A 115,343-nucleotide genomic window follows, 5' to 3' on the forward strand; every position below is an offset into this window, starting at 1 on the left:
CGAGAGCCGGGAACCCCATCGGCTCACGTCCTACGCCCACGAGGTCTCCGGCCTGTTCCACCAGTTCTACCACAACTGCGTGATCCTCGGCGAGGAGCGGGACATGACAGAAGCGCGGCTCCACCTGTGCCTGGTCACGCGCAAGGTGCTGCGCAACGTGCTGGACCTGATCGGCATCGACGCGCCGGAACACATGGGAGAGAAGGACTGACATGTCGATCCTGGTCGTGGGCTCGGTCGCATACGATACGGTGGAGACACCCCACGAAACGCGGGAGCGTCAACTCGGCGGCAGCGCCAGCTTCTTCTCGCTGGCGGCGTCGCATTTCGTGCCTGTGCGCGCGGTGGGCGTGGTGGGCGACGACTTCAGACACGAGGACCTGGACCTGCTCTCGTCCCGCGGCGTTGACGTCACGGGCGTGACGCGCGCGTCCGGCGACACCTTCCACTGGTCGGGACGTTACCACGACGACATGATCGAGCGGGACACGCTGTCGACCGAGCTGGGCGTCTTCCAGGATTTCCAACCCGTCCTGCCCCGGGGCTGGGAGACGACGCCCTACCTCTTCCTGGCCAACATACACCCGGCCCTGCAGGGTGTGGTCTGCGACAGCCTGGTCGCCCCGCGCCTGGTGGTGCTGGACACGATGAACCTGTGGATCGAAACGACCCGCGACGAGCTGTCGGCGGTACTGCGCAGGGTCGACGTGCTGCTGCTCAACGACGGCGAAGCGCGCATGCTCTCGGGGAGGGCCGGGCTGGCCGAGGCGGCGGCGGCGATTCGCGAGATGGGCCCCGGCCGCGTCGTGATCAAGAAGGGCGAGCACGGCGCGCTCTATTTCGGACCGGATTCGATGCTGGCGGTACCCGCGGTGCTGCTGCCCGAAGTCGTAGATCCGACCGGCGCCGGGGACACCTTCGCGGGCGGTTTCGTGGGCCATCTGGCGGCCGCCGGCGCGGACCGCCTCAGCGGTGAAAGCGTTTTCCGTCAGGCCATGCTGAGCGGCACGGCGATGGCCAGTTTCTGTCCACAGGCCTTCAGCGTCGAATGCCTCTGTAACCTGACGGACGCCGATATCGAGGCTCGCGTGGCGCGCTTGCGCGAGATGATGACGCCTTGACTCCGGATTGATTTCTTTTTTTGCGCTCAGGTACGATCATATGTTGTACGCGTCTCGGTCTCTCTGCTAGAATCCCGCACGATGGACCACGCATGAACATGGCCTCATGGAGGAGATCGGGGGCTCACCTTGGAAGAGCAGCACGACGATCGCGGGTGGGTGCGTGACGCCGAACGCTGGATCTGCCAGATCCAGGGCGTTCGCCAGTGCCGGATAGATCTCGACGACGAGGGGGAGGTGACCGGCGTACACGTCGTGTCGTACTCCTCGCGCGACCCCCGTCACATCGTGCGGGACGTCGAGGGTCTGTTGAAGGCCCGTCTGAATCTCGACGTCTACTACAAGAAGATAGGCGTGGTGCAGATCCTCGATCAGGACCAGCCCTCGCCGCAGGAGCGTCCGGCCGCGCCCGCCCGTGTCGACGCGTCCGGACCGCCCGCCGCTCGCGCCCAGACGCACCCGGGGACTCCGCACCAGCCTGTCGCGGCAGCCGCGGGGATCAAGACGTTGCCACACCCGGCCGTGCTCGTGGAGGAAGCCCCGCAGGCGCGCGTGGAATGCGCCGGCGTCTCCCTGGAGAGCCGGGGGCCGATGCTGCGCGCCGTCGTCGCCCTCGCCCGCGGGGGAGCCGAGGCGCGGCGCGAGGAGGAAGGCCCCAATCATCCCGGCATGGATTCGCAGCTCCTGGCCCGGGCCACGGTGCGCGCTCTCCAGGATCTCGTGGACGAGCCGGTCACCCTGAGTCTCGCCGACCTGCGCGTCGCGGAGATCGCGGGCGAGCGTCTGACCGTGGCGGCCGTCGATCTGGTCGAGGGCCGCCGGAGCGAGCGATTCTACGGGTGTTGCTCCCGGCGATTCAATGCCCGGGAGTCGAGTGTCTATGCCGTTCTGGACGCCCTCAACCGGCGCCTGACCCTGTTCAATTTCAAGGAGGAGCCCACGGGACCGCGTAACTGACATTGCAGGACCGGCGCCGCCCTTTCAACCGAGCGGAGCGGAACGGATCCGAAAGACCGAGCGGAGCGAGTCATCTTGGTGCTGCAACCGAGTACGTTCACCGGAACGGAGGTGACATCATGCTCGACTTCATCTTAGGTCTGTTCTATAGGTGGGAGTGGTAACAACCATGCTCACGCCGGTGCCGGTCCTGCATGACCCCTCAAGCGCCTAGCATCATCTGCCGAAACAAGTATCATGAGGAAACGGCACGGTACGAGGGGCCGGTTCCGCTCTGGCGATTCGCACGCGGGCGCGCTCGCGCAACCCGCCGAGGCAGTTCGAACGAGGGAACGTCGTTGGCAACACCCCGCCCACTCAGAGACCGCAGGGTCTTCTCCCTGTACTACTACGCGGTCCTCGCGGTGGGTCTGGGTCTGCTCACTTATCTCGTCCTCACGCAGCGTCCGGCGCGGGCGGAATGGCTCGGCTGGGCCTTCTATTTCCTGGTGCTCCTGGTGGCGGACACCAAGATGTCCGAGGCCCAGATGCGCGGCGGCGGCAAGATCCTGTCCTCGCGCACCCTCGCTTTGTCCATGCTCGTGCTCTTCGGACCGCTGGTCGCGGTGGTCATGGATGCCTGCTCCACGCTCGTCCGCGGCCTGGTGCTGCGCTCGACGCCGCCCCGCAAGATGTTCTTCAACATGTCCATGCTGGCCATCGCCGCCGGCCTGGCCGGACTCACCTATCACGCCCTGCCCTTCAGCGGTGAATTCGGCAACGCCCTGTTCCTGATGCCCCTGATGGTCACGCTGCTGGCCTACTCGCTGGTCAACAGCACCATCGTGACCGGGATCATGAGCCTCGACCGGCAGATCCCCTTCCGCGAGGTATGGCACCGCGACATCCGCTGGGGTGCGGTCGCCGGCCTGATGGAGCTGCCGTTCACCGCCATCGTCATCCTGCTCTACCGGCAGGCCGGACCCTGGACGCTCCTGATCTACCTGCCGATCATCTGGGTCGTCTTCGCCATGAGCCGCGCGCACAAGCAGCAGAAGGAAGCACACATGGCGTCGATCGCCGTGCTGGCGACGACCCTCGAGGCCGACGAGCCCTACACTCACGGCCACAGCTACCGGGTCTCTCAGTACGCCATCACGATCGGAAGGGCCATGGCCATGTCGCCGCCCGACCTGGAACTGCTGGAGTACGGCGGACTGCTGCACGACATAGGCAAGATCGCCATCACCAACGACATCATCTGCAAGCCGGGACGGCTGACCGACGAGGAATTCGCAACCCTGGCGGAACACCCGGCCATCGGCGCGCGCATCGTGGAGCAGATCAAGTTCCTGCCGAAGACGGTGGACCTGGTGCGCCACCACCACGAGCGACCGGACGGCAAGGGCTATCCCGACGGCCTGCGCGGCGAGGAGATAAGTCTCGGCGCCAACATCCTCAACGTCTGCGACGCCTTCGATGCCATGACCAGCGACCGTTCCTACCGCCAGGCGCTACCTCTGGACAGGGCGCTGAACGAACTGCGCAAGTACCGCGGTTCCCAGTTCCACGCCGACGTCGTCGACACGGTCATCAGCCTCTACGACCGCGGGGAATTCGACATCATCCCCGATTCCGACGTGGAGAAGGTGATCCGGCAGATCCAGCAGGTGGCTCATCCCGTCCCGGCCAAGGTCCACACCGCCACCGAAACGGAAGTCCATGAAATACGCGGATAGCGGCGTGGATATCGACGCCGCCCAGAAGGCTCTCGCGCGCGCCCGGGAAGCCGTGCGTTCCACGTGGGACGAACGCGTGCGCAGCGACCTGGGCGCCTTCGGCGGTCTCTACCGTCCCGCACCCGGCGAACCCCTGCTGGCCGCCAGCGTCGACGGCGTGGGCACCAAGGTCAAGATCGCGGCTCTGGCCGGCCGCTACGACACCGTGGGACAGGATCTGGTCAACCACTGCGTGAACGACATCCTGGTCCAGGGCGCAGAGCCGTTGTTCTTCCTCGACTATTTCGCCACCGGCAAGCTGCGCGGCGACGTGCTCGAGCAGGTCTTGACGGGATTCGCCCGGGCCTGCCGGGAGAACGGCTGCGCCCTGCTCGGCGGCGAGACCGCCGAGATGCCCGGCGTCTACGGCGACGATGACTTCGACCTGGCCGGCTGCATCGTGGGCCGGGTGGAGGAGCGGCATGTGATCGACGGCTCCGCCATCGCCGCAGGGGACCGGCTCTGGGGCTTGCCGAGCACGGGACTGCACACCAACGGCTACTCCCTGGCCCGGCGCGTCTTTTTCGAGGTGGCGGGCTGCGCGGTCGAAGACAGGCCTGCGGAACTCGGCGGCGAGACGGTGGCGGATGCCCTGCTGGCCATCCACCGCAGCTACCTGCCCGAGGTGCGCGCGCTGTGGCGCGAACTGGGCCGCGGGCGGGTCCATGGCCTGGCCCACATCACCGGCGGCGGTTTCACGGACAACATTCCCCGCATCGTGCCGGACGGCCTGTGCGCGCGCGTGGACACCACGTCGTGGCCTGTCCCGCCCCTGTTCCGCTACCTGCAGGAGAAGGGGGAGATACCCGCCGACGAGATGTACCGCGTCTTCAACATGGGCATGGGCATGGTGGTCTTCCTGCCGGCGGACGTCGACCGGCGGCCGCTCGGGCGCCTGGGCGCGCTCCCCATCGGCGAGGTCGTCGCCGGAGATGCCAAGGTCGTCGTCGCGTTGTAACCCACCCCGGCCGGCGTGCCGTTCCGGTGACAGGTCCCGAAATATTTGCGGTCCGCGGCGCTAGCCCGGGCCGCTTCCTCCTTGGGACACCGGCGCAGCCCGGCGGTTGTCGTTCGACCGCAAAGGCCTTGAATTAGCGCATGAAGTGGATCTCGCATAAGCCTGAAAATACATGAAGATACGAAATATGTGTGGATAACGGCACGTGGGGCGTTCCTCCTGCATGTCCGGATTCGGTCTGGGAGGTTCAGCCATGCGCGACTGCGAGGCTTTCTGGGATCATGAACTGCGGAGTTTCCCCTGCGGAGGGGGCTGTAGCCGACTCTGGGTCGTGCGCACCCGCACAGGAGAGGCCGGGATCTCGTCGCTGCGGATCCTTCTGGATCGCTCCTGGTGCGCCGGGAACGGCTTGCCGGCGAACCTCGACCGTCCCCCGCTGGGCGCTCTCTGGCGCGCCGCCATGGACCAGGATCCCTGCGAGCGCCGGTTGCAGAACGGGGCGGACCGGGACGCGTGGCGTCTTCTCGTGGAACCGGTCTCGGCTGCGGGCGACCATGCCGGCGCGGTGGCCGCGCTCTGCGCCGAAGGAGAGCCCTGGACCGGGTCCGTAACCTTCTGGGTGCGCGCCTTCGCCCGCAAGCTCGCACCCCTGCTGGACAGCCTGCAGCCGGCGCTCGCTTGTGGCGCCGGTTTGCCGTCGGATCCCGGACAGGCCAGCCTCTTTCCCCTCGAGTTCCGTCCGGCCAGCGGCGCTTCCGATGTCGCGAAAAGCGGTCCACCCACGGTATCCCTGCCGCAGCCCGTCTTCGTGGACGGCGTGCCGGGCGTCGTCGGGGTCTCCCGCGAGATGACCGACTGCTGCCGGGAGGTCGTCTCGGTGGCGGGCAGCCAGGTCAACGTCCTGTTGCACGGTGAGAGCGGCACGGGCAAGGAGGTGCTCGCGCGGGCCGTCCACCGTCTGGGACCGCGGCGCGACCGTCGTTTCATCGGCGTCAACTGCGCCGCCCTGCCGGAGACCCTCTTCGAGAGAGAGCTCTTCGGGCACAAGGCGGGCGCCTTCACCGGCGCCGGCAAGGAGAAGATCGGTCTGCTCGAAGCAGCGGATGGCGGCACCTTCTTCCTGGACGAGATCGGGGACATGCCCGCGTCCCTGCAGATCAAGCTCTTGCGCGTGATGCAGGAGAAGCGGCTCAGACGCATCGGGGAACTGCGCAGCCGGTCGGTCGACGTACGCTTCGTGGCGGCCTCGCACAAGGATCTCGAGGCCGAGATCGCCGCCGGTCGCTTCCGCCTGGACCTGTACTACCGGCTGAAGGTGGTCCAGATCACGATTCCCCCCTTGCGGCTGCGCCCCGAGGATCTGACCCATCTGCTGGCCCACATGCTCGTGCGGCGGGGCCGCGCGCCAGAGAGCGTCGAGGTGACCGAGACGGCCCTGGCCGCCCTGCAGGCCTACCGTTGGCCGGGCAACGTGCGCGAACTGGAGAACGAGGTGCTGCGCTGGCTGGCGCTATCCCCCGGGGAATCCGTCATGGCGCTGGATCAGCTCTCGGTCGCCGTGCAGCGGGCGGCGGGCCGCTCGGTGGACCCGGCGGACCTGGCAACCCTGCGCCCCATGGAGGAGGCCACCGAGCTGCTGGAACGTTTTCTGATCCGCAAGGCCATCGGTGCCAGTGGCGGCCTGAAATCCGTGGCCGCGAAACGGCTGGGCCTGTCGCGCCAGGGGCTCTACAAGAAGATCCGCCGCTATGGCATGCGCGACCTGTTGCAAGCGGCCAGGTGAGCGGCTATGATCCACCCATGTTGCGACAGGGTACACCCGCCCGGAATGCCGGCGAAGCGTCGCTCCCGCCCCGGCTGGCAGCCCTCGCGACCGTCTGCGCGGGTGTCATGGCGACGGTCGCCATGCCGCCGTTGCGCGGCACGGGCTGGCTGATCGTACCGTCCCTGACCCTTCTCTTCGCGGTCCTGCGCGACACGCCGCGTCCTGCTCTCGTCGGCTGGCTCTTCGGCCTGGCGCACCAGGCGACGCTGCTGCACTGGCTGTTCCTGCTGGGACCGGAGGCGCCCATTGCCTCCAGGGTGCTGGTGCCCGTCGCCGCTTCGGCCGCGATCCTCTACGCCTCGCTCTTCTACCTGCTGCTGGGCTGGTTGATCGGACGCATGGCCCGCCTCTACGGTCGGTCCGCCGCGCTGATGACGGCGCCTGTCCTGTGGACGGCGGTCGAGGCGCTGCGTACCGCCGGGGAGCTCGGCTTTCCCTGGTGCCTGTCGGGCATGGCGTTCCTGCAGACGCCGCTGTATCCGCTGGCGGCGGCCGGGGGTGAACTGGCGCTGGGCGCCGGAGCGGCCATCACCGCGGCCCTGCTGGTCTCGCTGCCCGATCTGTCGGTCGGCCGGGGCGCCGGACGCGACGGCCGGGCCGCGACGACGGCCGCGGCCTTGTCCCTGGCCTGTCTCGTGGCTTGGGGCTCGCTGGCGCTCCTGAGCGGGAGAGGCGACGCGGACACCGCCGCCGGTACCGTCCGGGTTGCCGCCGTACAGGCCGACGTCGCCCTGCGCGACAAGTGGACCCAGGGACGCATCGACTCGACCACGGTCCCCTATACGGCCATGAGCGCGGCAGCGGCCCGCGAAGGCGTCGAGCTGCTGGTCTGGGCGGAGACGGCCGTGCCCGCCTACCTGATGTACGAACGGCACCTGCTGAGCTGGGTACGCGCGGTGGCCGACACCAACGATGTCTATCTCTACACCGGCTTCCCCGACGCCAACCTGGACGCCGACGGGCGCCAGCTCCGCACCAACGCCTCGGGACTCTTCGATCCCGGGGGCAGATTGTGCGACCGCTACGCCAAGCATCACCTGCTGCCCTTCGGCGAGCGCATGCCCTTCCAGAGCGTGATGCCCTGGCTGGGCAATGTCGACCTGGGGCAGGCGGAGTGGGAGCCGGGCGCGCCGCCGGCGCCCATGGACGTCCTGCTGGCCGACGGTCGCGCCCTGCGCCTGGGGGGCCTGATCTGCTACGAGTCCATTTTCCCGTCTCTGGCCCGGCACGCCGTTCGTGCGGGCGCCGGCGTGCTGGTCAATATCACCAACGACGGCTGGTTCGGACGCACCGCCGGTCCGGTGCAGCACGCCGAGATGGCCCGCATGCGCGCCGTCGAGTGCGGCGTGCCGCTGGTCCGTTGCGCCAACAACGGTATCAGCTACATCACCGACGACGGGGGCGTGGTGCGGCGCAGAGCGGGGCTGGGTGAACGCGCCCTGGTGATCGACGACGTCTCGCCGGGCCGGCGCGGCACGCGCTATCTGCGACATGGCGCCTGGCCGCTGCTGATCTTCCTGTCGGCCTGGTCTGCCGTCGCGATGGCCCTCACGGCCCGGGGAAGGCGATGATGGACCCACGGCGCCACGCCTATCCCTACTGCCCGATCTGCCGGGCGGCCCTGGCGCGTCGCGAGGAGGGCGGCGCCGTCCGCCCCTGGTGCGCAGCCTGCGGTTTCGTCCAGTACCTCAACCCGGCGCCCGCGGCGGCGGTCATCGTGCGGCGCGGCGAGCGGATCCTGCTGACGCGCCGGCGCTACGCGCCGCGGGAGGGCCTGTGGACCCTGCCGGCGGGATTTCTGGAGTACGACGAACCAGCCGCCGCCGCCGCCCGCCGCGAAGCCGTCGAGGAGACCGGGCTCGAGGTGGAGATCGAGGAGCTCTTCGCCGTCCATCACGGGATACTGCCGCCAGATCGTTCGGTGATCCTGATCGTCTACCGGGCCAGGGAGCTGGCAGGCGAACTGCGGGCGGGGGACGACGCGCAGGAAGTGGGTTTCTTCACGCTGGACGACCTGCCGGGTCCCATCGCCTTCTCGTCCCACCGCAAGGTGCTGGACGCGTTGCGCGAAGAGATGAGGGAGGGACATATCTCGTGAGCGGTGAACGAAGGCTGCCCGTGGCGGTCCTGCTTTCCGGCAGCGGCCGCACCCTGGAGAACTTCCTGCGTGAGCGCGATGCCGGACGACTTCCCGCGGACATCGTGGCCGTCGTCTCCAGCCGCGACGATGCGAGGGGCGTGGACATCGCCCGTCGGGCGGGCTGTCCCGTCGGCGTGTTCCGCCGCAAGGACCACCCGGACATCGCCGCCCACAACGCGGCCATCAACGAATGGCTGGCGCCCCGCGGTCCCGGCCTGATCCTGCTCGCGGGCTACCTCTGCTACTACCAGCGCCCCGGCTGGTTCGACGGTCCCATCCTGAACATCCACCCGGCCCTGCTGCCCCGCCACGGCGGCAAGGGTCTTTACGGCCGCCATGTTCACGAGGCGGTCCTGGCGGCGGGCGAGACCGAGAGCGGGTGCACCGTCCACCACGTCAACGACGTCTATGACGCGGGGGAGATCGTCGCCCAGCAGCGCGTGCCGGTCCTGCCGGGCGACACGCCCGACACGCTGGCCGCACGGGTCTTCACAGCCGAGTGCGCGCTCTATCCTCGAGTGGTGGAAGAGATCGCGCGCTCCCTCCTCGAACAGCGGTCGGGGTGAGTGCAGGGGTGTCTCCCAGGAGGCCGGGAGCGCCCGCTCGCCGTCCCCCTGGGAGACACCCCTGCACTCACCCCGACCGGGCTCCCCGGCAGGAACCGCGATCCCATCCACACTCGATGAGGAGAGGGGGAGTGCCGGGACGATGCAGGTGAAACGCTCACCCCCTGAGTTCGGGGAGTCTCTGGAGGCCCCGGAGCCACGGATGGCGGGAGGGGCCGGAAGCGAAGCGGGGCGGCACAGGAGGTGCCGCCCCGCGTCTCCCCGAACTCAGGGGGTGAGTGTTCCACCGGCCCTATTGTGCCGGCACCCCGCTCCCCTCCATCAGGTGAGCGTGGATGGCATTCGCGGCTTTCCTGCCCGCCCCCATGGCCAGGATCACCGTGGCGCCGCCGGTGACGATGTCGCCGCCGGCCCAAACGTTGTCCAGGTTGGTCTGCATGGTCCGCTCTTCCCTGACGACGATCGTGCCGCGGCGCGCGTTGAGCTCGAGCTCGGGGCAGTCCGCCGTCAGGACGGGATTCGGCCCCTGGCCGATGGCCACGACCACCGTGTCGACCGCCCACGTCTGGTAGGCGTCCTCGATGGGCACCGGGCGCCGCCGGCCGCTGTCGTCCGGCTCGCCCAGCTCCATCTGCTGGCACTTGATGGCCTTCACGGCCCCGTTGTGGCCGATGATCTCCACCGGCGCGTGCAGCAGCTGGAAGTCTATGTACTCCTGCTCGGCGTGGTGCGACTCCTCGATGCGGGCGGGCAGCTCGGCCTTGGTCCGCCGGTAGATGAGGTAGACGTGCTCGGGGTCGAGGCGCTTCGAGGTGCGGGCCGCGTCCATGGCCACGTTGCCGCCGCCGATCACGGCGATGCGCCTGATCTTCTTGATGGGCGTGTCGGACTTCTCGGGGAACTGGTAGCCGCCCATCAGGTTGACGCGCGTCAGGAACTCGTTGGCGCTGTAGACGCCGTTGAGGTTCTCGCCGGGAATGCCCATGAACCAGGGCAGGCCGGCGCCCGTGCCGATGAACACCGCGTCGAAGCGCTCGCGGATCGAGTTCAGCGACTCGGCCTTGCCCACCGGATAGTTCATCACGAACTTGACGCCCATGTCCTTGAGCCCGTCGATCTCCCTGATCAGGATCTTCTTGGGCAGGCGGAACTCGGGGATGCCGTAGAAGAGCACGCCGCCGGGCTTGTGCAGCGCCTCGAAGACGGTGACGTCGTGACCCCTCTGGATCAGGTCGCTGGCGGCGGTCAGCCCGGCGGGCCCCGAGCCGATGATCGCCACCTTCTTGCCCGTGTCCGCGTCCTTCGAGGGCAGGACGTTCAGGTCGTGCTCGAGGGCGTAGTCGCCGAGGAAGCGTTCGACCCGGCCGACGCCGCCGGGCTCGCGGCCCTTGTCGGGCTTGTTGAGGGTGCAGACCAGCTCGCACTGGTCCTCCTGGGGACAGACCCGGCCGCAGATCGCCGGCAGGAAGTTCTTCTCCTTGACCTTGCGCAGGGCCTCCTCATACAGGCCCTCGCCCACGAGGTTCATGAAGGCGGGGATGTCCACCTCCACGGGACAACCGCCGACGCAGGGCGAGTCCTTGCACTGGATGCAGCGCCGGCCCTCGGCCGTCGCCTCCTCGCAGCTGAAACCCAGCGGGACCTCGCCGAAGTTCTTGATGCGCTGCTCGGGCGGCTGTTCCCGCATGGGGGTCTTCGTCTTCGACTTGTTGAACTTGTAGGTCGGCTTCTGCCGTGCCGTCATGGCGGACCCCCTTTCTAGCGGTTGGTCTCGGTGGCGAGTTTCGCGGCGGCCGCGTCGAGCTTGCAGGCGTGGCCGGCCGACGCCAGGGATAGGGCTTCCTCGTCCTTGTAGTAGGCCAGCCGGGACATCAGCTCGTCGAAGTCGGTCTGGTGGCCGTCGAATTCGGGCCCCTCGACGCAGGCGAACCGGGTCTTGCCGCCCACGGTCACGCGGCAGGCGCCGCACATGCCGGTGCCGTCCACCATGATCGGATTGAGCGAGGCCAGGGTCTTGATGCCGTGGGGCTCGGTTGTCCTGCAGACGAACTTCATCATGATCACCGGGCCGACGCAGATGCACTCGTCGATCCCGACGCCTTCGGCGACCAGCGATTCGATGGCGTGGGTGACCAGCCCCTTGCGCCCGTAGCTGCCGTCGTCGGTGGTGACGATGAGCTCGTCGCTCGCGGCGCGGACCTCGTCTTCGAGGATCAGCAGGTCCCGGGTGCGCGCGCCCAGGATCGAGATGACCCTGTTGCCCGCGGCCTTCATGGCCGTGGCCATGGGCCAGACCACCGCGTTGCCGATGCCGCCGCCCACGCAGAGCACGGTCTTGCCGCCGTCCGGGATGTCCGTCGGCTTGCCCAGGGGACCGGCCAGGTCGAGGATCTCGTCGCCGACCTGCAGGGCGTTGAGCAGGCGGGTCGTCTTGCCCACTTCCTGCGCGACGATGGTGATGGTGCCCCGGTCCGTGTCGCGGCTGGCGATGGTCAGGGGGATCCGCTCGCCCTCGTCATGGACACGCAGGATGATGAACTGGCCTGCCTTGCCGCGGCGGGCAATATGCTCGGCCTCGATCTCAAAGAGCATGGTCTTGTCGGCCAGCAATCTGGCCGCGACGATCTTGTTGCCCACCTCGGTTGCTCCTCGGGGATTGGGGAACCCTGCGATCAAAAGAAGATGTGATCTGTCGCCGATCGAATTGGCAGATTCAAATAACGGCGCGGGAGTGACGAAAATCAAGCGGGAATACGATGCACTCGGCTGACACCCGATCTTGAGATCGGTTGTCTTGCTTCGAGTTGCCGCAGGGTGAGCAGAAAAGGAACAGGTCAGGCGAAAGGGTCGAGTCCTCTGCCGGGTGCGATCGCGTCAACTCAGGGGGGGGACAGCGTTATTGCGACTCGCCAACGTGCCCGTCGTCCGGCTGTCGGTCCCGACCCTTAACGTCGGGTCTGGGGTTCCACATCGCTATGCCGCTCACATGCAAGGGACGTGCCCTGCGCGGGCACTTGACCGCGAGGGATGCCGTTCTTATGGTGGGGCGCGGTCCAGACACGACGAGACATCCCAAGGGAGAACGGGCATGGAAGAGATGATCCGCGGCATCATCGAGAGCATCGGCGAGGATCCCCGGCGCGAGGGCCTGCTCAAGACCCCCGAACGCGTCGCCCGCGCCTACCAGGAGATCACGGCCGGCTACAGGCAGGACCCCGACGCCATGGTGCGCGGAGCGCTCTTCGAGGCCGAGGGCCGGGAGATGGTCCTGATCAACGACATCGACTTCTACAGCATGTGCGAGCACCACATGCTGCCGTTCTTCGGCAAGGCCCACGTGGCCTACATCCCCGGCACGAAGATCGTCGGCCTGTCCAAGGTCGCGCGCGTGGTCGAGGCCTTCGCCCGCCGCCTGCAGGTGCAGGAGCGGATGACCGCCCAGATCGCCAACTGCCTCATGGACAACCTGGACGCCACCGGTGTGGCGGTGGTCCTGCACGCCCAGCATCTCTGCATGATGATGCGCGGGGTCAAGCGCCAGAACTCCTTCGCGGTGACCAGCGAGATGCTCGGTGTCTTCAAGGAGGATGCGAAGACCCGGTCGGAATTCCTCACGCTCATCCAGGAGAAGCCCTGGAACTGAGGACGGGTTGGCCGACGAACAGCAGAGACCCTGCCGTGAGGCGACCGGCGCGTGGAGCCGACAGACGGGGGTCTGCGTGTCCGTCCTCAACGATAGCAGGACTTGATGGCCCCCCAGGCCAACCGCTCGTTGGGCAACTCCTCGCAGCCGGAGGTGACCTTGACGGCGTCCACGCCCTGGAAGCAGCTCATGGCCTCGGGGGAGTCGGCCCACTTGCCGTAGATCAGGATGGTGGTGTTGCGGGTCGCCCAGACGATCATCTGCAGATCGGAGACGCCCAGCTCGGTGGGTGTGATGTCGTCGCAGGAAAACCAGCCGCCGGCAGCGCAGCCGACCAGGCTGTAATGACCGGGGTCGAGGAGCGCGACGCGTCCCTTGAAGACCGCGACATCGTCCCTGCTCGTGCCGTCGCCGTCTTGCGCGCGGGCATCGCTCCCGGGGAGCGGAAGGGCCGCCAGCAGCATGATAATTAGGAAGCCGTAACGCATTGTCGTCCCCTGGAGATGTTGATGTGCGCATAATTATAGCACATCTCGGGGAACGATTGGGCACGTGGCCCCATAATTAGGCGGGATCGTGCCGGTTCCGCGCGCTCGGGAGGTCGCCCGGCAGACGGTGGTCCGGCGGTCCGGGGATCAGTCCTGCGGCTTGCCGGGAGTGCCGGCCCGGCGGGCGGGCATCTTGTTGATCGCCGGCATGTTACAGCCCATGCTCTCCCAGCCACCGTTCACACTCGATCGCCGCCATGCAGCCGGTGCCGGCCGCGGTGATCGCCTGCCGGTACACGTGGTCCTGCACGTCGCCGCAGGCCCAGACGCCCTCGATCTCGGTCGCGGTCACGTCGGGCCTGGTGATCAGGTAGCCGTTGGCGTCGGTCTCGAACTGGCCGTCGAGGAACTGCGTGTTGGGGACGTGTCCGATGGCGATGAAGCAGCCGGTCACCGGCAGTTCCACGTCCTCGCCGCCCTGGGTGTCGGCCAGGATCAGCTTCTCCAGGAGGCCGTTCTCGCCGCCGATCAACCGCTTGACGGTCTTGTTCCAGGCGAACTCGATCTTGGGATTTGCCAGGGCGCGCTCGCCCATGATCTTGCTGGCGCGCAGCTCGTCGCGACGGTGGATGACCGTCACCTTCTTGGCGAAGTTGGTCAGGAAGATGGCCTCCTCCATGGCGGTGTCGCCGCCGCCGACCACGGCGATCTCGTGATCGCGGAAGAAGAAGCCGTCGCAGGTCGCGCATGCGCTGAGTCCCTTGCCGTGGAAGTCGTTTTCCTCGGGCAGGCCCAGCCAGCGGGCGGACGAGCCGGTGGCGATGATCAGGCTCCGCGCCAGATAGGTGTCCTCGCCCACGAACACCTTGAAGGGGCGCGCCGACAGGTCGACGCGGTCGACCGTCTTGCCGAGGATCTCGGCGCCGAAACGCGACGCCTGCGCGCGGAACTTCTCGGTCAGGGCCGGGCCGTCGATGCCCTCGGGGAAGCCGGGGTAGTTCTCCACCTCGGAGGTGATGGTCAGCTGTCCGCCGGGCTGCTGGCCCTCGAAGACCAGCGGGGGTATGTTGGCGCGGCCGAGATAGAGGGCGGCGGTGAAGCCGGCGGGGCCGGAGCCGATGATGATGGCGCGCTTGATCTCCTGATTCATCCGCGAAGCCTCCGGGGCGGGTTTTCGAGGGCCATATCCGGAGCCCTATGTAAGGCCAGACCGACCGCACTGTCAACCCGCCGTCTCCGGGACGGCACGGACGTGGGGCGATTCCCGACTTGACTATGACGCCAAAGGGTGTTTACTATGGGCGATTCCGGCCCGCATCCGCTTGTCCGAGAAATGGGGTTGCGGCCGGGTCGATTGTTCCGGCGATTCACGACGTGGGAGCGGCGGGCGCCGTTGTTCGTCCTGTCCCGCGAACCGTTTTTTCTGGAGAACGCAATGTACGCCATTGTCAACATCATGAACAGGCAGTTCCGGGTCGAGCCAGACGCCACCGTGCAGGTGCCGTTGATGCGGGGCGAGATCGGGGACGCGGTGAATCTCGACGAGGTCCTGCTCTACCACGACGGCAAGTCGACGTCGGTGGGTGCGCCCAGCGTGGCCGGCTGCTCGGTCGCGGCCGAGATCGTGCGCCACGGCATGGGACGCAAGATCAGCGTCTTCAAGAAGAAGCGCCGCCAGAACTACCGGCGCAACAAGAGCCACCGTCAGGCCTTCACCGAGATTCGCATCAAGAACATCACCGTCTAGGGCGGCAGGGACCAGCAGAGGAGCGAGCCATGGCACACAAGAAAGGCGTCGGCAGTTCACGCAACGGGCGCGACAGCAACGCCCAGAGGCTGGGCGTGAAGCGCTTCGGCGGCGAGGCCGTCAGCGCGGGCACCATCATCGTGCGCCAGCGCGGCACCAAGATCCATCCGGGCGAGAACGTGGGCCGCGGCAACGACGATACCCTGTACGCCAAGATCGACGGTCTGGTGGTCTTCGGCCGCTACAACCGCACGCGGAAGAAGGTCAGTGTCCTGCCAGCCTGACACGAACAGGACCGGGCATCGCGGAACCCATCCCGCCGGCGGGATGGGTTTCCTTTTCAGCCGGTGTCGGCGGGGAGGCCGGGCATGAGAGGAGTGCTCGTGGTGATTCCGGCGCGGTTCGAATCGACGCGCCTGCCGGGCAAGGCTCTGGCGGATCTGGGCGGGCGCCCCCTGGTGGTCCGCGTGGCGGAGCTGGCCGCGCGCATGGAGACCGCCGACGAGGTCATCGTGGCCACCGACGACGCGCGCATCGTCGAGGCCGTCGAGTCGGCCGGACACCGGGCCGAGATGACCGGCGACCACCCCACCGGCTCGGACCGAGTCGCCGAGGTGCTCGAGCGCCACCATGCAGAGATCGTGCTCGACCTACAGGGCGACGAACCGCTCCTGGAACCCAGCGACCTGGACGCCCTGGTGCGGTCCCTGCTGACCGATCCCGAGGCGGACATGGCCACGCTGGCCCACCCGCTCTCCGGTCCGGACGAGTGGCGCGACCCCAACGTCGTGAAGGTGCTGGCGGGTGGCGACGGGCACGCCCTGTGGTTCAGCCGGGCGGCGATCCCGGGCGTGCATGCCGGACTGCCGCACGACCTTCAGGATGGCGTGGCCGAACCCTGGCGCATGGCCTTGCGGCACGTCGGGGTCTACGCCTTCCGCGGCCCCTCCCTGAAGCGGTTTCTGAACCTGCCCAGGACGGCCCTGGAGCGCGCGGAGGGGCTGGAGCAGCTGCGGGCGCTCGAGCACGGCCTGCGCATCCAGGTCGCGCCGGCTGCGGGCTCGCCGGTGGGCGTGGACACGCCGGAGGACCTGGAGCGCGTGCGGGAACTCTGGTCCCGGCGGGGGTGAACTCGGCCTTTCCCGGTTCCCGTCCGTGCCTTAGGATCGGCGCCTGACCAATACTCAGCGGGAAGGAGCGGAATCCATGGCGAAGTACATCTTCGTGACCGGCGGGGTCGTGTCGGCGCTCGGCAAGGGGATCGCCGCGGCGTCCATGGGTCAGCTGCTGAAGGCGCGCGGACTCAACGTGGTGCTCCAGAAGTTCGATCCCTACCTCAACGTGGATCCCGGCACCATGAGCCCGTTCCAGCACGGCGAGGTCTTCGTGCTGGACGACGGCGCCGAATGCGACCTGGACCTCGGCCACTACGAGCGCTTCACCGACACCGAGCTGTCCCAGATCAACAACCTGACCAGCGGCGTGGTCTACGAGACCATCCTGCAGCGCGAGCGCAAGGGCGAGTACCTGGGCCGCACCGTGCAGGTCATCCCGCACGTCACCGACGAGATCAAGCGGCGCATCATGCTGCCGGCCGACAGGAACCCCGGGATCGACGTGGTCATCACGGAAATCGGCGGCACCGTGGGCGACATCGAATCACTGCCTTTTCTGGAGGCGATCCGCCAGTTCTGCCTCGAGCATCCGGCCGAGGACACCCTCTGCGTGCACCTGACCCTGGTGCCCTACATCGCCGCCGCTGGCGAGATCAAGACCAAGCCCACCCAGCATTCGGTGCGCGAACTGCGCAGCATCGGCATCCAGCCCGACGTGCTGATGTGCCGCGCCGAGGTGGAAGTCCCCGACGACGCCAGGCGCAAGATCGCTCTGTTCTGCAACGTGCCGCCAGAGAGCGTCATCAACGCGGTGGACGTCCCGTCCATCTACCAGGTCCCGCTGGAATTCCACAAACAGGGTCTCGACGACCAGATCTGCCGCAAGTTCGGCCTCGACATGCCGGAGGCGGACCTTGCATCCTGGGAGCGCATGGTCTCGATCATCCTGAACCCGCCGGGCCGGGTGCGCATCGCCGTGGTCGGAAAGTACGTGGAGCTCAAGGACGCCTACAAGAGCATCTGCGAATCGTTCGTGCACGCCGGCATCCCCAATCACGTGGCCGTGGATCTGACGTGGGTGGATTCGGAGAGCCTGGAGGGCAAGGAGATCGGCGAGCGGCGCCTGGACGAAGCCTTCGCGGGGTGCCACGGCATCCTGGTGCCCGGCGGGTTCGGCGACCGCGGCATCCAGGGCAAGATCAACGCGGTGCGCCATGCCCGCGAACGGGGCCTGCCGTTCTTCGGCATCTGTCTCGGGCTGCAGGTCGCCATGATCGAGATCGGGCGCGACGTGGTCGGCCTGGCCATGGCCAACAGCAGCGAGTTCGATCCGAGCACCGAGCATCCCGTCATCGACCTCATGCGCGACCAGCGCCACATCGAACTGATGGGCGGTACCATGCGCCTGGGCGCCTATCCTTGCGTGCTGAAGGAAGGCAGTCTGGCGGCCCGCTGTTACGGCGTGGCGCAGATCAGCGAACGACACCGGCACCGCTACGAGGTGAACAACGATTACCGCGACCGCTTCGCCGAACACGGCGTGGTCTTCTCGGGCACGTCGCCCGGCGGCGAACTGGTGGAGATCATCGAATTGCCTTCGCATCCGTTCTACCTGGCTGTGCAGTTCCACCCCGAACTGAAGTCGCGGCCCAATCGTCCGCATCCCATCTTCGAGGCCTTTGTCGCCGCGGCCATCGCGCACGAGCGCGGCGGGAAGGATGTCGCCGCGGCGTCATAGGAGTGTTCATGGGAAACGTCGAAGTCGCGGGTCACCAGATCGGTCCAGGACGCTCCCTCTTCGTGATCGCGGGGCCCTGCGTGCTCGAGGACGCGGACGAGATGCTGCGTCTCGCGGGCGACGTGTCCGCCGCGTGCCGCGACGCGGGCTTGGGCGTCTGTTTCAAGTCCAGCTACACCAAGGACAACCGCACCAGCGGCGGCTCGCCGCGCGGGCCCGGCCGCGAGGAGGGGCTGCGGCTCCTGCAGCGGATCAAGGACGCTCACGGCCTGCCGATCTTGACGGACATCCACCATCCAGAGGACGCCGCTGTCGTGGCCGAGGTGGCTGACATCCTGCAGATTCCGGCCTTCCTCTGCCGCCAGAGCTCCTTGCTGGAGGCCGCCGCGGCGGCCGGGCGGGTGGTGAACGTAAAGAAGGGCCAGTTCCTCGCTCCCGGTGACATGGAGCACGTGGCGGGCAAGCTGCGTGTCGCCGGCTGCGAGCGGATCCTGGCCACCGAGCGCGGCACCTTCTTCGGCTATCGCGATCTCGTCGTGGATTTCCGCGGGCACCAGATCATGCACGCGCTCGGCCTGCCCGTGGTCTTCGACGCCACACACTCGGTGCAGTCGCCCGGGAGTTCGGCTGGCGCCACCGGCGGCAAGCCCGAACTCATCCCGTTGTTGATGCGCTGCGGCCTGGCGGCGGGCGCCGACGCCGTCTTCGTGGAGACCCACCACGAACCGGCGCGCGCCCTGAGCGACGCCGGCAGCCAGTTGCCCTTCGCGCGTTTCGCGCCGCTGATCGACCAGGCGAAACGCTACCGCGAGCTGTACCTGGAGATGACCTCATGACGACGGGTGATTGGCCCCCCCGTCCCACCGGGGATTACAGGCGGGAAGCGTCGCGCCGCCTGGCGGACGGGTTGCTGGAAACGTTCGCGCGGGTGAAGGCCATCGTCCTGGACTGCGACGGTGTTATGACCAGCGGGGAGCTGATCTACGGCCCGCAGGGGGAGGCGTTGAAGGCCTTCCACGCCCGCGACGGGCTCGGGCTGGTCCTGGCGCGGACCGCCGGCATCAAGCTGGGGCTGCTCACGGGTCGCGCCAGCGCCATCGCCGCCCGGCGCGCCGCGGAACTGCGCTTCGACGCGGTGAAGCTCGGCCGTTTCGACAAGCGGTGCGCCCTGACCGAGATCATGCGGGAGTTCTCCCTGCCGGCGGCGCGGATCCTGTACATGGGCGACGATCTCATCGACATTCCCGTCCTCGACCTGGTTGGGCTGCCCGTCACCGTCCCGGAGGCTCCGGCCGATGTGCGCGATCGCTGCCGTTACGTGACAGACGCGGCGGGTGGCGCGGGCGCGGTGCGCGAGGTGACCGATCTGGTACTGATGAGCCAGGGCCTGCTGGGCGACACCCTGGCGCGACTGGCCGAAACGGCCTGGTCGCCCGGCGAGGAGAAGCCATGATGCACGACGCCGACGTACCGCGTCCGGACGCGGAGATACTCGACATCGGCCGCGAGGTGTTCGCGCAGCAAGCGCGCGAGCTGAGCGCTCTCGGCGACAGGCTGGGCCCGTCCTTTTTGGCGGCCGTGCGCACCATGCAGAACTGCGACGGCCGCGTGATCGTGACGGGACTGGGGAAGTCGGGAATCGTGGCGCGCAAGCTGGCCGCCACGCTGACCGCCACCGGCACGCCGGCACATTTCATACATCCGGTGGAGGCCATCCACGGCGATCTGGGCGTCGCGGGTTCGGGAGATGTCATGCTGGCCATCTCGCGCAGCGGCGAAAACCCGGAAGTGACGCAGCTCGCCGGGCTCGCCCGTCATTTCGGCATGGTGATGATCGCGTTGACGGGGCGCATGGATTCGCAGCTGGCCCGGCTCAGCGACATCGTGATCCCCTGCGGCGTCTCGCGCGAAGCCTGTCCCCTGAACCTGACCCCGACCACCAGCGCCACCGCCGCCATGGTCACCGGGGACGCCATCGCGCTCGCCCTGCTCACGCTGCGCGGTTTCGACGAGCGGGACTTCGCCGTCTATCACCCCGGCGGCGTCCTGGGGCGTTCGCTGCTCCTGCGCGTCGGCGAGTTGATGCATACCGGAGAAGAGATGCCGCTGGTGGGCCTGGAAGCGAGTCTGCGCGAATGTCTGCCGGAACTGGTGGGCAAACGGCTGGGCTGCGCGTGCGTGGTGCGCGGCGACGGCACCCTGGCCGGCATCTGCGCGGACGGCGACGTCAAGCGCATCCTGCTCGAATACGACGACCCGCTGGAGAAGCCGGTTTCCGAGTTGATGACGCCCGATCCCGAGACCATCGGCGCCGACGACTTGGCCGTCGTCGCCCTGCGGCGCATGGAGGAACGAAAGCAGGGGCCGATCACGGTGCTGGTCGTCGTCGACACCGACGGCAAGCCCGTGGGACTGCTGCATATCCATGACATCCTGCGCGCGGGCATCTATGGCCGGGGATCCGTGGACGAATCATCCCGGTAAAGCTTAACTGGCTGGAAAAGAAGACGATGCAGAGAGTATGGCATGTCTTGACGGGCCGCTCCGGCTGATGTTACCTGTACGTATGGTCCCGGACGAGGTGTCGCCCGTCAAACGCAGGTTCCGCCGCGCGTGCTACCATCGACTGGCCGTGTGCTTGTCGTGGGCCGTGCGTCGCTTGCCGACCGGCGCGGGCCGGCGGCTCTGCACGGCGCTCGTGCAGGCGGGATTGAGGCTGCGGAACCGGGAGCGAGAGAGGGCGCGCGCGAACCTGCGCCTGGTCTTTCCGGAACTGGCGGATACCGACCGTGAACGCCTGCTCGGTCGCTCGGCCGCAGCCCTGGGGGCCAACCTCTTCGACGCCTTGACGCTCGACCGGTGGCATGCACGGGATTACGAGGGCGTGAGCGAGGACGGGGCCATGGCCGCGCTGCGGGACCTGCGGGCGCGCGGCCGCGGCGTGCTGGTCCTGACGGGTCATTTCGGGTGCTGGGAACTGCTGGGCGGCTATCTGGCCCGGGGTCTGGCTGGGTTGACGGTCGTGACCGGCACCATCCACAACCCGCCGGTGGACCGCCTGGTGAACGACTGGCGCCGGGGCGTGGGCCTGACGCCCGTGCCGCGCGAGGGCGGTCTCAGGCCGTTGTTGCAATGTCTGCGCGGGGGCGGCGTCGCGGCGGTGCTCCTGGACCAGCACACGCGCGTGGAGAACGTGATGGTTCCTTTCTGTGGATTCCCGGCGCCCACGCCGGTGGGATTCGCCAGGTTGGCCCTGAAGCTGGGGACGCCCGTGCTGCCGGTGGTCATCGGCCGCAGGGGATCCGGGCACAGGGTGACGCATCTGCCGCCGCTGGAACCCGGCGATTACGTCGGCGCCGGGGCGGTGGAGGATTTCCTCGCGGACTGCAACGCCGCGCTCGAAACGTGCCTGCGGCGGAACCCGGCCGAGTGGGTCTGGTTCCATGCACGTTGGCACGTTGCCTCGAAACCAGGCGGGAGTGAACCGGATTGACGCACATCATCGACATGCTCTTCTCGACCCCGCTGCGCCCGGCGGCCCTGGCCGCGGCGCTCATCCTCTGCGTCGGCCTCGCCGGTTGCACCGACAACGAACGGGTGGCCGCGACCGGGGAGCTGTCGGCAGACCTGCCCGACCAGGAGCTGTTCAACACCACCATCTACGATTCGAAGGAGGGCATGCGGCGTTGGATCCTCCAGAGCGACCGCCTGGCCCGTTATAACGACCAGGACGAGGCCCAGCTCTTCGGCGTGCACATGGATTTCTACCGGGCCAACGGCCTGTTCTCCACGCTGACCTCCCTGCGGGGCCGCGCCAACCTGAAGACCAACGACCTCTTCGCCTGGGGTGAAGTGGTCGTGGTGACCCGGGACGGGCGCCGCCTGGAGACCGAGGAGCTGGACTACGACGATGCCACGGGCCTGATCAGCAACGAGGTGTTCAACCGTTTCACCCGCGGCGACAACGTCATGACGGGCATCGGCATGGAGGCGACCCCGGAACTGGATCGTTTCGAGCTGAAGCAGTCGGTCGAGGCCACGATCTTCGACGAGGAACCGGTCACCGGGGAGATCGACCGTGAATGACCCCGCGAGCCCCGGCGGCAAGCTGGTCCTGGCGGGACGGGGGTTGCGCAAGGTCTACCGCGGTCGTGCGGTGGTCGACGACGTCGAACTGGAGTTCCGCGAGGGCGAGGTCACGGGGCTGCTGGGACCGAACGGCGCCGGCAAGACCACGACCTTCTATATCATCGTCGGTTTCATCCGGCCGGAGCAGGGAACGGTCAGCCTCGGGGGCGAGGACATCTCGAGGCTGCCCATGTACAAGCGGGCCCGCAAGGGGATCGGCTACCTGCCCCAGGAATCGTCCATCTTCCGCCGCCTGACGGTGGAAGAGAACCTGATGGCGATCCTCCAGACGCTGCCCCTGAAGAAGGCCGAGCGCGTCGAGCGCATGGACGAGCTGCTCGAGGAGATGGGGATCACCCACATCCGGCGCAGCCGCGGCTATCAGCTCTCCGGCGGGGAGCGGCGGCGCGTCGAGATCGCGCGCGCCCTGGTGACGCGTCCCCGTTTCATGCTCCTGGACGAACCGTTCGCCGGCATCGATCCGATCGCGGTGGCGGATCTCCAGGAGAGCGTGTCCAAGCTGAGGGAGCGCGGCATAGGTATTCTGATAACGGATCACAACGTGCGTGAGACGTTGAGTATAACCGACCGTGCGTACATAATGTACGAGGGTCGCATCGAGTTCTCCGGATCGCCGGACGAGATCGTGGGCAATGCCAAGGCGCGGGAAATCTACCTGGGCGAGTCGTTTACGCTATAGTGTGTGGCAGGATGCGATCGAATGCCGAGAACGGAGAACGGCCCGGATGAACATGAAGCTGAGACTGCACCAGGGCCTCTATCAACGCCAGCAGCTGGTGATGACGCAACGTCTCCAGCAGGCCTTGAAGCTGCTGCAGATTCCCACGCTTGAACTCGAACAGATCCTGCGGCAGGAGCTCCAGATCAACCCTCTGCTGGAGGAGTTCGATCCGAGCGAAGAAGACGAGCTGCAGGAAACGGAGGCGGAGAAGGAGGAACCCGAAGCGGCCTCGGAAGCGTCTCCCGCCGAAGCGCCGGTCGACTGGGACGAGTACTTCAAGGACGGCTTCAAGGACGGGACCTGGGAGCGCGAGCACGACGACGAGGATCGCCTCGAACGGCCCGCCCCGTCGGTCCTCACCGGCCAGCAGGAGATGACGGCACAGCTCTCGCTGGCCGTCGAGGATGAACTCGACCGCAAGATCGGCGAGTACCTCATCGGCAGCCTCGACGAGGCCGGCTACCTGACCTCTCCGTTGTCCGAGGCGGCCGCCCACTTCGATGTCGACGAGGAGCGCGTGGAGCACGTCCTGAAGGCCATCCAGGATTTCGACCCGCCCGGCGTGGGTGCCCGCGACATCCAGGAATGCCTGTTGCTCCAGCTGGGCGCGCGGGGGCGGGGGGACAGCCTCGAGGCCGAGGTCATCCGGAACCACTTCGAGGCGCTGAAGAACCGCAAGTTCGCCGATATCGCCCGCGAGATGAAGATCACGCCCCGGGAAGTCCAGGAGATCGCCGAACGCATAGGCGAGCTGGACCCCAAGCCCGGCATGACCACTTCGCAGGAGGGCGCGGCCTACATCACGCCCGACCTGATCGTGGAGAAGGTGGATGACGACTACGTGGTCTACCTGAACGACGGCAACATCCCGCGACTGCGCGTGAGCAACGCCTACGACGCGGTGCAGGCGGGCAAGAAGGGCGGCGACACGGATACGGTCCAGTTCATCGACGAGAAACGGCGCTACGCGGAATGGATCATCAAGACCATCGAACAGCGGCGGCGGACCATGATCAAGGTCATGGAGGCCATCGTCCGGGAACAGAAGGCGTTCTTCGTCTCCGGCGCCATCGCGCTGCGGCCCTTGACCCTGCAGCAGGTCGCCACGGAGATCGGCATGCACGAGTCGACGGTCTCGCGGGTCACCAAGCAGAAGTATTGCCAGACTCCCCGCGGCGTCTTTCCCCTGAAGTACTTCTTCTCCGCCGGGCTCGACACCGACGCGGGCGACGAGGTCGCCGCCAAGGCGGTCAAGGAGATGATACAGGAGATCGTGGCCGGCGAGAATACGTCCCGGCCGCTGTCGGACAAGAAGATCGTGGAATTGCTGTCGGTCAGCGGACTGAAGATCGCCCGGCGCACCGTGGCCAAGTACCGCGATCATCTGGGCATCCTGAACGCCAGGATGCGCAAGAAGTTCTAGTACCACGTCCACAAACCTACGTACCTGGAGGACGCCATGCAGTTGGAGATCAATAGCCGGCATTTCGCTCTCGGCGACGACATGCGCGACAAGATCGTGGAGAAGCTCGAGAACCTGGAGCGCTACAGCCCCACGGAGCCGGTCGGCGCGAGGATGACGCTGACCTTTGCCGGCGGACGCTTCACGGGCGATCTCACCTACAACATCAAGCACCATTCCTGCCACACCAAGGTCGAGCACGTCGAGCCGGACACCGCTGCCTACCTCGCCATCGAGAGCATCGAGCGCCAGCTGCGCCGGCACAAGGACAAGATGAAGGATCACCGGGGACGGGCGGCCGAGGGCGGCCTCGGCGAAGCCATGACCCTGCTGAGCGACAATCTGCTCGACAACAACGGATCGGCCATGACCAACGACGGATTCGTACTCAAGGACCTCACGCTGGCGGAGGCCAAGGAGGCCTATGCCCGGAGCGAGACCCCGTTCTTCGTCTTCCGCAACCTGGACACTGCGGAGGTGGCGGTCCTGTATCGCAAGGAAGACGGCCAGACGGGCGTGATGAAGCCAGAGTAACGTCATCCAGAGGCGATAAGTGATGAACCAGGTGACAGTGCAGAAGGTCTACGCGGACCTCGAGAATCCCCTGAAGATGACGTTGCTCACGGAGCTTCCCGAAGGCGACATCGCACTCGACGCGCCCGACGTGCACCGTCCGGGCATGGCCATGATGGGCTTCATGGAGAACTTCCTGCCCCATCGCGTCCAGGTGCTCGGCGAGTCCGAAATGGCTTATCTCGACACCCTGGACCCGGCGGGACAGGACGCCGCCGTCTCGAACCTAGCTTTTCTCGAGGCGCCGGTCATCTTCATCACACGGGGTCTTCGCGTGCCCGATCCGGTGCTGACCGCGGCACGCGAGAACGGGATTCCCGTCGTCCGCAGCACCATGCCCACCGAGGAGTTCATCCGTGACCTGTCGGCTCATCTGTCCGACGTCTTCGCGCCGCGCCTGGACGTGCACGGCACGCTGGTAGACGTCTACGGCGTCGGCATGCTGATCACGGGCAAGAGCGGCATCGGCAAGAGCGAGTGCGCGCTCGACCTGGTGGAGCGGGGCCACCGGCTCGTGGCCGATGACGTGGTCGAGGTCTGCAAGGTGAGCGAGGACGTGATCATCGGCCGCTTCCGCGAGGTCCTCCAGCATAACATCGAGATCCGCGGCGTAGGGGTCGTCGACGTGCAGGCTGTCTTCGGCATCCGCGGGATCCGCATGCAGAAACGCATCGAGGTCGCCGTGGACCTGCAACGCTGGCGGGACGATACCGACTATGAACGCATGGGGCTCGAAAGGGACTACACGGAGTATCTCGGCGTTCAGATCCCGCGCATCATCGTCCCCATCTTTCCGGGCAAGAACATCACCGTCATCGCGGAAGTCATCGCGCTCGACTCGATGCTTCGCGTCTACGGCATAGACTCCGCCCATGACCTCAATCGCCGCATCATGGAGACGCTCCATTCCGGCGACCGGCTGAGCCGCTATCTGAGACACGACAGGGAGTAGCCTGCATAATGATCAACGGACTGGTGATCACCCACGGGGACGTCGGCCGTGAACTCGTACGGGTGGTCGAGATGATTCTGGGACCCATAGACGGCCTGTCCGCCCTCACCAACAGCGGCAAGTCCGTGCAGGAGCTCACCGACGCGATCGGCGCGCGCCTGTCGGGACCGGCCACCGGGGCGGAAGCCAGGACTTTGCTCTTCATCGACGATTTCGGCGGCAGTTGCGCCAACGCCGCCCAGCTGGCGGTGGCCGAGGGGGGGAGGGACCTGATTCTGACCGGCGTTAACCTCGCCATGTTGCTAGACTACGCCACCTGGCGGGAGACCATGTCCGCCGGTGAGCTTTCCCGTCGCCTGGTCGAGAAGGGACGGGAGGCCATTTTCTTGCTCGGTCCGGGCCGGGAGGATTGAGTAGCCATGCCTCTGGTCCTGGCGCGAATCGACGATCGCTTCATACACGGACAGGTGACCGTGGGCTGGAGCCGCAAGCTCCAGCCGGACCGTATCATCCTGTGCAACGACAAGATCGCCGCCGACCCCTGGCAGAGCCGTGTCTACGCCAGTTCCGTGCCGCCCCAGATGCGCGTGTCCGTGCTGGACCGCGAGAGTACGGCCCGCTTCCTGGCCGGAGACGGAATGCTCGACCGGGGCGAGGATATCATCCTCCTGGTGGGATCTCCGATCGACATGCAGGATCTGCATCGCCGCGGTCTGCCGATCGGCGAGGTCAACGTGGGCGGCATGCACTACATGAAAGGCAAGCGGGAGTTGCTCGAATTCGTCTACGTGGACAAGCGGGACCTCAAGGCCCTGCGGGCTCTGCAGGATGATGGTGTGCGACTGGTGGCCCAGACCGTGCCAGGCGTGAAGGCGATCGAGCTGGATGGCGACCAGTTGGCGGAGTTGGAGAACATGCTGTGATGTTCCTGGCGACAGCCGCCGCCGGCGATCCAGGTTTCCCCTGGCTCGCCCTCGGTCTCACGGTGCTGCTCGGTGCCCTGCTCGCCCTGGACGAGACGGCCGTGGCACAGACCTGGCTCAGCCAGCCCCTGCCCGCAGGCATCCTGGCCGGCTTGCTCTGGGGCGAGCCCGGATTGGGTCTGGCGGTGGGTCTGCCGATGCAACTGCTGGCCGTGGGAAACCTGCCCGTGGGACAGACGTTCGCCGGGGACAAGTTGACGCCGGTGCTTGGTCTCGTCGGGGCGGCCGCGGCCATGGGGTGGGATGTGGCCGCGCCGTTCGCCGGGACCGGAGCCGGCGCCGGCCGACTGGGGTGGCTGCTCGTGGCCGCAACCCTGGGCAGCATGATCGGGGACGGCGTGTTACGCTGGGAGCGGAGGTTGCACAACCGCCTCATGCTGGGTGGACTGCGCAGTCTGCGCGACGGCCGCTACGAACACATGGAACGCGCCCACGTGCGCTGCCTGTTGACCACGGCCTTGCGGGGCGGACTGTCGACGCTGTCGTGGTGTCTGCTGGCCATCGTGGTCTGGCTTCCCATGTTCGACCTGGTGCCCGCGCGGCTGTCTCTCGCTCTGTGCATGTTGCCCTGGCTGACGCCGGCGCTGGCCATCGGATCGCTGGGAGAGCTGTACGGCAGCCGGCATGGCCTGCGCTGGATCGCGGGAGGGTTCCTGTTGACGCTCGCCACGGCCTGGGCCCTGGCCGGAGGTGTGGGGACGTGATGGGCGTCGGGAAGAATCCGGCCCTGGTGGACAGACCGGATTGTCGCTGCATGTGGCAGGTTTTCCTGCGGACGCTGAGCCTCCAGGGATCATGGAACACGCAGCGCATGCAGAACCTGGGCCTGGTCTACGCCATGTTGCCGTGGTTGCGGCGGGCGGAGTTGCCGGTGCGGGAGGCGCGACAGTTCTGTCGCCGGCACTACGAGTACTTCAACACCAACCCCTACTATGCGAATCTGCTGGTCGGCGGATTGCTGAGGTTGGAGGAGGAGAACCGGCGGACGGACGGGGCGATGCTGCAGATCGTCCGCAATTTCAAGGATTCCCTGGGCCGGGCGCTGGCCTCGCTCGGTGACCAGTTCGTCTGGTTGGGCCTGCAGCCCACCCTGCTGGTGATGGCGTCATTGGCTGCGGCGTCCGGTTCACACTGGGTTCCCCTGGCGTTGCTGTCGGCGTTCACGCTGGTCCAACTCTCGGGTCGTTACCTGGTCCTGGTCTGGGGCTACGATCTGGGGCTGGAGATCGCCGATCGGCTGGCGTCACCGAAATGGCATCAGGCCATCTGGACGGCGAAGCGCGCCGGCGCCCTGTTCACGGGGGTCCTGGCGGGACTCTATGTCGCCAGGCTGGATCTCCTGCTGCGCGCCGATGGCGAGCGGTCGTTGCTGCTTGCCACGGCCCTGGCCCTGGGGCTGTCGATGACGGCGCGGCGGCGATGGCCAGGCGAGAGCCTGCTGCTGCTGATGCTGCCTCTTGCCGTGGCGATGACCTATCTGTAGATTCCGGGTTTCGTGTCCGATCGCGGGCCCCGGTGGCGTAAAAGGAGCGACTTCTTGAGAACTGCCAAGGCAACTGTAGCCGATCCTGTCGGATTCCACCTGCGCGCCGCAGGACGCATCGTCAAGCTCGCCAAGACGTTCGCTTCGGACGTGACCGTCCGCTTCAGCGGCCGCTCTGCCAATGCCAAGAGCATCATGGGGCTGGCGAGTCTGGCCGCGGACCACGGCAGCGTCGTGGAACTAGAGGTCGCAGGACCCGACGAGGTGGCTGCCACCGAGGCCCTCATCCACCTGATCGAGGTCGAGCTGGCCCACAACGAGAAGCAGGAGGGCTGATCGCTTGCGCATCGTGAGCGGAATCGCCGCGTCCCCGGGTTATGCCGTCGCCCCCGTGCATTTCATCTCGCGCGAGGCGCCAGAAATCGTGCGCCGCGTCATAGCTCCCGGCGAGATCGAGGCCGAGATCGCGCGTCTGGATGACGCCATCGGCAAGGCGCGAGACCAGATCCAGGTTCTGATCGGGAAGCTGGCGAAGGATCTGGGCCCCGAAGAGTCGGCCATCATGGAAAGCCACCTGCTGATCCTGGAGGACGAGCTCACCGTGGGTCGCGCGCGCGAGATCATCCGCGCCGAATCGCTCAACTGCGAGGCGGCCCTGAAGGAGGCCGTCGGCGAGATCATCCGCCAGTTCCACGCGCTTGAGGATTCCTATTTCCGTGAGCGCACCCAGGATCTGCACGACGTGGAAGAGCGCATCCTGCGCATTCTGACGGGTACCGACGACGCGACCGTCGTCGGCCCCACCGCGCCCAGCATCGTGGCGGCCGTGGATCTCACCCCGTCCGATACGGTCACCATCGGTTCGCGCAACGTGCTGGCCTTCGTGCTCGGCGAAGGCAGCCGCACCAGCCATGTGGCGATCCTGGCCCGTTCGCTCGGCGTGCCGGCGGTCCTGGGACTGGGCGACGAAGTCTCCCACCTGATCGACGGGGATCTGCTGGCGGTCGACGGCGAACTTGGCGAAGTGGTCCTGCAACCCGACGCGGAGACCCTGGCCCGCTTCCGTCAACTCGCCCAGCGCGATAGCAGGGTGGCCGCGAAGCTGAGCCACCTGAAGGATCTGCCCGCGGTGACGCCGGACGGCCGCACCGTCAAGATGATGGTCAACATCGAGTTGCCTGTGGAGGTCGACAAGGCGCTGGACTGCGGAGCCGAGGGTATCGGGCTGCTGCGCACCGAGTACATCTATTTCCAGCACCGGACCATTCCGGACGAACAGGAGCAGCTGGCCGTCTACGGCGACATCATGAGGCGCATGGAGGGGCGCCCGGTGCTCTTCCGTACCCTGGACGTCGGCGGCGACAAGGTGCAGCGCTACCTGGGCGTGCGCAAGGAATCGAACCCTTTTCTGGGCTGGCGCGGCATCCGCTTCCTGCTCGCCAACCCACCCCTGTTCAAGTCCCAGCTGCGGGCGATCTACCGGGCCGCCGCCCTGGGGCCGGCGCGCCTCATGTTCCCCATGATCACGGGCGTCGCGGAACTGCGGTCGGCGCGGGAGATCTGCCGTGAATGCTGCGACGAACTGGCCGGCGAGGGCCTGGCGCACGATCCGGAGCTCGAGATCGGCATCATGATCGAGACGCCCGCGTCCGCCATGGTGGCCGACCTGCTGGCCCGCGAATGCGACTTCTTCAGCGTGGGAACCAACGACCTGATCCAGTACACGCTGGCCATGGACCGGCTCAACAGCCGCGTGGCGTACCTCTACCAGCCTCTCCACCCCGGTGTGCTGAGGCTGATGCGAAACACGGTCCAGGCGGCGCATGCGGCCGGCATCTGGGCCGGCATCTGCGGGGAGATGTCCTCGGAGACGCGTTACGCCGAGGTATTGCTCGGACTGGGATTCGACGAGTTGAGCATGCATGCGGCCCAGCTGCCGAAGGTCAAGCAGGTGGTGCGCTGGACGCCGCAGACGGAAGCAGCGGCCCTCGTGGAGGAGCTCTGCGCCTGCGATACGGCCGAAGCTGCGGACCGTCTCTTGACGAGCTATCTGGAGGAGAAGAAGGCACGTCGCTTCGCGAGCAACCGGGAGGGTCGGGTGAATGACTGACTCCGGCTTGGTCAGGATGTTGGCTCTGGTCGGGGACATGGCCGACGACCTCCAGGCCAGTCGCGGATTGGCGGGCCTCGAGCGCGTGGCGCCCCTGCCGCCGCCTCCCGGCGGCTTGTTGATCTGCGGCATGGGCGGTTCCGCCATCGCCGGCGATCTGCTGGTAGCCTACGCCGCGACGCGCGGCTTGCGTCTCTCGGTATGGCGCGACTACGGCCTGCCTGGCTGGGTCGACGCCCGCACGCCGGTGATCCTCTGCAGCTATTCGGGCAACACGGAGGAATGTCTCTCATCTGCGCGCGAAGCGTCCGCGCGTCGTTGCCCCCGGGTCGCCATCTCGTCCGGAGGGGAGATGGCATGTCTCGCCCGGGACGGTATCGACGGTGGCGCGCCCTTTCCCCTGGTGGAGGTGCCGGGCGGCCTGCCGCCGCGCGCGGCGCTGGGATTCGGACTGGGCGCCCTGGCCCACGTCCTGTCCAGGCTGGGCCTGCTGCCCGGCGTCGATGAGGAGATCGCGGCCGCCGTTTCCACGCTTCGCGAAGGTGTGGAGCGTCTGGGACCCGCCTCCGGCCCCGACAGCCCGGCCAAGTCCGCGGCCAGGACGACGCTGGGACGCATGCTGGTGGTCTACACCACATCCCCCGCAGCCCACGCGGCCGGCATGCGCCTGAAGGCCCAGGTCAACGAGAACGGCAAATCGCCCGCCCTGGTCGTACCCTTCCCCGAGCTCGACCACAACGATATCGTGGGCTGGGAGGTGCTGAGGCCCCGTCGCGACGACTTCGTATTGCTGTTGCTCCGGTCCGCGGACGAGAACACGCGCACGTCACTCAGGGTCGATGTGACGCGCGAATTGCTGGCCGAGGAATTTCATACTATCCTGGAGTTCCGGGCCGCCGGCGAGACGATGCTGGCGCGCACGCTATCCCTGGTGCAGTATGGAGATTACTTGTCCTGCTATCTCGCGGAGGCGGCGGGCGTGGATCCCGTGCCCGTCGCCAGGATCGAGATCCTGAAGCAGCGTCTCCAGGCGCTGGGCGAATGAACGAGACGGACCGGCGATACGGCGGTCGGCGAACGCAGGTCCCGCACGACCCGATCAAGGAGCATCCATGGCCTCGCAACATCTCTTCACCAGCGAATCCGTGACCGAAGGCCATCCCGACAAGGTCGCGGACCAGATCTCCGACAGCGTCCTGGACGCCATCCTGGCTCAGGACCCGCATGGACGCGTGGCCTGCGAAACCCTGGTGACCACCGGCCTGGCCATGGTGGCGGGGGAGATCACCACCGAGACCTACGTCGACATCCCCAAGATCGTGCGCCACACCATCCGGGAAATCGGCTACACGTCCGCCGCATACGGATTCGACTCGGAGACCTGTGCGGTCCTGACCGCGATCGACGAGCAATCGCCCGACATCGCGCTCGGCGTCGACAGCGGCGGCGCCGGCGACCAGGGGCTGATGTTCGGCTACGCCTGCCGCGAGACCTCGGAGTTGATGCCCTTGCCCATCATGCTGGCGCATCGTCTGACCCGCAGGCTCGCCCAGGTGCGCAAGAACGGCGAACTGCCCTGGGTCCGTCCCGACGGCAAGGGTCAGGTCACGGTCGAATACGACGGAAGCAAACCCGTGCGCGTCACCACGGTCCTGATCTCCACGCAGCACGACCCCGACACGGCTCATCTGCGGGAACAGGTCATCGAGCACGTCATCGACCCGGTGCTGGCCGCGGCGGATATCGATCACCAGGGCCTCACCTATCACGTGAACCCGACCGGGAGCTTCGTCATCGGGGGCCCGCAGGGCGATTGCGGGCTGACGGGACGCAAGATCATCGTGGATACCTACGGCGGCAGCGCCCCACACGGGGGAGGGGCTTTTTCCGGCAAGGATCCCTCCAAGGTGGATCGCTCCGCCAGCTATGCGGCCCGCTGGGTCGCCAAGAACGTCGTGGCCGCGGGCCTTGCCGACCGCTGCCAGATCCAGCTGGCCTACGCCATCGGCGTCGCCGAACCGGTCTCGGTCGCCGTGCAGTCGTTCGGCACGGGCGCGATACCCGACGAACGCATCGTCGCCGCAGTGCGCGAGGTCTTCGACCTGACCCCGCGCGGGATCATCGCGGGGCTGGACCTCCTGCGCCCGATCTACCGGGCGACGGCCGCCTATGGCCACTTCGGACGCGAGGCCCGCGTGTTCCCGTGGGAGGGCACCGATCGCGCGGAGGCCTTGATAAGCAGCGCCGGCTGATCCGCGCGTCTCGACGACAACAGCAAAAGAAGAGGCGTCGCCGGATCCGGCGGCGCCTCTCGTTCGTCTCACGTCCCGGTCGCCGCTATCTGGTCGGCAGCTCCACATGGACCGTGACCGTGTCGAATCTGGTGACGTTCGTATGGGTGTCGAAGACGGTCACTCTCACCATGCGATCGCCGACGTCGTCCGTGTTGAAGACATGCCTCGGCTCGCGCACCGGATAGACGCTGCCCAGGATGTCGTCCATGTCCCAGGTGAAATTGAACCGTTCGTAGAAACCCCTCTCGGGGTCGAAGCCGCAGAGATCGGCGACCACGGACAGGGCGACCAGGCCGTCGTCGCTAGCGTCTGGCAGGTGTCCGAACGATACGTCGGCGTGCTGGTTCAGCAGCAGCACACGGTCCACGAGACGCCGGCTGGAGTCGTACAGATAGATGGCGCCTACGAAATTCTCCGGCTGTCCCGCCCAGTTCCCGGTCATATGGAAGTTGGTGTGGGTGGGGCCGGCAATGCTGCGGTTGTCCACCCAGATGATCAGAAATCCCCCGGGCGGCAGCACCGTGCTCGCCGCGAAACGCCACTTGTTGGGGATCGAGGTGTCGTTGGTAAGCGACCAGTTGGTGAGCGATACCGACTGGGTCGTTGATGGGTTGTGGAGCTCGAGCAGGGGTTCGAAGAGACCGTTCACCGGGTTCGGGATGATCGACACGTTGAAGGCCAGGATCTCGTTGAAGACGACCGTCTGGCGGATGTTGCTGCCGCCGCTGCCGTTGCTCGTGCCCATGGTGGGTGCGGTGAAATAGGCCATGCTGGCCGTGACGGTCGTGTCTTCGCTGGCCTGGATGAACATCGAGTCGGACTGCACCTCGACGAAGATGCTCATCGTGTCGCTGTCGCCGTCCTCGTCCGTCACGGTGGCGAGGACGCTGTAGTCCCCCGGCTCGTTGAAACGGTGGGAGGTGATCGAACCGTTCGCCGTTCCCCCGTCCTGGAAATCCCAGGAGACGTGGAGCGGGGCATTCGCGCCGGTCGGATCAGCGGTAGGGTTGCCGCCGGTGACGAAGGCCACGAATTGAACGTTCACCGGCGCGATGCCGCATTCCACGTTGGCCTCGAGCCTGGTGATCGAGGGTCTGAGATTCCCGTCGTCGCTGCAGCCGACGACCACAGCAATGACCAGGCAGGCCAGCCAGAGGATCAACATGAACTTGCGCATGAGTCGGGCTCCGTAGTCGCGGTGACGTATATAAAGGTCGCGTCGGCAAGGACGCACGGCCTTGACCTGTTCAAATTAAGAAGTTAGGGCAGCCGGGGCAAGGAGTCCAGCGAAAAGGGGTCGGTCACGGCCCGGACATGCCGGTCTAGCGCCTCACCCGCAGGAACAAGGTGAGCGCCAGCGCGCTGTAGGCGAGGTTGCCCGCCCAGGCCGCGATCACGGGGGGCAGCGCCCCGTTGTGACCCAGCGCACGGCCGAAGTTGACGGAGAGATAGTAGCCGAAGCTGATCAGGATGGTCCAGCCGAAGCCGCTGGCCACGGTCGTCTTGCGCGGGCCCGAGGCCAGCAGGATGCCCAAAAACACGACCACCAGATGCACCACCGGAAACGCCAGCTTGAAGTGGAGATCCACCTCGTAGGCGGTCGCGTCGCCGCCGCTGGAGCGGATCGTATGCACGTAGCGCCGGAGCTGTCTGACGTTCATGCTTTCGGGTTTGAGCCTGTCGTCCCGGAAAGCCTGCGGGGTGATGCCGCCGAGTCCGGAAGCCAGGTTCTCGAACCTGGAGATGCTGTCGCCGCCGGCGCTGAACCAGCGGTGTGTGCCGTTCTGGAGCATCCACTGCCCGCCTTCCCACACGGCCGTCTCGGCGTCGTAACGCTCGACGACCCGGGCGCCCGCCAGCAGGTGCGCCCGGAACTCCTTGATCCGGTCCTGTTCCGGCACGAAGGTCCGGGCGTAGTAGAGCCAGCCATCGGTGCCGGTCAACGCGATGTCGTTGGTGGGCCGGATCCGGTCCGGCCGGCCGTGGACCTCGACCTCCCAGATACGTTCCACTTCGGCGTTGGCGCCGGGCAGGACGAATTCGCTCCAGGCCAGGGAGAACAGCGTGGCGATCGCCGCCAGCAGCATCAGGGGACGCGTCACCTGCATGAGGGAGCGACCGGCGGCGAACAGCGCCGTCAGCTCGTTGTAGCGCGCCATCATGCCCACGGAGAAGAGCGTGGCCATGAGCATGCCGATGGGCAGGACCGTGTCGATGATCCAGGGGATCTTGTTCAGGTAGTAGCGCGCCATCATGCCGGGCGTCGCCTTGTTGTCCATGAAGCTGTCCATGTGGTCGAAGAGGTCGACGAGCGTGAACAGGATCAGGGCGCCCAGGATGGTGAACAGGAGGATGCGCAGGAAGCCGGAGACGGCGTTGCGGTGCACGAGTCGCATCAATCGGTCTCCCCGGTGCCGGAACCATCCGCGCGCGGGCGCAGGGTGAACGAGAACAGCGATGACTCCTTCACAGTGCGCAGCAGTACGGGGATGCCTATCAGTGTCAGCGAGGCGTTGGCCATCCACATCGCGAGCGCCGGGTCCAGGCGCCCGCGGTCGGCCAGCTTCTCGCCCCCGATCAGGAAGAGGTAGTAGACCAGATAGAGGCCCAGGGCAAGGCTCAGCGATACGCCCCGGCCGCTGCGGGCGGTGGACACGGCCATGGGCAGCCCCAGCAGGACGAAGACGAGGCAAGCCACGGGGATGGCGAACTTCTTGTGGAATTCCACCATGTAGCTGTTCTCCCGCGCGCGTTGCGACCGTACGACATTCTCCTGGAAACCGGCCGAGCGCGCGGCGCGCCTGGCTTCCTGCCGCGTTCCCTTGAGCAGGTTGCGCCGCTGGGCGAGGTCGGGTGCCTCGGTGCTCCGCTGCCGGCCCAGGAGTTCGCCGCGCGTCCGCGGATCCAGCAGACTCCACTGTCTCTGGGCCAGGCTGCCGGACAGCTCGCGGCTGCGGCTCTCCGTCTTGCGCCTCTCCTCCGCCTCCCGACCGGCGGCCTCCAGCAAGGCCGTCAGGTTCATCTCGCGGTCGCCCCGCGAGGTGCGGTTCGACGCCTGGAGGTTCCGTTCCATGTCCTTGATGTGGAGGTTGTGGCTGTTGAAGCGGGTGATCGTGTACCGGGCCAGGTCGTTGTCGTCGGGCAGGTCGTGGATCTCGCCGTCGTGGAGCTCGATGCGCATGGTGTTGCTGTCGTGCAGCGGGACGATGGTGCCCCAGGCGGCGGTGGTCATCGTCGGCGCGATGTCGCCCGGCCCGTCCTTCTCCAGGATGATCACCTGTTCTATGCGGTTCGTCTTCTCGTCCTTACGCTTGACGTAGATGGTGATGCGGTCGTTGAGTTCGGTGAACAGCTGTTCGCGGATCTCCATCATGGGCCGGACGTGCTTGATGTCGTAGAGCAGGTTGGCCAGCTTGTGGTTCCACTCCGGCAGGACGTAGTGATTATAGGCCGTCATGGCCAGCGTCAACACCAGCGCTCCCCCCAGAAGCGGCCTCAGCAGGGCGTAGAGTCCGATGCCGCTGGCCTTCATTGCCGTAATCTCGTGATCGGCCGCCAGTTGCCCCACGCCCATCAGCACGCCGATGAGCACCGCCATTGGTATGGATAATGCAAACATGTGTCCCAGGCTGAGGATCAGGACCTCCGTAGCCGTCCAGAAGGAAACACCCCGGGTCACGAAAAGCTCGACATACCGGTAGAGTATGTCGATCATCAGCACGAAAGTCACCACGCAGAAGCCGAATACGAATGGCCCGGAGGTCGTGCGGAGCAGATGTTTATTCAGCAGATTCATGGTTGTGGGCTTCGTGATCACTGTCGACGTCCGTGGGCAGCCTGACTCCTTTCGTGGACGTTGGGTGGGGACGTAACCGGCTACGACCGCAGTGTAGTAGGTCGGCAGCGCCAGGACAATAATTGAAAGGGGCCGGTCTCATCCGGCCGTACCGTACGCACGGGAGAGACGCGACCCGATGGGCAGCCGCATCAGCAGCAAGGACTCGTGGTATTGCCGGCTGTTGCCCGCGCCCCTGCTGTTGATCGCACTGCTGTCGGCCGCTCCCGCCTGCGCCGATCCGGATTACGGCGGCCCGATCCTGCCGGGAATCGATCCCCTGATCAACGGTACCCGCGACGCGCGCCTGCTGGGCGTGGACCGTCTCATCGTCCGGGAGCGGATCCTGGAGCAAGGTCCGGACCCCGTGGACGGGGAGGGTCTCCCGGATTACGACAAGCGCATGTGGCATCTGTCCCTCAAGAGGGCCGGGGTGGACCTGAAGCGCATGATCACGGTGGTCGAGCCCGCGAGCTACTACGGGCTGGAAACCGTGTTCAGATACCCCGCCTACCACTTTCTGTTCCAGTCCCCGCAGACGTTGCCCGGCGGCTTCATCTACTACCCGCCGCGCAACGTGGACGCCGTCGAGATCGACCTGTTCGTGGATGACATCGACAACGCGTTCGCGCGCAAGCTGGCGGTGTGCAACGTTCGCAACCGCCTCATGCAGCTCAACGCCTACGGCGAAGGCGGCATCCGCCGCGACGACGACGGCCTGATCAACCTGACCATCCCCATCAAGATCCCCCGCACCCTGGAAAAGATCATCGGGCGCGGGGAGAAGACCAGCATACGCATCTCCGGTCGCGAACGCATTTCGATCTCCGGCGAGACGTCCCGCTCCAACCGGTTCACGGCCACCGAGCGGCGGCAGAACCAGAGCTGGTTCCCGACCCTCGACATGGAGCAGCAACTGCAGATCAACCTGTCGGGGCAGATCGGCGAGAAGATCAAGCTGGAAGTGGATCACAACAGCGATGTGATCGGACCCGACGCGACGAAGATCCGGCTGACCTTCGAGGGCGGCGAGGACGACGTCATCCAGTCCATCGAGACCGGAGACGTGGGTCTCACGTTGCCGGGCAGCCAGCTGCTGGGCTACAGCTCCAACAAGTCGGGGCTCTTCGGCATCAAGACCGAGGGCCAGGTCGGTTCCACCGAGTTCACGGTGGTGGCCAGCAAGCAGAAGGCCGAATCGGCGTCCAAGTCATTCAACTCCCAGGGCGGCTCGGTCGGCGAGCACATCATCGAGGCCTACCGCTATCTCAACAACCGCTTCTTCCGGCTCGACCTGCCCCAGGACGACCTTGTCGCTCACGACTATCCGGACAACCCGGGCCGCAACAGCAGCGTCGAGACGATCAATCGCAATTCGGTCCAGGTCTACCGGTTCATCGGCGCGGGCCTGCAGCAGACCGGCGACATCCGCAACATCGTCGCGATTCCCGACACGACCGGTCGCTGGGACGAGGCGTACATCCAGGACGCGCTGGTGACCAACCCGGACGGGTTGCAGTATGGCGAGCTGTGGCGTCCGGTCCCCTTCGAGATCCTCATCGACCAGGACGAGAACCTGGTGGCCATCGATCTGCTGAACGAGCAGGACGTGCGCGGCCTGCTGGCGGTGACCTACGACGTGGCCCACGCCGACGGCACGCGCTGGCGCGTGGGCGACAAGCCCGGCGAGGACGAGGGCCAGCGCGTGGATATCGACGGCGAGCTCTACTACAAGATGAAGCTGCTCAAGCCGCAGATCGCGGACCGATTCACCTGGCAGTACGTGCTGCGCAACATCTACCCGCTGGGCGGCACCAACATCGACGCTTCGACCTTCGATCTGCGCATCGAGCTCAACACCTTCACCGATTTTCCCAATCAGGACCTGACGGCCGACGGCGTCGGCAGCCGCCTGGACTGGTTCCGGATCTTCGGCCTGGACCGCGAGGACCAGCAGTCCAACGCAGGATCAGACGGCCTGGTCGACAAGCACCGGACTGTCATCTTCGACTATGTGCGGGGACTGCTCAAGTTCCCCCTGGACTTCCCCGAGCCCTTCAACGCGCCACAGGCGGTCTACGAGGCCTACGCGGATTCCTCGGCCTTCGACTTCGCGACGTCGCAATTATCCAGCAACCTCATACCCGAGATCTACGACTGGCAGACGAACCCCAACAACCTGTCGAACTACACCCAGTACCGCCTGGTGGCCAGCCATGCGGCTGCGTCCAGCTCGTTCAACCTCGGCGTGTCGAACATCGAGGAGGGATCCGAGACGGTCACCCTGGACGGGCGGACCCTGACCCGCGGCACCGACTACGACATCGAATACACCTTCGGCGAGGTCACCCTCAAGGGTGACGCGGCGGCCAACATCTCGCCGGACTCGCAGATCGGCGTGAACTACCAGTACGCGCCTTTTCTGGGCGGCGGCAACAGCAGCCTGCTCGGGTTCAACCTCAGCTATGCCCTGGGCCAGAACAGCAGGATGTCGACGACCTGGCTGTACGAGAGCAATCAGGTGGTCGGCCACAAGGCCAAGCTCGGCGAGGAACCCAGCCGGACCCTCGTGGGAAACGTCAACGGCCAGTTCATGTTCAGACCGCAGGTCTTGACGGGCTTCGCCAATCTGCTCAGCCGCCACGACAGCGACCGGGAGAGCACGGTCCGGGTCAACGGCGAATACGCCGTCAGCATTCCCAATCCCAACACCTTCGACGAGGTGTTCGTGGAGGACTACGAGGGGATCGACTCCTCCGATCTGATGCCGGTCAGCCGGCTCTCGTGGTCCGCCGCCAGCGCCCCGGTGCATGGACAGGGCCTGCAGCTGGATCCCACCGATCCACGCTATCCGGAGAACGCCCATCTCCTGGACCACGACTACGACCCCGATCACCGGCTCGAGACCCGCTGGTTCCTGCCCAAGGACAACACCCTGCGGCGCTACCTGAACCCGGATCTCAAGGAGGCGGAGGCCCGGGAGGCACAGCAGGTCCTGCAGATCTTCATGTCCAGCGAGGGCGAGACGTGGACGGCGGACAACTGGAGCGGCGTGATGCGCGGGCTCGGCAGCGCCGGCGTGGACCTGACCAAGACGCAGTTCCTCGAGTTCTGGGTCAACGATTACCGCCACGAGGAGCTGGGCAGCGAACGCACCGGCACGCTGCACTTCGACTTCGGCTACATCAGCGAGGACTTCTACTGGCCGAAGCTGGCGGGCGGCTCCCTGCAGACGGGCACCTTCCAGCGGGAGGACGGGATCCTCGACGGCACGCCCAACGGCCTCTGGACCATCGACGAGGACGTGGGCCTCGGCAACGACCCGACCGACGACCAATACAGCGCGGAATACAACAGCAGTTCCGATCCGTTTCCCCACATCAACGGCACCCGGCTGAACAACCGCGAGGACTCCGAGGACCTCAACGGCAACACCACCTTTGACCGGCAGAACGGGTTCTTCACCATCAGCGTGGACCTGGCCGACTCCGCCCTGGTGGATGTGCTGCGCGACTTCCCGGCCAGCGAGGTGGACGACAACATCGCCAACCACCTGGCCTGGCGGAAGTACCGCATCCGCTTGAACGATGCGCTGCACGTCGTGCCTCCCGGCGGCACGACGCCCTATCTCGGCTCGGTCACGCACATGCGCATCTGGTTCGAGGACGACGACCCGCAGCCGGGGCAGACGTCCCGCAATCTCCAGTTCTCCGAGATCAAGTTCCTGGGCAGCCGCTGGGAACGCGAGGGCATCCGGAAGGTGCCGGTCCCCGAGGCGCCAGAGGAGCTGCTGCTCACGGATGCGGACCTGCCCGCCGGCGACGTCTTCTTCATCGGCGAGGTCAACAACAAGGAGAATCCCGACTACACCCCCCCCTTCTCGCTGCACATGGAGAACAAGATCGCCGAGAAGGAGACCTCGCTGGTCGTCGACTACCAGAACCTGGACCATCAGCACCTGGTACGCGCCAGCCGTCTGGTGTCGACCCGAGGCGAGGATTTCACGCAATACGGCCGCCTGGTCTTCTACGTCTACAACCCGCGCTTCGAGCAGGCGGACATGGAGGTCTTCTACCGGGTGGGCGCGGACACGCTGAACTTCTACGAGGTCAATTACCGCTTCGACGACAGCGCCGGGGCCCGGACGGGCTGGCGCGAGATCACGCTCGACCTGGCCGAGCTCAGCAACGCCAAGCTGGCGCCGCGCGATCCCCTCGGCGGCTGGATCGAGACGGAGGTGGCCGACGCCCTGGTAGACCGGCTCTACGAGGTGAGGGTGGTGGGGGCGCCCGACCTGCGTCGCGTCAAGCGCCTGTACCTCGGTGTCCGGAACACCGATCGGACCACGCCCGCCAGCGGATACTTCTACTTCAACGACGTGCGCCTGCGAGAGGTCAAGCGGGATATCGGTCACGCCGAGCGGGTCGCCCTCAGCGTCAGCATGGCCGATGTGATCAAGGTCGATTTCGACTGGGCGCGCCGGGACGCCGAATTCCACGGGCTGAACCAGTCCACCGGCCAGGGCTACACCAACGAGGACTGGAATTTCAGTTCCAGCTTCAAGCTCGATGATTTCGTACCCATGCTGGGCTTCCGCATGCCGCTGAGCTTCGGCAAGCAGCAAGGTATCAAGCGCCCGAAGTACCTGACCAACAGCGACATCGAGATCATCGACGAGCAACTGCGTCACGAGCGATCTTCCAGGGATCAGCGCGAGAACTTCTCGATACGGCTCTTCCACGCGCCCTCCAAGTTCTCCCTGCTGCGTTTTCTGGTGGATCCCTGGTCAATCTCGCTGAGCGGTTCGCGCAACGAGAACGACACGCCGTTGACGCGGCTGAACGGGGAGAACTGGCAGGGGTCGGTCTCCTACGATCTCAATTTCAAGAGCAGGCACCAGCTGGGCGACCTCCCTCTGCTGAACGTGGTGCCCGTCGTCAAGAGCATCTCGCTGATGCCCTCGAAGATGTCCTTCAGCGGCAGTTTCAGCGGCTCGACCCAGCACGTCGCCAACTACAACGTCCTCGAGGGCGATTACGTCGACCGGCCCGTCAACAGGACGCGCAGCGGCAACCTCAAGGGCACCATCGCCCACAAGCCGTTGCCCATCGCGGACGTGAACCTGACGGTCCGCTCCGACCGCGACATGTTCCGTCCGCGGGAGGTGCTGGGAATCAACGTGGGCACCGAGACGGTCTACAGCCATCAGTTCCAGATCCGCTTCTCCACGCCCAACACCCTGGGCCTGCCCAAGACCTGGGTCTTCATGCCCCTCAACAAGGCCTTCACGTCCCTGAAGAAGACCCGGCCCTCGCTGGATTATCAGAGTTCGTTCACGGACGATCACTCGCGGAACGTCATGCAGGAGGGGGATCCGCCGGGGACGAAGAACCTGCAGAACTCCGGCGACTGGACCTTCAGGGCGTCCGTACCCATCAACGAGACCTTCAGGAAGCTATTCCCCGCGAAGACCGGTCTGTCCGATCGCGAGCGGGAGATGCGGCTCAGGGAAGAGGAGAAGCTGAGGCGCCGGCAGGGCGCCACCGGCGCGGGTGACGCCGCAGCGGAGGAATTCGACGATCCCCGTCTCGATGATCCGACGCTCACGCCCGCGGAGCGCCAGGCGATCATCGACGAGCTGTTGATCGAGCAGAACCTGCAGCGGGACCGGGATGACGAAGAGCACCGGCAGCGCCGGCAGGGGGAAGGCGGCGAAGGCGGCGGGGAGGTCGCCGAGGTCGAGAGTGAGACTGAAGGCGGCTCGCCCGACGGCGGCGGTTTCGCGATCCCCAATCCCTTCAGCCCCCTGCTGTCGGTCCTGCGCGATCTCGAACCCATCCAGTTCAATTATACCAGGAAGAGATCCAGCGGATACGGACGCTTCCAGAACTCGGCGCCGTTCTGGTACAAACTCGGTTTCGCCCAGACCATCGACGAGCCGGATTCGCTCTACGTGGTCTACAACACGCGCAGCACCCAGAACCTGACCATGTCGACCACGGCCAAGCTCTCGCGGATGATGTCGGTCGATCTGAAGTTCAACAAGAGCCGCAGCGAGATCATCAGCGTGGGCACGCACGGCTGGTCCTACGCACAGGACTGGCCGGACGTGAACTTGTCGGTGGTGGGCCTCGAGAAGCTGGGGATCATGGGGGGCGGGGACGGACTCTTCAGATCGGCAGGCCTGCAGTTGAACTACAAGTACTCGCGGAGCGTACCCTCGTACACCGCGGTCAGTTACAATCCACGCGAGAACCGGACGATCTCGCCGCGTTTGAACATGACGCTGCAGAACGGCCTGACCCTGTCCCTCAACACCGCCCTGGGCGTGGACCGCAACAAGACCGCCGGCGCCCAGGAGATCTCGGACCGCTTCAACGTCAATCTGCAGGTCCGCCATACCTTCCGCGCCGAGGGTCTGCTGGCCCGCCTCGGGCTGTATCGTCCGGGCGTGCAGCCGACCGTGAACATGGACGTGGACATCTCGTACAACAAGAGCTCGACGCGGCGCTGGAATCCCAGCACCGATTCCTCGGGCAAGCCGGACACGGAGATCGGCACCTCGCGCATCGGCGTCAACCCGCGTTTCAGCTACCAGATAACGCGCAACCTCTCCGGTGCGTTACGCCTGAGTTTCAGCCGAAACAAGGTCGACGAGACGGACAGCGTGACCAGCAGCTTCGGTCTCGGTATGGAGGCGACATTTGTATTCTAGCAAGTCTTTCACGGCGTGGATGATCCTGGCGGCGTTTATCCTGGCCACCGGGGCGGCGGCGCGCCGGGACCGGGCGGATGACGCCTTCTCCGGCGAGCGGGCCATGGCCTTGCTCGAGATGCAGTGCGACATGGGGCCCCGCCTGCCCGGTTCCCCCGGGCACCAGGCCTTGCGGCTGTCGATCGAGTCTCACGCGGATTCCCTGGGACTGGGCTTTGCCAGCCTTTGTTTCGACCGTGCCGATCCCGGGGGCGGCGGCGCGCTGCACCTCTGCAATCTGGTTGTCACCTGCGGGGACGGTGACGGCCCACCCCTCTGGCTGGGCGCCCACTACGACACGCGCCCCCATTGCGATCTGGAGCCTGACCCCGCCCAGGCGGCCCTGCCGCTGATCGGCGCCAACGACGGCGCCAGCGGCGTGGCCGTCCTGCTGCACCTGGCGGAGTTGTTCGCCGCCGTGCCTCCGTCGCGGCCGGTAGCCCTGATCTTCTTCGACGGTGAGGACTCCGGCCTGCAGGGCAACCTGTCGAGTTATTGCCTGGGCTCGCAACATCTCGCCGAGCGCTGGGACGACTTCGGCTCCCCCCTGGCCGGACCGCGCCCGGAAGGCCTCATCGTGATCGACATGGTGGGCGAGCGGGGCCTCGACATTCCGTACGAACCGATGTCCTGGCGCGCCGCGGGGGACTGGCTGGAGGCAATATTCCACAGGGCCTTCGAGCTGGGCCTGACCGCCTTTCGTCCTGAACCCGGCCGGAACGTCTACGACGACCACGTTCCCTTCATCCAGTGCGGTCTGCGGGCCGTGGACCTGATCGATTTCGATTTTCCACAGTGGCACACGACCGGCGACATACCCGCCGTCTGCGCCCCCGCCAGCCTGGAGCAGGTGGGTCGCTTGCTGGCGGATATCGCGTATCGCCCCCTGGATCATTAACCTGCCGGACGCGCCGACCCGTCGTTTTTTCCTTGCTACACCCTGTCGGGTGCAGTTACTATTGTGTCGCTTCAGGAGTGCGCCACGCGGCGTGGTTTTTGGAGTGGGCGCAAGTCCACTTCTTTTCGTATGTGCCCATGACGTGGTGAAACCTGGCGATGTCGGGAAGGTGACTCGACCGTGAACCGTTACGAGTTGTCAGCCAGAGTCATCGGTCTGCTCGAGGATCCGCTCGCCGAACTCGGCTTCGAACTGCTGGACGTGCGCATCTACCAGGGAGGCGGCCGGCTCACGCTGCGCGTCTACCTGGATACCGAGAACGGCGTCTCGGCTGACGATTGCGCCCGCGCCTCCCGCACGGTGGGCATGCTGCTGGAGGAAACGGATCTGGTGGCGGACGCCTACCTGATCGAGGTGACGTCACCCGGCGTGAGACGCCCCTTGCGGACACCCGCCCATTTCCGGGGCGCCGTCGGCCAGGACGTCATCCTGAAGGTCTTCGCCGCCAAGGGAGCGCGTTCGCTCAAGGGCAGGCTGCTCGAGGCCGGCGACACGGAGCTCGTCCTGGAACCCGCCGCCGCGGCCGAACAATCCGGCGCCGAGACGGACGCGAAGGTCCTGCACCTGAAGATGGACGAGATACGCGAGGCCAACCTCGACCCGGACTTCGATGTGCAGGCGCTGATCAATGCCGACCGGCGCCGTCGCAAGCAAGACAAGAAACAGGCGCGCGAACAGCGCCGTGAGCAGAGACGCCGGCCGCGCAAGAGCTAGGCCTCGGCGTCTGGGGAGATTGAAGCCATGGACTACAACGTCCTCGACGCCCTCGCCATGATCACGAGGGAAAAGAACGTGGACCGGTCTATCGTCATCGAGTCGCTCGTGGCTGGTCTGCAGTCCGCCGCCCGCAAGAAGCTGGGCGCCGAGTCGATCATCGATGCGCGCGTGGACGAGACCACAGGCGCCATGTCCGTCGAGCTGGTCAAGACCGTGGTCGAGGAGATCGAGGACGAGGACGCCGAGATGACCATAGAGGAGGCCCGCGCCGAGTTCGGCAGCCAGGTCCAGATCGGCGACGAGTTGCGCTGGGACCTGCCGCTAGAGGATTTCGGGCGCAATGCGATCCTGGTCGCGAAGCAGATCCTGGTCCAGAAGGTCAGGGAAGCCGAGCGCTCGCAGATCTTCGACACCTACAGGGACCGCGTGGGCGAGATCATCACCGGCACCGTGCAGCAGGTGGATCGCGGAAACGTCCTGGTCAATCTCGGGCGCGTGGAGGCCCTGCTGCCCTGGCGCGAACAGATCCGCGGCGAAAAGCAACGACAGGGCGCGTCCATCCGCTGCCTCGTCATCGAAGCCCTCGACAACGCCAAGGGTCCGCAGATCATTCTGTCGCGCAGCCACCCCGGTTTCCTGAAGCTGCTCTTCGAACAGGAAGTGCCGGAGATCCAGGAAGGCATCGTCGAGATCAAGGCGGTGGCGCGGGAACCGGGCTCGCGGTCGAAGATCGCCGTGGTCTCCAACGACGACCGCGTGGACGCCGTCGGCTCCTGTGTCGGCATGAAGGGCAGCCGCGTGCAGGCCGTCACGCGGGAACTGTCCGGCGAACGCATAGACATCGTGCCCTGGAGCTCCGAGACCTCGTTGCTGATCAGCCGGGCGCTCAGTCCCGCCGAGGTCAGTAACATCATCCTCAACGAGGCCACGCATGAAGCCACGGTAGTGGTCAACGAGGATCAGCTGTCCAAGGCGATCGGCAAGGAGGGCAAGAACGTCCGGCTGGCGGCCAAGCTCACCGAATGGAAGATAGATCTGGTCTCCTCGCGCGAATACCACATCCGTCAGCGGATCAAGTCGGAGGTCTCCATGGAGCTCGAGGAGATGAACGGCGTGACCGAGAGGCTGGCGGGCCTGCTGCGCGAGGCCGGCATCCATTCCATCCGGGAACTCGCCCTCGTTCCCACCGAGACTCTGCTCGCGATCCCGGGCATCGGTCCCAAGACGGCGGAATCCCTGCAGGACACCGCTATCGTGACCATGGAGGAGCTCGATCGCATCATCGAGACCACCGTCGCGGAGGAAGTGGCCAAGGCCGAAGCCGAGGAGAAGCCGCTCTTCGACGAGAGTCTGCTCGGCGACGAATCCGTAGATGCGGAGGCGGATGCCGAGACGGGCGCGGCGGCCGGCGAGGAAGAGCAGGCCAAGGATGCCTTCCTGGATTTCGACAGCAGGCTCAACGCGATCGAGTCCGAGGAAGACGCGGCCGCCGAGGAGGATGCCGGCGCTGACGCAGCATCGGCCGCTCCCGCCGGCGAGGATGAGGCGTCGACCGTTACCGTCAGCGAGGAGGAGCCGGCGGACGAGGAGCCGAAGGTCTGAACGACAACTCCGGAATCACCGCGCGATGCGGGAGTGGCGGCGACATGACGGGTGGAGCCGGTGTCGACAAGAGCACTTTGCTGAAGCTGCTGGGGTTGGCGCACAGGGCCGGTCGCGTGGCGTGCGGATTCGACGCGGTGGCGCAGCTGGTGGCGAGGGGACGGCGGCCGCTGGTGATCGTGGCCACTGACGCGAGTCCCGGCCAGCGAGACAAGATACTGCGCTTGCGGCCGGTGCGGGAATTCTGGACCGACCGCCTGACCCGTGACGAGCTGGCACCGGCCCTGGGGCGCAAGGAACTGATCGTCGTGGCACTGGCCGACCCGGATTTCCTGCGGGGGCTGGGCAGCGGCAAGAGCGGCAAGCGTCCCCGCAAGGCACGGGGAGCGCGACGGCGACCGTCCGACGGGAAGTGACCGGCCGGCGCCTTGTGGCCGCGAATCGGGTATTTGAACGCGTTCGGCGCGGATGGAGGTTGATCGCCTTGGTCAGGAAGCTCAGGGTTTACGAACTCGCCAAGCATTACGGCGTGGAAAGCCCGACCATACTCAAGATGATGCGCGACATGCACGCCGAGGCCAAGAGCCACATGAGCGTGGTGGAAGACGACATCATCGTCCGCGTCCACGCCACCTTCCAGCACAAGCGCGAGTTGATGCGCGTCAACTACGCCAAGGCCCACAACCTGGATCCGGAGAAGCTGAAGCACGTCGCCAGCTTCATGCCCCTCGAGATGCCGCAGCCGCCGGAAGAGCCAGAGAAGGAGCAGAAGGCGGCCAAGAAGAAGCCGACCCAGAAGAAGACGGCGAAGAAGAGGGTCGCGAAGAAAAAGGCGGCCAAGAAGACCACTGCCACGAAGAAGAAGGTGGCCAAGAAGAAGACCGTCGCCAAGAAGAAGGCGCCGCCCCAGACCGACGACGTCGGCGAGACCGTCCCGCAGGTCGCGGCCAAGGCGCCCGTGCGCGGGACGCGCATCATCAAGAAGGCCGACGTGGAGGCTTCCAGGGCCGAGGCGGAAGCCGAGGCCAAGGCCGCCGAGGAGGCCGCCGAGGCCGAGACGCCCGCGGCCGAAGCCGGCACAGCCCCCGCAGAGCGGGGCGAAGCCAAGGCGAGCGGGGACGAGGAAGGGGCCGCAGGGTCCGAGGAGACGGCCCGACAAGCCGCCGGGCCCGCAGCCGAAAAGCGCAAGCCCGTCAAAAAGCGACCGCGGCGCACCGCCAAGATCATTCGCATGGGCGAGGGCGTGGTGACAACGACCACCGGCAAGGAGCAGCCCGCCGGCCGGCCGGCCAAGAAGGACAAGGCCCCGCAACCGGAGCAGACCTGGAGCTGGGGAGAAGTACGGCGCGACCTGACCGGCAGGAAGGGACGCATCGGTTCCGAGGTCAAGGACTCGGTGCGCGAGTCCGTGCAGGCTGCCATGCAGAAACGGCAGGAAATGCGCGTCCAGCAGCCGGACACGGCTCGCAAGCGCCGGCGCAACAAGAAGAAGGTCGACGAGGTCGCCGTCGCCCAGAGCGTGAAGCAGACCCTGGCCCAGATGGGCGGCGCCAAGGGCGGCAAGCGCAAGCACAAGAAGGCGGACGACGGTGAAGGCCTCGGCGTGGCGCAGCACATGCTCTGCGTGACGGAGTACATCACGGTGCAGGAGCTGGCGGAGAAATTCGAGGTTCCGCCCCGCGACCTCATCACCAAGCTCTTCGGCATCGGCTTGATGGCGACCATGAACCAGAGGCTGGACAAGGACCAGATAGAATTGTTGGCCGAGGAATTCGAGAAGGAAGTCGAGTTCCTGTCCGAGTTCGGCGAGGACGAGCTCGCGCGCGAGGCAGTCGACGTGGGCGAGCTGGAGCACAGGGCGCCGGTGGTGACGGTCATGGGCCACGTGGACCACGGCAAGACCTCGCTGCTGGACTACATCCGCAAGACGAACGTGATCGCCGGCGAGGCGGGGGGCATCACCCAGCACATCGGCGCCTACCGCGTGATGACACCGGGCGGTCCGATCACCTTCCTGGATACGCCGGGCCACGAAGCCTTCAGCGCCATGCGTGCGCGCGGCGCCCAGGTGACCGATATCGTGATCCTCGTGGTCGCGGCCGACGACCGGATCATGCCCCAGACCATAGAGGCCATCAATCACGCCAAGTCGGCCGGCGTTCCCATCATCGTGGCCGTGAACAAGATCGATCTGCCCGGTGCGCGTCCCGATCTCGTCAAGCAGGACCTGCTCAATCACGCGATCGTGGTCGAGGAGTTCGGCGGCGAGGTGCTCAGCGCCGAGATCTCGGCGAAGAAGGGCACGAGAATCGACAAGCTGCTCGAACTGGTACATCTCCAGTCCGAGGTCCTGGAGTTGCAGGCCTCGAGCCAGGGACCGGCGCTCGGCACGGTGGTCGAGGCATCCAAGGAACCCGGGCGCGGCGTGATCTTCACGGTGCTGGTAGAGCAGGGTACGCTCCGCGTGGGCGACAATTTCCTGGTGGGACTGCAGGATGGCAAGGTCCGCGCCCTGCTGGACGAACGCGGCGACCCCATCGAGAAGGTCTGTCCCGGCGAACCGGCAGTGGTGCTGGGCGCCAGCGACGTCCCGCTCGCAGGAGACCGCCTGCACGTTCTCGGTTCCGAGCGCGAGGTGCGCGACATCGCGGCCAAGCGACGCCAGCTGCAGCGCGTGCAGCAGTTCTCGGCCCCCCAGAGGACGATCACGCTGGACAATCTCGCCGAACTTGTGGCGGACAAGGACATCAAGGAGTTGCCCCTGATCGTCAAGGGCGACGTGGCGGGCTCCGTGGAGGCCATCTGCGACTCCCTGCTGCAGCTCAACACCGAGGAAGTCCAGGTGAAGATCGTCCACAAGGGCGTCGGCGCCATCAACGAGTCCGACGTCCTGCTGGCTTCCAACACGGGCGCCATGATCGTGGGCTTCCACATGCGTCCGGGCGCGGCGATCATGGACTTCGCCGCGAGCCAGCACGTCACCATCGAGAACTTCGACATCATCTACGAAGTGGTCGATACCATGAAGAAGGCCATGGCCGGCCTGCTCGACGCCGTCAAGCGCGAGGTCAGCACCGGCTCCGCCGAGGTGCGCCAGGTTTTCCGCATACCCAAGCTCGGTTCCGTGGCCGGATCCTACGTCATCGAGGGCACGATCATCCGCAATTCGCTGGTGCGGCTCGTGCGTGACGAGGTGATGATCTTCGAAGGCCGGATCAATTCGCTCAAGCGCTTCAAGGAAGATGCGAAGGAGGTCCAGGCGGGCTACGAATGCGGTATCGGCCTGGAGAATTTCCACGATCTCCAGGACGGCGACATCATCGAGACCTACCGGATCGAGGAAGAGAAGCGCTTGGAGCTCTGATCGGCCATGGACCCGTACAAGCTGCAGAGACAGGGCGCCGCCATACGCAAGGTGCTCGCCGAGCTGATCACGACCGATGTCAAGGATCCCCGCGTGGGCTTCGTGTCCATCTTGCGCGTGGAGTTGAACCGCGACCAGACGGTGGCCGAGGTCCTCTTCTCGGTGATAGGCGGCGACGAAGACCGCCGGGACACCCTCGCCGGCCTCAAGAAGGCGCGCGGTTTCCTCCAGGGCAGGCTTAGCGACATCCTGCGTCTGCGTCATACGCCGGACCTGCGTTTCGTCTACGACGACTCGGCAGACCGGGGCATGGGCGTGGACAACATCCTGGCCGAGTTGTCGGCCCGGGGGGAATTCGAGGACGAGGCGATGCGCAACCGCAAGCGGACGCTGGGTTCGCTGGAGCCGCCGGCCGATCTCCTGCGGGCCCTCGGTGCCGGACGGCGCTGCTGGATCGTCCCCCACTGGAATCCCGATCCCGACAGCATGGGCTCCGCGCTGGCCCTGGCAGAGGCCCTGCAGGCGTCGGGCAAGGAAGCCGTCGTCTTCACGTATCCCGACCCGCCTTACGGTTTCGCGAGCTTGCCGGGCTACGGAGACACCGTTCCCGCCGCAAGGGCCGCCGAGCTGCTGCTCGACGCACCTCCCGATCTCCTGCTCATGTGCGATTGCCATCACCTGAGCCGCGCGGGGGAGGACCTGGCTCCCCGGCTCAATAGCATCGGGGAGGTCTGGTGCATCGATCACCACATGATCGCGGACGGATCGGCCCCGCTGCAGGGATGGATCGAACCCCTCGCGAGTGCGGCCAGCCTGCTGGTCCTGCGTGTCGTCGAGGCGCTGGCGTCCGGCGATGTCCCGGGTGCCGACCCCTTCGAGATGACCACGGACATGGCGACGAACATCTACGCGGGGCTCTACGCGGATACCGGCGGCTTCCGTTTTCCCAACGTGCTGCCCCTGACCTTCGAGGCCGCCGGGCGCCTCGCCTCCGCCGGCGTGGACACGGCCGTCGTGGCGGAGCAGATGCTCCACCAGAGATCGCGACCGGCCACGGAGCTCCTGAAGCTCGTGATGGCCACCTTCGAGTTCCACGGTCGGGGTCGCATCCTCACCCTGCGGGCCGACAAGCGCATGATGTCCGAGACGGGCACCTCCATGTCCGACACCGAGGGCATCATCGGCCTGGCCTCGGGCACGGCCGGCGTCCGCTTCGTCGTCTTCCTCAAGGAGCGCGACGACGGCCTGTGGCGCATCTCGCTGCGCGCCACCGACGGCGGCGACGTGCAGCGTCTGGCTGCCCGGTACGACGGGGGCGGGCACGTCCTGGCCGCTGGATGCACCATCGCCGGGGATCCCTACGAGATCACCAACGACCTGGTGGCAGCCCTGTCCGAACAACTGACCTAGTCCGGGTCGATTGACCGCGGGGGAACGGTATGGCTGCGCCGCACAGGGGCTTCCTGCTGATCGACAAGCCGCGGGGCGTTTCCTCGCACGGCGTCGTCGAGACGGTGCGCCGCGTCCTCGCTCCGGGCACCCGCCGTCGCGGCGCCGGACGCTTTCGCTGCGGACACGCCGGCACGCTCGATCCTCTAGCCACCGGCCTCCTCTTGATACTCTGCGGCCCCGAGACCAGGTTGTCCCGTTTCCTCCTGGGACATGACAAGCGCTATCGCTTCACCTTGAGGCTCGGCGTGTCCACCGACACGCTGGACGCCGACGGCGAGGAAGTGGCCACCGGCGGGGCCGATTATTGCGCGGCCGACGTCGCTGCCGCCCTCGACGCGTTCCGCGGCGAGTCCCAGCAGGTGCCGCCGGTCATCTCGGCTTTGAAGCGGGGTGGCCGGCCCATGTACGCACTCGCGCGTGGCGGCGGGGACGTGCCGGAGCTGGCCGGCAGGCCGGTGCGTATCCATGACATCGGGGTCTGTGGCGAGGCGCGAAGACGCGCCGCACGGCACGGGGAGGTCTGCGACGTGGACCTTTCGGTGCACTGCGCCAGCGGCACCTACATCCGCTCGCTGGCCCGCGACATCGCCGCGGCCCTCGGTACGGTGGGCCACGTGTTCGAGCTGCGTCGCACGGCGATCGGCCCTTTCGAGGTTGCGGAAGCGCTCGGCGCCGCTAGAATGCACGATGCCGAGGCCTTGGCCGGCGCGCTGCGTCCCGCTGTCGTGGCGTTGCCAGAGATGCCGGCGCTGGCCGTCACGGCCGCCGAGGCCGCGGCCCTGCGCCAGGGCATCCAGCCGGAGACCGCGTGGCTGGCGCGTCTGCCGGAACCTCCCGTCGCCTGGCCGTCGGGGATGGGGGAGTTTTTCCGGATGGTCGACGCGGCCGGCGACCTGGTGGCCGTCGGAGAGTTGGCGCACCCGAGCGACGGGGCGAACGGGGGACCGGTGCCGCCCCGCATCGCCGCGGTCTTTCCTCCGCAGCCCGGTGAGAGTGAAAGGGATCGAGGATCTTGCGACTGATACGTTTGAGCAGCCGCTACATCACCCGCATCCTGGAGGGGCTGGAGTCCTGGCCCGCGCCCGCCTTGACCGACTGCTCGCTCGCGCTGGGCTCGTTCGACGGCTTGCATCTCGGCCACCGGGCCCTGATCGCCGCCGCCGCGGAGGCCAGGCATGCGGCGGGCCTTTCGCACAGCTGTCTCTTCACGTTCAGGGACCATCCTCGCCGTGTCCTCGATGCCGACCGGCCGCAGCTGCTCACATCCTGGCGCGAGAAGCTGAGCTTGCTGCGGGAGGCGCCCGTCGACGCCGTCGTGGCGGCGGATTTCTGTCCCGCTCTGGCGCGTCTCACCTACCAGGAATTCGTCGGGCGGTTCCTGGTCGGTTTTCTGGGCATGCGCCACATGGTCGGCGGGCACGACGTGCATCTCGGCTCCGACCGCGGCGGGAACGCCGGGACCCTGGCCGCCCTGGGCCGGGAGCTGGGCTATGGCTTCACCGTCGTGGAGGCGGTTTCCCTGCCCGACGGCAGCGTCATCAGCAGTTCGGCGATACGGGCGCTGCTGCGCTCGGGCGACGTGGCGCGGGCCGGCGCCATGCTGGGTCGGCCCTACAGCCTGTGGGGCGAGGTGGGTTACGGATCCGGGAAGGGCGCCGGCCTGGGCTACCCGACCGCGAACATCGATCCTCTGGACTCAGCCAAGATGCTGCCGGCGCCCGGTGTATACGCTGTGCGTGTCCACCTGCCTGCCGACGTGATCACCGCCGAGGATCGTCCCGGCCTGCTCGAGAGCGCGCGGGGCGAGTTGCCGGAGGTGGACAGGTGGGGGGATCCACTCGGCGCGCCAGGCACGGCCAGGGGAGTCTACGCGGGCATGCTCAACCACGGGCGCGCGCCGACGGTTCATGAAGGTGGTCTGCCGGCGCCGCGTCTTGAGGTTCACATCCTGGATTTCAGCGGCTATATTCGTGAACGCAGTCTCAAGATCGAATGGATCGCCCGCTTGCGGGACGAGCGGACTTTTGCCACCGTGGATGCGCTGCGCGAACAGCTGCGTATCGACGAACAGGCCGTGCGCAAGGCATTGCGAGCGCCTCGAGCGTGACCGGAAAGGAACGGTATGGCTGGCATGAAGAAGGGCATCGTGTTGGCGGGAGGAGCCGGCACGCGCCTCTACCCATTGACCAAGGTGGCCTCCAAGCAGCTGCAGCCCGTCTACGACAAGCCCCTCGTCTACTACCCGCTCTCTACCCTGATGCTGGGCGGCATCCGCGATGTCCTGATCATCTCCACGCCCGAGGACACGCCGCGCTTCGAGACCCTGCTCGGTGACGGAAGCAGGTGGGGCATGAGGATCACCTATGCCGTCCAGCCCGAGCCGCGGGGCATCGCCCAGGCCTTCCTGATCGGCGAGGCGTTCCTGGCCGGCGAGAGCGTCTGCCTGATCCTGGGCGACAACATCTTCTATGGCCGGATGCGCCTGGACCGCATCATCGCCGAATTTGAAGGCGGCGCGCGCGTGTTCGGGTATCCCGTGAACGATCCGCAGCGTTACGGCGTGATCGAATTCGACACGGACGGGCGCGTGCTCGGCATCGAGGAAAAGCCCGCGCACCCGCGCTCGCGCTACGCCGTGCCGGGACTCTACCTCTACGACGAGCACGTGGTGGAGTACGCCAAGGCCCTGAAACCCTCCGCCCGGGGCGAGCTGGAGATCAGCGACCTGAACACCGCGTACCTGGAGCGGGGCGAACTGACGGTCGAGAAGCTGGGGCGCGGCATCGCCTGGCTCGATACGGGCACCCATACCAGCCTGCTCGAGGCGAGCCAGTTCATTGGCGCCCTGGAAGCCCGTCAGGGCCTGAAGATAGCCTGCCTGGAGGAAGTGGCCTACATCCGCGGCTTCATCGACGACGACCAGCTCGCCGCCCTGATCGAGGACACGCCGCTATCGTCTTACCGTGAATACCTCGTGCGAGTTCTCGCGGAAGGACTGTAAGTGAAGATAACAAAGACAGATATACCGGATGTCCTGGTGATCGAGCCCAATGTCTTCCAGGACGAACGGGGTTTCTTCCTGGAGAGCTTCAACGTCCGCGCCTGGCGGGAAGCCACCGGGCTGGAGACGGTTTTCGTGCAGGACAATCACTCGTGTTCGAATCACGGCGTGGTCCGGGGCTTGCATTACCAGGTCGAATCGGTCCAGGGCAAGCTGGTCCGCGTGGTGCGCGGGGAGATCTACGACGTGGCGCTGGACCTGCGCCGCAGTTCTCCCACCTGCGGACGCTGGACGGGCGTCTTGCTCTCCGAGGCGAACAAGCGGCTATGCTGGATCCCCGCCGGATTCGCCCACGCCTTCATGGCCCTCTCGGAGACGGCCGATGTCCTGTACAAGACGACGGACTACTACGCTCCCGAACACGAGCGCAGCATCTGCTGGGACGATCCGGATCTGGCCATCGACTGGCCGCTGCCAGCGAACGCAGTCCTGTCGGAGAAGGACAGGCGCGCCGTACCGTTCCGCGAGGCCGAACTGCTGCCCTGATCCCGCAGCCTGGTTTCGCGTCCTTCGAGCCGGCGGCTCGCGCCGCACCAGAGAGGAAGACGATGACCTCACCGAAAAGCCGCAACATCACCTGGACCCATTCCGCCATCAAGCGCACCGAGCGCGCCGAGCGCAACGGGCATCGCAGCGCGATCCTCTGGTTCACCGGGCTGTCCGGCTCGGGCAAGTCCACGCTCTCGCACTGTGTGGAGAAGGCCCTCTTCGCACGGGGTTGTCAGACCTACATCCTGGACGGCGACAACATACGCTTCGCCCTGAACCGCGATCTGGGCTTCAGCCCCGACGACCGCACCGAGAACATCCGCCGCATCGGCGAGGTGGCCAAGCTGATGCTGGACGCTGGTGTCATCGTGCTGACGGCCTTCATCTCGCCGTACCGTACCGACCGCGATGTCAACCGCGAGCTGGTCGAGGACGGGGATTTCATCGAGATCTACACCAAATGCGCCCTGGAGGAGTGCGAGAACCGCGATCCCAAGGGCCTGTACAAGAAGGCCCGCGCCGGGGAGATCAAGGAGTTCACGGGCATCAGCGCCCCGTACGAGGAGCCGCTCCATCCCGAGATCGTGGTCGAAACCGACGCCCACGACGTGGACCACTGCGTCGCGCAGATCGTCGCGGACCTGGTCGAGCGGGGCGTGCTGGACGTCTGAGCGCCCGGGCTTCGCCAGATGGTCAAAGTATCTGGCGTAAGAGGTTGTCGGCATTGAAAATGAAAGATCCGGGCATATCTCGACGAACGCGATCTCTCAAGTCGGGCCCGAGCGGGCCGATGGCAATCGCATATCCCGCTTGCCAGGTGCGCTCGCGTCGTCTATATTGCAGGGCGCGTCGGGGGGGCGGGGCTCATTGCCCTGCGTTTTTATAATACCCGACGAACATAGCGGGTTGACGAGCCGAGAGGCGACCGTGTCCCGCCGACGGCGAACCGAGACAAGTTCCGTCGGCAGGGCGTCAACCTGCGGCCATCGTGACGTCGAAGTCTGAAGGAGGTTCTCGACGATGGCATTTACGAAAGAACAGAAAGACCAGGTAATTGCGTCGTTCAGGAAGCACGACAGCGACTCCGGTTCGCCGGAGGTGCAGATCGCGCTGCTGACCGCCCGCATCACGCATCTGACCGATCATTTCAAGACCCACAAGAAGGACTACCATTCCCGCCGCGGTCTCTTGAAGATGGTCGGCCAGCGCAAGCGGCTGCTCAATTACCTGAAGAAGAAGGATCTCGACAGCTATCGCTCCCTCATCAAGGAACTCGGCATCCGCGGTTGAGACCGCGGGGGCGCGCTTTGGATTCGCTCGAGATCAAACGCGTGGAGAGTGGTTTCCGTGAGCAAGGCCGCGGCGTGGTGAACGTCCGCGGCATCTCCGCGTTTGGGCGCCGAGGCCCGGCCGGAGACCGATGTACAGCAGGGAAGAGTGGAAAGACAGAAAAAGCTGCAGTTGAAAGCTGAGGAAGGAAGTAAACGGAGATGAACGTACACACAGTCACACTGGAAATGAACGGGACCGAATTCTCCCTCGAGACGGGCCGGATGGCCCGTCAGGCCGGCGGCTCCGTGTTCGTCGGCATGGGCGACACGCGGGCCCTGGTGACGGCGACCGCGGACAAGCAGCCCAGCGACAGGGATTTCCTGCCCCTGTTCGTCGAGTACCGCAACAAGACCTACGCCGCCGGCAAGATCCCGGGCGGCTTCTTCAAGCGCGAAGCGCGTCCCAGCGAGCGCGAGACGCTCTCCTGCCGTCTGATCGACAGGCCCCTGCGTCCCATGTTCCCCGATGGTTACCGCCACGCGACGGACGTGGTGTCGTTCATCGTCAGCTCCGACGACGACTACCACGCGGACGTGCTCAGCATCACCGGCGCCTCCTGCGCCCTGAACCTCTCCGACATCCCGTTCACGGAGTACGTGTCCGGTGTGCGCGTGGCCGAGACGGAAGGCGAACTCGTCGTCAACCCGTCCTTCGACCAGCTGTCCGAGTCGAACATGGACTTGGTCGTCGCCGGCACCGACGATATCATCTGCATGATCGAGGGCTCCTGCCTGGAGATCAACGAGGACACCCTGCTCGACGCCATCGATTTCGCCCACGGCTGGATACGCAAGCTGAACGCCATGCAGCGCGAGCTGGTCGCCAAGGCCGGCGCCAAGGAGAAGTTCGCCATTGCGGTGCCGCAGCTGGACGAGGCCAAATTCGCGGCCGTGAGGGATTTCGCGAGCGCAGAGCTCGAAGCCGCCGTGCGCACCGCAGCCAAGCTGGAGCGGCAGGACGCTTTGGCGGCCCTCCAGCAGAAGGTCGGCGAGCAGTTCGCCGACGAGAACGGCACCCCCGATCCGGTCGCCCTCGCCGCTTTCGCCAAGCTGGAGAAGCAGATCATGCGCGCCATGGTCGTCAAGGAAGGCGTGCGCGCGGACGGCCGCGATCTCACCACCGTGCGGCCCATCACCATCGACCTGGGCGTGCTGCCCCGCGCCCACGGTTCGGCGCTGTTCACACGCGGCGAGACCCAGTCGCTGGGCACCGTGACCCTGGGCACCAAGATGGACGAGCAGAAGATCGACGCCCTGGAAGGGGAGTGGTGGAACAACTACTACCTCCACTACAACTTCCCGCCCTTCAGCGTCGGCGAGACCGGGCGCTACAGCGGCACCGGCCGCCGCGAGATCGGCCACGGCAAGCTCGGCGAGCGCGCCATCAAGCCGGTGCTGCCCACGCACGAGGACTTCCCCTACACGATCCGCATCGTCTCGGACATCCTCGAGTCCAACGGGTCGAGCTCCATGGCCACGGTCTGCTCCGGCTGCCTGGCCCTGCTGCAGGCCGGCGTGCCCATCACGAAGTCCGTGGCTGGCGTGGCCATGGGCCTGATCAAGGAGGGCGACGACGTCGCCGTGCTGACGGACATCCTGGGCGTCGAGGACCATCTCGGCGACATGGACTTCAAGGTGACCGGCACCCGCGACGGCATAACGGCCTTCCAGATGGACACCAAGATCGGCGGCATCACCCGCGAGATCATGACCCGGGCCCTGGCCGACGCGCGCAACGCCCGCAACCACATCCTGGACGTGATGGACGCGGTCATCTCGGAGCCGGCGCCGGAGCTGTGCGCGTATGCCCCGAAGATCGTCACCATCCAGATCCCGCCCAAGAAGATCGGCGAACTCATCGGCCCGGGCGGCAAGGTCATCAAGAAGCTCCAGGAGGAGACCGAGACCAACATCGAGATCAATGACGAGGGCATGGTCTTCGTCTCCGCGCCGGACCAGGCCAAGGGCGACGAGTGCATCGCCCGCATCCGCCTGATGATGACCGAACCCGAGATCGGCGCGGTCTACACCGGCCGCGTGGTCTCGATCGTCGACTTCGGCGCCTTCGTGGAGTACCTGCCCGGCAAGGAGGGCCTGCTCCACATCTCCGAACTCGAGCATTTCCGCGTCGGCAACGTCGAGGACGTGCTGACCCTCAACGAGAATGTGGAGGTCAAGCTCGTCGAGGTGGACGGCCGCACCGGCAAGGTGCGTCTGAGCCGCAAGGCCCTGCTGCCCGTGCCCGAGGGTATGGAAGCCCAGCCAGCCAACAGCGGCCGCGGCGGCCGTGGCGGACAAGACCGCGGCGGCGACCGGCGCCCGCCCCGGCGCCGGCGCTAGCAGGCGGTTCCGAGACATGAACCTCGGCTCCTACACGCACGAGACACCGCCGAGGCGTGAAGTGCTGGACAACGGGGCGGTCGTCCTGACCGTCCCGGTGTCGTCAGCTCATTCCGTCGCCCTCGGCGTCTGGCTGCGGCGAGGCACCCAGGACGAGCCGGTCGGCCTCGGCGGCCTGGTCCACTTCCTGGAGCACATGGTCTTCAAGGGTTCGCTCACGCGCAGCGCCTTCGAAATCGCCTGTCTCTTCGATGGCATCGGAGCCTCTGTCGACGCCTTTACCACCAAGGATCACGTCGCCTTCATCATCAACGTGCTGCCCGAATACTTCGGCGAGGCCAGCGCGGCCCTCGCCGATATGTTGCTGCACCCGGCTTTCGACGAGGAACTGATCCTGCTGGAGCAGGAGGTGGTCTGTGCTGAGATCCAGGAGGCACGCGACAATCCCGAGGACCTGCTGAACGACGCCTTCGTGGCGCGTCTCTACGGCGACCACCCCCGCAGCCGTCCCATCCTGGGCTCGCGCGAGACGGTGTGCAGCTTCGACGCCGAGCTCCTGCGCCGCGAGCACGCGGCGCTGTTCACGGGACCGAACCTGGTCATCTCGGTCGCCGGCAACATCAGCGAGGACATGCGCCGCTGCGTGCTCGAGCATTTCGGGCCCGCCTCCCTGCCGGAAGACCGGCCTTCGTCTTCCCGGCCCGTCGTGCAAGATGCCGCCTATGCAGCGGTCAGCGAGGTGATGGCCGACGTCCGGTTGCACGACCGGAGGCTGGACATCCCGAGTCCGCTCCAGCAGTGTTACTTCGAGATCGGCAACCTGGGGGTGCACTACCGTCATCCCGACCGGATCCCGCTCGGCATGTTGTGCAACATCCTAGGGGGAGGGTTGTCGAGCCGGATCTTCCAGTCCGTGCGCGAGCGCGAAGGGCTGGCGTATTCGATCTACAACTACACGGACATGGGACGGGAAGTCGGTCTCGTGAGCTGCGCGGGCTCGTGCTCCCCCGAGAAGCGGGACAAGCTGGAGGCGCTGGTCAGGACTGAGTACCAGCGCCTGCTCGGCGGCGGCGTGTCGGTCGAGGAACTCGACAGCAACCGGGCCCAGATCAAGTCGCAACTCGTCTTCTCCCTGGAGGGCGTCACGAACCAGATGATCCGCGCGGCCAAGGATGAGATCTATTACGGTCGCTTCCTGCCCGTGAGCGAACTGGTCGAACTGGTCGATGCCGTCGATCCGGCTGCCATCTTGCGCTGCGCCGGACTCTACTTCGACCCGGAAGGCCTGTTCACGGCCGTCCACGGTCCCGTCGCGATGTAGCCACGAACGCTCGCGACAACCCGAGGAGGGGGATGAAGCGCCGGGAGCTCAAGAGGCAACTGAGGATCAGGCCCGGTTCTGCCTTCGTGCTCGGTCTGGGCGCCGTGATCACGGTCGGCACTCTGGCCCTCGCACTCCCCGCCGCCGACCCCTCGGGCGAACCCGTGCCGCTGCTCGACGCGTTGTTCACCGCGACCTCGGCCGTCTGCGTCACCGGCCTGATCGTGCGGGACACGGCCGTCGATTTCACACCCTACGGACAGGTCGTGATCCTGGTCCTGATCCAGCTCGGAGGCCTGGGCGTGATGTCCGTGGCGGGCACGGTCTCCCTGCTGCTGGGGCGCGGCATCGGCCTGCGGGAGTCCAGCCTTTTGCGCGATCTCTTCGAGGGACAAGTGCTGAGGGAGTCCCGACAGATCCTTCGCTTCATCGTCGGGTTCACCATCATAGCCGAGGTGCTGGGCACCGCCGTTCTCTACATCGGCTTGGCCGACAGCATCCCCGCGCGGGGCGACCGTCTCTGGCACGCCGCTTTCCACGCGGTATCCGCCTTCTGCAACGCCGGCTTCTCGCTCAACTCCGATTCCCTGGTCTCGCAGGCGGGCGACCCGCTGGTGGTGGACGCGGTGGCGGGGCTCATCATCGTGGGCGGACTGGGTTTTCCCGTCGCGGCCAACCTGCGCGGCTGGCTGCTGGGCAGGGCCCGCGCCGGACGGAGCCGTTTCCGACTGTCCGTGCAGGCGCGCATCGTGCTGCTGCTGACGGTGGTCCTGCTGTGCGGCGGCACCATGCTGCTGGCCGCGCTGGAGTGGCGCGGCGCCTTCGCGGGCGAAGGGATCCCGGGCAAGCTCGGCCTGGCGTTCTTCCAGTCGGCCACCGCGCGCACGGCCGGCTTCAACACGATGGATCTGGCAAATCTCTCCGGCGCCTCCCTGCTGCTCCTCATAGTCCTGATGTGCGTGGGGGCCGCTCCCGGTTCCACGGCCGGCGGCATCAAGCTGACGACGGTCGCGGTGCTCTGGGCCAACCTGAGGGCGATTGCCAAGGGCGGCAGCGCGCCGCACCTCTTCGACCGCGAGATCGGCGCCTTGACGGTCCGCCGCTCCTTCATGATCCTGACCACCTGGATCACGACGATGACCGTCGCGCTCTTCGTGCTGCTCGTCACCGAGGGCAGAGGCCTGACCGAGACGCTGTTCGAGACCGTGTCGGCCATGGGCACCGTGGGCCTTTCGCTCGGCCTGACCCCCGAGCTGTCCGGAACCGGCCGGGTGATGGTCGTCCTGTTGATGTTCCTGGGCCGCCTGGGGCCCCTCGCGGTGGCGTACGGACTCGTACGACCCGCCCGCGAGCACGCGGTCCGTTTCGCCGAAACCGACCTGCTCGTGGGCTGAGACGGATAAGATGATATCGGCCCGCAGCGCACGTACGCGCGCAGAGGGCCGGGAGAGGATTCGAGATGAAGCGAGTCGCGGTATTCGGCCTGGGACGCTTCGGCGACAGCGTGGCCCGCACGCTGCACGATGAAGGCGTCGAGGTGCTCGCGGTCGATCGGGACCGCCATCTGGTGGACAAGCTCAAGGACCACGTCTCGGTGGCCGTCTCCTTCGACGCCACCGATCGGGAGAACCTGGAACGGTTCGAGATCGGGCACATGGACGCCGTCGTCGTCGGCATCGGCGACCATTTCGAGGCGAGCGTCATGGTCACCCTGCTCTGCAAGGAACTCGGCGTCCCGCACATCATCTGCAAGGCGCTGACGCCGGACCAGGCCAAGGCCCTGCTGAAGATCGGCGCGGACCAGGTCGTCCAGCCCGAGCACCAGATGGGAAGGTGGCTCGCCGAGAACATGTTGCGCGATTCGGTCGTCAACATGGTGGAGCTCCCCGAGGGCTACAGCCTGGCGCGCATCCGGGTGCGCGAGTCGTGGTGCGGCCGGACTCTTGCGGAACTGCGGATGCTGAGTGACGCCCGGTTGAATCTGATCCAGGTCCACCGTCGGCCGCAGACGACGACCGGGGAGCCGAAGCGCATACCGCTCCCGAGCGGGAATTTCAAGCTGCTGGAAGGCGATGTGCTGGATGTGATCGGAGAGAACGGTATTTTATCGACTTACGAGTTCGTCAACCACTAGGCAGCGCTCTTCGCCGGGGCCAAAAAGTGCTTCCCCTCGATGTCGTTCCAGGCTACATTGTGGCAGATTCTCCGCCAGGACCGTTATTTGCATACGCATCGGCCCGACGGGAATGGATGCGATCAAGAGCGGCCTGTCCAGCGCGGAGGGAGCCGCGCGCGATGTTTGCCGCCATGGCAAAGGAGTGACGAGACATGCTTTTCTCGAAGCGATTCGTCCTGTTGACAGTGCTGGTCCTGGCTTTTACGGCGACCTGGGGATGCGCACCGTGCAGCGATTACAAGGAGCTTCTCACGGAGCGCGACGCGACGATCGTGGACCTGCAGGCCCAGGTCGCCGAACGCGAGGCGACCATCGCCGAAGGGCAGCAACTGGCCAACGATCTCCGCGAGCAGATCGCCCAGGTGGAGGCCGAGAAGGACGTACTCGTCGAGCAGCTCGGCGAGGTGGTGACGGTTACCATCCCCGACAAGGTGCTCTTCGCCTCCGGCCAGACCATGATCCTCGACACGATGGTGCCCACCCTTGAGGCCCTGCGGAACGCGATCAACGAGTATCCCGCCTGGGACATCCATATCGAGGGCTATACCGACAGCCAGAAGATCTGGCCGGATTTCCAGGAAGTCTGGCCAACCAACTGGGAGCTTGGCGCCGCCCGCGCCGCGGCCGTCACCCGCTACATGACAAACTCGCTGGAGATGGACGCCATGCGTTTCGCCGTGGTCAGCTACGGCCCCTTCCACCCGATCGGCGACAACATGACGACGGAGGGCCGCAAGCAGAACCGCTTCGTGCGCATCGTACTGCACAAGCCGGAAAGTCTCTGGGCACGCAACCGGTGACCCCCGGGCCTCTCGAAAGCGCAGGGGCCGCCCCATGGGCGGCCCCTGCGCTTTTTCGGCCACGTGCCGGGTCTATCTCGCCACTGCCGTCCGTGCCAGTTCGCCCATCGCCGCCACGGCCCGGTCGATGTCATTTTCTTCGTTGAGCGGACCGATACTGAAACGCGCCGTACCCAGGTCGTGCGTGCCGATGCCCGCGTGGGCCAGGGGGGCGCACTGCAGCCCCGTGCGCACGATGACGCCGTGGTCGACGTCCAGACGCTGGCCGATCTCCTCGGGGGACATGCCGTCGAGGGTGACGCTGATCACCGGCGTGTGGCGGCCGTCCGCGACCGCGCAATGCAGCTGCAAGCCCGGCAGGGCGGAGAAGCCCTCGCACAACCTCGCTGCCAGCGCCTTCTCGTGTGCCGCGATGGCTTCCAGGCCCTGCGCCATGACCCACGCCAGACCGGCGCGCAGGCCGGCGATGCCCAGCGTGTTCAGGGTGCCCGCCTCCAGGCGGTAGGGGTATTCCTCGAGGTGGGTGAGCTGCCGCGAGCGGACGCCCGTGCCGCCCCAGCGCGTGCTGCGCAGATCGATGTCGGGCCCCACGGCGATGCCGCCGATGCCCACCGGGCCGAGCAGCGACTTGTGGCCCGTGAACGCGAGCATGTCGATGGCCATGGCATCCATGTCGATGGGCACGCAACCGGCGGTCTGGGCGGCGTCCACCAGCAGCGCCACGCCCCGCTCGCGGCAGATGGCGCCGACGGCGGCGACGTCCTGGATGGTGCCGAGCACGTTCGAACCGTGGGTCATGGCCACCAGACGTGTCTCTGGCCGGATGAGATCGGCCACCGCCGCCGGATCCACGAACCCATCCTGGCCGAAGGGCGCGAGATCGAAGCTGATGCGGTTCTCGCGGGCCATCTCGTGCAGGGGGCGCAGCAAGGAGTTGTGCTCCAGGCAGGTCGAGACCACATGGTCGCCGGGGCGGCAGAAACCCTGCAGGCACAGGTTGAGCGAGTCGGTGGCGTTCGAGGTGAAGACCAGCCTGCGTGCATCGCGCGCCGGATTGTTGAAGAATTCGGAGAGCTCTGCGCGCGTGGCCTCGATGACATCGCCCGCGGCCACGGCGGCGTCGGCGCCCGTGCGGCCCGGGTTGACCCCGTGGCGGCGGTAGAATTCGTCCATCGCCGCGTAGACCGTTTCGGGCTTCGGATAGGAGGTCGCTGCGTTGTCCAGGTATGCCATCTCTTCCACGATTGCTTCTCCTGGGCCCCGGGCCGGTCGTGAACGGGAACGGCTTCAATGATGGTATGTTGACGCTCTTCCGGCAAGTCGCACTGCAGGCGTTGCCCTCGGCGTCCGGACGTGTTATGCATGAGGGTCGGTGACGGCCGCGCCGCTTCCCCGTCTCTACGCGAAAGGACAACCGAGATGCCAAGGTTCGCCATTGCAATGCTCGCCTCGATCCTGCTCACGGCCGGTGTTGCGTCGGCGGCCGACACATACGTCCGCCTGTCCACCGACGCGGGCGAGATCCTCCTGGAGATGAGCCCCGAGCTCGCCCCGAGGCATGTCGAGAACTACATCCATCTGTGCCGTTCCGGCTTCTACGATGGCACGGCCTTCCACCGCGTTATTCCGGGCTTCATGATCCAGAGCGGCGACCCCAACACGAAGGACGAGGACCGCGGCAACGACGGGCAGGGAGGTCCGGACTGGGTGGACGTGCTGAGCTCCGAGGAGATGGCGATGGTGGCGGAGGTCAACGACATGCTGTCGAACAAGGGCTACGTGGGATTCGTGGACAAACCCATGATCAAGGCGGAGTTCAATGCCGGCCACCACCGGCGCGGCACGCTCTCGATGGCGCGGTCGCAGAGTCCGGACTCGGGCGGCAGCCAGTTCTTCATCTGCGTGGCCGAAGCGCTCCACCTGGATGGCAAGTACACCGTGTTCGGACGCGTCGTGCTGGGCCTGGATACCGTGGACGAGATCGTGTCGGTCGAGCGGGACCGGCACGACAACCCCCTGCAGCCCCTGCGCATCAAGCGGGCGGAGGTGCTGACGGGGCTCGATGAACTGACGGACAGCGAACGCGCTGCGGTCGCCGAGACGACCGCCGCGCCGGCAGTGATAGAGTAGGCGGGAAGCCTTGGCGTCTGACGCGATCACCATCAAGGGCGCTCGGGTTCACAATCTCAAGAACCTCGACATCGAACTGCCCCGCCACAAGCTGGTCGTGATCACCGGTCCGAGCGGCTCGGGCAAGTCGTCGCTGGCCTTCGACACCCTCTACGCCGAGGGGCAGCGTCGCTACATCGAGAGCCTGTCGAGTTTCGCGCACCAGTTCCTGGACCAGCTGCCCAAACCCGATCTGGACCGCATCGAGGGCCTGTCGCCCGCCCTGGCGATAGACCAGAGGGGGCTGGGCGCCAATCCCCGCTCCACGGTGGGCACGATCACCGAGATCGCCAACTATCTGCGTCTGCTCTTCGCCCGCTGCGGCGACGTGATCTGTCCGGACTGCGGGGTGCCGGCCGGCGCGTTGCCCCTCTCCGCCATCGAGGACAGCATCGCCTCGCAACCCGCCGGCACGCGGTTGTGGATCTTGGCTCCGGTGGTGCGCGGGCGGAAGGGCGCGCACCGGAAACTGCTGCAGGACCTGGCCCGGCAGGGCTACGTGCGCGCGTTGGTCGACGGCGCGCTCTGCGATCTGGACGAACCGCCGCGGTTGGCGTCGGGCAGGCGGCACGAGATCGCGGTGGTCGTTGACGGACTCGTGAATCGTCCCGGCGTGAAAGAACGCCTGTCGGAAGCCCTCGCGAGAGCGGTGGGTCTCTCCGACGGCACGGTCCTGGTGCGCACGGGCGATGGCGGCACGACCCTCTACAGCCGCGAGGCCGGCTGCCCCTCGTGCGGACGCAGTTTCGCCCCGCTGGAGCCGCGACTGTTTTCCTTCAATTCCCCGACCGGCTCCTGCCCGGCCTGCCAGGGCCTGGGCAGCCAGCCGACCATCAGCGTCCGCAGCCTGGTGCCCGATCCCGGTCTCACCCTGGGCGGCGGCGCCGTGTCGTATCTGCGGGGCAAGGAGTCGGGTTGGCTGTATACGCAGGTGGAGGCCTTCGCGGGGGCGCTGGGCTTCTCGATGCACACGCCCTGGGGTGAGCTCGCCGAGACGGCGCGCGAGGTCCTGCTGCACGGCATGTCGCCGGAGATCGAGGCGTCGCTGCGAGAGCACAAGCACTACGACGCCTTCCTGCGGGACTGGGCGGGCCTGGTGCCGGAGCTGCTGCGGCGCCACCGCGAGACACGCTCCGACAAGGTGCGCTCCGGCATCTCGTCCCTGTTGACGGCCGAGTCGTGTCCGGTCTGCGACGGTTACCGGCTCTGCGCGGACGCGCTCAGCGTCCGGGTGGACGGCCTGCATCTGGGCGAGGTCGGCGAGCTGGCCCTGACCGACCTCCTGTCCTGGTTTGCGGGGCTGTCCTTCACCGAACCCGTCAGGATCGCCGTGGCGAAACCCATCCTGGAACAGATCACGGCGCGGGTCCGCTTCCTCTGCGAGGTCGGCGTGGGCTATCTGAGCCTCTCGCGCGGCGTCGGCTCGCTATCCGGCGGCGAGGGCCAGCGCGTGCGTCTGGCCACCCAGGTGGGTTCCCGTCTGACCGGCGTGCTCTATATCCTCGACGAGCCCAGCGTCGGCCTCCACCATCGCGACATCCACCGCCTGATCGGCATCCTCGGCAAGCTGCGCGACCGCGGCAACAGCGTCGTGGTCGTGGAGCACGATCTGGACATCATGCTCGCGGCCGACCACCTGCTCGACCTCGGTCCCGGTGCCGGCGAGCACGGGGGGGAAATCGTCGCCCAGGGCACGCCGGCGGAGGTGGCGGCCAACCTGCACAGCATCACCGGCTCCTACCTGGCCGGGCGGCAGGGGGCGCTGGGCCCCGTACCCGTCGCCGGCGGCGCAGAGCCGGAGGCCTGGCTCCGCATGCACGGGCTGACCAACCGCAATCTCAAGGGCATCGACCTGGAGATACCGCTGGGCCGGTTGACCCTGATCACCGGCGTGTCGGGATCCGGCAAGAGCACCGCGATCCACGACACCCTCTACCGAGAGCTGGCCCGACGCCTGCACCGCGCGGGAGCCGAATCCGGACCCTTCGTCTCCCTCGAGGGGGATGAGGCCCTGCGGTCGGTGATCCTGGTGGACCAGTCGCCCATCGGGCGTTCGCCGCGTTCGACGCCGGCGACCTACACGGGTCTGATGGGGCACCTGCGGAAGCTGTATGCGGCGACGACGCTGGCAAAAATACGCGGCTACGGGGCCGGACGCTTCAGTTTCAACACCAGCAGCGGGCGCTGCCCGATCTGCGAGGGGGCCGGCGTCAAGCGTCTGAGCATGGATTTCCTGCCCGACGTCGACGTGCCGTGCGAAGTCTGCAGCGGCCAGCGCTACGACCCCGAGACGCTGGAGGTCCGTTTCAAGGGCCGGAACGTCGCGGACGTGCTGGCGATGACGGTCGAGGAGGCGCTCGCTCTGCTGGGCGACATTCCGTCCTGTCGGAAGATCCTGGCGGTCATGGACGGAGTCGGGCTGGGTTATCTCCGCCTCGGACAGGCCGGCGCCACCCTGTCCGGCGGCGAGGCCCAGCGCCTGAAGCTGTCGCGGGAACTGGCACGAGGCAACGGCGGCAACAGCCTGTACATCCTGGACGAACCGACCACCGGACTGCATTTCTGCGACGTCGACAGGCTGATGGACATCCTGGCCCGGCTCACCGGGCGCGGCCATACGGTCATCGTGATCGAGCACAACCCCGAGGTGATCAGGCGCGCGGACTGGGTCATCGACCTGGGACCGGAAGGCGGGGAGGAGGGCGGCCGGGTCGTGGCGCAGGGGACCCTGGAGACGATACTCGCCGCGCGCGGCTCCTACACCGGCGAGATGCTGCGCGGGCTGGCCGCGCCCCGCTCATAAAGGGCCTTGGCTAACGGGACGCCTCGTCATAGATTTGGCAGCGCCGAGCCGCTCCGCGCGCAGCGGAGGCGAATCGCCGCGGTGACCCCCGCCGAGGAGCAGTGTTGAACCCGATCGACACAGAGGAACTTTCGCGAACGCCCCTGACGGAATGGCATCGTGCGCACGGCGGTCGCATGGTGCCGTTCGCGGGTTTCGAGATGCCGGTGCAGTTCGAGGGCCTCAACTTCGAGCACGCCGCCGTGCGTGAAGGGGTGGGCATCTTCGACATCTCGCACATGGGCGAGGTGCGCGTGCGCGGCGCGGGCGTCGAGTCCTGGCTGGACGGCCTGTCAACCAACCGCATCACCGGTACCGCGCCGGGCAAAGTCGTCTACACCGCCATGTGCGCGCCCGGCGGCGGTGTCCTGGACGACATGCTGATCTACCGCCTGGCCGACCACGACTGGCTGGTCGTCTGCAATGCCGTCAACCGCGGCAAGATCGTCGACTGGCTCGCCGAGCGCGGGCGCGGCGTGGCGGGAGTGGCCGCCGAGGACGCCAGCGCCCGCACGGCCATGATCGCCGTCCAGGGTCCCGAGTCGCTCGTACTGATGTCGCGTCTGGCGGCGCTCGCGGATGTGCGCGAGCGGCTGACGGAACTGGACTTCTACGCCGCCTTGGTGCTTCCGCGCCCGGAAGACGACTGGATCGTATCGCGGACGGGATATACCGGCGAGCGTGGCTACGAGCTGTACATCCCCTGGCGCGCAGCCTTGCCGCTGTGGGAGGAACTCCTGGCGGAGGGGGACGACCTGGGCGTCGCACCCGTCGGGCTGGCAGCCCGCGACACCCTGCGCTTCGAGATGGGCTACAGCCTCTACGGACACGAACTGAGCGGTGACTGGACGCCGCTGGAAGCCGGCATCGGCTGGGCAGTGCGTCTGAGGAACCGCGAGTTCGTGGGCGCCGAGGCCCTGCGCGCGCAGAAGCGCGCCGGCGTGCCGAGACGCATCGCCGGCCTGGAGGTTCACGGCGCGCCCGCCGGGGTCCGCTCCCGTCCCGCGCCCATCGCCCGGCAGGAGACGCCCGTCTTCGCGGCGGGCAAACAGGTGGGCTTCGTGACCAGCGGCACCAAGAGCCCCTCCCTGAACAGATCCCTCGCCCTCGCCATGCTGGAGACCGGCCGCGGCGAGGCCGAACTGGAAGTGGAGGTGCGCGGCAAGCGGTATCCCGCCACCGTGACCTCCGTGCCATTCCTGGCGCCCCGGGTCAAGGGCGACCCCCGCGCCGCACGTGGCCAGCCAACCCCTTGAGGAGGCAGGAGAATGACGTCCGACGATCGTATCTACAGCAAGGAACACGAATGGGTGATGATCGAGAGTAACATCGCCACCGTGGGCGTGACGGAATACGCCGCCACGGAGCTCGGCGACGTGGTCTTCATCGAACTCCCCGAACCCGGCGCCCAGGTCGGGCAGGGCGATGCCGTCGGTACGATCGAGACGGTCAAGTCCGTGGAGGATCTCTACTGCCCCCTGACGGGGGAGATCGTGGAGATCAACGAGGCCGTGCTCGACGCGCCGGAGCTCGTCAACGAATCGCCGCTGGACGACGGCTGGCTGTTCAAGCTGCAGTTCTCCGATCACGGCGAGCTGGACAACCTGCTGTCCGCCGCGGACTACGATGCCATGATCGGAGGCTGAGCCGCCCATGCCCTACACGCCGCACACGGAACAGGACATCCGCGCCATGCTCGACGCGGTCGGCTTGCCGGACGTCGAGGATCTGTTCGCCGCCATCCCCGCCGCGGTGAGGGCTCGCGCGGGGCTCGGCCTGCCCGCTTCGCTGTCCGAAGAAGAGGTCTGGCGCGTCATGAGCAACCTGGCCGCCTTTAACGTCGGACAGGACGAACTCGTGTCCTTCATGGGCGGCGGCGTCTACGACACGTACATCCCGGCCGCAGTGGACGCCCTGTCGAGCCGCAGCGAGTTCCTCACCGCCTACACGCCGTACCAGCCGGAGGTCTCGCAGGGGACGCTGCAGGTCATCTACGAGTGGCAGACATTCGTGAGCCGGCTGACGGGGTTGCCGGTGGCCAACGCCAGCCTGTACGACGGCGCCACGGCCCTCGTCGAGGCGTTGCTGATGGCGCTGGCGAAGACCGGGCGCGGCAAGGTGATCCTGCCGGAGACGCTCAATCCGCGTTATCGGCGTGTCGTCGAGACCTACCTGAAGGAGGGAGGCGCGGATATCCTGACCGCCCCCCGCGGAGCCGACGGCGCGACCGATCCGGCCGGGCTGGCCGGGCTGGTGGACGAGACGACGGCTGCGGTCGTCCTGCAGACGCCCAACTACCTGGGACGGCTCGAGCCCGTGGACGAGCTCGCGGCCGCCCTCGGCGCCAGCGGCGCCCTGCTGATCGCCCTCGTCAACCCCGTCTCACTGTCGGTCGTCAGGCCGCCGGCCTCCTACGGCGCCTCGATCGTCGTGGGCGAGGCGCAGCCCTTCGGGATACCCTGCAGCTGGGGCGGTCCGCTGCTCGGTTTCCTGGCCTGCACCGAGGATCTGAAGCGGCAGATCCCCGGCCGCGTCGCCGGACGCACCGTCGATAGCAAGGGGCGCACCGGCTACGTGCTCACCCTGCAGACGCGCGAGCAGCACATCCGTCGCGAGAAGGCCACGTCGAACATCTGCACCAACCAGGGCTTGAACATGACGCGCGCCGCGATCACGCTGGCCCTGCTCGGCGCGGAGGGATTCAAGGCGCTGGGCGAGGCGAACCTCAAGCGCGCCGCCGCCCTGCGCGCCGTGCTCGGCCGCATCGACGGTCCGACCTTCCCCTGCGAGGGCCCGGTCTTCAACGAACTGGTGGTCCGGCTGCCTGGTTCCGCCAGCGCGTTCGCGGCATTCGCCCGCGGGCACGGCGTGCTGGCCGGCATCCCCCTGGACGGTTTCGCCGGCTGCGGCGCGGGGGATCTGCTGGTGGCGGTCACGGAGCGCCGTACGGCCGACGAGATCGAGACGTACGGAAACCTGGTGCGGGATTACCTGGAGGCGCGGGGCGATGACTGACGCCAGCAAGTGCGACGAATGCGGACGCTGGGGCGCCGACCTGCAGGACAACCTGTTCGCCAAGGGAGGCGCCGGGCGCCGGGGCGTGATGCCGCCGGTCTGGCACGGCGACGACGTGGACGCCACCCTGCCCGCATCCCTGCGCCGTGCGGAGCCCTGCGATCTGCCCTCGCTCTCGGAGCCGGAGGTGATGCGCCACTACACGCGCCTCTCGATCCTCAACCACCATATCGAGCGCGGCATGTATCCCCTGGGCAGCTGCACCATGAAGTACAACCCGCGGCTCAACGAACGCGTTGCGGCCCTGCCCGGCTTCGCGACCCTTCATCCGGAGCAGGATGAGGCCGACATCCAGGGCCTGCTCTGCGCCTGCAAGCTGCTGCAGGACGCCCTTTGCGAGATCACGGGCTTCGACGCGTGCAGCCTGCAGCCGGCCGCCGGCGCACACGGCGAATTCCTGGGCATGCTGACCATCCGCGCCTTCCATCTCGCCAACGGCGACGCCGACCGCCTGGAGGTCCTCATCCCCGACTCGGCGCACGGCACCAACCCGGCCTCGGTGGTCATGGCCGGCATGAAACCCGTCACCCTCGAGTCCCGCCCCGACGGGCGCCTCGATCTGGATGTCCTGCGCGCGGCCGCCGGGCCGACGACCGCGGGCATCATGATCACCAACCCGAACACCCTCGGTCTCTTCGAGACCGACATCGTCGAGGTGGCGCGCATCGTGCACGAGGCCGGCGGGCGCCTCTACATGGACGGCGCCAATCTCAACGCCATCCTGGGCAAGGCCAAACCCGCCCACATGGGCTTCGACGTGGTCCACCTGAACCTGCACAAGACCTTCTCGACGCCCCACGGCGGCGGCGGCCCCGGCGCGGGCCCCATCTGCGTCGTGTCGGAACTGGCTCCCTATCTGCCCGGTCCCGAGATCGTGGCGGCCGACGGCGTCTACGGCCTGGTCCGCGACGAGACGGAGGGGCGGCCGAGCATCCACTCCTTTTACGGCAACATCGGCGTTTGCCTGCGGGCGCTGGCCTACATCCTGCGTCTCGGCGGCGACGGGCTGACCCGGGTCGCCGAGCGCGCCGTGCTCAACGCCAACTACCTGCGCGTGCGGCTCGAGGGGATCCTGCAGGTGGAACATGGCGACGGCTGCCTGCACGAGTTCATCGCCTCGGGCGTGGACTGGCGGGAGAAGTACGGGGTCCGCACCCTGGACATCGCCAAGCGCCTGCTGGACTACGGCGTGCATGCGCCGACGATCTACTTCCCCCTGATCGTCGAGGAGGCCCTTATGATCGAACCCACGGAGACCGAGTCCAAGGAGACCCTGGACGCGTTCGTGGAGATCATGCGCACCATTCGCCGCGAAGCCGAGGAAGAGCCCGAACTGCTCCACCAGGCCCCGCTCGTCACGCCCGTGTCGCGCCTCGACGAGGCCGGCGCAGCCCGCAAGCCCGACCTGCGCTGGCTCGGGCCCTGCAACTGCGGGTAGCCGCGATGCGCCTGCGCGTGATCCGCGACGGCGCCCGCAGCGGTGCCGAGAACATGGCGGCCGACGCCCGCTTGCTCGAGGCCCACCGTCCCGGCGACGATCCCGTCCTGCGCCTCTATCGCTGGTCGCCGCCGGCGGTCAGCTACGGCTACCACCAGCGCGCGGCAGACTTCGATGCCGAGGCCGTGGCGCGCCGGGGCTACGGCCTGGTGCGCCGTCCCACGGGCGGGCGCGCCATCCTGCACGCCGACGAGCTGACCTACGCCGTGGTCGGTGATGCCCGTTCCGCCCTCTTCGGCGATTCGCTGCACGCAGCCTACGCGTCGGTCAATTCCGCCCTCCTGCTGTTCGTGCGGCGGCTGGGACTCTCTCCCGACGTCTCCGCCGGCGAATCCCTGGCCGCCGCGCGGGACGCCGTCTGCTTCGCGTCGGCCGGCCGTCACGAGATCACCGTGGGCGGACGCAAGCTGATCGGTTCGGCGCAGCGCCGGCTGGCGTCCGGTTTCCTGCAGCACGGCTCCATCCTGACCGGCCAGGGCCACGTCGATCTGCTCGCCTGTCTGCGGGGGGATGTCGACGGCCAGGAACAACGCGCGCGCCTGCGGGCGGCGACGACGGATCTCGCGCAGTTGCTGGGCCGAGAATTGGCCGTCGCGGATCTGGACGGCTTCGCGGACGCCCTGGTCGAGGCCTTCGCCGAGACCTTCCGCTGCGGGACGTACGCCGGGGGCGCCTGAATCAGAAGTCCAGCGCCAGCCCCGAGGCGAAGGCCAGACCCTTGGTGTTGTTGGGGAAGAATTGGCCGCGGTTCGCCACCGCGAGATCCCAGCGGACGGCGCCCAGGTTCAGACCTAGACCCGCCGCCGCGCGCCGGACCTCGCCGCCGAAGCCAAGCCCTAACCTCGGCTGCAGCCAGGACGCGAGGCGCCACTCCACGCCGATATCCAGGGCCAGTTTGTCGGACACGCCGGCCCTCTTCGCCACGCCGCGGGACAGGTCGCAGCCCAGCAGGAACGAGCCGAGCGTGTTGCTCGCGCCCAGGCGCACCACGGCGGGCAAGGTCCGCGCGTATGCCGCGGCGGCGTAGGTGGTGTCGCTCTCGGTGATGTGCGCGTCCATGTCGCCGCTGGTGGCGGTGACCGAGTCCCCCTTGGCGCTCCATACGCGGCGTTCCACGTCCTCGTCCCACGTCAGGCGGCTGGCCACGTTGCTCATGGCAAGGCCGACCGTCCAGCCGCGGGGGACCTGCAGGGCCAGGCCGGCGTCCACCGCGTACCCGCTCCCGCCCCGGGACATGAGCACGGCAGCGGTGGCCTCGCCGCGCACGCCCTCCATGTCTGCCGTGATGCCGCCGCCGGCCTCCTCCACGGTGAAATCGTATAGCCCGTACAGGTAGCGGGCGTTCACGCCGGCGGAGAGACGGTAGGTCCGGCGCGTGAGCAGGGGCGTGGCGACCGACAGGGTGGCCGCGCCCACGGCGTAGGCCTCGCCGTCGGTATCCTCGAACGAGAAGCTCTGGCCGATCTCGTTGCCCATCAGGATCAGGTCGAAGAAGTCCTTGTCCAGGGTGCCCGTGCCGCCGGCGATGCCCTGGAAGGTCAAGGCCAGCGGACCCGTGCTTACCCCCAGTGCGGAAGCCCGCACGTTTGCGTCCAGGATGAATCCCTCGGCGGGAATGTCGTCCAGCAGTTCCTGCTTGTCGGCCTCGGTCAGGACGGCGCCGCTGATCTCGTTGTAGCGGGCCAGGGAGAAGGCGTTGTTGTTGAGGTCGAGCGAGACCGATGCGATCCCCAGCGAGAGACCATCCTCGACGTCCAGCGCGAGGTTCGCCGGATTCCAGTCGACGGCGTCCAGGCCGCGGGACGCCGCCGTGTAGGCGCCGGACATGCCCATGGCCCTGACCTGTCCCTGTCCCAGCGCCTGGCCGCAGAGGCAGAGCAGCGCGCAGAGCGAACCGGCCAGCGCGGCCGTCGCGCCAGGATGCGACGGCGGCGATCGACGTTGTCTCGTCTCTGTGTTGTCGTTCAAGCCGATCTCCTTCCGCGCCGGCACGGATCAGTCGTCGTCGATCAGGATTTCCGCGGCCAGGGCCCCGCGGGCGGACAGCATGTCGCCCCAGCGCAAGACCACTTCACGGCCATCGGTGCCGGGGATCAGGGCGCGCAGGGCCGTGCAGGCCCCCGGGCGCGTGAAGGCCCGGACCTGCGCGGCGTCCAGCGTGATGACGTGTCGGATCGTGACGGACTCCCGCACGTAATGGGTCGTCTCGTCGATCGAGCCCGCCGCCACGGACAGGGGGCCGATGACCAGTTCGGGGTCGTCCAGTGCGGATGCCGAATCCGGTCCCACCAGGAACAGCACATCGAGGCCGAAGGGGAAATGGTTGTCGATCTCGGTGACGATCTCCGCCGCCAGCAGATGCTCCTCGAGGTTGCGGCGAAGCTCATCGTCGAGATCCAGGGGCTCGGATTCGCGGTCGATCTCGGCGTCGTCGATCACCAGGCGCAGGGGCGCGTCGGCCCGCCAGACCGCTCGCGCCTGGTCACCGGGGCGCACCGTGCCGATCTCGTCGTCGCCGCCGACGCTCACGGCGCCGCTGAAGGTGAAGCTCACCGGCAGGATGCTCAACAGGTCCGCGATGGTGCTGTTGGTCTCGTCCAGCAGGATGGTCGTCTTGGCCGGCTCCCCGTCGCGCGCCGGCGCGATGCCGGCCGTGGCCGCGAGGGACGCGGTCTCGCCGCTCGCGTTGCGCCCGGTGAGCCGCAGATCGATGTCGCCGCCGATGCCCGTGCCGTTGAACAGTTCGATGACCAGGGTGGCCGCGGGCAGTTGCAGGCCGTCCAGCTCGTCGGGGATGTCGATTTCCTGGGTCATCGGCTCGAACTCGAAACTGCGCGCGGGTATGAGGCCGGTGACCTCGCCGATGGCCAGCGTGGTGGCGTCCATCTGCGCGGAGATGCGCATCCAGGAGGCGATGTCCACGAGTTCGCCGTCGCTGCCGGGAGAGACCACGCCCACCGTGTAGGTCAACGAGTCCAGCGGCGCGCCGCCGCCGGCAGTGATGCGCGCGCCGGCCAGGTCGGCCTGCGTGACTTCGGTGCCGTTGCGCGGCATCGCGAAGGTCAGCAGGTAGGGGGCGCCGGCCGCCGTCTCGAAATCGTCGAAGTACAGGTAGACCGTCGCGGGGACGGGCAGGCCGCTCATCAGGGTGACGTTCATGACGCCGCTGGCCACGATCGCTTCGATGATGCGCAGCGAGTCCGGCAGGGCCACGCTGCCGGTCTCCTGGAAGGACTGGTGGCCGATGGCCGCCCGCGCTTCGTCCACCACGAGATCCCCGATGGACAGCGACACGCTGAGGGAGGCGTCGGGTCCGATGCCGGCGCCGGCGGAACCGGCCGAACCGCCGGTCAGGCGGATGCCCAGGCTGCCGGGCAGATCGACGTCGGCGAGGTCCGCGACGGCCGCGGCTTCGGCGCCCGGAGCGATCTCCGCGTCGAACGCGAGCGCGGCGATCACCGCGCCCGTCACGGGGTGCACCACCTCGGCCGTGATGGTCTCCGGGGGGGAGTCTCCCGAGAGGGGTATGGGCAGCTCGTTGTGCAGGGTCAGCGAGATGATCCCCGCAGAGACGTGGGCGTGGTCGAAACCGTCGATCACGAGAGGATCGCCCTGCACGTCGAAGGTGATCGCCGGCACCGGGTAGAAGCCCGGGGGCAGGGATCCCGCCGCCGGCCAGATCTCGACGAGCGAGAAGGTGTACGACAGGGGCTCCGGGTCGTCGAGCTCGACCGCGCCGATGGTCGCCTCGGTGTTGATGGACTCCAGATCGGCGCTGAGGTCGAGATCGAGCACGACCGACGTGGTGTCGCCCTCCACGCGGAAGAAGAGGAGCGAATCCTCGCCGGCGTGGAGGTACTCCTGGTCGGCGATCAGCTCTGCGACAGTCAGGTCGTGCGTCCCGACGGGGATCGCCAGGCGGGTGGAGAAGGTGGGCAGCGCCGGATCCTCGATGGTGCAACCCGCCGCCAGCGCCAGTGCGATCCCGCACATGCAGGCGGCCGCCACGGACGGCCTGGCGCGTGGCCCGGTCTTTTTCCTGTTTCGCGATGGCATCCGTCTCTCCCCTGTCTGACGACTGTTGGCTGTGCGGTCCGCAGATGAAAGAGTCGTGCCGCGCGACCGTCGATCGTCGCGGGGGATCCCGCGGGGAGCCATGGGGAACGCACGTCCATCGCGAGCCATCGCGGGGAGTGCCGCCGGCCGAATGGGCATTGCAGACCGCAACGAGGTCGCCCGCCCGCGCTCGGCGCTGCTGCAGGCTGCACGCGGCGGGAAGCAATCTGCGACTTCGCTTGACCGGCCCGAGCGGCGTTCCTAGACTCAGCCATGCCCTTGACGAGGAAAGCCATGCCATGACCGGTTACATGCTCCGGCGTCTGGCGGGTTCGGCGCTGCTCGTGCTCGCCCTGTTGACGGCGGTGTTCTTCGTGGTGCGTCTCGCTCCCGGCGATCCGGCCGAACTGCATCTCGACCCCGACCTGGGATCGCTGCAACGCGATCAGGTGCGCGCGAGGCTGGGCCTGGACGCGCCGTTGCACGTCCAGTACCACCGCTGGCTCGCCAACGCGCTGCTGCGCGGCGACCTCGGCCGCAGCATGCAGTATCATCGGCCCGTCACCACGCTGCTGGCCGACGCGATTCCCAACACGCTGCTGCTGACCGTCAGCGCCTACGCGGTGCATCTCGCCCTCGCGGTGTGGGGCGGGGTCTGGATGGCCCGCCGCAAGGGGACGCGGGCCGAGAGGGGGGCGACCGCCGCCGCGCTGGCGCTGTATTCCCTGCCCGCCTTCTGGCTCGGCCTGATGCTCATCCTGATCTTCTCGCGCGCGCTCGGCTGGCTGCCGGCGGGAGGCATGCATGCGCCCGACGCGGCGCTCATGGCCTGGCCGGCGCGCCTCTGGGACACGATGCGCCATCTCGTAATGCCGGTGCTGGTGCTCGGCGTGGCCTCGGCCGCCGGCACCGCGCGGTACCTGCGCAGCAGTCTCGTCGACGTGCTCGCCAGCGATTTCATCCTCGCCGCGCGGGCGCGCGGCCTGTCCGAGCGGGCGGTCGTCTGGCGGCACGCCGTGCGCAACGCCCTGTTGCCGGCCGTGACGCTGGTGGGGCTGAACCTGCCGTTCCTGCTGGGGGGCGCCGTCGTGACCGAGACCGTCTTCGCCTGGCCCGGCATGGGGCGGCTCGCCGTCGAAGCCATCTTCGCGCGCGATTACCCCGTGATCATGGGTGCGACGGCGCTCTCGGCCGTCATGGTGGTGCTCGGCAACCTGCTCGCCGACATCGCCTATGGCTGTGTGGACCCGAGGATCCGTCTGGGCGGGGGGGGGCGGTCATGAGCCGCGACGCAGTGCGGGGCGGTCCGGGGCTGCTGAGAAGGCTGGACGCCTCGTCGCGCTGGGGATTGGCCATCGTCCTGCTCATCGTGGTGCTGGCCGTGTCCGCCGGTCCCCTCTCGCCGGACGATCCCAGCGCCGTGGGTGGCGCCGAGACGCATCTCCGGGCCCCCAGCTTCAGACACCCCCTCGGTACGGACGTGCTCGGCCGCGACGTGCTCAGCCGTCTCTTGCACGGCGGCCGCGCCTCGCTGATCGTGGGCTGGCTCAGTGTCCTGCTGGCAGTGGTGCTGGGCACGTCGATCGGTCTGGCGGCGGGCATCGGCCCCGCCTGGCTGGATTGCGCGCTCATGGCGGCGACGGACGTCTTCCTCGCCTTTCCGCGCATCTTCCTGATCCTGCTGCTGGTCGCGGTGGCGACGCCCTCGCTCGTCCTGGTGACCGTCGTGATCGGCATCACGGGCTGGATGAGCGTGGCGCGACTGGTCAGGGCCGAAGCGCTGGCCCTGCGCGAAAGGGACTTCGTCCTCGCGGCCCGCGGACTCGAACTCTCGAGCGTGCGTCTGGCGTGGCGGCACGTCCTGCCCCACGTTCTGCCCCTGGTCCTGGTGGCCGCCACCCTGCGCCTCGGCAGCGCGGTCCTGCTGGAGTCTTTCCTGAGCTACCTCGGACTGGGCGCCCAGGAGCCCCTGATTTCCTGGGGCGCCATGATCGAGCACGGCCAGGGTCATCTGCTGGACGCCTGGTGGCTGACCGCCTTCCCCGGCCTGGCCATTACCCTGATGGTGGTGTCCTACAACCTGCTCGGGGACGGCATCCGGGATCTCCTGGATCCGCGCGGCGGGGTGCGGAGGCGGGGCAGATGAGATCCTCCGCACTGCTGACCATCGAGAAGCTCTGCGTCGTTTTCCAGGGCCCCGCGGGTCCCGTCCGCGCCGTGTCCGGGCTCGACCTGTCGCTTTTCCCGGGCGGGATCACGGCCCTGGTGGGCGTGTCCGGCAGCGGGAAGACGGTCACGGGTCTGGCGGTCCTCGGTCTGCTGCCCCGGGAAGCCGAAGTCACCGGGCGCCTGGCCTGGCGCGGGGAGCCTCTCGACGGCGGGCGCGCGCACCGCGCCCGCCTGGGCCGCGAGATCGCCATGATCTTCCAGGATCCGGGCGCCTGCCTCGATCCCGTCTGGACCGTGGGCGCCCAGCTCATCGAGACAGTGCGCGCCTGCGGTGTCGCCGGGCGCCCGGCGGCGGCAGCTCGTGCCGGAGCCCTGCTCGCGGAGGTGCACCTGCCGGCGTTGGTCCGGGAGAGATATCCGCACCAGCTGAGCGGCGGCCAGAAGCAGCGGGTCATGCTGGCCCTGGCCCTGGCCGGCGACCCGGACCTCCTGATCGCGGACGAACCCACCACGGCTCTCGACGTGACCATACAGGCCGGCGTGCTGGACACCCTGCAGACGGTGGTCCGCAAGCGCGGCATGGCCATGCTCTTCATCACGCACGATCTCTCGCTGGTGAGCGGTTTCGCCGATCGCCTCGCCGTGGTCCACGAGGGGCGCATCGTCGAGGAGGGCGCCGTGGCGTCGGTCCTCGCCGCGCCCGCACAGGCCCGCACGTGCGAACTCCTGGCGGCGTTGCCCGAGAAGAGTCCGCCCCGCAGCGCTCCGGCCGCGGTGGCGAGCGCCCCCGTGCTGGCCGTCGATTCCCTGAGGGTCGAGCATGCGCGACGCCGGACTTTCTGGAGACGGGGGCGGGAGGCCCGGCCGGCCGTGCGCGACGTGTCTCTCACGGTCCGCGCGGGCGAATCCGTGGCACTGGTGGGCGAGTCCGGCTGCGGCAAGACGTCTTTGGCGCTGGCCGTGGCCGGTCACCTCGCCGGAGTCCGCGGGGAACTTCGGTTGAGCGGCGCGCACCGTCCGCCGGGCGTTCCCACCAGGCTGGTCCAGCTGATCTTCCAGGATGCCAGCGCGGCGCTGGACCCGCGCCAGACCTGCGGGAGCGCCATCGCCGAAGCCGCCGACGCGGCGGGAGAGGAGCGCAGCGTCGCCGCGGCATTCCTGCGGGACGTCGACCTGCCCCCCGACGTGGCGGCGCGCCGTCCGTACCAGCTCAGCGGAGGCCAGCGCCAGCGCGTGGCGCTCGCCCGGGCCCTGGCGGCTCGTCCGCGCCTGCTTATCGCCGACGAACCGACCGCTTCGCTCGACGTGGTGATGCAGTCCCGGATCGTGAACCTGCTGGCTGGTCTGCAGGATGCCCAGGGTTGGGGCCTGCTCTGGATCACCCACGACCTGCCGCTGGCGCGATCGATCTGTCACCGCATCGTGGTGATGTTCCACGGCGAGATCGTGGAGGAGTTGCCGGCCGCCAGAGCGCCACGGCATCCCTACACGCGAGAACTCGTGGCCATGACGCCGGTTCTCGGCGAATGTCTGCCGACACCCGGGGCGTCCGCTCCCCTCGAGGCGGGACCGCCGCCCGAGGGCTGCGCGTTCGCACCGAGGTGTCCGCTGGCCCTGCCCTCGTGCACGCTCGAGAAACCGACGCTGCAGGACGCGGCCGGCGGTCGTCGGATACGTTGTCCCGTCGTGCTCCGGAATGGTGGAACACATTAGGTTGACAGGGCTTTCGGCAATCTCTATATTCAGCCGGAAGTTGCCGGTTGACCGTCACGACCCCCCATTTCCCGACTTGTGGCCCGCCAGGTGTGATCATGTCGGGGTGCGTGAGGTTTCGGTATGTGTTCGACAGACCGAGATGCGTTACATCCTCGTCGTGCGGTACCGGTCGACCGGTACTCATGCTCGAACCGGACTGGATCCGTTGAAAGGAGCGCCCAGATGCTCCGGCGCAAATGTCTAGCGAGCGTCCCGACTTTGCTCTGGTTGGTGGTGCTGACCCTCGTCCTGACCCCCCTGGCGGTTCACGCCCAGGGCACCTTGGGCACCATCAAGGGCACCATCCGCGACTCGGAAACCGGCGAATTCCTGGATTATGCCAATGTCCTGCTGGACGACGGTTCGCGAGGCACGATGTCCCTCGGCAGCGGCGTGTTCTACTTCAAGGGCCTGCTGCCCGGGCCCCATACCGTCCAGGTCCTCTACCTCGGCTATGCCCCCGAGACGCTCACCGTCGAGATCGCGGCGGGAGAGACCAAGCAGATCCGCTTCGACATGAAGGTCGTGATCGTCGAGACCCTCGATGCCTTCGAGGTCGAGGGAGCGCGCTACATGGTCGAGGTCAGGAACGCCACCACGGAGCAGCATTTCGGCGGCGATCGCCTGCAGGACTACGCCATCGACTCGGTCGAGGAGGCCGTCTCGAAACAGGCCGGCGTCCAGATGCGCGACGGCGAGCTTTACGTCCGCGGCGGCCGCTCCGGCGAGGTCTCCATGCGCATCGACGACGTGCCCGTGGACAACGTCGGCGGCGGCGGCGCCATCAGCGTCTCCTCGATGGCGGTCGAGGCCACGCAACTGGTCACCGGCGGCATGGACGCCGAGTACGGCTCCGCCATGTCCGGCGTCATCAACGTGACCACCCGCACGGGCGGCGAGAACTTCGAGGGCGGCATCCGGTACATGACCGACGATTTCGGGCGCCAGGACAAGACGTACACCAACTACGACCGCTTCGAGTTCGGCTTCGGCGGGCCCACGCCGGTCGACAAGCTGACCTATTTCTGCGCGGGCGATTTCTTCTTCACCGACACCGAGAACTACTCGGTCGCCAACCGCCCCGAATATCGCGTGAATCTCGGCAACACGACGCTGTTCCAGTTCCGCCGCCGCCAGGTCAACTCCCTCAAGGGATCGACCAAGTGGAAGTACGACTTCAGCGAGAACCTGCGCCTGACCGGCGAGTACACGCTCAACTTCGTCTCGAACGAGGGGTATTCACCCAACTGGAGCGTGTCGGGCTATGCGCGACGCGTGATCTACATGCCCTTGATGATCCCGACGCCCGGGGACGATTCCTGGCTGTACACGCGCAACTACGTGCCCGTCTACTACGGGCCCTGGTACGAGCACATGCACGAGAACGCGCATCCGGCTGTGGTAATAGACTTCGAGAACGCGAGCATGAACCGCCGGGTGGCGCCTCTGCTCCAGGTCCGCGCCATAGACGGTCGCCTCTACACGGTGGCGGTCGAACCGGGCTTCGACGGCTTCCGCTATCCGAACTCCACCTTCTCCACGGCGCAGGAAGATTCCTCGTACACCTGGTTTAACTCGGCCGACCGCAGCGGCGAGAACAACAGCATCGGTCAGAACGTCAAGGTTGTCCTGACGCACAATCTCACCGAGAGCACCTTCTACACCATGAAGCTGAGCTATCTCGCCAACGACGACCTCTTCACGGTCAACGGCAAGGACCCGTGGGAATTCCAGCACGGAGGCATCTGGTCGCCCGGCCTGTTCGGCGGACAGGCACCTCTCTACCTGAACAGTTCCGACTACTACACGGACCCACTGAACCCGCTCTTCATCACCAGCAGCGATTTCCCGTACTACTCGGAGAACTACGTGCGCACCTACCTGATGAAGTTCGACCTGACCACCACGCGCTGGGAGGGGCACCTGGTCAAGACGGGACTGCAGCTCCAGTACAACGACATCGAGAGCATCGAGCTGGCCTACCCCGCCGTCGAGCGCCAGAACCGGTTCACCGGTGACTACAGCCTCGGCGCCAACTCGAACATCTACCACTCGTACAACCCCGAGGCTTCCTGGTTCATCCAGGACCGCTGGGAGTACGAGGGGATGGTCATGAACTACGGTTTCCGCTGGGACCTGTTCTCGCCGGGATCGGCGGCCGAGATCCTGCTCGACAACGAAGATGTCGACAAGAACATCATCAAGTACAAGCACCAGTTCTCGCCGCGTCTCGGTTTCGCGTTCCCGATCACCGAACGCGACGGCTTCAACTTCTCCTACGGACGCTTCATCCAGTTCCCGTCGCGAAACCTGCTGTTCAGCAGCCAGGACGCGGTCGGCAACACCGGCGTGCTCGGCAACCCGAACCTCAAGGCCGAGACCACCATCGCCTACCAGGCCGGCGTCAAGCACCAGTTCACCGACTATCTCGCCGGCTCCGTCGCCATCTATTCGCGCGACATCTACGATCTCATCGCCTCGACCACCGTGACCGACGAGGAGACGGGCAACACCCTGCCGCGGTACATCAACAAGGCCTATGCCTCGGCACGCGGTGTCGAGTTCACCCTGAACAAGAGGTTTTCCAACAACTTCGCGTTCGACCTGGCCTACACCTTCTCCTACGCGGACGGCGTGGCCAGTTCGCAGCAGTTCGGCGCCAACCCCGAAGGCCTGGAGTTCCTGCCCAACCAGGAACTGCCGCTGAACTGGGATCAGCGGCACGTATTCCACCTGTCCCTCAGGTTGGCGGAACCGCAGTCCTGGTCCGGCTCGGTGACCTTCTCCTACGGCAGCGGCTTCCCCTGGACGCCCTTCGACCGCTACGCGCGCAAACAGGATCCGCTGATCGAGAACAGCATGCGTCTGCCGTCCACCTACGACCTCACCCTGCAGGGAGAGCGCCAGATCAACTTCTACGGCCAGCAGCTGACCCTGTTCATGCAAGCCCACAACCTGATCAACCAGGACATGGTCCGGGCGCCCGCCGCCGGCATCTTCCCGGGGATGCGCAACGCCACCGCCGCCTACACATCGTACCTGACCGAAACCGGCAAGTACGGCGGTGCCTATCTCCAGGATTCGAACGGGGACAACTACAACGAATTCATCCCGATCAACGATCCTCGCGTCTTCATGGATCACCGTCTCTTCCGCGTGGGCATCGGCTGGCAGTTCTAGGGATATGCATTCTCCGGTATGCGTGCAGGCAGACCGTAGAGGGAAGGATCGAGAATGACTCATAGCCGCAGCGTCTCGCGCTTGCGTGTACAGCGTTACGTGCGACTCGTCCTCGCCGCCGCCGGCGTGCTGGTGGTGACGTGCCCGGCCGCGCTGGCCTGGGTGGATATGACCGATTACGGTGTCGATCCGTACCCTCATCCGAACGGCATATATATCACCGACGGTTCGTACGTGATGAACGTCGGCGAGCTGCACATCAACATCACCAACTTCGGACTCATCGGTTCCCAGGCGCCCTCGACATGCTCCTGGTGCGACGCGCCGTCGGCCCAGTGGCCGGCCGGTTCGGGCGTCGAGTACCTGTGGGCCGCCGGTCTCTGGGTCGGCGGCGTGACGCTCGGCGAGAGGCTGGTGTCGACCGGCCAGTACGAACGGGAGATCCTCGCCACCAGCGAGGTGGAGGACACCATCTACGAGGCCATCGGCGGCCGCCTGCTCCGTCCGCCGGGCAACACCGACGCCAGCGGCAGGCGCATACCCGAAGCCGATCCCAACGACGACGACGACTACGACGACTTCGGCGTGGCGCGTGTCGACGAGGAGACCCTCAACGGCTACGACGACGACGACGACGGCCTGATCGACGAGGACTTCGCGCAGATCGGCAATCAGATGATGGTCTGTACGATGTACGACAACACCCGTCTCGCGTCGGAGCTCTATCCCGACCACACGCCCCTGTACCTGAAGGTCATACAGAACTCCTACGGGTGGGAGAACGACGACGCCGACGACTTCGTGGGCTTCGAGTTCGAGATCACGAACATCGGCGTCGCGCCGATCAACGACGTGTACATCGGGTTCTTCGCCGATTCGGATATCGGTCCCCGCGACCGGCCGGGGCGCGCCGAGGACGACCTGGCCGGAAGCTACACCGGTTTCGTGCTGGCGCGCGACAACACCTGGGTGCCCGTGACCCTGGGCTACATGTTCGACGACGACCAGGACGACGGCGCCACGCTCGGCTATTTCGGTGTTGCGTTCCTCAGCCACGACACGGACCCCACCGGGGCCCGGGCTCCGGAAACGATCTCCCTGCATTCCTTCCACCACTTCTCGGGACAGGCCTCCTTCGACCAGGGCGGCGATCCCACCAACGACTCCGAGCGCTACCAGCTGCTCAGCGAGAACGTGATCATGAACAACGTCACCGAGGGCCGCGAGAACGACTACCGCTTCCTGGTGGCGGTGGGACCGTTCGCCGAGCTCCCGCCCGACGAGACCCTGACCTTCCAGGCGGCGCTCGTGGTCGGCAACGGGCTGTCCGGCCTGCTGGCCAACGCGGCGGAGGCCGTTCTCACGTGGGACGGGAATTTCTTCGACCTCGACGGCAACTCCCAGACGGGCATCAACGGCCGCGAATCCCGGATCTGCGCCAACCAGTTCCCGGACGGCGCCATCTTCGAATGGGCGGCCGATCTGATGGACCAATCCTGCGTGCCGACAGACTACCTCCTGAGCTTTCCCAGGATCGGCGCCGACGACCTGGACGCGGAGGGCTGCCTGTACGTCAACATGGACAACTGCTACGAATGCGGGCGCCAGGCCGGCCAGTACTGTACGCAAGAGAACCGGCTGATCACGACCGTCTGGAACTGCTGGGATCCGTCGATCTCCGATGCCAACAAGAAGGGCTGTACGGGGATCGAGGGCAAGGAGACGCAGGTGCACTGGCTGGTGGGCATGGCGCCGCCGCCGCCGGGCACGCGTCTGTGGCCCACAGACAGGTCCGTCCACGTCTTCTGGAACAACCTGAGCGAGACCACGCCCGACGTGCGCAGCAACAGGATCGACTTCGAGTCGTACCGCCTCTGGCGCGCCGACAACTGGGAGCGTCCCTTCGGCGCCTCGGTCGAGAACGGTCCCGAAAGCGGCCTGTGGCAGCTGATCGCCGAGTACGACCTGGACAACACTTACGTGCAGCGGCGCGAGTTGATCGACGGCTCGGTCGTGATCGACACGCTTCCCCTCGGGCGCAATACGGGCCTCGAGGAAATCCGCTACACGCCCGTGTGCCTCGCCGACCCCACTTTCGAGATGCCCGCGCCCGGCCTGGCCGAGGCCATGCGCCAGGTCGTCGAGGCAGACTCGCTCGGCCTCTTCCAGCTGCGCCCGCCGCTCTACGACTCCGAAGGGAGCGTCGTGGAGGGACTCGAGGCCCTGCTGCCGTGGCAGGGCTATCCGGCCCATCTGGATACGTTCTTCTGGGTGACCCCGCGCGTGGCCCTGGCCCCGACCCATGTCGCCAAGGACGCGGTCGAATTCTACGAGTACGTGGACTACGACGTTCACAACGGCTTCTTGTACTTCTACTCGGTGACGGCCACCGATCATGCCATGGATATCAACGACGACGATACGATCACCGTCACCGGCAGCGGCATCGTCGGGGACCCGAGTTCGTCGTTCAACGACGTGCGCCCGGGATCCTTGGCCCAGACGGCCGAGGAACGGAAGCAGAACGGGGTGGACATCTACGTGTACCCGAATCCCGCCACGCGGGACGCTCTGGAGGAGTTCCAGCTGTTCTACCCGAATTCCGACGACCCGACGGGCATCCGGGTATGTTTCGCCAACCTGCCCCGATCGCACAACTCGGTGAAGATCTACACCCTGGATGGCGATCTGGTCGAGACGCTCGATCACGACGGAACGGATGGCTACGGAGAGATTTGCTGGAACCTGGTGAGCCGCAACGGTCAAGAGGTGGTAAGCGGCATCTACCTGTACACCGTCGAGTCTCGGGACGCCCAATTTGACGACTTCATCGGAAAGTTCGTCATTATACGTTAGAACGTCGTCGGCCGGTGGAGAACCGGTGCGAACGCACTCCGTCGAGGACGGATCTGGAGGTTTTCATGAAGCGCATCGCATTGCTCGTCATCGTCGCCCTGGCCCTGCCGCAGGCGGCCAACGCGCAGCTCTTCGCCAAGGTCGGCACCTTCGGTGCGCAGTTCCTGCAGATCGGGACCAGCGCCCGGGCCACGGGGATGGGCTCGGCCTTCACGGCGATCGCCGATGACGCCAGCTCCGTGTTCTGGAATCCGGCCGGCCTGGTCGAGGTGCGGGGCAACGAGTTCCACGCTTCACAGGTCGAATGGCCGGCGGACATCAACCTCAGCTCCGCCGTCCTGGCTTTCAATCCGCGCATCCTGCCCGGCACCTTCGCCCTGTCGGTGCGGTCGCTCTGGCTGGACCCCATGCTGGTCAGGACCGCGTATCTGCCCGAGGGCAACGGCCAGACCTTCGATGCGGGCATGGTCGGATTCGGCTTCTCCTACAGCCGCTTCTGGACCGACAAGTTCTCCGCCGGCTTCACCCTGAACTACCTCCATATGGGTCTGGCCGAGGAAGCCGTCAACACGGCGAGTTTCGACTTCGGGATCATTTACCGCATCGGCGTGCGCGGCCTGCGTCTGGGCATGGTCATCCAGAACCTCGGCGGCAAGATCACCTACGACGAGCTGCCGGCGAAGATGCCCACGATCTTCAAGGTCGGCGCCAGCTTCAACATCACCCAGACCAGCAACCACTCCCTGCTGGCGTCCGGTGAATTCCAGCACCCGTCGGACAATACGGAGCGGGCCAACCTGGGACTCGAGTACAAGCTGAAGGAACTGCTCTACCTGCGCGGCGGCTACTACATCAGCTACGATACGGAGGAGTATTCCGGCGGCTTCGGCGTAATCGTCAACACGGGCAAGGATTCCCGGGCCATCGTCGACTACAGCATGGTGAGCATGACCGCGCTGGATCTCGTGCACCGGCTCAGTCTTACCGTCACGTACTGACGGTCCCGACGTTCCTGCGGCGCCCGCTCCTCACCTCCGGGGGGCGGGCGTTCCGCGTCATGGAGCGTGCCCTCGGCGACTGTTGCCGTGAATGGCGGTCTTCCGTATGTTCCAGGCTGCAGCTTCGTGCGAACGACCGGCGAACCCAACGGCAGAGGTGGATGATGGATGTGCACCCCAGGGGAGACCGTGCGAGGGCCGTCGCCGGCTCCTTGAGGCGCAACCGCCTCGTGTGCGGCCTGCCGCCGATTCTCGCGGCCGCCCTCTCGATTCTCCTGCTCGGGGCCTGCCCGGCGAATGCGGCGCTGGTGCGCCCCTGGGAGGGCGCCGGTGGGTTCTCGTACGTGGTGGACGTCGTCGAGCGTCCTCGCGAGGACGGCGTGGTCGATCTGGTCCTGCTCTTCAGCGTGCCCAACGCGGAGCTGGCCTTCCAGGAGGAATGGGGCGGCGGGCAGCGCGGCAAGCTCGCGGCCAGGGCTGTCCTGAGAGGTCACGACGGGTCGGTGGACCGCGAGGTCGAACTCGATCTGGTCGCCCGCTCGCGGGACGATGCATCAGCCCAGACCGCCTACCAGGTCTTCACCCTGACGCTGCCGGGTGTCGCCGACCAGGCCGGTCGCCTGAGCTGCGAACTGCGCGACCTCGAAGCCGGCCGGATCCTGCGCCTGCGCGATGCGGGCGCCGCAGATCCCCGCAGCGTCGTCCAGGGCGAATGGTTCGCGGATGCCGCCCGCCGGGAGAGCCACGGCCTGTGGCTGGGCTCCCCGCTGTTCCTGGCGGGAGCGCCCCGCCAGGAGATCGCGGCCTCGCACGCGGACGTCGCCCGGCCCGAACAGACGCTGCTGGGCGAGTTTCTCCACCCCAACCGCCGCTACGGCATCGAGCAGTCCAACCTCCAGATCGTGTTCGACATCGAGGCGCTGGGCTTGACGCGCGAAAACGCCGGCCATCTGCCGCGACACCTGCTCGTCCAGCTGCTGTCGACCGAGTTGGACTACGCGATGCGCGACACCATCGCGCTGGACATCGACCCCGCGGCGTTCGTCGCCGGTGGCGGGCTGGCCGAGATCGCCTGGGAGTACGACGTCAACTACCTGCCTCCCGGCGCGTATCAGCTGAGCTGCGCCCCGCTGGACGGCTACGGCAATTCGTGGGTCGTGGAATTCGACGTGTTCTGGTCCCTGCAGTCCTTCGCGCGTCCCGCCGACGAGCAGTTCCTGATCGGCAGCATGGTGTTGCTCGGCGACCGCCGCGACGCCTTCGACAGGGCCGGCGCCAGCGGCCGCGAGGCCATCCTGGCCAAGTTCTGGGACGAGAACGATCCCGATCCCGACTCGCCCGGCAACGAGGCCCTGGCGGAGTTCCGCCGCCGGATGTCCTACGTCTCGCAGTACCTCGGCGGTTTCGGCCGCGCGGGCCCGGTCGATGACCGTGGCCTGATCTACCTCATGCTCGGCGAGCCGGACGAGATCCAGCAGCAGGTCATCCCCATCAACTCGCGCAGCTTCCTCGACGCGATCGACCGCGTATACAACGCCTACCTGGGCGTCAGCTACGGCGACGTGATGCACGACGACTACTCGAACGACGAGCAGACCATCCAGTCCGTCCGGCAGAAGCTGGACCGGACCACCAGCATCGAGCGATACAAGTCCTTCGAGTTGTGGGTCTACCAGGGCAACGGCAGCAGTCTTTTCCCGAACGCATACACGGACATGCCGCTCGGTCTGCGCTTCCTGTTCCTGGCCAAGCTGGGGGGCGGCACCTACAACCTGGAGCTGACCAACGCCTGGGATCACGGCATGCCCGGCAAGTGATGTCGGGAAGCGCTTAAGGCGTTGCCGGAAAGACAAAAACTGTTGACTTGGTAAGTGCGTTGACACTTATTTCAGGACACAATATACTCGCCGGCAATGGCCGGTTTGGGCGGTTCGAATACAGTCACTGACCACGGCTTGGCCCGGCTGGATGCGCGGACGGCCTCTTCTCGCCCCCGCCGCCTCTCAGCAGACTGAGTTCTTTCGGGTTTCATTCAGGAAAGGGAGATCTGGCACAATGGCACGTCACGGTACGTTCAAATATGCCGTTCCTGGGTTGATCTGCATCTTTCTGCTCGCGGCGGCCCTGTCGGTCCCGGCGACGAGCTTCGCGCAGGAAGAGACGGCGGAAGGACCTAACGTCGAAGGCATCATGGCGACCTCCGACTCCCTTGGCTTCGCCACGAGCGCCGCGGATTCCGGCGGCGAAGTTCCCATGGTCATCGAGAGGCGCGGCGGTGTGATGGGCGCCATCGAGCGCAGCGCCTTCGGCAAATCCGGCGCAGGCGAGCTGTTCGTCAAGGGCGGCAACTTCATGTGGTGGCTGCTCGCCGCAGCCCTGCTCGGACTCGTGTTCGTGATCGAGCGCCTCTGGACGCTCAACCGGGCGCACGTGAACACCCGCAAGCTGATCGGCACCGTGATCACCACCCTGCGCAACGACGGCGTGCAGGCGGCCGGGGAGGAATGCCAGAAGGTGCGCGGGCCCATCGCGGCCATCCTCTATTCCGGCCTGCAGAAGGCCGATCGCGGTCCCGAGGCGGTGGAGAAGGCCATCACCACCGCCGGCACCATCGAGATGGCGTTCCTGGAGCGCGGTCTGATCTGGATCTCGTCGGTGTCCACCATCGCGCCCCTGATCGGATTCCTGGGTACGGTATCCGGTATGATCAACGCCTTCGAGGCCATCGCCACCAGCGACACGGTCAACGCCCAGCTGGTCGCGGCGGGTATCTCGGAGGCCCTGATCACCACCGCCACGGGCCTCGTGCTCGCCATTCCCACGTCGATCGCCTTCAACTACTTCGTGTCGCGCATCGACCGTTTCGTGATAGAGATGGAAGAGGCCTCGGCCGAACTCGTCGAGGAACTGATCCGGGAGCAGCACTGACGATCGCCGCCCCCGCGCGGGGCGGCATCGCGAGGAGATAGCGCGTGGGCATCCTGGCCAAACGGAAGCGAAAGCGGGCGATGGGGGAGATCCCCATGGCGTCCACCAGCGACGTCGCCTTCCTGCTGCTGATCTTCTTCATCGTGATGCCGATGAAGCAGGACGAGATCGGCATCTCCCTTGTGTTGCCCGGCAAGACCGCGCAACCGACGGTGCGGATCAGGCAGAGCAACGTGGCGACAATCCGCGTGCACGCAGACCATCACCTCACCCTCGACAACCAGCCCGTGCGGCTCTCCGACATCCAGGACATCATCAGGCGGCGCGTGGCGGAGAACGACAAGACCGTGGTCATCCTGGAGACCCATCCCGACGCCGACTACGGCATGATGATCGCCTGCCTGGACGAGGTGAAGCTCTCCGGCGCCAGGAAGTTCACCCTCAAGACCACCCAGATGTAGGAAGGAGGAGAGGCCATGCAGTTCGCGCGGACGACCAAGAAGGAAACATACATCCCGACCTCCTCCATGGGCGACATCGCCTTCCTGCTCCTGGTCTTCTTCATGGTGACCGTCGTGTTCACCGAGGAGACCGGCCTGGTGGTGAAGCTGCCCCGCGCCGAAGCCGGCGAGGAAGGCATACGCGAACTCATCAGCAACATCTACATCAACGCCGCGGGCAAGATCTCCATCGACGACATGATCGTGCGGCCGGGGGACGTCACCGCGGTCATGTCCCAGAAGGTCGCGGCGAACCCTTTCCTGATCGTCGCGTTCAAGACGGACAAGCACACGCCCTATGGCGTGGTGAGCGATGTCATGGAAGGGCTGAAGGAGGCCAACGCGGTGAAGGTCTTCTTCAACACGGACATGGAACTGCCCGGCGTGGTATTCTAGGCAGGTGAGGATGACGACGGCGACCTACAGGGCCACCTCGGCCAACGAACTCTTCAAGGCGAAGTACAACAGGTACATCCGCTGGTCCCTGATCGCGGCTATCGTCTTCACGATCCTCTTCTTCCTGTTCTCGCCCAAATACAAGCCGAATCCCTACCGGATCTACAAGGATGAGATGTTGATGGTGGACGTCCAGACGGCGATCGACATCCCCGACATCCCCCAGGAGACGCTCAAGCCGCAGGTGGCCGTCGAGGCCGCGCCCGACGACATGGTGGATGACGAAACCGAAGTGGCCGACTCGCTGATCGACTCCGACGAATTCCTCGACATCGGCTCGGGTCTCGACGAGGGCGGCTCGGATTTCGAGGTCTCCCAGGACAAGCCGGTCCTGATCAGCTTCGCCCAGCCGGACTACCCCGAGATCGCCCGGGCTTCGCAACTCGAGGGGACGGTGCTGGTCAAGGTGCAGGTGGGCACCGACGGCACTGTCCTGCAGGCCGTGGTCATCAAGTCGGTGCATCCGACCCTGGACCGCGAGGCCCTCAAGGCCGCGCGCCGCTGCAAGTTCAAGCCGGGCAGGCAGCGCGACATACCGGTCAAGGCGTGGATGGCCATTCCCTTCGCCTTCAAGCTCCACTGACCCGAAGCCGTGGACGGTTTTGCCGGGCGGGGATGCAACCCCGCCCTGCTTGCTGCGTCTATATCCAGTCGGGAGAGCGGACGGGCCGCAGGCCGGAACATGCGTGGATCCGGGCCGGGTCCCCCGACAGGGCAGGAAGTCTTCCAGAAATGCGTTTGGCAGAGGCGCGGGTCTTGTCTACAATCCCCGGGACCTCATCAATCCAAAGGAGTCCAGGCATGGTTCGCTTGCAGGAAGCCAGCATCGGTCCGGTGGTCTTCGCTTTGGCCGCCTTCACCGCCTTGTTCGCGAGCGCCGGCGTCGCGGCGGGGCAGCCGGCGGGGAGCGTGCCGGTCTACGATCTCTCCCAGTGCATCGGCATCGCGCTGGACGGCAGCCGCTCCCTGGCCATCGCCGGGGAGAACACCTACGTGGCCAGGCATGGTGTGCGGCAGGCGTGGGGAGCGTTCCTGCCCGATCTTAGCTCCAGCTACACGTGGCAGCGCAGCGAGCGGACCGACTTCGGCTACGAGATCCGCGATCCCAGCACGGGCGCCCTGCTGAGCACGATCGATCTGGATACCCAGTACAAGGACAAGCGCCTGTCCCTGAACAGCAGCTTCACGGTCTTCGGCGGCTTCCGTAAATTCGGCGGGCTCAAGTCGGCGCGCAACGAGCAGCGCGCGGCGGCAGCCGATTACGCCTACAGCCGACAGCTGGTGATCCAGACGGTCTCGGTCGCCTACATCAACCTGCTGCGCAACCAGCGGCTGCTGGAGGTGGCGCAGGAGGCGCGTGACCTGGCCGGACGGGAGCTGGAGAAGACCGAGACCTATCACCGGATCGGCAGCGCCGCCCGGAGCGATGTCCTGCAGGCGAAGGTGCGGCTGGAGCAGACGCGCCTGGACGAGATCCGCGCCCGCAACGCCGTCGCCCAGTCGTTCGCGGACCTGGCGCACGCCATGAATCGCCCCCTGCTGGACCGCTTCGAGGTGGATCCGTCGCTGCTGGACGCGGAATCCGACGTGGAACAGCTGGATGTGCTCTTCGCCGAAGCCCTCCAGAAGCGCCCCGATCTCCAGAGCAGCGCTTTCACCCTGGCCGCCCGCGAGGGCGACGTGATGACGGCCGGCTCGCAGCTGTGGCCGCAACTGAACCTCTTCGGCAGCTATTCCCGCTCCGAGAACGAATCGGAGTTCCGTTTCGGCGCCCAGGAATCGGACGCCGTGAGCTGGGGCTACCAGGTAAGCTGGAACATCTTCGACCGCCTGCAGACGCTCTCCGGACGCTCGCAGGCCAAGGCGCGCCAGCGCATCGCCGAGTACAACCTGGACCAGGCGCGTCTGGACGCGCAGCTCGAGGTCCGGCAGCTGTACAACAGCCTGATCGAAGCGCGGGAACGCATCTCCCTGACCCGCGAGACCATCGCCAACGCCCAGGAGCAGCTGCGGCTCGCCCAGGAGCGGTTCCGCGTCGGCGCGGGCACCATGCTCGACCAGATCACCGCCCAGGTGAATCTCTCCCAGGCCCAGAGCGACGAGGTGCAGGCCATCAGCGATTCGGTCATCGCCTCGCTGCAGCTGGAACGGGCCGTGGGGCGCCCGCTCGATCGGCTGGCCCGGTGATGGAAGGCCGGGCCGGCGATGCGCTCATCGAGATCTCGAACCTCTCGAAGATCTACCACGTGGGCGACGAAGAGGTGCGGGCGGTAGACGACGTGGATCTCTCGGTCGACCGCGGCGAATACGTGGCCGTCATGGGCGCGAGCGGATCGGGCAAATCCACGCTCATGAACCTGGTCGGCTGCCTGGACACGCCCAGTACGGGCAACTACCGTCTCAACGGCCAGGAAGTGGCCAGCCTCGACGACGATGCACTGGCCGGGATCCGCAACCGCGAGATCGGCTTCGTGTTCCAGACCTTCAACCTGCTGCCGCGCCTCACCGCGACGCAGAACATCGAGCTCCCCCTGATCTACGGCGGCATGGGCCAGGCCGAACGCAGGCGCCGTGTGGCGGAGGCCCTGGCGCAGGTCAGCCTGACGGATCGCGCCGCGCATCGCCCCAACGAGCTGAGCGGCGGCCAGCGGCAGCGGGTGGCCATCGCCCGCGCCCTGGTGGGGCGGCCCTCGCTGTTGCTGGCGGACGAACCCACCGGCAACCTCGATTCGGCCACCAGCGAGGAAATCATGGACGTCCTCGATGCGCTGCACGACGCCGGGCACACGATTCTCGTGGTCACCCACGAGGAGGACATCGCCGCCCACACCAAACGGATCATCCGCCTGAAGGACGGGCGCATTGAGAGCGACCAATCCCGCACGTCCACCCACTGAGCGCGCTGCCCGCCGCCGGCTGCCGGCGGCGGTCCTGGCGCTGCTGCTCTGCGCCGCTCATGGCCACGCGCGGCCGCCGCTGCCGGCCCCGTCGGCGCTCGAAGCCACGGTGGCCTCGCGTTTCGCGGTCGACGGCGACGTGACCGCGGTGGTGCACGTGTCGCTGCCCTACCGAGCCCTGGTCTTCAAGCGCGACGGGGATCGGTTCACCTCCACGCTGCAGGTGTCCGTGGTGGCGAAAGCGGGGGGCAAGCGGATCGGCGGCGGTTTCGCCGCGGTCACGGCCGCCGCCCCCGACTACCCGGCCACCCGCTCGGACGAACGCCTCTGGTGCGCCGTCGACGTGCCGCTGACCGTGCAGAAGGAGGCCGTCCTGCAGCTGCGGGCGACCGTGGCCGGCACCAGCCGGACCTGGGAGCGCGACCTGCGTTTCGATCCGGTGGCGGCCGGCGCCGTCCCCTTCCATTTCACCGGTTTTCACTGGAACCTGGACCTCGGCGCCGCCGCGGAACACGTCGTCGGCTCCGGGACGGATACCTTGACGGCCGTGATCACGCTGGCAGCGCATTCCGTGCGCAAAGACGCGCCGTCGCGCGCCGACCTGCAGATCCTGGTGCGCAACGGTCAGGGTCAGGAGCGTATCCTGGAACGCGTCGCCCTGACCCGCGCGTCCGGCGATACCGTGGTCGAGCGGTTGTCGGTGCCCGCGACGGGGATGCCCTTCGGCCCGCTGGTATTCACGGCGCGCATCATTGCGGACGACGGCGCGTCGCTCGACCTGATGCCGGGACGCGAATTCGTGAACCTGGCCGTGCCCTGGGACGACGAGGCGGCCTGGCGGCGGCACGTGGGCTGGCTGGAGATGATCGTCGACGGCGACCGTCGCCGCACGCTGGCCGGCACCTCGCCCGCGGGCCGGCCGGCGGCCTGGCGGGAGGTCTGGCGCGAGCGTCCGCCCGACGCCCGGCCCGTCGAACGCGAGCACTTGATGCGCATAGTCGAGGCGGACCGCCGCTTCGGGCGGTTCGGGCGCGGGGCTCTGAGCGACCAGGGACGCATCTTCATCTTTAACGGCGAGCCGGACCGCATCGAGACCCTGGAGATGGATGCGACCTATCCCGGCGCCTGGCAGATCTGGTACTATCGCGGCACCGGCCTGCTGTATCGTTTCTACGATGCTTACGGGATGGGCGACTACCGCCTCTACGACACGGCACCCTATTGATGACCTAGTGAGGAAGCCATGGACATGCTCCGCCACGCACTGCTCGGCGCCGCGTTGCTCTGCTGCGCCGCGCCCGCCTCCGCCACCTCCGCGCGCGTCGAGAGCCTGGGCGGCGGCGGCGACTACTTCGAGGACGTCGACAACGTCCTGCGCTGGTACGGCTCGCTGCCCTCGTACGGCGGGACGGCGCTGTTCGAGCTGGGGGAGAAGACGTCCGGCGCCTCGATACGCAACCGCGGCGCGGCGATCCTGGCGGAACTCGACCGGGACGGGGCCTGGGGTACGGCCGGAATGTTCCTCTTCGGCGACAACAGCGACGAGGTGATCCGGCTGGCCTGGGGCCGGCGGCTCGGCGCCGTGCGTCTGGGAATCCAGTGGAAACTGAGCTGGGAGAGCTACGGGTGGTACGATCATGACGCGTCGTCCGTGGGCTGGCTGGACGCAGTGGATCAGGTCTTCGGCGCCGGCCTACGCTGGGAAATGGACGACCGCACCTATCTCGACGTCGCGGCGGACATCACCGAGGCGGGCCGGGAAGTAGAGATGGGGGACGCGACGATCGAGCCCGAGAATTTCAGCGTTGAAACGTATAGCTGGCGATGCAGGGGATTCCACGCGTTAAGCGATGCGACTGTGATCGTGCCCCTGGTCTCGTACGACCGGTTCCTGCAGACGGCCTATCTCTCCGCACAAGACGGCGTCTACGACTGGGATCTGGATGCGTTCCAAGCCGGTCTCGGTTTCAATCATCTCCCCGACGCCGACACCATGCTCGTGGGCTCGTTCACCTACGGGCTCACGCACGATTCGCGGGCGCATCCCCGCGACGAGTCCGACGAGAACAGGCTGACGGCGACGTATCACGCGTACGATCTGCGGCTGGGCGTGGAAAGGCGGCTGCTGGGCTGGTTGACCTTGCGGGCCGGCGCCTGGCAGTCGCTCGTCCTCCACGATGTCGTGGTCCAGGAATCCCCGGGCGGACCCGGGGTCGCGGATCGGTCCAGCGATGAGGATCTGGATATCAGCCTGGGTATCGCGCTGCACTTCGGGCCGTTCGACGCCGATTTCGCCTTCCAGGAGAACGCTCCCTTCAACTTCGGCTCCTTCATCACCCAGGCTGAGACCTACGAGGATTCCACCTGGTCCAGGATCACCCTGCAATGCGTCTTCTAGGGATGTCGGCCGGGTCGCCGCGGTATCCCGCGGGTGACGCGGCGCGCGACGAAGAAACGCGAGGGCGGGCCAGGCGGCTCGCCCTCGCGGCGCGTAAGCTCTGAAACGGATCACTCCCCGGTAAGGAACGCGTCGTGCAGGGGCTGCTGCAGCGCCGCGCCGTCGTCGGCGCTCACGAGCAGCCGCAGCAGGGGACCGTCGGTCAGCAGGACGCGATCGATCACGCCGAGAGACGCCAGCAGTTCCTCGACCCGGCCGTGGACCGACAGCCAGTTTGTCGCGGGGCGTCCCGCTAGGGTGATGCAGCACAGGCCTCGCCTGAACCGGAGTGACGTCTCGTGCGCGGCGGCGGCCGGCGCCAGCCTGTCGTGCAGCGCCGAGGCGTCCGAACTGGGCAGCAGCGCGCGCCAGACCCGCTCCTGGTCGTCGCGCAGCCATTCGCCGAGGAAGAGGCCGGCGCCGCTCGCGGCGACGGCGACGGCGCGGAAGTCGGCGAAAGCCGCGGCGTCCTTGCAGGCGACCTCCAGCAGCGCCACGTCGTCCCGGGCCACCAGGGAGAGGGGCCGGTATCGACAGGCATCGACGGGCGGCTCCTGCGCCTCAGGCGTAGCGGCCGTGGGCATCACCCGCGTGCCGGGGGTGTCGTGGAAGCTGGAACCGATGAACAGCGGCACGCCGTGGCGCCTCGCGTAGTCCACGGCCCGGGGATGGACGACCTCGCAGCCGGCGTCGGCCAGCGTGGCGAGCTCCTCGTAGGTGAGCGTGTCGTACCGGCGCACGCCGGACAGACGGTGCGGATCGCCGGTGAAGACGCCATCGACGTCCTTGAGGATCTCGCATCGTTCGGCGCCGAGGGCCGCGGCCAGGGCGACCGCGGTGGCGTCGCTGCCGCCGCGGCCGAGCGTAGTCACCTCCCGGTCGCGGCTGACGCCCTGGAAGCCGGCCACCACGACGACGTGCCCCGCGGCGAGGGCCTCGCGTACGCGGTCGCCCTTTACCTCCAGGATGCAGGCCTCGGTGTGGCTGCAGTCCGTGATCAGGCCGCATTGCGATCCGGTGAAGGAGATGGCGGAGCAGCCGTGGGCCTGCAGGGCCATGGAGAGCAGGGTCATCGAGATGCGCTCGCCGACCGAGAGCAGCAGGTCCAGTTCGCGGCGCGGAGGTTGCGGAGCGACCGAACGCGCCAGGTGTTCGAGTTCGTCGGTGTGGTGGCCCATCGCACTGACCACCACCACGAGGCGGTATCCCTCTTGCTTCTTGGCGACGAGATCGCCGGCCACCGCGCCGATCCTTTCCACCGAGGCGATGGACGTTCCCCCGTACTTGCGCACGAGAATCGGCTGTTCGGCGGGATTGCGGGCTGGAGTCACGGTCGCTCCTCGCGGCTGGCGCTGGGGGTCGGCGAAGCATAGGTTGCGGCTTGGATCAGAACAAGTTAAAACGGCCCGTAACCCTACGAAAAAGGGTTGCTCAGCCCAAATTGCCATGCTAGATTGGCGCATCCTCCCCAGGGGGAGGTAGGGTGTTAAAAACAAATGAGATACGGAAATCGCACCTCGACAGGACGTCGGCCGTATGTCCCGTCGGGCCGCGCGACCCCCTGAGTCCGCGCGGCCGGTTGTTGCGTCTGGGTTCCAAGGCGCTGTCACCTGGTGAGATTCTTGCACTGGTCATCGGCGCCGGCGGTGTCGCGCCGCCGGCCGTGACGGCCGAGCGTCTGCTGTCCAGATACGGCTCACTCAGCGCGCTGGCGGACCTCGACCCGGATCTGCTCTGCCGCGAGAGCGGCGTGGGCCCCGCACGGGCGACCCGGCTGGCGGCCGCGTTCGAGCTGGGGGCGAGAGCCCTGGACAGGACTGGCGGGGCCGGTCCCGCCGTGAAGCGGCCCGCGGACGCGCTGCCGTTGCTCGAGGAAGAGTTCAGGGGGTGCGACCGCGAGCATTTCCTGGCGCTGCACCTCGATGCCAGGCATCGCGTGACACGCGTGGAGACGGTCTCGGTCGGTTGCCTGGACGCGTCGATCGTCCATCCGCGCGAAGTGTTCAAGACGGCCGTGGCCCGCGGCGCCGCCGCGGTGATCGTGGCGCACAATCATCCGTCGGGCTGCGCGGAGCCGAGTCGCGACGACCTGGCGCTCACGTCGCGGCTGTCCGACTGCGGACGGCTGCTGGGAATCGAATTGCTGGACCACATCATCGTCGGGCGCGGTGAATTCACGAGTATCCGGGAGCATGGTTGGCCCGGCGAATGAGGGCGGCGCGACGATAGCGATGCAGGAGGAGTCTTGATGTTCTCCAAGCTCAGCCAGTTCCTGACCAACGACATCGCCATCGATCTGGGGACGGCCAACACCCTGGTCTACATCAAGGGCAAGGGCATCGTGCTGAACCAGCCTTCGGTGGTGGCGCTCGACAAGCGGACGGGCAAGGTCTACGCCGTGGGCAGCGAGGCCAAGGCCATGCTCGGCAAGACTCCCGACTCCATCCAGGCCATCAGGCCCCTGAAGGACGGCGTCATCGCCGACTTCGAGGTAACCGAATACATGCTGCGCGAGTTCATCCGCCAAGCCCAGAAGAAGCGTCATTTCATCGCCCCGCGCATCGTCATCTGCGTGCCGTCGGGGATCACCGAGGTGGAGAAACGCGCGGTGCGGGATTCCGCCAAGCACGCCGGCGCGCGCGACGTGTTCCTGGTGGCGGAGCCCATCGCGGCCGCCATCGGCGTCGGATTGCCCGTCGACCAGCCGAGCGGCAACATGATCATCGACATCGGCGGCGGCACCACGGAGATCGCGGTCATCGCGCTCAACGGCATTGTCTGCGACACCTCGATCCGCGTCGGCGGCGACGAGATGGACGAGGCGATCGTCAACTACATCAAGAAGAACCACAACCTGTTGATCGGCGACCAGACGGCCGAACACATCAAGAAGACCATCGGTTCCGCCTTCAAGCTCGAGAACGAGGAGGAGATGGAGGTCAAGGGCCTCGACCAGGTCACGGGCATCCACAAGATCCAGAAGATCTCCACCCTGGAGATCCGCGAGTCCCTCCAGGAGCCCATCCTGTCGATCGTGGACGCCTTGAAGCACGCGCTCGAGCAGACACCGCCGGAACTGGCGGCCGACATCAAGGATCGAGGCATCGTCATGACCGGCGGCGGCGCCATGCTCCGCGGCATGTCCGACCTGCTGCGCGAGCATACGGATCTGCCGATCAACCTGATGGACGACCCGCTGTTCTGCGTGGTCCTGGGCACGGGCAAGATCCTCGACGATTTCGACAAGTACAGACCGGTGGTGATGAAAAGCACTCGCGACTAGCCCTCGTCCGGATCGCCGGGGCTGGCGGCGCCCGTCGGAGAGGAAGGCGGATGGCCTCGAAACCAGCATACCGGTCGAACCGGGTGGAAAATCTGGCGCTGGTCGTCTGCCTGATCGTATCGACGGCTTTGCTGGCCCAGCCCGAGAAGCAGCGCATACACATGGCCGACTTCCTCGGCACGATTCTCACCTCCCCCTATCATCGGACGGTGGACTTCGGACGGGACATCGCGCGCGTGCGTCGGGAGAACGACGTCCTGCGCGCCGAGATCGCCGCCTTGCGGCTGCAGCAGCAGTCCGCCGTGCGTTTCCGGCGGGACCGCGACGAACTGCGCCGGGCCCTGGGTCTGGTGGACGTGGCGTCCGCGACGCTGGTGCCCTGCGAGGTGGAGCGGCGTCGCGTGTCGTCGTTCGCGTCCATGGTGCGCGTCAGCGCCGCCGACACCGTGGCCTGGGAGAGGTATCAGCCCGTGATCACCACGGACGGGCTGGTCGGGCGGATCCACACGGTGACCGGACCGCGGACGGCATGGGTGGAGCTGCTCACGTCCCCGGGCATGGCGGTCAGCTGCGAACTGGAAAGATCGGGTCTGCCCGGCATCCTGCATTCGCGCGGAGGAGATTTCGATCTGGCGCTCATCGGACGGGACGAGGATGTCAGGGTGGGCGACCGTGTGGTCTCGTCGGACATCGCCATGATCTACGGCGAAGGGGACCGCCTCAGCGGTGGCCTGCCGCGCGGCCTGCCGGTGGGCGTGGTCTCCGAGGTCTCGTCCCCGCCCGAGCAGCTTTTCAAGTCCGTGCGCGTGGAACCGGCGTCTTCATTCACCAGCCTGGACGTGGTCTTCGTGATCGTCGGTTCCGGCGAGTGGTTCGTCACGCAGACGCCAGCGCCGCTGGACGCGCGTACCGACGACGAGGAGGCGCCGTGAGCCGCTTCCTGCGCACGACCCTGTCGCTGTGTGTCCTGGCGCTGGTGGGCGACGTGCTCGTGGCGCCGCTGCTCTCCCTCGGCGCCATCGCCCCCGATTTCAGCCTGATCGCGCTGGCCATCCTGGCGCTCGGCGAAGGGGCGTTCGCCGGAGCCCTCGGCGGTTTCGCGCTCGGGCTGGTGGCCGATACGGCCATTCCGAACCTGCTCGGCCTCGGCGCGTTCTGCAAGTCCCTGGCCGGCTTTCTGGTCGGACGCGCGCGGTCGCGCCTGGTGATCGGGCTGCCCCTGGTGGAGGGCAGTCTGGTGGCCCTGATGGCCTTGGGACACGATGTGCTCTACCTGATCGGACAGAGCTGGTTTTCCGAAGGCGCCTTCTTCCGTCCGCTGATCACGGTCGTCGTGCCGTCCGCCCTCTACACCGGTCTGGTGTCCGTGCCCCTGATCCGCCTGGCGGATGCCCTGCGGATGCTGCGGCGCGAGGAATGAGCGGGGAGCGCTGAGCGATGCAGGAAAGACATTTCATCCAGGCCAGGATCCTGCGCGGCGTGATCTTGCTGCTGTTCGGCGTGCTCGTGGTCGACATGTTCATCCTGCAGATCGTCCAGCACGATCACTACAAGGGCCAGTCGCTGCAGAACCGGCAGGTGAAGCTCCGCGTGAAAGCACCCCGGGGACGTTTTCTGGATCGCGAAGGACAGGTCCTGGCCGACAACGTCTACATGGCCGACATCACGCTGCCGCGCGCCTGCCTGACCGTGGCCGGCCCCGATTCCACGCTGGCCAAGCTGATGCGCTGGTTTTCGCTGCCGGAAACCGAGACCCTGGAGCGTCTGCACGATCAGAAAGCGGCCGGCCGGCCGCGTTTGACGCTGCTGGCCAACGCGGACATGCCGCGGATCGCGACGGTGGAGGAACGCAGGCGGGAGCTGCCGGGTGCGCGCGTCGAAGCACGCGCCCGGCGACGTTACAAGTACGACTCGCGCTTTGCCCACATCATCGGCTACGTGAGCGAGGTGAGGCCGGAGGAGGTGGGCGACGAGAACGACCACCAGGCCTACCAGCCGGGCGACACGGTCGGCCGCGAGGGCCTCGAAGCCGCCTGGGAGGACGAGTTGCGCGGGGAAGCCGGCCTCTTCCTCAAGGAGGTCAACGCCGTCGGGCGCGTGGTCGGCAGCCGAGACATCCCCTTGTGGCCCGTCGTTTCCGGCGAGGACATCACGCTCACCCTTTCGCTCGCGCTGCAGGAGAGTCTCGCGGTCGCCATGGCCGACCGGCCGGGGGCGGCGGTGGCCCTGTCCCTGCCGTCCGGCGAAGTGCTCGCCGCGGTCAGCAACCCGGCCTACGATCCCAACCTCTTCACCAAGGGGATCTCGTCGCAGGAATGGCGCAGACTGCTCGACGATCCGCAGCATCCCTTCCTCAACCGTCTCGTCCAGGCCACCTATCCGCCCGGCTCGCCGTACAAGATCGTGACTTCGCTGGCGGGCCTGGAGGCCATGGTGGTCGGGAAATGGACGCATTTCGAGCCCTGCTACGGGTCGTACCGTTTCGGCGACCGGAACTTCCGGTGCTGGAAACGTTCTGGGCACGGCGATCTGGACCATGCCGGCGGGCTGGTGCATTCCTGTGACGTGTTCTATTACCAGCTGGGCCTGCGCCTAGAACTGGAGCAGCTGGGATCGGTGGCCCGCATGCTCGGTCTGGGGAAGAGGACCGGGTCTCCTTTCGTGGCGGAAGTCACCGGGAATATCCCGGATACATCCTGGTACGACGACCATTACGGACCGGGACGCTGGACCCGGGGCGTCCTGCTGAACAACGCCATCGGCCAGGGCGAGATACTCGTCACGCCGCTGCAGATGGCCGTGTTGACGGCGAGAGTGGCCGTCAACGACCGCGATCTGGTATCTCGCTTCCGGCCGGGGACGGACGGCGACGTCGAACGCGTCGCCAGGCCCCTGCCCTTCGCGATTGGACATCTCGACTGGCTGCGGCATACCATGACCCAGGTCGTCGACATGGGCACGGGCACGCGGGCGCGGCTGGAGGCGATCGAAGTTGCCGGCAAGACCGGGACCGCCCAGAACCCGCACGGCGAGGATCACGCGTGGTTCGTCTGCTTCGCTCCGGCTTCCGCTCCCGTGGTCGCGTTCGTGGTCATACTCGAGCACTGCGGGCACGGCGGCGCGGTCGCCGCGCCGGTGGCGGCACGCTGGCTCACGGCGTTCTTCGCATGGCGCGACCGGCCGAACCAGGGAGGTGCCTGATGCGCCAGGATTGGCTGCCGCGCGCATCCTCCGGGACGATCCTCCTATGGTCTTTCGCGGCGCTCTGTCTCTTCAGCCTGGCAACCTTGTGGAGCGTCACGGAGGGTATACGCGGACCCTACGAGATGACCGATTCGGGCGTCGCCAAGGCCATCTTCTGGCGTCAAGCGATCTGGATCGTCATCGGCTGGCTCGCCCTGCTGGCGGCCATGCGCACTTCGCTGCAGTTCTTCGAGGAATCCGCGCCGCTGCTGTACCTGGGGGCCGTGGCGATGCTGGTGCTGGTGCTGGCGATCGCGCCCGAGATCGCCGGAGCCCGGCGCTGGTTCAGCCTCGGCCCGCTGCGCCTGCAACCCTCGGAACCGGCCAAGATCGCCCTGGTGCTGGTGCTGGCGCGGCTGTTCAGCAGCTACGCCTCCCGCGACCGGCAACTCCTGCCCGTGATCGGTTCGCTGCTCCTGGCGGCGATTCCCCTGGCGCTGGTCCTGCGGGAACCCGATCTGGGCACGAGCCTCGTGTACGTGGCCCTTTGGCTGGGCGCCGTCTACTGGTTCGGCTTGTCGTGGGTGTTCCTGCTCAGCGTGGGCTCGCCCCTGCTCAGCGCCATCTTCAATTTCTACTCCGAGTCGGTCGTGCATCAGGCCTGGCCCTGGGGCGCCTATCTGCTCGTGCTGATGGCCGGACTCTCGGTGGCGCGCTTCCGCCTGCTGGAGAGCTTCCTGCTCGTGCTGGCCAACATCGCGACCGGCATCGGCACTTCCTTCTTGTGGGGCGGGCTCAAGCCCTATCAGCAGGAGCGGATCCTCACCTTCTTCGATCCGACGCGGGACCAGTTCGGCACCGGCTACCAGGCCATCCAGTCCAAGGTGGCCATAGGTTCGGGCGGCCTGTTCGGCACCGAATATCTGCAGGGGACCCAGAAGGGTCTGGCGTTCCTGCCCGAAAGACACACCGATTTCATCTTCTCGGTGGTGGGGGAGGAGCTCGGTTTCATCGGGGCCCTGCTGCTGATAGGAATCTACCTGGTCATCATCCTCAAGGGGCTGGAGATAGCCCGCACGGCCCGCAAGTCCTTCTCTTCCCAGGTCGCGCTCGGCGTGACGATCTACTTCGCGTTCCACGTGCTGGTCAACATCGCGATCACGACCGGGTTGCTGCCGGTCACCGGCCTGCCCCTGCCGGTGATGAGTTACGGCGGCTCGAATCTCGTGGTCTCGGCCTTCATGCTGGGCTTGCTGGTGAACATCGGTTCCCGTACTTTCGAGTCCTGAGGGGAGGTTGCATGCATCCGCATCTGTTCGGCATCGTCAAGACCTTCGGCCTGCTGCTGGCGTTGAGCTTCGTGATCGGTTTCTGGCTGAGCGTGCGCCGCGGTCGCCGGCGCGGCTTCGACCCGAACCTGGTGCTGGATTTCTGCCTCACCGTCATGATCTCCTCGTTGATCGGCGTGCGCCTTTTCTACGTGGCGACGCATGCCGGTGAATTCGAGCCCTGGTATGAGGTGTTCTTCATCTGGAAGGGCGGGCTGACGCTCTATGGCGGCATCATCCTGGCCATTCTCGCGGTCTGGTTCTTCTGTCGGCGTCGCCGGATCGCTTTTCTGCCCCTGGCGGATGTGCTCGCGCCCCAGGTGGCGCTCGGCATCGGCATCACCCGGCTGGGATGCTTCCTGAACGGGTGTTGCTACGGGAGACCGACCGACGGCCCGCTCGGCATCAGCTTCCCGGAGACCTGCGCCGCGGGCTGGGAGACCGGCTGTGCGGCCTTGCATCCAACCCAGCTCTACAGCTCGGCGGCCGGATTCGCTGTCTTCGCCCTGCTGATACTGTGGGAGAGGCGCAGCAGCTTCCCGGGAGCGACCTTCGCCCGCTTCTTGTCTCTCTACGGCCTCACGCGCTTCCTGGTGGACCTCTTCCGGCACTACGATCCAGGCGACATGGGACCTCTCGGCATCACGACCAGCCAGTGGATCAGCGTCGTTCTCTTCGGGGCCGGCTGCTGGCTGATGCTGACCCGACGATCCGCGGGTGAATCGGAATGAGACGGGGAAACGGTTCCACCCTCAGCCTGCGTCCTGACGGCGGCGGCTGGTCGCGCGACGGCAAGCCCTGGGAACCCGATGGGCCCTTCTACGCCGTGCTGGGCGATCCGGTCGACCACTCCCTGTCACCGCTTTTCCAGAGCGCGGCCATGCGCGCCGAGGGGCTGCCGTATGCCTATCACGCGGTCCGCACCTCGCGTGCGGATCTGGCGCGCATCTTCCGCGACCGCGGCGGGCTGGCCCTGCGCGGTTTCAACGTCACGGCGCCGCACAAGTTCACAGCCGCAGACCTCTGCCCGGTCCTGACCGCCGAGGCTCGCCTCACGGGTGCCGTCAACACGGTGCGCCTCACCGAGGGGGGCTGGGAGGGACACAACACGGATGTCGGCGGCCTGTGCGAAGTGCTGGACGACCTGATCGGTCGGACACCGGCGGGCCACGGGCTGGTCCTCGGCGCCGGCGGCGCCGCGCGGGCGGCCGTCGTGGCGCTGCTGGAGTCCGGTGCCGACGGTGTCTGTGTGATGGCTCGATCGGGCAGCGGTTTCGAGGCCATGTCCGGCTGGCTTGCCGCAGACGCCATGTCGGGCCGGCGCGTCCGCCTCGTGGACTGGGGCGCGCCGTTGGCCGAGCACGGGATGGCTTCCGGCTTCGTCTGCGTCTCGTGCCTGCCCGGCGGCGTCGACTTGGCTTCCCTGGCGCCCGCCGGCGGCACCCTGCAGCCCGCGCTCTGGCTGGACATGAACTACGCTTCGCGCGCGGTCGCGCCGCCCGGCGTGCCCGCGAACCGGATCCACGACGGTCTTCCGGTATTGCTGGCCCAGGGCGCCCTGTCCTTTTCCTGGTGGTTCGACCGTGACGCGCCCCGCCGCGTCATGGCGGAAGCTCTTGCCGGCGCCTGATTCCCGCCCCGTTTCACATCCTCCCGGATCGCGGGTAGCCGCATGAGCGCTTGGCTTCGAACCGCAGCCCGGGCCCTGCTGGAAGTGGTGCTCCCCGCGCACTGCGTGCGCTGCGACCGGGAAGTGGCTGCCGGTGGAGGCCGGGGCGTAGCCGGCGGTCTGCGCTGGTGCGATACGCCGCCGCTGTGTCGAGCCTGTCGTGAATCTCTGCTGTGTCCGGAGCCGCTGTTCGTGACGCTCGGCAAGGTCGGCTCGACGTTGCCGGCGGCAGCGGGGATGCCCACGAACGCCGGGCTGGTGGAAATCGTGTCGTGCTGGAAGTACCGCGGGTACCGCGGCCTGGCGGTGCCGCTGTCCGCGCTCGTCGATGCCGCCTGGGATATTGCGGAAACCGTGGGCGGTCCCGTGGACATGCTGGTCCCGATGCCGTTGCATCCCCGGCGCCGCCGTGAAAGAGGCTTCAACCAGGCCGAACTGCTGGCCCGCCTGGTCGGCAGGCGCAGGAGCTTGCCCGTGCATGCCGATCTGCTCGTCCGCCGGCGGGCCACCGCCCAGCAGGCCAAGCTGTCGTCGCGGTCCGCGGATCGCGGACGCAACGTCAGCGGTGCCTTCGCGCTCGCTGGGCGAGGCGCGGGGGAGATCGGGCGCGTGGGTCTCGTGGACGACCTGGTGACCAGCGGTGCGACGGCGCTGGCGGCCGCCGCGTGCCTGCGGGAAGGTGGCGTGTCGGTGTCCTGGATCCTCGCCGCCGGAGCCGTTCGGGCGCGCTCGCCCGGGCGGGCTTGACAGGTCTGGCCGGTCTATCTACCATCTCTCTCGCCGCGGGCACCGTTCAGGGCTTGGCAAAGGATACGATCAAGATGAAGAAGCTGGGGCTTGCGCAGATCGATCTGACCGGTCAGCAGGTGTTGATGCGGGTCGACTTCAACGTTCCCCTGGACAAGGACGGGCGCATCACCGACGACACGCGCATCCGCGCGGTCTTGCCGACGGTGCGATACATCCTGGCCGGAGGCGCCAGCCTGGTGCTCGCCAGCCACCTGGGCCGTCCCAAGGGCAAGATCGTCCCCGAGCTGTCCCTGCGCCCCGTCGCGGACCGTCTCGCGGAGCTGGTGGAGGCGCCAGTGCGGTTCGCCGACGATACGGTCGGCCCTTCCGCGCGCGCCGCGGCGGCCAAGCTCGCGCCGGGGGAGATCCTGCTGCTGGAGAACCTCCGCTTCGCAGCCGGGGAGACGGACAACGCCCCTGGTTTCGCCGAGCAACTCGCCAAGCTCGGCACCGTCTACGTGAACGACGCATTCGGCACCGCCCACCGGGCGCACGCTTCGACGGTGGGTGCCAGCTCGTACTTCAGGCGCAGCTGTGCGGGGTTCCTGATGGAGAAGGAGCTGCAGAACATCGGCATGTTGCTACAGAACCCGCCGCAGCCCTTCGTCGCGATTCTCGGTGGCGCGAAGATCAAGGGCAAGGTAGAAGTGATCGAGAACCTCCTCGACAAAGTGGATACGCTGCTGCTCGGCGGAGGCATGATCTTCACCTTCTTCAAGGTCCACGGGCTCGCGGTGGGTGACAGCCTCGTCGACGAGAACAGTCTCGAGGTCGCCCGGAGCATCCTGGCCAGGGCCGAAAACTCCCGGGCGAAACTGCTGCTGCCGGAGGACGTGGTCGTCGCGAAGGATTTCAGCGAGGATTCCGCGCGACGCACCGTCCTGGTCACGGACATCCCGACCGGTTGGCAAGGGCTGGACATCGGCCCGCGGACCGTGGCGAAATACGGCGAGATCATCGCCGTCGCCAAGACGGTGTTCTGGAACGGCCCCTTGGGCGTGTTCGAGTTCCCCGCCTTCGCGGCGGGCACGCGCGCGATCGGTGAAGCGGTCGCCGCCGCCACGGACGCCGGGGCGCATTCCGTCATCGGCGGCGGCGATTCCGTGGCGGCCATCAACCAGCTCGGACTGGCGGAACGCATCACGCACATCTCGACCGGCGGCGGCGCCTCGCTCGAATTCATGGCGGGCCGCGAACTGCCCGGCGTGGCCGCCCTGACGGATTCCTGAGGGGGCGGGGTGCCTGGTGCCCCGGTTGACAATGGTCTGTCGAGGTGTTAGCTTATCGGTCGCCGCCGCGCCAGCGGTGGCATTTCCCTTGCACAGCCTGACGATCGGGAGAATCGCACATGTTGTACGTCTTTTTCATGATCCTCCACGTGATCATCTGCCTGCTGCTCGTAGTCGTAGTCCTGATGCAGTCGAGCAAGGGCGGTGGCCTGGCGGGCGCTTTCGGCGGTGGCGGCGGCCTGCCCCAGCAGATGTTCGGGTCGCGCACCATGACGACGGCCCTGCACAAGATGACGGTCTACCTGGCGGTCGGTTTTTTTCTCACCTCTGCGATCCTGTTCATCCTGACCGCCGATCGGTCGGCGAACCGTTCCGTGATCGGCGACGCCCTCGATGAAGGCACCTTGACCAGCGACGTGACCTTGCCGACTTCCGATGCGTCTCCGCTGACGGAGACGGGGACCGACGCCGGCGTGCTGGAAGAGCCTCAGGGCAGTGCTGCCGAACAGGACGACGGACAGTAGGAAGCGCTCCGGAGATTCTTGCTCGGGTGGTGGAACAGGTAGACACGCTATCTTGAGGGGGTAGTGGCCACAAGCCGTGCGGGTTCAAGTCCCGCCCCGAGCACCAAAGAAAAAGAGAGATCGGCACCGCCGATCTCTTTTTTTTCGTTGACACGTTTTTTTTCGATCGGAATAATGTCTCTGACTGGTTCGCGAATTGTCCACGACGTCCACCGCCATGTTGAAGATCCGCAGAAGAAGCACGAAAATGTTTCGTGGGGACTCGAAGGAAAGACGACCGGTGAAGGGGACGTGGACGGAGCCAGTGTCGGACAATTCGTGGTCGTCCAAGGGTGCGCCGGGCGGCCTGAGTGCAATGTCAGCAAGCGAGGTCCAAGATGGAGGAGAGTCTGAAGCTGGCAGCTGCGGCCAAGAAGAAGACCAAGAAGAAGGCCGCGAAGAAGAAGGTCGCCAAGAAGAAGGTGGCCAAGAAGAAGGTCGCCAAGAAGAAGGTGGCCAAGAAGAAGGTCGCCAAGAAGAAGGTGGCCAAGAAGAAGGTGGCCAAGAAGAAGGTGGCCAAGAAGAAGGTGGCCAAGAAGAGGGTCACCAAGAAGAAGTGATGTAGGGCGCTGCAAGGCGCTTACTGCCTAAGAGCCGCCGCTCCCGCAAGGGAAGCGGCGGTTCTTGTGGTGCAGGCCGGTGGGGAGCGGGATCAGTAGATCGGCTTGACGTCGAACAGCATGGTGATGCCGATGGTGCCCGTCATGGTCGTAACTTGTTTGCTGTAAGTCACTTCCTCGGTCTGCAAGGCGAATGTCGTGGCCGTGAACTGGGCGTTGACATGGAAGCCCTCGCTCAGAGGCAAGATCAAGCCGCCGAAGAGCTGGAAGTAGAGGGCCGTCTTGTCCTCGAGTACGCTGAAACGGTTGATGATGCCTCCGAAGCCTGTGCCGAAGTAGGGCCTCAGGCCGAAGGTCTTCAGCGTATGGGCATCGTAGGCAAGGGAGATCCCTCCCATGTATGACTTGAAGTTGCTGTCTTCGCTGCCGCCTTTGAACCGTGTCTCGTCGTAGAATCCCTCGTACCACTGATCGAGATCCTCTCCGTAGACGCGCTCGATAAAGAGATCGTTCTCGAAGCGGGCCATCGAAAGGGTGGCCTTCGCGCGGCTATAGGAGGCGTTCAGGTCGAAGTGGAAGGAGTCCGAGAGATAGAAGCCGATGTTCAGCCTGTATATCTCGCCGGCGTCGATCTCCTTGACCGGCGCGTCGAAACCGTTTGCGGGGCGCTCCGTGCCCAGGTCCAGTTCTTCGCCGTTGAAGAGCGTCACGGTGTTCGATCCTTCAGCCAGCTGCGCCCGATCGTCGATGATGGGCAGGTCGAGATACCTGGTGCCGGAGTAGTAGCCCCCGGAGAAGCTGATGCTGATGCTCTTGATTCTGCTCGTCAGTTCCTCCGTGGGGGCGTCGGTCTCGGCGTCGGTCCGGGCCGGCACGGCCGTAGCCGCCAGGCAGGCGAACGACACGGCCATCAGCAACATCAGTCGTTTCGAGCTCATTCAACACCTCGGCATGGTGTGCGGTGGGTACGAGCAGGCCACCCGCAGGCTGCGCGGAGAAGGGCCCGGGTTCCGGAACCGGGAACCGTTTCCGGACGACGGGCGCCGAACTACGGTAATGCAGACCCTCAACCTGGGCAAGGACTTTGTCCTGCGCCGTTCGACCGTAAACATAGGGGATCAGGCAAGGTGGGACAAGGGGGGCGGGATTGACATGGTCCCGGCTCGCGGTTATCATTGCTGCTCGGCAAAAAACGGCCGGAGACGCCCTAACCGGTGTTCAAGCGCTTATTTGCCCGCCGCATTTTCCTGATCGACCGACCCCGACCGGAGGATGAAGTTGAAGACCTATGCAATGGACATGATCCGTAACATCGCATTGATAGCTCCACACGGGGTGGGCAAGACGAGCCTGGCGGACGCCATGCTCCACGTGACGGGCAAGGTCGGGCGCCGGGGCAGCGTGGATGACGGCTCCTCCGTCTTCGACTACTCCGACGAGGAGATCGAGAAGAAGCAGACGATGTCCGCCAGCCTGGGCTGGGTCGAGGTCGGCGACACCAAGATCAACATCATCGACACCCCGGGCGTCAATGACTTCCGTTGCGACATGTTCTGCGCCCTCGAAATCGTCGACGGCGTGTTGTTCGGCGTGAAGGCGGACGGCGGTCTGGAGGTCTCCAGCGACGCCCTGTGGCGCATCCTGCGCGAGCGCGGGATGCCGACGATGATCGTGCTCACCCGCATGAACAAGGAGCACGCCGACTTCGACAAGGCCATCGCCGAGTTCAACGAGCATCTCGGCGGCACCTCGGTGCCGGTCCAGCTGCCCATCGGCAGCGGCGAGTCCTTCAAGGGCGTCGTGGACCTGCTGAGCAACAAGGCCTACGAGTTCGACGCCGACGGCAGGCCGCAACCCGTGGACATACCCGCCGACATGGCCGGCGAGGCCGAGGCCGCGCGTGAGGAACTCATGAACGCCGCCGCCGAGACCGACGAGGCGCTCATCGAGAAGTTCCTCGAGGACGGGACCCTCAGCGACGAGGACATGCTGGCCGGATTGACCGCCGGCATGGTCGCCGGCCAGGTGTATCCGGTCTTCCTGACGGCTGCCGACTCCGAGGTCGGCGTCAAGCCCTTGCTCGACGCCGTGGCGAAGCTCATCCCGACCCCCGCCGCCAAGACCGAACTGAAGGGTCTGAAACCAGGCACCGATGAGGAGACGACGGTGGAGATAGGCTCCGACAAGGGCGGGCTGGCCTACGCCTTCAAGTACCAGCGCGAGACCCAGGGCGGCGACCAGACCTGGCTCAAGGTCTGGAGCGGCGGGATCAAGTCGGGCGACAATTTCAGCACGTCCAACGGCAACAGCGAGCGTATCGGTCAGCTCAGCGTGGCCATGGGCAAGGGACGCGAAAAGGTCGACGGTGCGTGCGCCGGCGACATCGTCCTGGCCGCCAAGTTGAAGAACAGCCCCACCGGTACGACGCTCTACACCAGCGCCGCCCAGATCCAGTTGCCGGCGCCGCAACTGCCCAATCCCACCAGTGCCGAGGCGATCACCTCGGCTACCGCCGGTGAAGAGGACAAGATGGGCGTCGGCCTGAACAAGCTCAGGGAGGAGGATCCCTCCTTCAAGATCGTCCAGGACGGCGAGTTGAGCCAGACTCTGCTGATCGGCCAGGGCGAAATGCATCTGACGACCGTTCTCGACCGTCTGAAGAAGCAGTTCGGCGTGACGGTCGAGCGCCATCGCCCCCGGGTTGCCTTCAAGGAGACCATCAAGGCCACGGTGGAGGTCCAGGGCCGCTACAAGAAGCAGACCGGCGGGCGCGGCCAGTTCGGCGACGTGCACCTGCGCCTCGAGCCGCTGCCCCGGGGCGAGGACTTCGAATTCGCGAACGAGATCGTGGGCGGGGTGGTGCCGTCGAAGTTCATCCCGGCCGTGGAGAAGGGCGTGCGCGAGACGATGTCCAGGGGCGTGGTGGCCGGTTACAAGATGGTCGACATGAGGGTCGCCCTCTACTTCGGCTCCTACCACGCCGTGGATTCCAGCGAGAACAGCTTCAAGGCCGCTGCGCGCATCGCCCTGAAGAAGGGCGTGCCCGACGCCAAGCCGACCCTGCTCGAACCGATCATGCAGGTTACGATCCGCGTACCCGAGTCCTACATGGGTGATGTGATGGGCGACATCTCCAGCCGCCGGGGACAGCCCCAGGGCATGGAGGCCGAGGGTCCCATCCAGGTGATCAAGGCCCTGGTGCCCCAGGACGAGATGTACCAGTATTCGACCACCCTGCGCGCCATGACCCAGGGCACGGGTGAATTCTCCATGGAGTTCAGCCACTACGCCGAGGTGCCGGGCGATGTAGCCAGGCAGCTCATCGAGGCCTACGCGAAGAGCCGGACCGAGGACGCCGACTGATTGGCACCGAGACAGCGGGTGTTCGACCGGCCCCCATTGGGAACAGGAGGCGAGATGTCCGGGCACTCCAAGTGGAGCACGATCAAGCGCAAGAAGGGCGCCAAGGACGCCGCCCGCAGCAAGATCTGGTCGCGTCTGGCCCGCGAGGTCATCGTCGCCGCCAAGATCGGCGGCGGTGATCAGGAAGCGAACGCGCGCCTGCGATCGGCCATCCTGGCGGCCAAGGCCGCCAATATGCCCAACGCCAACATCGAGCGCGCCATCAAGCGCGGCACCGGCGAGATAGAGGGCGCCGTCTACGAAGAGGTCAACTTCGAGGGCTACGGTCCCGGCGGCGTGGCCGTCCTGGTGGAGACACAGACCGACAACCGCAACCGGACTACCAGCGAGGTCCGGCACGTCTTCACCAGGTACAACGGCAATCTCGGGACGAACGGCTGCGTCTCGTACCTCTTCGAGCGCAAGGGGTACGTCACCCTGGACGCCTCGCGCGTGGACATGGACACGGCCATGGAGGCGGCCATCGAGATCGGTGCGGAGGACGTGGAACAGGAAGGCGACGCCATCTACGTGTGCACGTCCTTCACAGATCTCAACAACGTGCTGCAGTCGCTCCAGGACCAGGGTATGCCGGTGTCCGAATCCGAGATCGTCCAAGAGCCGACCACGACCGTCCGGATCTCCGGCAAGGATGCCCTGACCTTGATGAAGCTGATCTCCGCCATGGACGATCTCGACGACGTGTCGCACGTCTCGGCCAACTTCGACATCGACGAAGCGGAGATGGCGGAAATCCTGGAGAATCTTTGAGCCGCGTAGGGGCGGGCGTCGGGGGCGGCTCCGTAGCCGCCCCCGTTTTCTCATCCGGGAGAGGCACGTCGCGATGATCATTCTCGGCATCGATCCCGGCTCTCGCCGCACCGGCTACGGCGTGATCGAATGCCGGGGCAACCGCTTCAGGTATTGCGACGCGGGTACCATCGCGACCACCCCCGGCGCCGGTCTGCCCCTGCGCCTGCGGATCATTCACGAGTCGTTGGTGGCGATCATCGCCGACCACGCTCCCGATGTCGCAGCCATCGAGGATGTCTTCAACGCCCGCAACGCCCGCAGTTCCCTGATCCTGGGGCAGGCGCGCGGCGCGGCCATGCTGGCGGCCGCGCTGCGGGACATTACCGTTGCCGAGTACGCCCCGCGTGAAGTAAAAATGGCATTGACGGGCAACGGGGCCGCGACCAAGGAACAGGTCCGCTTCATGGTGCAGCGGCTGCTGGGGTTGGCCAGGCCGCCGTCGTCCACCGACGCCAGCGACGCGCTCGGGGTCGCACTCTGCTACGCCATGCGCAGCGGTTCGCCGGCGATGCCCGGAAACAGGAAGGGCCACGAGCGATGATCGCCAGTGTCGAAGGCGTGCTGCAGAGCCGAGGGAAGACCTGCGTGGTCACCGTGGGCGGTCTGGGTCTGGCGGTCACCATTACCGCCGGTGCCGCGGCCGCGTTGCCGCCGGTCGGCGATACGATCAAGCTGTGGACGCATCTGTCGGTGAGGGACGACGGCTGGACCCTCTACGGTTTCACCGATCCCGACGAGCTGGTCCTGTTCAGGCTGTTGATCTCGGTCAGCGGCGTCAGCCCGAAGCTGGCGCTGGGCATGCTGGCGGGAGCGACCGCGCCCGCCATCGCGCACGCGCTCCAGACCGGCGACGAGAAGGCGCTGGTCGCCATGCCGGGCATCGGACGCAAGAGCGCGGCCCGCCTGATCGTGGAGCTGGGACAGAAGGTGCCGCCGGCCCTGCTGGCCGCCGGACCCCGCACGCCCCGCGACTCGGCGGAGCCCGGCGACGAGCCGCCGAACATGGCCGTGGCTCTCGAGCTGCTGGGCGCCATGGGCCTGACGGGGGATAGGGCCGGGCGGATCCTGCGTGCGGCGGTGTGCGAGGACCGGGAACTGGCCGCCGATCCCGTGCGCTGGGTGCGGGCGGCCCTGCGGGAACTGTCCTGACGAGGAAGGGAAGACCATTGTCCGAGCACCGTTGGACAGATCCCAATCTCCATCCCGGTGAAGGCGACCAGGAATTGAGCCTGCGCCCCCGCCGCCTGGACGACTTCATCGGCCAGGAAAAGGTGAAGGACAACCTGCGCGTCTTCATTCGCGCTGCGCGCGAACGCGGCGAGGTGCTCGACCACGTTCTCCTCCACGGACCGCCCGGACTCGGCAAGACGACCCTGGCCGGCATCATCGCCGCCGAGATGAGGCTCGAGCTGCGTATCAGCAGCGGCCCGGCTTTCCAGAACAGCGCCGAGCTGGTCGGCCTGTTGACCCAGCAGGAGGAGCCGTCCGCGGTCTTCATCGACGAGATCCACCGGCTCAGCCACGTGATCGAGGAGTACCTGTATCCGGCCATGGAGGACCGGCGCATCGAGCTCGTCGTGGACAAGGGGCCCAACGCCCGCCATTTCCAGCTGGACCTGCCGCCTTTCACGTTGCTGGGGGCGACCACGCGCGCGGGCATGATCACCGGTGCCTTGCGCTCGCGCTTCGGGATCATCTGCCATCTCGATTTCTACCCGCCGGACGA

At 66.8% G+C, this 115,343-nt stretch carries 100 protein-coding genes and 1 tRNA gene (1 of these 101 running past the window's edge); 89 read left to right on the top strand and 12 right to left on the bottom strand.

Annotation, left to right across the window (positions count from 1 at the left end):
• The 9 genes from argS to KJ554_10520 all read left to right on the top strand — a co-directional run.
• The coding region (argS, locus tag KJ554_10480) for an arginine--tRNA ligase (protein MBU0742760.1) at positions 1-211 on the top strand (211 nt) is incomplete at its 5' end.
• Position 212: 1 nt separating this feature from the next.
• On the top strand, positions 213-1,121 hold the full coding sequence (locus KJ554_10485; GenBank protein ID MBU0742761.1) for a sugar kinase: 909 nt from the start codon (positions 213-215) through the stop codon (positions 1,119-1,121).
• A gap of 129 nt (positions 1,122-1,250) precedes the next feature.
• Positions 1,251-2,078 carry a hypothetical protein gene (locus KJ554_10490; protein MBU0742762.1) on the top strand — a complete coding sequence of 276 codons (828 nt, stop codon included), beginning with the start codon at positions 1,251-1,253 and terminating at the stop codon, positions 2,076-2,078.
• A gap of 338 nt (positions 2,079-2,416) precedes the next feature.
• The gene (locus tag KJ554_10495) at positions 2,417-3,796 is read left to right on the top strand and encodes an HD-GYP domain-containing protein (protein ID MBU0742763.1); all 1,380 of its coding nucleotides are present in this window, start codon (positions 2,417-2,419) and stop codon (positions 3,794-3,796) included.
• Positions 3,780-4,793: a phosphoribosylformylglycinamidine cyclo-ligase gene (gene purM / locus KJ554_10500; GenBank protein MBU0742764.1), complete on the top strand. Its 1,014-nt coding sequence runs from the start codon at positions 3,780-3,782 to the stop codon at positions 4,791-4,793. The genes KJ554_10495 and purM overlap by 17 nt, the downstream gene beginning before the upstream one ends.
• 253 nt (positions 4,794-5,046) lie before the next feature.
• Positions 5,047-6,576, top strand: a complete 1,530-nt coding sequence (locus KJ554_10505; GenBank protein ID MBU0742765.1) for a sigma 54-interacting transcriptional regulator — start codon at positions 5,047-5,049, stop codon at positions 6,574-6,576.
• A 17-nt stretch (positions 6,577-6,593) separates the two neighbouring features.
• Positions 6,594-8,189, top strand: a complete 1,596-nt coding sequence (lnt, locus tag KJ554_10510; GenBank protein MBU0742766.1) for an apolipoprotein N-acyltransferase — start codon at positions 6,594-6,596, stop codon at positions 8,187-8,189.
• Positions 8,189-8,716, top strand: coding sequence for an NUDIX domain-containing protein (locus tag KJ554_10515; GenBank protein MBU0742767.1), 528 nt, complete (start codon positions 8,189-8,191; stop codon positions 8,714-8,716). The genes lnt and KJ554_10515 overlap by 1 nt, the downstream gene beginning before the upstream one ends.
• Positions 8,717-8,730: 14 nt before the next feature.
• On the top strand, positions 8,731-9,324 hold the full coding sequence (locus KJ554_10520; protein MBU0742768.1) for a phosphoribosylglycinamide formyltransferase: 594 nt from the start codon (positions 8,731-8,733) through the stop codon (positions 9,322-9,324).
• 292 nt (positions 9,325-9,616) lie between these two features.
• Here the strand turns inward: KJ554_10520 and gltA are convergent, their stop codons facing one another.
• Together gltA and KJ554_10530 are read right to left on the bottom strand one after the other, a co-directional pair.
• On the bottom strand, positions 9,617-11,068 hold the full coding sequence (gene gltA, locus KJ554_10525) for an NADPH-dependent glutamate synthase (GenBank protein MBU0742769.1): 1,452 nt from the start codon (positions 11,066-11,068) through the stop codon (positions 9,617-9,619).
• A 14-nt stretch (positions 11,069-11,082) separates the two neighbouring features.
• Positions 11,083-11,916: a sulfide/dihydroorotate dehydrogenase-like FAD/NAD-binding protein gene (locus KJ554_10530; protein MBU0742770.1), complete on the bottom strand. Its 834-nt coding sequence runs from the start codon at positions 11,914-11,916 to the stop codon at positions 11,083-11,085.
• A gap of 496 nt (positions 11,917-12,412) precedes the next feature.
• Here KJ554_10530 and folE point away from each other — a divergent pair, with 496 nt between their 5' ends.
• Positions 12,413-12,967, top strand: a complete 555-nt coding sequence (folE, locus tag KJ554_10535; GenBank protein ID MBU0742771.1) for a GTP cyclohydrolase I FolE — start codon at positions 12,413-12,415, stop codon at positions 12,965-12,967.
• 86 nt (positions 12,968-13,053) lie between these two features.
• Here folE and KJ554_10540 read toward each other — a convergent pair whose 3' ends face one another.
• Positions 13,054-13,455 carry a hypothetical protein gene (locus tag KJ554_10540; protein ID MBU0742772.1) on the bottom strand — a complete coding sequence of 134 codons (402 nt, stop codon included), beginning with the start codon at positions 13,453-13,455 and terminating at the stop codon, positions 13,054-13,056.
• A gap of 211 nt (positions 13,456-13,666) precedes the next feature.
• Entirely contained in the window at positions 13,667-14,605 is a 939-nt protein-coding gene (gene trxB, locus KJ554_10545; GenBank protein MBU0742773.1) for a thioredoxin-disulfide reductase, read from the bottom strand.
• A 285-nt stretch (positions 14,606-14,890) separates the two neighbouring features.
• Between trxB and rplU the strand changes: the two genes are divergently transcribed.
• From rplU to metK, 21 genes are all read left to right on the top strand, one after another.
• The gene (gene rplU, locus KJ554_10550) at positions 14,891-15,202 is read left to right on the top strand and encodes a 50S ribosomal protein L21 (GenBank protein ID MBU0742774.1); all 312 of its coding nucleotides are present in this window, start codon (positions 14,891-14,893) and stop codon (positions 15,200-15,202) included.
• A gap of 29 nt (positions 15,203-15,231) precedes the next feature.
• Positions 15,232-15,486 (top strand): 50S ribosomal protein L27, encoded by a 255-nt coding sequence (gene rpmA, locus KJ554_10555; GenBank protein ID MBU0742775.1) that lies wholly within the window; start codon positions 15,232-15,234, stop codon positions 15,484-15,486.
• Positions 15,487-15,570: 84 nt separating this feature from the next.
• Entirely contained in the window at positions 15,571-16,332 is a 762-nt protein-coding gene (gene kdsB / locus KJ554_10560; protein ID MBU0742776.1) for a 3-deoxy-manno-octulosonate cytidylyltransferase, read from the top strand.
• Positions 16,333-16,408: 76 nt separating this feature from the next.
• Positions 16,409-18,055, top strand: a complete 1,647-nt coding sequence (locus KJ554_10565; GenBank protein MBU0742777.1) for a CTP synthase — start codon at positions 16,409-16,411, stop codon at positions 18,053-18,055.
• Between the two features lie 8 nt (positions 18,056-18,063).
• Positions 18,064-18,891, top strand: coding sequence for a 3-deoxy-8-phosphooctulonate synthase (gene kdsA, locus KJ554_10570; protein MBU0742778.1), 828 nt, complete (start codon positions 18,064-18,066; stop codon positions 18,889-18,891).
• Entirely contained in the window at positions 18,888-19,508 is a 621-nt protein-coding gene (locus KJ554_10575; GenBank protein ID MBU0742779.1) for an HAD hydrolase family protein, read from the top strand. The genes kdsA and KJ554_10575 overlap by 4 nt, the downstream gene beginning before the upstream one ends.
• Entirely contained in the window at positions 19,508-20,539 is a 1,032-nt protein-coding gene (locus tag KJ554_10580) for a KpsF/GutQ family sugar-phosphate isomerase (GenBank protein MBU0742780.1), read from the top strand. The genes KJ554_10575 and KJ554_10580 overlap by 1 nt, the downstream gene beginning before the upstream one ends.
• Positions 20,540-20,606: 67 nt before the next feature.
• Positions 20,607-21,548 (top strand): lysophospholipid acyltransferase family protein, encoded by a 942-nt coding sequence (locus KJ554_10585; protein MBU0742781.1) that lies wholly within the window; start codon positions 20,607-20,609, stop codon positions 21,546-21,548.
• Positions 21,545-22,141 (top strand): LPS export ABC transporter periplasmic protein LptC, encoded by a 597-nt coding sequence (gene lptC, locus KJ554_10590; GenBank protein MBU0742782.1) that lies wholly within the window; start codon positions 21,545-21,547, stop codon positions 22,139-22,141. The genes KJ554_10585 and lptC overlap by 4 nt, the downstream gene beginning before the upstream one ends.
• Before the next feature lie 22 nt (positions 22,142-22,163).
• Positions 22,164-22,883: an LPS export ABC transporter ATP-binding protein gene (gene lptB, locus KJ554_10595; GenBank protein ID MBU0742783.1), complete on the top strand. Its 720-nt coding sequence runs from the start codon at positions 22,164-22,166 to the stop codon at positions 22,881-22,883.
• Positions 22,884-22,929: 46 nt separating this feature from the next.
• Positions 22,930-24,348, top strand: coding sequence for an RNA polymerase factor sigma-54 (rpoN, locus tag KJ554_10600; protein ID MBU0742784.1), 1,419 nt, complete (start codon positions 22,930-22,932; stop codon positions 24,346-24,348).
• A gap of 36 nt (positions 24,349-24,384) precedes the next feature.
• Positions 24,385-24,921, top strand: coding sequence for a ribosome-associated translation inhibitor RaiA (gene raiA, locus KJ554_10605; protein MBU0742785.1), 537 nt, complete (start codon positions 24,385-24,387; stop codon positions 24,919-24,921).
• A 22-nt stretch (positions 24,922-24,943) separates the two neighbouring features.
• Entirely contained in the window at positions 24,944-25,912 is a 969-nt protein-coding gene (gene hprK / locus KJ554_10610; GenBank protein ID MBU0742786.1) for an HPr(Ser) kinase/phosphatase, read from the top strand.
• 8 nt (positions 25,913-25,920) lie between these two features.
• Positions 25,921-26,325 (top strand): hypothetical protein, encoded by a 405-nt coding sequence (locus tag KJ554_10615; protein ID MBU0742787.1) that lies wholly within the window; start codon positions 25,921-25,923, stop codon positions 26,323-26,325.
• A gap of 6 nt (positions 26,326-26,331) precedes the next feature.
• Positions 26,332-26,835, top strand: coding sequence for a PTS sugar transporter subunit IIB (locus tag KJ554_10620; GenBank protein MBU0742788.1), 504 nt, complete (start codon positions 26,332-26,334; stop codon positions 26,833-26,835).
• Positions 26,835-27,599 carry a hypothetical protein gene (locus tag KJ554_10625; GenBank protein MBU0742789.1) on the top strand — a complete coding sequence of 255 codons (765 nt, stop codon included), beginning with the start codon at positions 26,835-26,837 and terminating at the stop codon, positions 27,597-27,599. Before KJ554_10620 ends, KJ554_10625 begins: the two co-directional genes overlap by 1 nt.
• Positions 27,596-28,378, top strand: a complete 783-nt coding sequence (locus tag KJ554_10630; GenBank protein ID MBU0742790.1) for a PTS system mannose/fructose/sorbose family transporter subunit IID — start codon at positions 27,596-27,598, stop codon at positions 28,376-28,378. Before KJ554_10625 ends, KJ554_10630 begins: the two co-directional genes overlap by 4 nt.
• Positions 28,379-28,432: 54 nt before the next feature.
• On the top strand, positions 28,433-28,714 hold the full coding sequence (locus KJ554_10635) for an HPr family phosphocarrier protein (GenBank protein MBU0742791.1): 282 nt from the start codon (positions 28,433-28,435) through the stop codon (positions 28,712-28,714).
• Between the two features lie 4 nt (positions 28,715-28,718).
• The gene (gene ptsP / locus KJ554_10640) at positions 28,719-30,488 is read left to right on the top strand and encodes a phosphoenolpyruvate--protein phosphotransferase (protein ID MBU0742792.1); all 1,770 of its coding nucleotides are present in this window, start codon (positions 28,719-28,721) and stop codon (positions 30,486-30,488) included.
• Positions 30,481-31,533, top strand: a complete 1,053-nt coding sequence (locus KJ554_10645; GenBank protein MBU0742793.1) for a bifunctional phosphoglucose/phosphomannose isomerase — start codon at positions 30,481-30,483, stop codon at positions 31,531-31,533. Before ptsP ends, KJ554_10645 begins: the two co-directional genes overlap by 8 nt.
• 67 nt (positions 31,534-31,600) lie before the next feature.
• Positions 31,601-32,740 carry a methionine adenosyltransferase gene (metK, locus tag KJ554_10650; protein ID MBU0742794.1) on the top strand — a complete coding sequence of 380 codons (1,140 nt, stop codon included), beginning with the start codon at positions 31,601-31,603 and terminating at the stop codon, positions 32,738-32,740.
• Positions 32,741-32,825: 85 nt separating this feature from the next.
• Here the strand turns inward: metK and KJ554_10655 are convergent, their stop codons facing one another.
• From KJ554_10655 to KJ554_10665, 3 genes are all read right to left on the bottom strand, one after another.
• Entirely contained in the window at positions 32,826-33,959 is a 1,134-nt protein-coding gene (locus KJ554_10655; GenBank protein ID MBU0742795.1) for a lamin tail domain-containing protein, read from the bottom strand.
• Positions 33,960-34,104: 145 nt separating this feature from the next.
• Positions 34,105-35,178: an LptF/LptG family permease gene (locus KJ554_10660; protein ID MBU0742796.1), complete on the bottom strand. Its 1,074-nt coding sequence runs from the start codon at positions 35,176-35,178 to the stop codon at positions 34,105-34,107.
• Complete coding sequence (locus KJ554_10665; protein ID MBU0742797.1) at positions 35,178-36,578, bottom strand: LptF/LptG family permease; 1,401 nt, start codon at positions 36,576-36,578, stop codon at positions 35,178-35,180. The genes KJ554_10660 and KJ554_10665 overlap by 1 nt, the downstream gene beginning before the upstream one ends.
• A gap of 178 nt (positions 36,579-36,756) precedes the next feature.
• On the opposite strand from KJ554_10665, the gene KJ554_10670 reads away from it, so the two are divergent.
• The 18 genes from KJ554_10670 to KJ554_10755 all read left to right on the top strand — a co-directional run bounded on the left by KJ554_10670 (position 36,757) and on the right by KJ554_10755 (position 62,982).
• The gene (locus KJ554_10670) at positions 36,757-43,332 is read left to right on the top strand and encodes a hypothetical protein (GenBank protein MBU0742798.1); all 6,576 of its coding nucleotides are present in this window, start codon (positions 36,757-36,759) and stop codon (positions 43,330-43,332) included.
• Complete coding sequence (locus KJ554_10675; protein ID MBU0742799.1) at positions 43,322-44,269, top strand: M28 family peptidase; 948 nt, start codon at positions 43,322-43,324, stop codon at positions 44,267-44,269. Before KJ554_10670 ends, KJ554_10675 begins: the two co-directional genes overlap by 11 nt.
• Before the next feature lie 180 nt (positions 44,270-44,449).
• Positions 44,450-45,043 carry a ribosome maturation factor RimP gene (locus tag KJ554_10680; GenBank protein MBU0742800.1) on the top strand — a complete coding sequence of 198 codons (594 nt, stop codon included), beginning with the start codon at positions 44,450-44,452 and terminating at the stop codon, positions 45,041-45,043.
• 27 nt (positions 45,044-45,070) lie between these two features.
• Positions 45,071-46,648, top strand: coding sequence for a transcription termination factor NusA (nusA, locus tag KJ554_10685; protein MBU0742801.1), 1,578 nt, complete (start codon positions 45,071-45,073; stop codon positions 46,646-46,648).
• A 44-nt stretch (positions 46,649-46,692) separates the two neighbouring features.
• Complete coding sequence (locus KJ554_10690) at positions 46,693-47,064, top strand: ribosomal L7Ae/L30e/S12e/Gadd45 family protein (protein ID MBU0742802.1); 372 nt, start codon at positions 46,693-46,695, stop codon at positions 47,062-47,064.
• Positions 47,065-47,132: 68 nt separating this feature from the next.
• Positions 47,133-50,012, top strand: coding sequence for a translation initiation factor IF-2 (infB, locus tag KJ554_10695; GenBank protein ID MBU0742803.1), 2,880 nt, complete (start codon positions 47,133-47,135; stop codon positions 50,010-50,012).
• Between the two features lie 6 nt (positions 50,013-50,018).
• Complete coding sequence (gene rbfA, locus KJ554_10700) at positions 50,019-51,422, top strand: 30S ribosome-binding factor RbfA (GenBank protein ID MBU0742804.1); 1,404 nt, start codon at positions 50,019-50,021, stop codon at positions 51,420-51,422.
• Between the two features lie 29 nt (positions 51,423-51,451).
• Positions 51,452-52,486, top strand: a complete 1,035-nt coding sequence (gene truB, locus KJ554_10705) for a tRNA pseudouridine(55) synthase TruB (GenBank protein ID MBU0742805.1) — start codon at positions 51,452-51,454, stop codon at positions 52,484-52,486.
• The gene (locus tag KJ554_10710) at positions 52,477-53,571 is read left to right on the top strand and encodes a hypothetical protein (protein MBU0742806.1); all 1,095 of its coding nucleotides are present in this window, start codon (positions 52,477-52,479) and stop codon (positions 53,569-53,571) included. The genes truB and KJ554_10710 overlap by 10 nt, the downstream gene beginning before the upstream one ends.
• A gap of 15 nt (positions 53,572-53,586) precedes the next feature.
• Positions 53,587-54,465 carry a glucose-1-phosphate thymidylyltransferase RfbA gene (gene rfbA, locus KJ554_10715; protein ID MBU0742807.1) on the top strand — a complete coding sequence of 293 codons (879 nt, stop codon included), beginning with the start codon at positions 53,587-53,589 and terminating at the stop codon, positions 54,463-54,465.
• On the top strand, positions 54,466-55,011 hold the full coding sequence (gene rfbC, locus KJ554_10720) for a dTDP-4-dehydrorhamnose 3,5-epimerase (GenBank protein ID MBU0742808.1): 546 nt from the start codon (positions 54,466-54,468) through the stop codon (positions 55,009-55,011).
• A 62-nt stretch (positions 55,012-55,073) separates the two neighbouring features.
• Positions 55,074-55,685, top strand: coding sequence for an adenylyl-sulfate kinase (cysC, locus tag KJ554_10725; protein ID MBU0742809.1), 612 nt, complete (start codon positions 55,074-55,076; stop codon positions 55,683-55,685).
• Between the two features lie 349 nt (positions 55,686-56,034).
• Positions 56,035-56,304, top strand: a complete 270-nt coding sequence (gene rpsO / locus KJ554_10730; GenBank protein ID MBU0742810.1) for a 30S ribosomal protein S15 — start codon at positions 56,035-56,037, stop codon at positions 56,302-56,304.
• Between the two features lie 200 nt (positions 56,305-56,504).
• On the top strand, positions 56,505-58,685 hold the full coding sequence (locus tag KJ554_10735; GenBank protein MBU0742811.1) for a polyribonucleotide nucleotidyltransferase: 2,181 nt from the start codon (positions 56,505-56,507) through the stop codon (positions 58,683-58,685).
• Positions 58,686-58,701: 16 nt separating this feature from the next.
• Entirely contained in the window at positions 58,702-60,006 is a 1,305-nt protein-coding gene (locus tag KJ554_10740; protein MBU0742812.1) for an insulinase family protein, read from the top strand.
• 32 nt (positions 60,007-60,038) lie between these two features.
• Positions 60,039-61,400 carry a Trk family potassium uptake protein gene (locus KJ554_10745; GenBank protein ID MBU0742813.1) on the top strand — a complete coding sequence of 454 codons (1,362 nt, stop codon included), beginning with the start codon at positions 60,039-60,041 and terminating at the stop codon, positions 61,398-61,400.
• Positions 61,401-61,465: 65 nt separating this feature from the next.
• A complete protein-coding gene (locus KJ554_10750) occupies positions 61,466-62,140 on the top strand; it encodes a TrkA family potassium uptake protein (protein MBU0742814.1) in 675 nt (224 codons plus the stop codon).
• Positions 62,141-62,334: 194 nt separating this feature from the next.
• The gene (locus KJ554_10755) at positions 62,335-62,982 is read left to right on the top strand and encodes an OmpA family protein (protein ID MBU0742815.1); all 648 of its coding nucleotides are present in this window, start codon (positions 62,335-62,337) and stop codon (positions 62,980-62,982) included.
• 72 nt (positions 62,983-63,054) lie between these two features.
• Here KJ554_10755 and KJ554_10760 read toward each other — a convergent pair whose 3' ends face one another.
• Positions 63,055-64,224, bottom strand: coding sequence for an aminotransferase class V-fold PLP-dependent enzyme (locus KJ554_10760; protein ID MBU0742816.1), 1,170 nt, complete (start codon positions 64,222-64,224; stop codon positions 63,055-63,057).
• Positions 64,225-64,422: 198 nt separating this feature from the next.
• Here KJ554_10760 and KJ554_10765 point away from each other — a divergent pair, with 198 nt between their 5' ends.
• The 7 genes from KJ554_10765 (at position 64,423) to KJ554_10795 (ending at position 73,243) form a co-directional block, all read left to right on the top strand.
• A complete protein-coding gene (locus tag KJ554_10765) occupies positions 64,423-65,112 on the top strand; it encodes a peptidylprolyl isomerase (GenBank protein MBU0742817.1) in 690 nt (229 codons plus the stop codon).
• A 10-nt stretch (positions 65,113-65,122) separates the two neighbouring features.
• Positions 65,123-67,954 (top strand): excinuclease ABC subunit UvrA, encoded by a 2,832-nt coding sequence (uvrA, locus tag KJ554_10770; GenBank protein ID MBU0742818.1) that lies wholly within the window; start codon positions 65,123-65,125, stop codon positions 67,952-67,954.
• Positions 67,955-68,058: 104 nt separating this feature from the next.
• Complete coding sequence (gene gcvT, locus KJ554_10775; protein MBU0742819.1) at positions 68,059-69,249, top strand: glycine cleavage system aminomethyltransferase GcvT; 1,191 nt, start codon at positions 68,059-68,061, stop codon at positions 69,247-69,249.
• Positions 69,250-69,261: 12 nt separating this feature from the next.
• On the top strand, positions 69,262-69,639 hold the full coding sequence (gene gcvH / locus KJ554_10780) for a glycine cleavage system protein GcvH (GenBank protein MBU0742820.1): 378 nt from the start codon (positions 69,262-69,264) through the stop codon (positions 69,637-69,639).
• Between the two features lie 7 nt (positions 69,640-69,646).
• Positions 69,647-71,008, top strand: a complete 1,362-nt coding sequence (gcvPA, locus tag KJ554_10785; GenBank protein MBU0742821.1) for an aminomethyl-transferring glycine dehydrogenase subunit GcvPA — start codon at positions 69,647-69,649, stop codon at positions 71,006-71,008.
• Positions 71,001-72,506: an aminomethyl-transferring glycine dehydrogenase subunit GcvPB gene (gene gcvPB / locus KJ554_10790; protein ID MBU0742822.1), complete on the top strand. Its 1,506-nt coding sequence runs from the start codon at positions 71,001-71,003 to the stop codon at positions 72,504-72,506. Before gcvPA ends, gcvPB begins: the two co-directional genes overlap by 8 nt.
• 5 nt (positions 72,507-72,511) lie before the next feature.
• The gene (locus KJ554_10795; protein MBU0742823.1) at positions 72,512-73,243 is read left to right on the top strand and encodes a lipoate--protein ligase family protein; all 732 of its coding nucleotides are present in this window, start codon (positions 72,512-72,514) and stop codon (positions 73,241-73,243) included.
• Between the two features lies 1 nt (position 73,244).
• On the opposite strand, the gene KJ554_10800 is transcribed toward KJ554_10795, so the two are convergent.
• Both KJ554_10800 and KJ554_10805 read right to left on the bottom strand, forming a co-directional pair.
• A complete protein-coding gene (locus KJ554_10800; protein ID MBU0742824.1) occupies positions 73,245-74,534 on the bottom strand; it encodes a hypothetical protein in 1,290 nt (429 codons plus the stop codon).
• 27 nt (positions 74,535-74,561) lie between these two features.
• The gene (locus tag KJ554_10805) at positions 74,562-76,622 is read right to left on the bottom strand and encodes a hypothetical protein (GenBank protein ID MBU0742825.1); all 2,061 of its coding nucleotides are present in this window, start codon (positions 76,620-76,622) and stop codon (positions 74,562-74,564) included.
• Positions 76,623-76,921: 299 nt separating this feature from the next.
• Here KJ554_10805 and KJ554_10810 point away from each other — a divergent pair, with 299 nt between their 5' ends.
• From KJ554_10810 to KJ554_10880, 15 genes are all read left to right on the top strand, one after another.
• Positions 76,922-77,905: an ABC transporter permease gene (locus tag KJ554_10810; protein ID MBU0742826.1), complete on the top strand. Its 984-nt coding sequence runs from the start codon at positions 76,922-76,924 to the stop codon at positions 77,903-77,905.
• Positions 77,902-78,768, top strand: coding sequence for an ABC transporter permease (locus KJ554_10815; protein MBU0742827.1), 867 nt, complete (start codon positions 77,902-77,904; stop codon positions 78,766-78,768). The genes KJ554_10810 and KJ554_10815 overlap by 4 nt, the downstream gene beginning before the upstream one ends.
• A complete protein-coding gene (locus KJ554_10820) occupies positions 78,765-80,504 on the top strand; it encodes an ABC transporter ATP-binding protein (protein MBU0742828.1) in 1,740 nt (579 codons plus the stop codon). Before KJ554_10815 ends, KJ554_10820 begins: the two co-directional genes overlap by 4 nt.
• A gap of 225 nt (positions 80,505-80,729) precedes the next feature.
• On the top strand, positions 80,730-83,726 hold the full coding sequence (locus KJ554_10825) for a TonB-dependent receptor (protein MBU0742829.1): 2,997 nt from the start codon (positions 80,730-80,732) through the stop codon (positions 83,724-83,726).
• Between the two features lie 54 nt (positions 83,727-83,780).
• A complete protein-coding gene (locus KJ554_10830; protein ID MBU0742830.1) occupies positions 83,781-86,582 on the top strand; it encodes a hypothetical protein in 2,802 nt (933 codons plus the stop codon).
• Between the two features lie 65 nt (positions 86,583-86,647).
• Positions 86,648-87,580 carry a PorV/PorQ family protein gene (locus KJ554_10835; protein MBU0742831.1) on the top strand — a complete coding sequence of 311 codons (933 nt, stop codon included), beginning with the start codon at positions 86,648-86,650 and terminating at the stop codon, positions 87,578-87,580.
• Positions 87,581-87,741: 161 nt separating this feature from the next.
• Entirely contained in the window at positions 87,742-89,397 is a 1,656-nt protein-coding gene (locus KJ554_10840; protein ID MBU0742832.1) for a GWxTD domain-containing protein, read from the top strand.
• A 463-nt stretch (positions 89,398-89,860) separates the two neighbouring features.
• Positions 89,861-90,508 (top strand): MotA/TolQ/ExbB proton channel family protein, encoded by a 648-nt coding sequence (locus KJ554_10845; GenBank protein MBU0742833.1) that lies wholly within the window; start codon positions 89,861-89,863, stop codon positions 90,506-90,508.
• Between the two features lie 44 nt (positions 90,509-90,552).
• On the top strand, positions 90,553-90,969 hold the full coding sequence (locus KJ554_10850; protein MBU0742834.1) for a biopolymer transporter ExbD: 417 nt from the start codon (positions 90,553-90,555) through the stop codon (positions 90,967-90,969).
• Positions 90,970-90,984: 15 nt separating this feature from the next.
• Positions 90,985-91,404, top strand: a complete 420-nt coding sequence (locus tag KJ554_10855; protein ID MBU0742835.1) for a biopolymer transporter ExbD — start codon at positions 90,985-90,987, stop codon at positions 91,402-91,404.
• A gap of 10 nt (positions 91,405-91,414) precedes the next feature.
• A complete protein-coding gene (locus tag KJ554_10860; protein MBU0742836.1) occupies positions 91,415-92,047 on the top strand; it encodes an energy transducer TonB in 633 nt (210 codons plus the stop codon).
• 218 nt (positions 92,048-92,265) lie between these two features.
• The gene (locus KJ554_10865; GenBank protein ID MBU0742837.1) at positions 92,266-93,651 is read left to right on the top strand and encodes a TolC family protein; all 1,386 of its coding nucleotides are present in this window, start codon (positions 92,266-92,268) and stop codon (positions 93,649-93,651) included.
• Positions 93,651-94,361, top strand: a complete 711-nt coding sequence (locus KJ554_10870) for an ABC transporter ATP-binding protein (protein MBU0742838.1) — start codon at positions 93,651-93,653, stop codon at positions 94,359-94,361. Before KJ554_10865 ends, KJ554_10870 begins: the two co-directional genes overlap by 1 nt.
• On the top strand, positions 94,327-95,586 hold the full coding sequence (locus KJ554_10875; GenBank protein ID MBU0742839.1) for a GWxTD domain-containing protein: 1,260 nt from the start codon (positions 94,327-94,329) through the stop codon (positions 95,584-95,586). The genes KJ554_10870 and KJ554_10875 overlap by 35 nt, the downstream gene beginning before the upstream one ends.
• 24 nt (positions 95,587-95,610) lie before the next feature.
• Positions 95,611-96,759: a hypothetical protein gene (locus KJ554_10880; GenBank protein MBU0742840.1), complete on the top strand. Its 1,149-nt coding sequence runs from the start codon at positions 95,611-95,613 to the stop codon at positions 96,757-96,759.
• Between the two features lie 110 nt (positions 96,760-96,869).
• On the opposite strand, the gene KJ554_10885 is transcribed toward KJ554_10880, so the two are convergent.
• Complete coding sequence (locus KJ554_10885; GenBank protein MBU0742841.1) at positions 96,870-98,129, bottom strand: aspartate kinase; 1,260 nt, start codon at positions 98,127-98,129, stop codon at positions 96,870-96,872.
• Positions 98,130-98,281: 152 nt separating this feature from the next.
• On the opposite strand from KJ554_10885, the gene radC reads away from it, so the two are divergent.
• The 13 genes from radC (at position 98,282) to KJ554_10950 (ending at position 109,402) form a co-directional block, all read left to right on the top strand.
• Positions 98,282-99,010 (top strand): DNA repair protein RadC, encoded by a 729-nt coding sequence (gene radC / locus KJ554_10890; GenBank protein MBU0742842.1) that lies wholly within the window; start codon positions 98,282-98,284, stop codon positions 99,008-99,010.
• Between the two features lie 36 nt (positions 99,011-99,046).
• Complete coding sequence (locus KJ554_10895) at positions 99,047-100,081, top strand: rod shape-determining protein (GenBank protein ID MBU0742843.1); 1,035 nt, start codon at positions 99,047-99,049, stop codon at positions 100,079-100,081.
• A gap of 50 nt (positions 100,082-100,131) precedes the next feature.
• On the top strand, positions 100,132-101,013 hold the full coding sequence (locus KJ554_10900) for a rod shape-determining protein MreC (protein ID MBU0742844.1): 882 nt from the start codon (positions 100,132-100,134) through the stop codon (positions 101,011-101,013).
• Positions 101,010-101,501: a rod shape-determining protein MreD gene (gene mreD / locus KJ554_10905; protein MBU0742845.1), complete on the top strand. Its 492-nt coding sequence runs from the start codon at positions 101,010-101,012 to the stop codon at positions 101,499-101,501. Before KJ554_10900 ends, mreD begins: the two co-directional genes overlap by 4 nt.
• A gap of 17 nt (positions 101,502-101,518) precedes the next feature.
• On the top strand, positions 101,519-103,282 hold the full coding sequence (mrdA, locus tag KJ554_10910) for a penicillin-binding protein 2 (protein ID MBU0742846.1): 1,764 nt from the start codon (positions 101,519-101,521) through the stop codon (positions 103,280-103,282).
• Positions 103,282-104,553, top strand: a complete 1,272-nt coding sequence (rodA, locus tag KJ554_10915; GenBank protein ID MBU0742847.1) for a rod shape-determining protein RodA — start codon at positions 103,282-103,284, stop codon at positions 104,551-104,553. The genes mrdA and rodA overlap by 1 nt, the downstream gene beginning before the upstream one ends.
• A gap of 11 nt (positions 104,554-104,564) precedes the next feature.
• Positions 104,565-105,323, top strand: a complete 759-nt coding sequence (gene lgt / locus KJ554_10920) for a prolipoprotein diacylglyceryl transferase (GenBank protein ID MBU0742848.1) — start codon at positions 104,565-104,567, stop codon at positions 105,321-105,323.
• Entirely contained in the window at positions 105,320-106,222 is a 903-nt protein-coding gene (locus KJ554_10925) for a hypothetical protein (GenBank protein ID MBU0742849.1), read from the top strand. Before lgt ends, KJ554_10925 begins: the two co-directional genes overlap by 4 nt.
• Positions 106,223-106,264: 42 nt before the next feature.
• Positions 106,265-107,008, top strand: coding sequence for a ComF family protein (locus KJ554_10930; protein ID MBU0742850.1), 744 nt, complete (start codon positions 106,265-106,267; stop codon positions 107,006-107,008).
• A gap of 74 nt (positions 107,009-107,082) precedes the next feature.
• A complete protein-coding gene (locus KJ554_10935; protein MBU0742851.1) occupies positions 107,083-108,279 on the top strand; it encodes a phosphoglycerate kinase in 1,197 nt (398 codons plus the stop codon).
• 119 nt (positions 108,280-108,398) lie between these two features.
• A complete protein-coding gene (secG, locus tag KJ554_10940) occupies positions 108,399-108,803 on the top strand; it encodes a preprotein translocase subunit SecG (GenBank protein MBU0742852.1) in 405 nt (134 codons plus the stop codon).
• 20 nt (positions 108,804-108,823) lie between these two features.
• A tRNA-Leu gene (locus KJ554_10945) sits at positions 108,824-108,909 on the top strand.
• Positions 108,910-109,180: 271 nt separating this feature from the next.
• On the top strand, positions 109,181-109,402 hold the full coding sequence (locus tag KJ554_10950; protein ID MBU0742853.1) for a hypothetical protein: 222 nt from the start codon (positions 109,181-109,183) through the stop codon (positions 109,400-109,402).
• 92 nt (positions 109,403-109,494) lie between these two features.
• On the opposite strand, the gene KJ554_10955 is transcribed toward KJ554_10950, so the two are convergent.
• Positions 109,495-110,340 carry a hypothetical protein gene (locus tag KJ554_10955; GenBank protein ID MBU0742854.1) on the bottom strand — a complete coding sequence of 282 codons (846 nt, stop codon included), beginning with the start codon at positions 110,338-110,340 and terminating at the stop codon, positions 109,495-109,497.
• Positions 110,341-110,680: 340 nt separating this feature from the next.
• On the opposite strand from KJ554_10955, the gene KJ554_10960 reads away from it, so the two are divergent.
• The 5 genes from KJ554_10960 to ruvB form a co-directional block, all read left to right on the top strand.
• Positions 110,681-112,765, top strand: coding sequence for an elongation factor G (locus KJ554_10960; GenBank protein ID MBU0742855.1), 2,085 nt, complete (start codon positions 110,681-110,683; stop codon positions 112,763-112,765).
• A 54-nt stretch (positions 112,766-112,819) separates the two neighbouring features.
• Entirely contained in the window at positions 112,820-113,575 is a 756-nt protein-coding gene (locus tag KJ554_10965) for a YebC/PmpR family DNA-binding transcriptional regulator (protein ID MBU0742856.1), read from the top strand.
• Between the two features lie 73 nt (positions 113,576-113,648).
• Positions 113,649-114,158 (top strand): crossover junction endodeoxyribonuclease RuvC, encoded by a 510-nt coding sequence (gene ruvC, locus KJ554_10970; GenBank protein MBU0742857.1) that lies wholly within the window; start codon positions 113,649-113,651, stop codon positions 114,156-114,158.
• Positions 114,155-114,766 carry a Holliday junction branch migration protein RuvA gene (locus KJ554_10975; protein ID MBU0742858.1) on the top strand — a complete coding sequence of 204 codons (612 nt, stop codon included), beginning with the start codon at positions 114,155-114,157 and terminating at the stop codon, positions 114,764-114,766. Before ruvC ends, KJ554_10975 begins: the two co-directional genes overlap by 4 nt.
• A 17-nt stretch (positions 114,767-114,783) precedes the next feature.
• On the top strand, positions 114,784-115,343 hold the 5' portion of the coding sequence (gene ruvB / locus KJ554_10980; GenBank protein MBU0742859.1) for a Holliday junction branch migration DNA helicase RuvB. It continues 478 nt past the right edge of the window; the window shows 560 of its 1,038 coding nt (coding positions 1-560); it begins with the start codon at positions 114,784-114,786; its stop codon lies off the right edge, out of view.

The organism is bacterium, from assembly GCA_018814885.1.
GTDB lineage: Bacteria > Krumholzibacteriota > Krumholzibacteriia > LZORAL124-64-63 > LZORAL124-64-63 > JAHIYU01.

Bases quoted from the DNA above. Each gene is read 5' to 3' on its own strand.
- KJ554_10485 (MBU0742761.1), top strand. From the start codon at position 213: ATGTCGATCCTGGTCGTGGGCTCGGTCGCATACGATACGGTGGAGACA.
- purM (MBU0742764.1), top strand. From the start codon at position 3,780: ATGAAATACGCGGATAGCGGCGTGGATATCGACGCCGCCCAGAAGGCT.
- KJ554_10505 (MBU0742765.1), top strand. From the start codon at position 5,047: ATGCGCGACTGCGAGGCTTTCTGGGATCATGAACTGCGGAGTTTCCCC.
- lnt (MBU0742766.1), top strand. From the start codon at position 6,594: ATGTTGCGACAGGGTACACCCGCCCGGAATGCCGGCGAAGCGTCGCTC.
- KJ554_10515 (MBU0742767.1), top strand. From the start codon at position 8,189: ATGGACCCACGGCGCCACGCCTATCCCTACTGCCCGATCTGCCGGGCG.
- gltA (MBU0742769.1), bottom strand. From the start codon at position 11,068: ATGACGGCACGGCAGAAGCCGACCTACAAGTTCAACAAGTCGAAGACG.
- KJ554_10530 (MBU0742770.1), bottom strand. From the start codon at position 11,916: ATGCTCTTTGAGATCGAGGCCGAGCATATTGCCCGCCGCGGCAAGGCA.
- folE (MBU0742771.1), top strand. From the start codon at position 12,413: ATGGAAGAGATGATCCGCGGCATCATCGAGAGCATCGGCGAGGATCCC.
- KJ554_10540 (MBU0742772.1), bottom strand. From the start codon at position 13,455: ATGCGTTACGGCTTCCTAATTATCATGCTGCTGGCGGCCCTTCCGCTC.
- trxB (MBU0742773.1), bottom strand. From the start codon at position 14,605: ATGAATCAGGAGATCAAGCGCGCCATCATCATCGGCTCCGGCCCCGCC.
- rplU (MBU0742774.1), top strand. From the start codon at position 14,891: ATGTACGCCATTGTCAACATCATGAACAGGCAGTTCCGGGTCGAGCCA.
- rpmA (MBU0742775.1), top strand. From the start codon at position 15,232: ATGGCACACAAGAAAGGCGTCGGCAGTTCACGCAACGGGCGCGACAGC.
- kdsB (MBU0742776.1), top strand. From the start codon at position 15,571: ATGAGAGGAGTGCTCGTGGTGATTCCGGCGCGGTTCGAATCGACGCGC.
- KJ554_10565 (MBU0742777.1), top strand. From the start codon at position 16,409: ATGGCGAAGTACATCTTCGTGACCGGCGGGGTCGTGTCGGCGCTCGGC.
- kdsA (MBU0742778.1), top strand. From the start codon at position 18,064: ATGGGAAACGTCGAAGTCGCGGGTCACCAGATCGGTCCAGGACGCTCC.
- KJ554_10575 (MBU0742779.1), top strand. From the start codon at position 18,888: ATGACGACGGGTGATTGGCCCCCCCGTCCCACCGGGGATTACAGGCGG.
- KJ554_10580 (MBU0742780.1), top strand. From the start codon at position 19,508: ATGCACGACGCCGACGTACCGCGTCCGGACGCGGAGATACTCGACATC.
- KJ554_10585 (MBU0742781.1), top strand. From the start codon at position 20,607: ATGTTACCTGTACGTATGGTCCCGGACGAGGTGTCGCCCGTCAAACGC.
- rpoN (MBU0742784.1), top strand. From the start codon at position 22,930: ATGAACATGAAGCTGAGACTGCACCAGGGCCTCTATCAACGCCAGCAG.
- raiA (MBU0742785.1), top strand. From the start codon at position 24,385: ATGCAGTTGGAGATCAATAGCCGGCATTTCGCTCTCGGCGACGACATG.
- hprK (MBU0742786.1), top strand. From the start codon at position 24,944: ATGAACCAGGTGACAGTGCAGAAGGTCTACGCGGACCTCGAGAATCCC.
- KJ554_10615 (MBU0742787.1), top strand. From the start codon at position 25,921: ATGATCAACGGACTGGTGATCACCCACGGGGACGTCGGCCGTGAACTC.
- KJ554_10620 (MBU0742788.1), top strand. From the start codon at position 26,332: ATGCCTCTGGTCCTGGCGCGAATCGACGATCGCTTCATACACGGACAG.
- KJ554_10625 (MBU0742789.1), top strand. From the start codon at position 26,835: ATGTTCCTGGCGACAGCCGCCGCCGGCGATCCAGGTTTCCCCTGGCTC.
- KJ554_10645 (MBU0742793.1), top strand. From the start codon at position 30,481: ATGACTGACTCCGGCTTGGTCAGGATGTTGGCTCTGGTCGGGGACATG.
- metK (MBU0742794.1), top strand. From the start codon at position 31,601: ATGGCCTCGCAACATCTCTTCACCAGCGAATCCGTGACCGAAGGCCAT.
- KJ554_10655 (MBU0742795.1), bottom strand. From the start codon at position 33,959: ATGCGCAAGTTCATGTTGATCCTCTGGCTGGCCTGCCTGGTCATTGCT.
- KJ554_10660 (MBU0742796.1), bottom strand. From the start codon at position 35,178: ATGCGACTCGTGCACCGCAACGCCGTCTCCGGCTTCCTGCGCATCCTC.
- KJ554_10665 (MBU0742797.1), bottom strand. From the start codon at position 36,578: ATGAATCTGCTGAATAAACATCTGCTCCGCACGACCTCCGGGCCATTC.
- KJ554_10670 (MBU0742798.1), top strand. From the start codon at position 36,757: ATGGGCAGCCGCATCAGCAGCAAGGACTCGTGGTATTGCCGGCTGTTG.
- nusA (MBU0742801.1), top strand. From the start codon at position 45,071: ATGGACTACAACGTCCTCGACGCCCTCGCCATGATCACGAGGGAAAAG.
- KJ554_10690 (MBU0742802.1), top strand. From the start codon at position 46,693: ATGACGGGTGGAGCCGGTGTCGACAAGAGCACTTTGCTGAAGCTGCTG.
- rbfA (MBU0742804.1), top strand. From the start codon at position 50,019: ATGGACCCGTACAAGCTGCAGAGACAGGGCGCCGCCATACGCAAGGTG.
- truB (MBU0742805.1), top strand. From the start codon at position 51,452: ATGGCTGCGCCGCACAGGGGCTTCCTGCTGATCGACAAGCCGCGGGGC.
- rfbA (MBU0742807.1), top strand. From the start codon at position 53,587: ATGGCTGGCATGAAGAAGGGCATCGTGTTGGCGGGAGGAGCCGGCACG.
- cysC (MBU0742809.1), top strand. From the start codon at position 55,074: ATGACCTCACCGAAAAGCCGCAACATCACCTGGACCCATTCCGCCATC.
- rpsO (MBU0742810.1), top strand. From the start codon at position 56,035: ATGGCATTTACGAAAGAACAGAAAGACCAGGTAATTGCGTCGTTCAGG.
- KJ554_10735 (MBU0742811.1), top strand. From the start codon at position 56,505: ATGAACGTACACACAGTCACACTGGAAATGAACGGGACCGAATTCTCC.
- KJ554_10740 (MBU0742812.1), top strand. From the start codon at position 58,702: ATGAACCTCGGCTCCTACACGCACGAGACACCGCCGAGGCGTGAAGTG.
- KJ554_10745 (MBU0742813.1), top strand. From the start codon at position 60,039: ATGAAGCGCCGGGAGCTCAAGAGGCAACTGAGGATCAGGCCCGGTTCT.
- KJ554_10750 (MBU0742814.1), top strand. From the start codon at position 61,466: ATGAAGCGAGTCGCGGTATTCGGCCTGGGACGCTTCGGCGACAGCGTG.
- KJ554_10755 (MBU0742815.1), top strand. From the start codon at position 62,335: ATGCTTTTCTCGAAGCGATTCGTCCTGTTGACAGTGCTGGTCCTGGCT.
- KJ554_10765 (MBU0742817.1), top strand. From the start codon at position 64,423: ATGCTCGCCTCGATCCTGCTCACGGCCGGTGTTGCGTCGGCGGCCGAC.
- gcvH (MBU0742820.1), top strand. From the start codon at position 69,262: ATGACGTCCGACGATCGTATCTACAGCAAGGAACACGAATGGGTGATG.
- gcvPA (MBU0742821.1), top strand. From the start codon at position 69,647: ATGCCCTACACGCCGCACACGGAACAGGACATCCGCGCCATGCTCGAC.
- gcvPB (MBU0742822.1), top strand. From the start codon at position 71,001: ATGACTGACGCCAGCAAGTGCGACGAATGCGGACGCTGGGGCGCCGAC.
- KJ554_10795 (MBU0742823.1), top strand. From the start codon at position 72,512: ATGCGCCTGCGCGTGATCCGCGACGGCGCCCGCAGCGGTGCCGAGAAC.
- KJ554_10805 (MBU0742825.1), bottom strand. From the start codon at position 76,622: ATGCCATCGCGAAACAGGAAAAAGACCGGGCCACGCGCCAGGCCGTCC.
- KJ554_10810 (MBU0742826.1), top strand. From the start codon at position 76,922: ATGACCGGTTACATGCTCCGGCGTCTGGCGGGTTCGGCGCTGCTCGTG.
- KJ554_10815 (MBU0742827.1), top strand. From the start codon at position 77,902: ATGAGCCGCGACGCAGTGCGGGGCGGTCCGGGGCTGCTGAGAAGGCTG.
- KJ554_10820 (MBU0742828.1), top strand. From the start codon at position 78,765: ATGAGATCCTCCGCACTGCTGACCATCGAGAAGCTCTGCGTCGTTTTC.
- KJ554_10825 (MBU0742829.1), top strand. From the start codon at position 80,730: ATGCTCCGGCGCAAATGTCTAGCGAGCGTCCCGACTTTGCTCTGGTTG.
- KJ554_10830 (MBU0742830.1), top strand. From the start codon at position 83,781: ATGACTCATAGCCGCAGCGTCTCGCGCTTGCGTGTACAGCGTTACGTG.
- KJ554_10835 (MBU0742831.1), top strand. From the start codon at position 86,648: ATGAAGCGCATCGCATTGCTCGTCATCGTCGCCCTGGCCCTGCCGCAG.
- KJ554_10840 (MBU0742832.1), top strand. From the start codon at position 87,742: ATGATGGATGTGCACCCCAGGGGAGACCGTGCGAGGGCCGTCGCCGGC.
- KJ554_10845 (MBU0742833.1), top strand. From the start codon at position 89,861: ATGGGCGCCATCGAGCGCAGCGCCTTCGGCAAATCCGGCGCAGGCGAG.
- KJ554_10855 (MBU0742835.1), top strand. From the start codon at position 90,985: ATGCAGTTCGCGCGGACGACCAAGAAGGAAACATACATCCCGACCTCC.
- KJ554_10860 (MBU0742836.1), top strand. From the start codon at position 91,415: ATGACGACGGCGACCTACAGGGCCACCTCGGCCAACGAACTCTTCAAG.
- KJ554_10865 (MBU0742837.1), top strand. From the start codon at position 92,266: ATGGTTCGCTTGCAGGAAGCCAGCATCGGTCCGGTGGTCTTCGCTTTG.
- KJ554_10870 (MBU0742838.1), top strand. From the start codon at position 93,651: ATGGAAGGCCGGGCCGGCGATGCGCTCATCGAGATCTCGAACCTCTCG.
- KJ554_10880 (MBU0742840.1), top strand. From the start codon at position 95,611: ATGCTCCGCCACGCACTGCTCGGCGCCGCGTTGCTCTGCTGCGCCGCG.
- KJ554_10895 (MBU0742843.1), top strand. From the start codon at position 99,047: ATGTTCTCCAAGCTCAGCCAGTTCCTGACCAACGACATCGCCATCGAT.
- KJ554_10900 (MBU0742844.1), top strand. From the start codon at position 100,132: ATGGCCTCGAAACCAGCATACCGGTCGAACCGGGTGGAAAATCTGGCG.
- mrdA (MBU0742846.1), top strand. From the start codon at position 101,519: ATGCAGGAAAGACATTTCATCCAGGCCAGGATCCTGCGCGGCGTGATC.
- rodA (MBU0742847.1), top strand. From the start codon at position 103,282: ATGCGCCAGGATTGGCTGCCGCGCGCATCCTCCGGGACGATCCTCCTA.
- lgt (MBU0742848.1), top strand. From the start codon at position 104,565: ATGCATCCGCATCTGTTCGGCATCGTCAAGACCTTCGGCCTGCTGCTG.
- KJ554_10925 (MBU0742849.1), top strand. From the start codon at position 105,320: ATGAGACGGGGAAACGGTTCCACCCTCAGCCTGCGTCCTGACGGCGGC.
- KJ554_10930 (MBU0742850.1), top strand. From the start codon at position 106,265: ATGAGCGCTTGGCTTCGAACCGCAGCCCGGGCCCTGCTGGAAGTGGTG.
- KJ554_10935 (MBU0742851.1), top strand. From the start codon at position 107,083: ATGAAGAAGCTGGGGCTTGCGCAGATCGATCTGACCGGTCAGCAGGTG.
- secG (MBU0742852.1), top strand. From the start codon at position 108,399: ATGTTGTACGTCTTTTTCATGATCCTCCACGTGATCATCTGCCTGCTG.
- KJ554_10950 (MBU0742853.1), top strand. From the start codon at position 109,181: ATGGAGGAGAGTCTGAAGCTGGCAGCTGCGGCCAAGAAGAAGACCAAG.
- KJ554_10955 (MBU0742854.1), bottom strand. From the start codon at position 110,340: ATGAGCTCGAAACGACTGATGTTGCTGATGGCCGTGTCGTTCGCCTGC.
- KJ554_10965 (MBU0742856.1), top strand. From the start codon at position 112,820: ATGTCCGGGCACTCCAAGTGGAGCACGATCAAGCGCAAGAAGGGCGCC.
- ruvC (MBU0742857.1), top strand. From the start codon at position 113,649: ATGATCATTCTCGGCATCGATCCCGGCTCTCGCCGCACCGGCTACGGC.
- KJ554_10975 (MBU0742858.1), top strand. From the start codon at position 114,155: ATGATCGCCAGTGTCGAAGGCGTGCTGCAGAGCCGAGGGAAGACCTGC.